Source organism: Microbacterium sp. NPDC064978, assembly GCF_044543605.1.
Taxonomy (GTDB): domain Bacteria; phylum Actinomycetota; class Actinomycetes; order Actinomycetales; family Microbacteriaceae; genus Microbacterium; species Microbacterium meiriae.
The window spans coordinates 826746-940100 of record NZ_JBITWF010000001.1; the positions used below are offsets into that span (position 1 = coordinate 826746).

Annotated in this window: 103 protein-coding genes, 1 tRNA gene and 1 riboswitch (1 of these 105 cut by a window edge); of the genes, 44 read left to right on the forward strand and 60 right to left on the reverse strand. The window is 71.0% G+C overall.

Features of this window, described 5'->3' with window-relative positions:
* On the reverse strand, nt 1-1272 hold a 1272-nt coding region (locus ACIGJI_RS04270; protein ID WP_396667010.1), incomplete at its 3' end, for an LGFP repeat-containing protein.
* 101 nt (nt 1273-1373) lie between these two features.
* Nucleotides 1374-2447 (reverse strand): glycosyltransferase, encoded by a 1074-nt coding sequence (locus tag ACIGJI_RS04275; RefSeq protein ID WP_363445886.1) that lies wholly within the window; start codon nt 2445-2447, stop codon nt 1374-1376.
* A 122-nt stretch (nt 2448-2569) separates the two neighbouring features.
* Here ACIGJI_RS04275 and ACIGJI_RS04280 point away from each other — a divergent pair, with 122 nt between their 5' ends.
* Both ACIGJI_RS04280 and ACIGJI_RS04285 read left to right on the forward strand, forming a co-directional pair.
* Complete coding sequence (locus tag ACIGJI_RS04280) at nt 2570-4333, forward strand: DUF4012 domain-containing protein (protein WP_363445884.1); 1764 nt, start codon at nt 2570-2572, stop codon at nt 4331-4333.
* A gap of 142 nt (nt 4334-4475) precedes the next feature.
* Nucleotides 4476-5042, forward strand: a complete 567-nt coding sequence (locus ACIGJI_RS04285; RefSeq protein ID WP_187663685.1) for a hypothetical protein — start codon at nt 4476-4478, stop codon at nt 5040-5042.
* 176 nt (nt 5043-5218) lie between these two features.
* Here ACIGJI_RS04285 and ACIGJI_RS04290 read toward each other — a convergent pair whose 3' ends face one another.
* From ACIGJI_RS04290 to ACIGJI_RS04315, 6 genes are all read right to left on the reverse strand, one after another.
* A complete protein-coding gene (locus ACIGJI_RS04290) occupies nt 5219-6673 on the reverse strand; it encodes an LCP family protein (protein ID WP_363445881.1) in 1455 nt (484 codons plus the stop codon).
* Entirely contained in the window at nt 6670-7137 is a 468-nt protein-coding gene (gene purE, locus ACIGJI_RS04295) for a 5-(carboxyamino)imidazole ribonucleotide mutase (RefSeq protein WP_366244542.1), read from the reverse strand. The genes ACIGJI_RS04290 and purE overlap by 4 nt, the downstream gene beginning before the upstream one ends.
* A gap of 124 nt (nt 7138-7261) precedes the next feature.
* Nucleotides 7262-8386, reverse strand: coding sequence for a 5-(carboxyamino)imidazole ribonucleotide synthase (locus ACIGJI_RS04300; protein ID WP_363445879.1), 1125 nt, complete (start codon nt 8384-8386; stop codon nt 7262-7264).
* A gap of 94 nt (nt 8387-8480) precedes the next feature.
* On the reverse strand, nt 8481-8993 hold the full coding sequence (locus ACIGJI_RS04305; RefSeq protein ID WP_259953269.1) for a PH domain-containing protein: 513 nt from the start codon (nt 8991-8993) through the stop codon (nt 8481-8483).
* A 94-nt stretch (nt 8994-9087) separates the two neighbouring features.
* A complete protein-coding gene (locus tag ACIGJI_RS04310) occupies nt 9088-9858 on the reverse strand; it encodes a biotin--[acetyl-CoA-carboxylase] ligase (protein ID WP_363445877.1) in 771 nt (256 codons plus the stop codon).
* Nucleotides 9855-11138: a CDP-glycerol glycerophosphotransferase family protein gene (locus ACIGJI_RS04315; RefSeq protein ID WP_363445875.1), complete on the reverse strand. Its 1284-nt coding sequence runs from the start codon at nt 11136-11138 to the stop codon at nt 9855-9857. Before ACIGJI_RS04315 ends, ACIGJI_RS04310 begins: the two co-directional genes overlap by 4 nt.
* 146 nt (nt 11139-11284) lie before the next feature.
* Here ACIGJI_RS04315 and ACIGJI_RS04320 point away from each other — a divergent pair, with 146 nt between their 5' ends.
* The gene (locus ACIGJI_RS04320; protein WP_363445985.1) at nt 11285-12310 is read left to right on the forward strand and encodes a glycosyltransferase; all 1026 of its coding nucleotides are present in this window, start codon (nt 11285-11287) and stop codon (nt 12308-12310) included.
* Between the two features lie 10 nt (nt 12311-12320).
* Here the strand turns inward: ACIGJI_RS04320 and ACIGJI_RS04325 are convergent, their stop codons facing one another.
* From ACIGJI_RS04325 to ACIGJI_RS04335, 3 genes are read right to left on the reverse strand one after another with little or no spacing between them, the layout of a single operon-like run.
* A complete protein-coding gene (locus tag ACIGJI_RS04325) occupies nt 12321-13757 on the reverse strand; it encodes a CDP-glycerol glycerophosphotransferase family protein (RefSeq protein ID WP_363445873.1) in 1437 nt (478 codons plus the stop codon).
* Nucleotides 13754-15007: a CDP-glycerol glycerophosphotransferase family protein gene (locus tag ACIGJI_RS04330; RefSeq protein WP_363445871.1), complete on the reverse strand. Its 1254-nt coding sequence runs from the start codon at nt 15005-15007 to the stop codon at nt 13754-13756. Before ACIGJI_RS04330 ends, ACIGJI_RS04325 begins: the two co-directional genes overlap by 4 nt.
* Nucleotides 15008-15052: 45 nt before the next feature.
* Entirely contained in the window at nt 15053-16624 is a 1572-nt protein-coding gene (locus tag ACIGJI_RS04335; protein ID WP_259953155.1) for a S1C family serine protease, read from the reverse strand.
* Between the two features lie 95 nt (nt 16625-16719).
* Between ACIGJI_RS04335 and ACIGJI_RS04340 the strand changes: the two genes are divergently transcribed.
* Complete coding sequence (locus ACIGJI_RS04340) at nt 16720-17922, forward strand: aminotransferase class I/II-fold pyridoxal phosphate-dependent enzyme (RefSeq protein ID WP_363445869.1); 1203 nt, start codon at nt 16720-16722, stop codon at nt 17920-17922.
* 10 nt (nt 17923-17932) lie between these two features.
* Here the strand turns inward: ACIGJI_RS04340 and ACIGJI_RS04345 are convergent, their stop codons facing one another.
* A complete protein-coding gene (locus tag ACIGJI_RS04345) occupies nt 17933-18742 on the reverse strand; it encodes a carbon-nitrogen hydrolase family protein (protein ID WP_363445867.1) in 810 nt (269 codons plus the stop codon).
* Nucleotides 18743-18820: 78 nt separating this feature from the next.
* On the opposite strand from ACIGJI_RS04345, the gene ACIGJI_RS04350 reads away from it, so the two are divergent.
* Nucleotides 18821-18894, forward strand: a tRNA-Met gene (locus ACIGJI_RS04350).
* Nucleotides 18895-18981: 87 nt separating this feature from the next.
* On the forward strand, nt 18982-19857 hold the full coding sequence (locus ACIGJI_RS04355; protein ID WP_363445865.1) for an aminoglycoside phosphotransferase family protein: 876 nt from the start codon (nt 18982-18984) through the stop codon (nt 19855-19857).
* A 22-nt stretch (nt 19858-19879) separates the two neighbouring features.
* Here ACIGJI_RS04355 and ACIGJI_RS04360 read toward each other — a convergent pair whose 3' ends face one another.
* The 3 genes from ACIGJI_RS04360 to ACIGJI_RS04370 form a co-directional block, all read right to left on the reverse strand.
* Nucleotides 19880-20722 (reverse strand): universal stress protein, encoded by an 843-nt coding sequence (locus ACIGJI_RS04360; protein WP_363445863.1) that lies wholly within the window; start codon nt 20720-20722, stop codon nt 19880-19882.
* A 336-nt stretch (nt 20723-21058) separates the two neighbouring features.
* Nucleotides 21059-23962, reverse strand: coding sequence for a UPF0182 family protein (locus ACIGJI_RS04365; RefSeq protein ID WP_363445861.1), 2904 nt, complete (start codon nt 23960-23962; stop codon nt 21059-21061).
* A gap of 73 nt (nt 23963-24035) precedes the next feature.
* Nucleotides 24036-25127 (reverse strand): PDZ domain-containing protein, encoded by a 1092-nt coding sequence (locus tag ACIGJI_RS04370; protein WP_280569061.1) that lies wholly within the window; start codon nt 25125-25127, stop codon nt 24036-24038.
* 118 nt (nt 25128-25245) lie between these two features.
* Between ACIGJI_RS04370 and ACIGJI_RS04375 the strand changes: the two genes are divergently transcribed.
* Nucleotides 25246-26658, forward strand: a complete 1413-nt coding sequence (locus tag ACIGJI_RS04375) for a zinc-dependent metalloprotease (protein ID WP_280569059.1) — start codon at nt 25246-25248, stop codon at nt 26656-26658.
* An 826-nt stretch (nt 26659-27484) separates the two neighbouring features.
* On the opposite strand, the gene ACIGJI_RS04380 is transcribed toward ACIGJI_RS04375, so the two are convergent.
* On the reverse strand, nt 27485-29206 hold the full coding sequence (locus ACIGJI_RS04380) for an ATP-dependent helicase (protein WP_363445859.1): 1722 nt from the start codon (nt 29204-29206) through the stop codon (nt 27485-27487).
* A complete protein-coding gene (nudC, locus tag ACIGJI_RS04385) occupies nt 29203-30084 on the reverse strand; it encodes an NAD(+) diphosphatase (RefSeq protein WP_259953135.1) in 882 nt (293 codons plus the stop codon). The genes ACIGJI_RS04380 and nudC overlap by 4 nt, the downstream gene beginning before the upstream one ends.
* Nucleotides 30085-30148: 64 nt before the next feature.
* Here nudC and ACIGJI_RS04390 point away from each other — a divergent pair, with 64 nt between their 5' ends.
* A complete protein-coding gene (locus ACIGJI_RS04390) occupies nt 30149-31501 on the forward strand; it encodes a phosphotransferase (RefSeq protein ID WP_280569055.1) in 1353 nt (450 codons plus the stop codon).
* Here ACIGJI_RS04390 and ACIGJI_RS04395 read toward each other — a convergent pair.
* Both ACIGJI_RS04395 and ACIGJI_RS04400 read right to left on the reverse strand, forming a co-directional pair.
* Nucleotides 31447-34932 (reverse strand): ATP-dependent DNA helicase, encoded by a 3486-nt coding sequence (locus tag ACIGJI_RS04395; RefSeq protein WP_363445857.1) that lies wholly within the window; start codon nt 34930-34932, stop codon nt 31447-31449. The two genes, ACIGJI_RS04390 and ACIGJI_RS04395, sit on opposite strands and share 55 nt — an antisense overlap.
* Nucleotides 34929-38138, reverse strand: coding sequence for an ATP-dependent DNA helicase (locus ACIGJI_RS04400; RefSeq protein ID WP_187663667.1), 3210 nt, complete (start codon nt 38136-38138; stop codon nt 34929-34931). Before ACIGJI_RS04400 ends, ACIGJI_RS04395 begins: the two co-directional genes overlap by 4 nt.
* 151 nt (nt 38139-38289) lie before the next feature.
* Here ACIGJI_RS04400 and ACIGJI_RS04405 point away from each other — a divergent pair, with 151 nt between their 5' ends.
* Both ACIGJI_RS04405 and ACIGJI_RS04410 read left to right on the forward strand, forming a co-directional pair.
* Nucleotides 38290-38514 carry a DUF3107 domain-containing protein gene (locus ACIGJI_RS04405; protein ID WP_025102974.1) on the forward strand — a complete coding sequence of 75 codons (225 nt, stop codon included), beginning with the start codon at nt 38290-38292 and terminating at the stop codon, nt 38512-38514.
* A gap of 7 nt (nt 38515-38521) precedes the next feature.
* Nucleotides 38522-38809 (forward strand): hypothetical protein, encoded by a 288-nt coding sequence (locus ACIGJI_RS04410; RefSeq protein WP_187663666.1) that lies wholly within the window; start codon nt 38522-38524, stop codon nt 38807-38809.
* A gap of 1 nt (nt 38810) precedes the next feature.
* Here ACIGJI_RS04410 and ACIGJI_RS04415 read toward each other — a convergent pair whose 3' ends face one another.
* Nucleotides 38811-39524, reverse strand: coding sequence for a ferritin-like fold-containing protein (locus ACIGJI_RS04415; protein WP_060923156.1), 714 nt, complete (start codon nt 39522-39524; stop codon nt 38811-38813).
* A 196-nt stretch (nt 39525-39720) separates the two neighbouring features.
* On the opposite strand from ACIGJI_RS04415, the gene ACIGJI_RS04420 reads away from it, so the two are divergent.
* Nucleotides 39721-41241, forward strand: coding sequence for a DEAD/DEAH box helicase (locus ACIGJI_RS04420; protein WP_259953118.1), 1521 nt, complete (start codon nt 39721-39723; stop codon nt 41239-41241).
* Here the strand turns inward: ACIGJI_RS04420 and ACIGJI_RS04425 are convergent.
* On the reverse strand, nt 41228-42157 hold the full coding sequence (locus ACIGJI_RS04425) for a DUF817 domain-containing protein (RefSeq protein ID WP_366244514.1): 930 nt from the start codon (nt 42155-42157) through the stop codon (nt 41228-41230). The genes ACIGJI_RS04420 and ACIGJI_RS04425 overlap by 14 nt on opposite strands.
* Nucleotides 42158-42219: 62 nt before the next feature.
* Nucleotides 42220-43083: a PHP domain-containing protein gene (locus tag ACIGJI_RS04430; protein ID WP_259953115.1), complete on the reverse strand. Its 864-nt coding sequence runs from the start codon at nt 43081-43083 to the stop codon at nt 42220-42222.
* 115 nt (nt 43084-43198) lie between these two features.
* On the opposite strand from ACIGJI_RS04430, the gene ACIGJI_RS04435 reads away from it, so the two are divergent.
* The gene (locus ACIGJI_RS04435) at nt 43199-44221 is read left to right on the forward strand and encodes an endonuclease/exonuclease/phosphatase family protein (RefSeq protein ID WP_268777745.1); all 1023 of its coding nucleotides are present in this window, start codon (nt 43199-43201) and stop codon (nt 44219-44221) included.
* A gap of 36 nt (nt 44222-44257) precedes the next feature.
* Complete coding sequence (locus ACIGJI_RS04440; protein WP_259953112.1) at nt 44258-45679, forward strand: aminopeptidase P family protein; 1422 nt, start codon at nt 44258-44260, stop codon at nt 45677-45679.
* Nucleotides 45680-45709: 30 nt separating this feature from the next.
* Here ACIGJI_RS04440 and ACIGJI_RS04445 read toward each other — a convergent pair whose 3' ends face one another.
* Nucleotides 45710-46387, reverse strand: a complete 678-nt coding sequence (locus ACIGJI_RS04445; RefSeq protein ID WP_363445853.1) for an alpha/beta family hydrolase — start codon at nt 46385-46387, stop codon at nt 45710-45712.
* Nucleotides 46384-47064: a general stress protein gene (locus ACIGJI_RS04450; RefSeq protein WP_363445851.1), complete on the reverse strand. Its 681-nt coding sequence runs from the start codon at nt 47062-47064 to the stop codon at nt 46384-46386. The genes ACIGJI_RS04445 and ACIGJI_RS04450 overlap by 4 nt, the downstream gene beginning before the upstream one ends.
* A gap of 87 nt (nt 47065-47151) precedes the next feature.
* On the opposite strand from ACIGJI_RS04450, the gene ACIGJI_RS04455 reads away from it, so the two are divergent.
* The 4 genes from ACIGJI_RS04455 to ACIGJI_RS04470 are packed head-to-tail and all read left to right on the forward strand — an operon-like array spanning nt 47152 to nt 50576.
* Nucleotides 47152-48420 carry a magnesium transporter MgtE N-terminal domain-containing protein gene (locus tag ACIGJI_RS04455; RefSeq protein WP_268777747.1) on the forward strand — a complete coding sequence of 423 codons (1269 nt, stop codon included), beginning with the start codon at nt 47152-47154 and terminating at the stop codon, nt 48418-48420.
* A complete protein-coding gene (locus ACIGJI_RS04460) occupies nt 48420-48941 on the forward strand; it encodes a DUF1003 domain-containing protein (RefSeq protein WP_187663660.1) in 522 nt (173 codons plus the stop codon). Before ACIGJI_RS04455 ends, ACIGJI_RS04460 begins: the two co-directional genes overlap by 1 nt.
* Nucleotides 48938-50059: an Mrp/NBP35 family ATP-binding protein gene (locus tag ACIGJI_RS04465; protein ID WP_280569713.1), complete on the forward strand. Its 1122-nt coding sequence runs from the start codon at nt 48938-48940 to the stop codon at nt 50057-50059. Before ACIGJI_RS04460 ends, ACIGJI_RS04465 begins: the two co-directional genes overlap by 4 nt.
* Before the next feature lie 22 nt (nt 50060-50081).
* Nucleotides 50082-50576 (forward strand): YcxB family protein, encoded by a 495-nt coding sequence (locus ACIGJI_RS04470; RefSeq protein WP_187663658.1) that lies wholly within the window; start codon nt 50082-50084, stop codon nt 50574-50576.
* 10 nt (nt 50577-50586) lie between these two features.
* On the opposite strand, the gene ACIGJI_RS04475 is transcribed toward ACIGJI_RS04470, so the two are convergent.
* A complete protein-coding gene (locus ACIGJI_RS04475; protein WP_268777749.1) occupies nt 50587-50961 on the reverse strand; it encodes a twin-arginine translocase TatA/TatE family subunit in 375 nt (124 codons plus the stop codon).
* An 89-nt stretch (nt 50962-51050) separates the two neighbouring features.
* Between ACIGJI_RS04475 and ACIGJI_RS04480 the strand changes: the two genes are divergently transcribed.
* Entirely contained in the window at nt 51051-51689 is a 639-nt protein-coding gene (locus ACIGJI_RS04480; RefSeq protein ID WP_187663656.1) for an O-methyltransferase, read from the forward strand.
* An 81-nt stretch (nt 51690-51770) separates the two neighbouring features.
* Here ACIGJI_RS04480 and ACIGJI_RS04485 read toward each other — a convergent pair whose 3' ends face one another.
* From ACIGJI_RS04485 to dapE, 3 genes are all read right to left on the reverse strand, one after another.
* Nucleotides 51771-51944 (reverse strand): DUF3117 domain-containing protein, encoded by a 174-nt coding sequence (locus tag ACIGJI_RS04485; RefSeq protein ID WP_071328210.1) that lies wholly within the window; start codon nt 51942-51944, stop codon nt 51771-51773.
* A 92-nt stretch (nt 51945-52036) separates the two neighbouring features.
* Entirely contained in the window at nt 52037-53254 is a 1218-nt protein-coding gene (locus ACIGJI_RS04490; protein WP_363445849.1) for a hypothetical protein, read from the reverse strand.
* Nucleotides 53236-54309 (reverse strand): succinyl-diaminopimelate desuccinylase, encoded by a 1074-nt coding sequence (gene dapE, locus ACIGJI_RS04495; RefSeq protein WP_187663654.1) that lies wholly within the window; start codon nt 54307-54309, stop codon nt 53236-53238. Before dapE ends, ACIGJI_RS04490 begins: the two co-directional genes overlap by 19 nt.
* Before the next feature lie 66 nt (nt 54310-54375).
* Here dapE and dapD point away from each other — a divergent pair, with 66 nt between their 5' ends.
* Nucleotides 54376-55329, forward strand: a complete 954-nt coding sequence (gene dapD, locus ACIGJI_RS04500) for a 2,3,4,5-tetrahydropyridine-2,6-dicarboxylate N-succinyltransferase (protein ID WP_187663653.1) — start codon at nt 54376-54378, stop codon at nt 55327-55329.
* Between the two features lie 237 nt (nt 55330-55566).
* Nucleotides 55567-56937: a DEAD/DEAH box helicase gene (locus tag ACIGJI_RS04505; RefSeq protein ID WP_396667011.1), complete on the forward strand. Its 1371-nt coding sequence runs from the start codon at nt 55567-55569 to the stop codon at nt 56935-56937.
* A gap of 79 nt (nt 56938-57016) precedes the next feature.
* On the opposite strand, the gene ACIGJI_RS04510 is transcribed toward ACIGJI_RS04505, so the two are convergent.
* From ACIGJI_RS04510 to ACIGJI_RS04535, 6 genes are all read right to left on the reverse strand, one after another.
* The gene (locus tag ACIGJI_RS04510) at nt 57017-58306 is read right to left on the reverse strand and encodes a citrate synthase (RefSeq protein WP_259953090.1); all 1290 of its coding nucleotides are present in this window, start codon (nt 58304-58306) and stop codon (nt 57017-57019) included.
* 190 nt (nt 58307-58496) lie between these two features.
* On the reverse strand, nt 58497-59609 hold the full coding sequence (gene dapC, locus ACIGJI_RS04515; protein ID WP_280568564.1) for a succinyldiaminopimelate transaminase: 1113 nt from the start codon (nt 59607-59609) through the stop codon (nt 58497-58499).
* 9 nt (nt 59610-59618) lie between these two features.
* Entirely contained in the window at nt 59619-59939 is a 321-nt protein-coding gene (fdxA, locus tag ACIGJI_RS04520; protein WP_017203330.1) for a ferredoxin, read from the reverse strand.
* Nucleotides 59940-59948: 9 nt separating this feature from the next.
* Nucleotides 59949-60359 (reverse strand): histidinol dehydrogenase, encoded by a 411-nt coding sequence (locus tag ACIGJI_RS04525; protein ID WP_259962800.1) that lies wholly within the window; start codon nt 60357-60359, stop codon nt 59949-59951.
* Nucleotides 60360-60399: 40 nt separating this feature from the next.
* A complete protein-coding gene (locus ACIGJI_RS04530) occupies nt 60400-60714 on the reverse strand; it encodes an AzlD domain-containing protein (RefSeq protein WP_363445846.1) in 315 nt (104 codons plus the stop codon).
* Entirely contained in the window at nt 60711-61421 is a 711-nt protein-coding gene (locus tag ACIGJI_RS04535; protein ID WP_363445983.1) for an AzlC family ABC transporter permease, read from the reverse strand. Before ACIGJI_RS04535 ends, ACIGJI_RS04530 begins: the two co-directional genes overlap by 4 nt.
* 105 nt (nt 61422-61526) lie before the next feature.
* On the opposite strand from ACIGJI_RS04535, the gene ACIGJI_RS04540 reads away from it, so the two are divergent.
* The gene (locus ACIGJI_RS04540; RefSeq protein ID WP_187663649.1) at nt 61527-62075 is read left to right on the forward strand and encodes a helix-turn-helix domain-containing protein; all 549 of its coding nucleotides are present in this window, start codon (nt 61527-61529) and stop codon (nt 62073-62075) included.
* A 3-nt stretch (nt 62076-62078) separates the two neighbouring features.
* Here ACIGJI_RS04540 and ACIGJI_RS04545 read toward each other — a convergent pair whose 3' ends face one another.
* The 4 genes from ACIGJI_RS04545 to typA form a co-directional block, all read right to left on the reverse strand.
* Nucleotides 62079-63704, reverse strand: a complete 1626-nt coding sequence (locus ACIGJI_RS04545) for an MFS transporter (protein WP_363445844.1) — start codon at nt 63702-63704, stop codon at nt 62079-62081.
* Entirely contained in the window at nt 63701-64747 is a 1047-nt protein-coding gene (glsA, locus tag ACIGJI_RS04550) for a glutaminase A (protein ID WP_363445842.1), read from the reverse strand. Before glsA ends, ACIGJI_RS04545 begins: the two co-directional genes overlap by 4 nt.
* Nucleotides 64748-64854: 107 nt before the next feature.
* A complete protein-coding gene (locus ACIGJI_RS04555) occupies nt 64855-65739 on the reverse strand; it encodes a phospholipase (protein WP_363445840.1) in 885 nt (294 codons plus the stop codon).
* A gap of 186 nt (nt 65740-65925) precedes the next feature.
* Complete coding sequence (gene typA, locus ACIGJI_RS04560) at nt 65926-67839, reverse strand: translational GTPase TypA (RefSeq protein ID WP_187663645.1); 1914 nt, start codon at nt 67837-67839, stop codon at nt 65926-65928.
* A gap of 101 nt (nt 67840-67940) precedes the next feature.
* On the opposite strand from typA, the gene ACIGJI_RS04565 reads away from it, so the two are divergent.
* Nucleotides 67941-68774: a CPBP family intramembrane glutamic endopeptidase gene (locus ACIGJI_RS04565; RefSeq protein ID WP_396667012.1), complete on the forward strand. Its 834-nt coding sequence runs from the start codon at nt 67941-67943 to the stop codon at nt 68772-68774.
* A 7-nt stretch (nt 68775-68781) separates the two neighbouring features.
* Here the strand turns inward: ACIGJI_RS04565 and ACIGJI_RS04570 are convergent, their stop codons facing one another.
* The 13 genes from ACIGJI_RS04570 to ACIGJI_RS04630 all read right to left on the reverse strand — a co-directional run bounded on the left by ACIGJI_RS04570 (nt 68782) and on the right by ACIGJI_RS04630 (nt 84952).
* Entirely contained in the window at nt 68782-69348 is a 567-nt protein-coding gene (locus ACIGJI_RS04570) for a PH domain-containing protein (RefSeq protein WP_187663643.1), read from the reverse strand.
* 1 nt (nt 69349) lies between these two features.
* Nucleotides 69350-71023, reverse strand: coding sequence for an ABC transporter ATP-binding protein (locus tag ACIGJI_RS04575; RefSeq protein WP_363445838.1), 1674 nt, complete (start codon nt 71021-71023; stop codon nt 69350-69352).
* Nucleotides 71020-71961 (reverse strand): ABC transporter permease, encoded by a 942-nt coding sequence (locus ACIGJI_RS04580; RefSeq protein WP_187663641.1) that lies wholly within the window; start codon nt 71959-71961, stop codon nt 71020-71022. Before ACIGJI_RS04580 ends, ACIGJI_RS04575 begins: the two co-directional genes overlap by 4 nt.
* Nucleotides 71954-72880 carry an ABC transporter permease gene (locus ACIGJI_RS04585; RefSeq protein ID WP_187663640.1) on the reverse strand — a complete coding sequence of 309 codons (927 nt, stop codon included), beginning with the start codon at nt 72878-72880 and terminating at the stop codon, nt 71954-71956. Before ACIGJI_RS04585 ends, ACIGJI_RS04580 begins: the two co-directional genes overlap by 8 nt.
* A 102-nt stretch (nt 72881-72982) precedes the next feature.
* On the reverse strand, nt 72983-74632 hold the full coding sequence (locus ACIGJI_RS04590; RefSeq protein ID WP_187663639.1) for an ABC transporter substrate-binding protein: 1650 nt from the start codon (nt 74630-74632) through the stop codon (nt 72983-72985).
* Between the two features lie 215 nt (nt 74633-74847).
* Nucleotides 74848-77688 (reverse strand): aminomethyl-transferring glycine dehydrogenase, encoded by a 2841-nt coding sequence (gene gcvP / locus ACIGJI_RS04595; RefSeq protein ID WP_396667018.1) that lies wholly within the window; start codon nt 77686-77688, stop codon nt 74848-74850.
* 61 nt (nt 77689-77749) lie between these two features.
* A complete protein-coding gene (gcvH, locus tag ACIGJI_RS04600) occupies nt 77750-78127 on the reverse strand; it encodes a glycine cleavage system protein GcvH (protein WP_060923660.1) in 378 nt (125 codons plus the stop codon).
* Entirely contained in the window at nt 78124-79239 is a 1116-nt protein-coding gene (gene gcvT / locus ACIGJI_RS04605) for a glycine cleavage system aminomethyltransferase GcvT (RefSeq protein ID WP_363445834.1), read from the reverse strand. The genes gcvH and gcvT overlap by 4 nt, the downstream gene beginning before the upstream one ends.
* Before the next feature lie 151 nt (nt 79240-79390).
* Nucleotides 79391-79485, reverse strand: a riboswitch (glycine riboswitch).
* Nucleotides 79486-79534: 49 nt separating this feature from the next.
* The gene (locus ACIGJI_RS04610; RefSeq protein ID WP_187663636.1) at nt 79535-80392 is read right to left on the reverse strand and encodes an ABC transporter ATP-binding protein; all 858 of its coding nucleotides are present in this window, start codon (nt 80390-80392) and stop codon (nt 79535-79537) included.
* Nucleotides 80389-81243: an ABC transporter ATP-binding protein gene (locus ACIGJI_RS04615; RefSeq protein WP_268777760.1), complete on the reverse strand. Its 855-nt coding sequence runs from the start codon at nt 81241-81243 to the stop codon at nt 80389-80391. The genes ACIGJI_RS04610 and ACIGJI_RS04615 overlap by 4 nt, the downstream gene beginning before the upstream one ends.
* A complete protein-coding gene (locus ACIGJI_RS04620) occupies nt 81240-82220 on the reverse strand; it encodes an ABC transporter permease (protein WP_259962736.1) in 981 nt (326 codons plus the stop codon). Before ACIGJI_RS04620 ends, ACIGJI_RS04615 begins: the two co-directional genes overlap by 4 nt.
* Nucleotides 82213-83208 carry an ABC transporter permease gene (locus ACIGJI_RS04625; protein ID WP_280568520.1) on the reverse strand — a complete coding sequence of 332 codons (996 nt, stop codon included), beginning with the start codon at nt 83206-83208 and terminating at the stop codon, nt 82213-82215. The genes ACIGJI_RS04620 and ACIGJI_RS04625 overlap by 8 nt, the downstream gene beginning before the upstream one ends.
* 43 nt (nt 83209-83251) lie before the next feature.
* Nucleotides 83252-84952 carry an ABC transporter substrate-binding protein gene (locus tag ACIGJI_RS04630; protein WP_187663632.1) on the reverse strand — a complete coding sequence of 567 codons (1701 nt, stop codon included), beginning with the start codon at nt 84950-84952 and terminating at the stop codon, nt 83252-83254.
* A 266-nt stretch (nt 84953-85218) separates the two neighbouring features.
* On the opposite strand from ACIGJI_RS04630, the gene ACIGJI_RS04635 reads away from it, so the two are divergent.
* Genes ACIGJI_RS04635 through ACIGJI_RS04665 form a run of 7 tightly spaced genes read left to right on the forward strand, consistent with a single transcriptional unit; the run spans nt 85219 to nt 92560 of the window.
* A complete protein-coding gene (locus ACIGJI_RS04635) occupies nt 85219-85935 on the forward strand; it encodes an NrtR DNA-binding winged helix domain-containing protein (RefSeq protein ID WP_187663631.1) in 717 nt (238 codons plus the stop codon).
* Nucleotides 85932-87269 (forward strand): quinolinate synthase NadA, encoded by a 1338-nt coding sequence (gene nadA, locus ACIGJI_RS04640; RefSeq protein WP_363445830.1) that lies wholly within the window; start codon nt 85932-85934, stop codon nt 87267-87269. Before ACIGJI_RS04635 ends, nadA begins: the two co-directional genes overlap by 4 nt.
* On the forward strand, nt 87266-88801 hold the full coding sequence (gene nadB / locus ACIGJI_RS04645; RefSeq protein WP_363445828.1) for an L-aspartate oxidase: 1536 nt from the start codon (nt 87266-87268) through the stop codon (nt 88799-88801). The genes nadA and nadB overlap by 4 nt, the downstream gene beginning before the upstream one ends.
* On the forward strand, nt 88801-89652 hold the full coding sequence (gene nadC, locus ACIGJI_RS04650) for a carboxylating nicotinate-nucleotide diphosphorylase (RefSeq protein ID WP_363445826.1): 852 nt from the start codon (nt 88801-88803) through the stop codon (nt 89650-89652). The genes nadB and nadC overlap by 1 nt, the downstream gene beginning before the upstream one ends.
* 4 nt (nt 89653-89656) lie before the next feature.
* Nucleotides 89657-90793, forward strand: a complete 1137-nt coding sequence (locus ACIGJI_RS04655) for a cysteine desulfurase family protein (RefSeq protein ID WP_363445824.1) — start codon at nt 89657-89659, stop codon at nt 90791-90793.
* A gap of 23 nt (nt 90794-90816) precedes the next feature.
* Complete coding sequence (locus tag ACIGJI_RS04660) at nt 90817-91764, forward strand: glycosyltransferase family 2 protein (RefSeq protein WP_366244501.1); 948 nt, start codon at nt 90817-90819, stop codon at nt 91762-91764.
* 22 nt (nt 91765-91786) lie between these two features.
* Nucleotides 91787-92560: an SDR family oxidoreductase gene (locus ACIGJI_RS04665; RefSeq protein WP_366244499.1), complete on the forward strand. Its 774-nt coding sequence runs from the start codon at nt 91787-91789 to the stop codon at nt 92558-92560.
* A 12-nt stretch (nt 92561-92572) separates the two neighbouring features.
* On the opposite strand, the gene ACIGJI_RS04670 is transcribed toward ACIGJI_RS04665, so the two are convergent.
* Nucleotides 92573-94648 (reverse strand): ABC transporter ATP-binding protein, encoded by a 2076-nt coding sequence (locus tag ACIGJI_RS04670; protein WP_363445979.1) that lies wholly within the window; start codon nt 94646-94648, stop codon nt 92573-92575.
* Nucleotides 94649-94815: 167 nt separating this feature from the next.
* On the opposite strand from ACIGJI_RS04670, the gene ACIGJI_RS04675 reads away from it, so the two are divergent.
* A complete protein-coding gene (locus tag ACIGJI_RS04675; RefSeq protein WP_363445818.1) occupies nt 94816-96291 on the forward strand; it encodes an MDR family MFS transporter in 1476 nt (491 codons plus the stop codon).
* Nucleotides 96292-96321: 30 nt separating this feature from the next.
* On the opposite strand, the gene ACIGJI_RS04680 is transcribed toward ACIGJI_RS04675, so the two are convergent.
* Nucleotides 96322-96468, reverse strand: a complete 147-nt coding sequence (locus ACIGJI_RS04680) for a hypothetical protein (RefSeq protein WP_187663623.1) — start codon at nt 96466-96468, stop codon at nt 96322-96324.
* Between the two features lie 126 nt (nt 96469-96594).
* On the opposite strand from ACIGJI_RS04680, the gene ACIGJI_RS04685 reads away from it, so the two are divergent.
* Both ACIGJI_RS04685 and ACIGJI_RS04690 read left to right on the forward strand, forming a co-directional pair.
* Entirely contained in the window at nt 96595-97188 is a 594-nt protein-coding gene (locus tag ACIGJI_RS04685) for a carboxymuconolactone decarboxylase family protein (protein WP_363445816.1), read from the forward strand.
* Nucleotides 97189-97211: 23 nt separating this feature from the next.
* Nucleotides 97212-97796, forward strand: a complete 585-nt coding sequence (locus tag ACIGJI_RS04690; protein WP_268777769.1) for a 1-acyl-sn-glycerol-3-phosphate acyltransferase — start codon at nt 97212-97214, stop codon at nt 97794-97796.
* A gap of 4 nt (nt 97797-97800) precedes the next feature.
* Here the strand turns inward: ACIGJI_RS04690 and ACIGJI_RS04695 are convergent, their stop codons facing one another.
* On the reverse strand, nt 97801-98004 hold the full coding sequence (locus tag ACIGJI_RS04695; RefSeq protein ID WP_363445814.1) for a hypothetical protein: 204 nt from the start codon (nt 98002-98004) through the stop codon (nt 97801-97803).
* Between the two features lie 81 nt (nt 98005-98085).
* Between ACIGJI_RS04695 and ACIGJI_RS04700 the strand changes: the two genes are divergently transcribed.
* Nucleotides 98086-98631: a DUF6328 family protein gene (locus ACIGJI_RS04700; protein ID WP_292795365.1), complete on the forward strand. Its 546-nt coding sequence runs from the start codon at nt 98086-98088 to the stop codon at nt 98629-98631.
* A gap of 34 nt (nt 98632-98665) precedes the next feature.
* Here the strand turns inward: ACIGJI_RS04700 and ACIGJI_RS04705 are convergent, their stop codons facing one another.
* Nucleotides 98666-99226, reverse strand: a complete 561-nt coding sequence (locus ACIGJI_RS04705; RefSeq protein WP_187663618.1) for a Dps family protein — start codon at nt 99224-99226, stop codon at nt 98666-98668.
* A gap of 119 nt (nt 99227-99345) precedes the next feature.
* Here ACIGJI_RS04705 and ACIGJI_RS04710 point away from each other — a divergent pair, with 119 nt between their 5' ends.
* A complete protein-coding gene (locus ACIGJI_RS04710; protein WP_187663617.1) occupies nt 99346-99834 on the forward strand; it encodes a GNAT family N-acetyltransferase in 489 nt (162 codons plus the stop codon).
* Between the two features lie 107 nt (nt 99835-99941).
* Nucleotides 99942-100241, forward strand: a complete 300-nt coding sequence (locus ACIGJI_RS04715) for a hypothetical protein (RefSeq protein WP_060921362.1) — start codon at nt 99942-99944, stop codon at nt 100239-100241.
* 64 nt (nt 100242-100305) lie between these two features.
* Here the strand turns inward: ACIGJI_RS04715 and ACIGJI_RS04720 are convergent, their stop codons facing one another.
* Both ACIGJI_RS04720 and ACIGJI_RS04725 read right to left on the reverse strand, forming a co-directional pair.
* Nucleotides 100306-100875, reverse strand: a complete 570-nt coding sequence (locus tag ACIGJI_RS04720; RefSeq protein ID WP_363445811.1) for an alpha/beta fold hydrolase — start codon at nt 100873-100875, stop codon at nt 100306-100308.
* A gap of 144 nt (nt 100876-101019) precedes the next feature.
* On the reverse strand, nt 101020-102417 hold the full coding sequence (locus ACIGJI_RS04725) for a M20/M25/M40 family metallo-hydrolase (protein ID WP_363445809.1): 1398 nt from the start codon (nt 102415-102417) through the stop codon (nt 101020-101022).
* Nucleotides 102418-102618: 201 nt separating this feature from the next.
* On the opposite strand from ACIGJI_RS04725, the gene ACIGJI_RS04730 reads away from it, so the two are divergent.
* From ACIGJI_RS04730 to ACIGJI_RS04755, 6 genes are all read left to right on the forward strand, one after another.
* Complete coding sequence (locus ACIGJI_RS04730; protein ID WP_363445807.1) at nt 102619-103500, forward strand: manganese catalase family protein; 882 nt, start codon at nt 102619-102621, stop codon at nt 103498-103500.
* A 1-nt stretch (nt 103501) separates the two neighbouring features.
* Entirely contained in the window at nt 103502-104542 is a 1041-nt protein-coding gene (locus ACIGJI_RS04735) for an SDR family oxidoreductase (RefSeq protein WP_280566596.1), read from the forward strand.
* A gap of 157 nt (nt 104543-104699) precedes the next feature.
* On the forward strand, nt 104700-107060 hold the full coding sequence (locus ACIGJI_RS04740) for a glycosyl hydrolase family 65 protein (protein ID WP_363445805.1): 2361 nt from the start codon (nt 104700-104702) through the stop codon (nt 107058-107060).
* Nucleotides 107061-107143: 83 nt separating this feature from the next.
* On the forward strand, nt 107144-107401 hold the full coding sequence (locus ACIGJI_RS04745) for a hypothetical protein (protein WP_060923504.1): 258 nt from the start codon (nt 107144-107146) through the stop codon (nt 107399-107401).
* Nucleotides 107402-107409: 8 nt separating this feature from the next.
* On the forward strand, nt 107410-107892 hold the full coding sequence (locus ACIGJI_RS04750; RefSeq protein ID WP_259952183.1) for a BLUF domain-containing protein: 483 nt from the start codon (nt 107410-107412) through the stop codon (nt 107890-107892).
* The gene (locus tag ACIGJI_RS04755) at nt 107889-108173 is read left to right on the forward strand and encodes a hypothetical protein (protein WP_363445803.1); all 285 of its coding nucleotides are present in this window, start codon (nt 107889-107891) and stop codon (nt 108171-108173) included. The genes ACIGJI_RS04750 and ACIGJI_RS04755 overlap by 4 nt, the downstream gene beginning before the upstream one ends.
* Before the next feature lie 8 nt (nt 108174-108181).
* On the opposite strand, the gene ACIGJI_RS04760 is transcribed toward ACIGJI_RS04755, so the two are convergent.
* Nucleotides 108182-108850, reverse strand: coding sequence for a TetR/AcrR family transcriptional regulator C-terminal domain-containing protein (locus ACIGJI_RS04760; RefSeq protein ID WP_315638481.1), 669 nt, complete (start codon nt 108848-108850; stop codon nt 108182-108184).
* A 69-nt stretch (nt 108851-108919) separates the two neighbouring features.
* On the opposite strand from ACIGJI_RS04760, the gene ACIGJI_RS04765 reads away from it, so the two are divergent.
* Complete coding sequence (locus ACIGJI_RS04765; protein WP_363445801.1) at nt 108920-109549, forward strand: DUF4386 domain-containing protein; 630 nt, start codon at nt 108920-108922, stop codon at nt 109547-109549.
* 98 nt (nt 109550-109647) lie between these two features.
* Here ACIGJI_RS04765 and ychF read toward each other — a convergent pair whose 3' ends face one another.
* Both ychF and ACIGJI_RS04775 read right to left on the reverse strand, forming a co-directional pair.
* Complete coding sequence (gene ychF / locus ACIGJI_RS04770; RefSeq protein ID WP_187663609.1) at nt 109648-110721, reverse strand: redox-regulated ATPase YchF; 1074 nt, start codon at nt 110719-110721, stop codon at nt 109648-109650.
* Between the two features lie 114 nt (nt 110722-110835).
* Nucleotides 110836-111576: a class I SAM-dependent methyltransferase gene (locus ACIGJI_RS04775; RefSeq protein WP_363445799.1), complete on the reverse strand. Its 741-nt coding sequence runs from the start codon at nt 111574-111576 to the stop codon at nt 110836-110838.
* 59 nt (nt 111577-111635) lie between these two features.
* Between ACIGJI_RS04775 and ACIGJI_RS04780 the strand changes: the two genes are divergently transcribed.
* Both ACIGJI_RS04780 and rmuC read left to right on the forward strand, forming a co-directional pair.
* A complete protein-coding gene (locus ACIGJI_RS04780) occupies nt 111636-112229 on the forward strand; it encodes an exonuclease domain-containing protein (protein WP_363445797.1) in 594 nt (197 codons plus the stop codon).
* Nucleotides 112230-112280: 51 nt separating this feature from the next.
* A protein-coding gene (rmuC, locus tag ACIGJI_RS04785) for a DNA recombination protein RmuC (RefSeq protein WP_363445795.1) crosses the window boundary here: on the forward strand, nt 112281-113355 show its 5' portion. The gene runs 194 nt beyond the window's last position; the window shows 1075 of its 1269 coding nt (coding positions 1-1075); its start codon is at nt 112281-112283; its stop codon lies off the right edge, out of view.

The following is a 113355-nucleotide window of genomic DNA, read 5'->3' on the forward strand; positions in this document are numbered from 1 at the left end:
CTTGCTGTACGCGGTCATGATCGTATTCGACGACGCGAACGTCCCCGCCACCGACGAATGAACCCACCCGGCGTCGAACTGCTGCGCGGTCCCGTTGCCGTTCGGGTCCGTGACAGCCGTGGGCGTGGTCTTCGGGTATCCGAGCTTTCCCCCGAGACCGCCCTGAGCCGTGTACTCCTTATACACCTCACCGTAGACCTGTCGCGCGCCGAGCGCCTTCGTCCAGGTGATGATGCCGTTGACGTACGTCACGGTGCACCGCGCGGTCGTTGCCGTACAGGCCGGAGTCGTCTTCGCGGCGCCGAGAACGCCGGTCGCCCCGCCGAGCGAGGTGTGCAGGCGACGGATGTCGCCGAGCGGGTCCACCACCGGCTTCTGGGTCGAGCCGAACCAGTCCGTGAAGTAGTTGTAGAAGTTCCGGTTGCCGTACGCGGAGCACCCGTCACCCTTTCCGTAGCCGGCCCGCAGCGCTGCGGCGTTCGGCTGGTACGGCGTGTAGTAGTACAGCGCGGACGTCGCCTTGTTCGCGACGTAGACCGGCGAGGATCCGCAGGAGCTGTTGGGGTTGTAGAGGATGTTCCAGGTGCGCCCCGGCGCGTACCACTGGAACCACTTGCCCTCCATGTAGATCTGCATCTGGCGCGCGGCACCGTAGATCTGGTGGAAGAAGCCGATGTAGTTCGGGTCGCACGGCGCGGTGTCCGGGCAGCCCTGCCCGAGCGCGATCCGGTACCGCCAGGCGCTCGGCCAGGTGTGGGTCACGAGCCCCTGCTCCTTCTGGAGCATGACGATGAGCACCTGCGGGTTGATGTTGCAGGCCTGGGCCACGCGATAGATGATGCGCGCAGCGGACTCGTTCGCAGCACCGGAGTATCCGCTGCAGTACTGGTCCCCCGGACGGGTGACCGTGTTCATGCGGAAGTCCTTGAGACAGACGATCGGCTCGTTGTTCTCGTCCCGTCCGCCGAGGCAGCGGGAGACCTTGCTGTTGAAGAAGGTCTGGATCTGCGCTTCGGTCATCGTGCTCTTGTTGGTGAACACGGCGTCGCTGATGATGTTGCCCGGCGTGAACCCGACCAGAGTGGTCTTGGCCAGCCCGGTCTGCGCGGGATCGGCGGCGGTACGCGCGACGGTCGGTGCGACGGAGGTCGCGGCGGAGGCGGCGGTGGCGGGGACCACCGTGCCGATCACCAGGGCGGAGGCAGCGAGGAAACAGGTGAGAAGGCGGGTGACCTTCGTGGTGTTTCGAGAGCGTGGGGCACGTCGAGACATGTGACCAGTGTGACGGAAGTTGCGGGATGATGCCACTGTTGCCACGGAAATGCGATCAGCTCTCGGCGTGTCGCGCCGATGCGAAGCTGGCGTTCAGGTGTTCAGAGGTCTGCGTGCAGACTCCATACGCGCTCCGCCGCACTCGCCCAGGAGAAGGCCCGGGACCGGTCGGCGGCGAGCACGCGCAGGCGCTCCCTCCCTGTCGTCGCCGCGTCCTCCACGGCCTCCGGCAGAGCACTCTCGCTGACCACCGCTCCCCCGTCGGCGAGGACGTCGTGATGACACCCGGACTCCACGGCGACCACGGGGACGCCGAGCGACATCGCCTCCAGGGCACGCCACGGCCATCCGGAGACGGCATCGGTCGACACGAAGACGCGCGCCCCGGCGACGACGGCGGCGCGATCCGAGACCTCGAGCGTCCCCCGGATGTGCGCGCGCCGCTCGGGCAGCCCGGCGGCGGCGGCGATCTCGGCGATTCGCGGTTCCGCCCCCTCGGCCGCTCCGATCACCACGGCGTCGAGGTTCGCCGCGACGGCGCCGCGGAAACCGGCGGCCAGCGCGTCCTCCGGCCCGGAGAGGACGAGGTAGTCCGCGGGGACACCGAGGTCGTCCCGACGCGAGGCGACGTCCGCGGGACGCAGGAGGTCCTGAGGTGGCGCGCCGGCGATGACGCGGATGCGGTCACCGAGCTTCGCGAGACCGGACAGGCGCTCCGCCATGGAGTGGGACGGAACGACCACGGCATCTGCGTGTTTCACGGCACGTCGGAGCATGCCTCGTTGCCAGGCGACGGCGCCGCGCGACAGCTGAGACGGCGCCTCCCAGGCCCGCAGGTCCCACAGCGTGACGGTGGTCTGGTCGTTGTCGTGCACCCGGTCGTGGCGGACCAGTGGGGCGAGCAGCGTCGGCGCGTGGATGAGGCCGCCGCCGACGCCAGGGGCGATACCGAGTTGCCAGGACGCGGCGAGCTCGCGCCGTCCGACCGCGAGCGTGCGCACTTCTCCGATCCCGCGGAGCGGCACCTCTGCCCCCGAGGGCACGATCGCATCGACCGTGCAGTTCGGCGGCGCCGTCTGGACGAGCCCGGCGGCGAGATCTCGCGATGCCGCCGCCTGATCGGGGTCGACGACGTGCACGAGCTGATCCAGAACAACACGCAGTCGAGCACCCATGCGATCAGGCTAGCCGCGGGATGCCGACGACCCCAGGAGCGCATCACCTGTCCGCACCGCTACTCAGCGTTCCCACAGCATCGGGAGCGCGCCCGGCAGCTTCGCCGTGCTTGAATGCCAGGGTGAGCGATGGTCGCCTTCCCGTCCGCCGCCGATGGGTCGGGTGGACCGTCGGCCTCGTCCTCGTGCTCCTCGTCCTCGCACTGGGCTGGGTCACGGTGCGCGGCATCGGCGCGGTCGACAACCTGCAGCAGATCGCGAAGGCGACCAGTCAGCTCAAGCAGTCCATCGCCGACGGAGATCTCGACGGGGCAGCCCCGATCGCCGACCGCATCTCCCGCAACGCGGAGTCGGCCCGGTCGCTGACCGGGGACCCGGTCTGGCAGGCCTTCGGGGTGCTGCCCTGGATCGGGCCCAACTTCCGCGCGGTGAGCGATGTCGCCGAGATCGCCGACGACGTCTCCACGGACGCGCTCGGTCCGCTGCTCGACGTCGCCGCCGACGTCGACATCACGAGCCTCGGCTTCTCGGGCGGGGCGATCGACCTCGCCCCCTTCGCGACCGTCGAGAAGCCACTCGGCACCGCGAGCTCGGCCTTGGCTGCCGCGGAGGAGCGGGCGCGGCGCATCGATGCCGACGCCACCCTCCCCCCTCTGGCCGACGCCGTCCGGGAGATGCGCGGGGCCGTCACCCAGGCCGCGACAGCGGTCGGGGCGCTGCACGGCGCCTCGGTTCTGCTGCCGACCATGCTCGGCGGTGAGGGCCCGCGCACCTACGTGCTCGCGATGCAGAACAACGCCGAGCTGCGGTCATCGGGCGGCATCATCGGATCGATCGCGCTCCTGCGCGCGGAGAACGGCAAGGTCACGCTGCAGCGGCAGGCGTCGACGCGCGACTTCCCCCCGCTGGACACGGCGCTCCCGCTCAGCGACAGCACCGTCGCGCTCTTCGAGGACCGCCCCGGCCGCTATCTGCAGAACATCACCAGCATCCCCGATTTCCGGGAGGCCGGGCAGACCATCGCCGCCCGGTGGGAAGGGCGGTACGGGGGAAAGGTCGACGGGGTGATCGCGGTGGACGCCGTGGTGGCCGCGCACCTCATGCGGGCCACCGGAGACCTGTCCTTCGGGCCGTTCACGGCGACCGCGGAGACCGTGACCGACCTGCTCCTCTCCGAGATCTACGCAGCGATCCCCGATCCCGCGGCTCAGGACGCGATCTTCGCTCAGGCCGCCGGCGGACTGTTCTCGGCTGCTCTGTCCCATGCCGAGCCGCAGGCCCTCGTCCGCGCGCTCGCCGACGCCGCCGGCGAAGGCCGCATCCGGATCTGGAGCGCGCATGAGGCGGAGGAGTCGCTCCTCGCCGCCAGCGCGCTCGGCGGCGCCATGCCGCAGGATGACGAGGACGCCGCGGTGGTCGGCGTCCTGATGAACGACGGCACCGGCGGGAAGATGGACTATTACACCCGCGCGTCCATCGTGACGGCGGTGGGCACCTGCGCAGGGGTGCCGACGACCCAGGTGCGCGTCACGTGGTCGAACACGGCCCCCGCCGACGCCGCCACCTCCCTGCCCTCGTACGTCACCGGCGACGGCGTGTACGGCGTGCCTGCCGGCAGCGTGCGCACTCTGATCGCCGTCTACGGTCCGGAAGGCGCCCTGCCGTCGCACATCGACCGGGACGGCTCGGAAGAGGGCGTGCAGACGACGACCATCGGCGATCGCTCCGTCGTGCAGCACGAGGTGCTCCTCGCCCCCGGCGCCTCCACGACGATCACCGTGGAGTTCCAGGGCGACGGCGCCGGAGCACGCCTCACCGAGGTGGAGCACACCCCGCTGATCGTGGGTCCGAAGCTGACCCGCGACACCCTGCAGTGCGGCTCGTGACAATCGCCGACGGATGAGGTACTGTCATCTCACTGGGGAATAACCGGGGTCCGTTAACCTGCCGTGGGGGCAGAGGATCTCGCGCAGTCGGACGCAGGGGTGTGTCCGGAGGCGATTCCGCGTGAAATTCTGGGGAGAAATCATGCTGAAGAAACTGGCTGCCATCAGCCTTACCGCTGGCGCGCTCATCTTGGCCGCGCCGACCGTCGCCTCTGCGGCACCGAGCGACTCCTACCCCTCGCCTCCGGGCGCGAAGGTGGGCGACGCGATCATCGACACCTGTGAGGTCTCGACCGTCGCCTTCGGCGCCGGGTACTTCGAGCCCTCGGAGACCGTCGGAGTGTCCGTCTCGGGGCAGAACGCCGGCGCCGCCGCCATCTCGGGCAACACCGCCGCGTCCGACGGCAGCCTGAGGGTCACGTTCCGCCCGCCCTCCGACGGGCAGGGGGCCTACGCCCTCGACTTCGCCGGTTCTCGGGCATACACCGCCACGGTGACGGTCTCGCACGGGAACGCCGCCGCTTCCAGCTGCGACCACGACCCCGGCACCGCTGCTCCCGCCGGGACCGAGCTGCCGCTCACGGGCGGCACGGAGCTCGCCCTCACCGGCGGATCGGTGTCGCCGTGGATCGTCGGCGGCGCCGCCGTCGCTCTGGTCGCCGGTGGTGGCCTCGTCGCCGTCGGAGCCGCGCGCCGCAAGCGCGCCTGAGTCGCGCGCGGCACGCGCGCCTGAGCCAGGTCGCCGCCTTGTGCGGTGGCCGGCTGGACGACGGTGATCCCTCCCCCTCCGATCACCGTCGTCTGGCGAATCCGGTCATGCACCGGACGGCCCACGGGCGATGTTCCCGGGAACATCGCCCGTGGGCTGCGTCGTCCCCCGCGGACTCACGGGGCGGGGGTAGGGGTCTCCGTCGGCGGATGCAGTTTCTGCTGCATGAGCTCGTGGATGAAGTCGTAGTTCGGGTCGAACTCGTCGACACCGTTCTCCGGCGTCAGTTCGACCGTCTGGACCGGCTGCTCCTTGGCCTTGAGCATGAGATCGAAGAACTCCGGCAGCTTGCCCTGCGGAAGATCCGTGTCGATGAGCGCCGTGCCCGCGGCAGCCACCTCGTTGAAACGCGTGAGCACGGTCTGCGGCGTGAACTGGGCGAGGATCGCCTCCTGCAGCTCGCGCTGCCGCTTCATGCGGTCCCAGTCGCTGGTCGTGTACCGCGAGCGGGCGTACCACTGCGCGGTGTCGCCATCCATGTGCTGCTGCCCGGGCTCGATCCACCCGATCGCCCACTCGTTCACGTCGGTCCCGGACCACCCCTCAGGCGGACCGCCCTTGGGGAGGCGCTCGGTGACGGTGATGTCCACGCCGCCGAGGGCGTCCACGAGGTCGGCGAAGCCGTGCATGTCGACGAACACGTAGTACGGGATCTCGATGCCGAGCACGCCCTCCGCGGCGTCCTTGGTCGCCTCGATGCCCGGTGCCGAGCCTGTGGCGTCCGCGTCCGGATAGAGCCCGGTCCCCTTGTCCTCCCGGCACACCTCCGCGGCGTTGCGCACATGGTTCATCCAGCCGTTCCAGCCGCAGGTGGACGAGCCCTGTCCCTGGAAGCCGTCGGGATACAGCTCCTGCATCGGGCTGCCGTCGCTGAACGGCGCATGCGGGAGCTCACGGGGGATGCCGGTGATGGTGACCGCGCCGGTCTCGGCATTGACGGAGACGACGGAGATGCTGTCGAACCGCATCGAGTCGCGACCGTCTCCACTGTCCGCGCCGAGCAGCAGGATGTTGTAGTAGCCGTCGCTGGGCGGCAGGCTCGGCCCACTCTGCCCGAAGATGGCCCCGACGCTGCCCCGCACCGAGCCCACCGCCGTGGCCGCGTACCCGGTCATGCCGCCGACCAGCCCCAACAGGAGGAGGGCGACGACCGGGAGGACGAAGCGCGACGGCGCGGGGACCTTGACCAGACGGACGAGCCGGAGCGTGTCGAAGGTGAGGACGATCCAGAGCACCACGACACCCACGAGCAGCACCTGCACGAGGGTGAGCAGTACCGCCGAGACGAAGCCGCCGCCGATCGTGAGCCAGAGGAAGACGGGGCGCGCGAACAGGGCGAGGGCGAGGGCGACGACGGCCAGGACCCACGTCGTCAGCGTGACGCCGAGTCCGAACCTGCCCAGGCGGCGATTGCCCGCGAGCACCTGCGCGGAGCCGGGGACGAGGAGGTTGAGCCCGACGAGCCACCAGGCGCGCTTCGACATGAGGCCCGGATCGGCCGGGTCCGGGTGTCGCAGCGGCCGCGTCTCGATGAGCGGACGTCGTGTCGCGCGCGGGGGCGCAAGGGTCACAGCGAGCCCCTCAGCCGATCGTTCTTCTCCTCGACCTGCGCCTCGAGGTCGGCGGCGTAGGCCTCGACGCGGTCCGCCAGATCGTCGTCCGCGGCAGCGAGGATCCGGGCCGCGAGCAGGCCGGCGTTGCGCGCGCCGCCGATCGACACCGTCGCGACCGGGATACCCGCGGGCATCTGCACGATCGACAGCAGGGAGTCCATGCCGTCCAGGTACGCGAGCGGCACGGGGACGCCGACGACCGGGAGCGCCGTCATCGATGCGAGCATGCCGGGCAGGTGGGCGGCACCGCCGGCGCCCGCGATGATGACGCGCAGGCCACGAGACCGCGCCTCACGCGCGTACGACATGAGCTTGTCCGGCGTACGGTGGGCCGAGACCACCTCGACCTCGTGAGGGATCCCGAAGTCGGTGAGCGCTTGGGACGCGTCGCTCATGACGCGCCAGTCGGAGTCGGATCCCATGACGACGCCGACCAGAGGAGCGGCGGAGGAGTGCAGTGGCTCGGTCACCAGATCAGGCTACGGTCTCGCGCTGGGAGAACCCCCGAGCGGCACACGTCTTTTCCGTGTGCCGCCGCGGGAATCCTCAGGCGAAGGCCGCTGCGGCGGCCCTGGCCTCGTACACCGCGTCGTCGAGGTCGTCCCCGACGACGTTCACGTGCCCCACCTTGCGGCCGGGCCGCGGCGCCTTGCCGTACGTGTGGATCTTGGCATCGGGGTGCGCGGTCATCGCCGCCTCGAAACGGTCTCCGAGAGTGCCGTCCGTCGGGCCGCCGAGGATGTTCACCATGACCGACCATGCCGCGCGGGGCTGGGTGTTCCCCAGGGGCAGATCCGCCACGGCACGCAGATGCTGCTCGAACTGTCCGGTGACGGCTCCGTCCTGGCTCCAATGTCCGCTGTTGTGCGGTCGCATGGCGAGCTCGTTCACGAGGATGCGCTCGTCGTCCGTCTCGAAGAGCTCGACCGCGAGCATCCCGGTCACGCCCAGGCCCTCCGCGATACGACGGCCGATGTCCTCAGCGACCTCGGCGAGACGCTCGGTCGCCGCGGGCGCCGGGGCGATCACCTCGGCGCAGACGCCGTCGCGCTGCACCGTCTCGACGACCGGATACGAGATCATCTCTCCCCCGGGTCGGCGTGCGACCTGCTGGGCGAGCTCACGGACGAAGGGGACGAGCTCCTCGACGAGCAGGGCGTCGGAGCCCTGCAGCGCATCGAGCCAGTCCTGCGCTTCGGCGCCCGAGCGCACCACCCGCACACCCTTGCCGTCGTACCCGCCCCGCGGCGTCTTGACCACCGCGGCACCGTCGTGCTCGTCGAGGAAGCGCTGCAGGTCGTCAGCGGAGCGGACCGGAGCCCACTCGGGCTGCGGCACGCCGAGCTCCGCCAGCCGGGAGCGCATGACGAGCTTGTCCTGGGCGAACTGGAGCGCATCCGGGCCGGGGTGCACGGCGACGCCCTCGGCGACGAGAGCGCGGAGCACGTCCTGCGGCACATGCTCGTGGTCGAACGTGATGACGTCGACGTCGGCGGCGAAGGCACGCACGGTCTCGAGGTCCCGGTAGTCACCCACCGCTGTGGCGGCGAGGCCCGCGGCCATACCCTCCTCTTCGGCGAGCACCCGCAGATCGAGACCGAGCTCGACCGCCGGAGCGATCATCATCCGTGCCAGCTGTCCTCCGCCGATCACGCCCACGCGCAGCGCCATGTGCCGCCTCCATTCGTCATGCCCATTCTTCCGCACGCGCGAGCGCCCGGGGAACGCAGGTACGCCCCGGACGGACCGGGCACGTCGGCCGAGCTCAGGCGAAGTCGTCGCCGCTCGCCTGGGCGTCGCGGTGGGCCAGGATCTGACCGACCTCGATCTGGTCGGCGAGGGTCTCGTGCACGAGGGTGACGTTCGGCACGTTCACCAGACGCAGAGGCGCGTCCACGCCGTTCGAGAGCGTGATGGTCCCGCAGCCCCACATCCGCTGCAGCGGGCCGCGACGGACGCCGATCGTGTAACCGCGTGCGTGCGACATCTCGCGGCGGTTGCGCGCGCCCAGGCCCTGGGCGGCGATGACGCGACGGGTCGTGATCGTCGTCGTCCGGGAGTACCAGACGATGAAGGGGATCACGACGGCGACGAGGACGACGGTCCCGGCAGCCGCGAGCAGCATCCAGTCCTCGAAGCCGGCCGGCAGGTTGCCGTAGAAGTAGGCGGTGGCCCCGAAGACGGCGATGAGCACGAGCGCCGACCAGAAGAGCCGACGCGCGTGGCCACGGAAGCGCGCGATCAGCAACTCCTCGGCGGGAGTGCCGGGCGGCGGCATCAGCGGGCGTCCGCCGAGCGTCACGGGCTGGGTCACACCCCCATTGTGCCCGGGATCGCCGACAACACCGTCCGTGCGGCGGCGTGTCCCCGCCTCACGCGGGGCGGACGTGCACGACGTCGCCGGCCGAGACCGCGTGCACGGTGCCCTCCGCCTCGACGCGCAGGCGTCCCTCGGCGTCGATGCCGACGGCCGTGCCGTCGAGCAGGGAGCCGCCGGGGAGCGAGACCCGCACGGCCTGTCCCACCGTCGCGCACCGTGCGGCGACCGCCGCATGGAGACCGCTCGCGATCGCGTCGTCCGCCGCGGTGAGCGCGGTCAGGTGACCGTCGAGCGCCGAGAGGTAGGAGCGGAGCAGCTCGTCCTCGTCGACGACCACGCCGTGCACCGCGAACGAGGTGGCCGTGGGCACCGGAAGCTGCGTCGCGGTCATGGACGTGTTGACCCCCGCGCCGACGATGACAGCGTGCGGGGTCGCCTCGGCGAGGATGCCGCAGATCTTGCGGCCGTCGACGAGGACGTCGTTCGGCCACTTGAGGGCGACGGTGGCGGCGGGCAGCTGCGCGGCGACGGCCTCGGTCATGGCCGCTCCGGCGGCGAGCGGGATCCAGCCTCGCGCCGCGGGTTCGGCGGGCAGATCGCGGAGGAGGATGCTCACCGCGAGCGCCGACCCCGCCGGGGCCACCCACCGGCGATCCAGTCGCCCCCGTCCGGCGGTCTGGTGCCGGGTCAGGAGGACCGAGAGGTGCGGCCAGCCGTCGGCGTCGTCCGCATGCCCACGGAGGTCGGCGTTCGTCGACCCCGCCGCGTCGACGACCTCGAGACGCGGTGCGAGCGCGGCGGAGCGCGGGAAGTCGCCGCTCATACGTCCTCGTCGTCGGCTTCGTCGTCGTCATCGTCCGCGTCACCGCGGACGGCGCCGATCTCGCGGTCGCGCCACCGCTCCCACTCGCCCATGAGACGGTCGACGGCCGCGTGGAACTTCTGCGTCGCGACACCGGGGGTGGTGTCGCCGAAGTAGTGGCGCACCCACATCCGCAGCCGCGCGACGGCCGCCTCGTCCTGCCGCACGCGCTCCACCTCGGCGACGATGTCGTCCGCCGCCTCCGCGGACAGCCACTCGCAGTCCGAGAGGTAGCCGGTGGTGTCGACGGCGGCCTCCTCGTCGACCGGTCGCGTGATCATGAGCGGCTTTCCCGCCGCGAGGCGGTCGTACACCATGGCCGAGATGTCCACGACGGCGACGTCGGCGGCGGCGAGCTGCCATCCGAGCTCCGGACCGTCGTCAAACACATGCTGGGCGGTCGGATCGGCCGCGTTCGCGGCGGCGATGGCCGCGATGATGCGCCGGTGCGCCGCCCCGTAGGCCTCGTCGACGACACCGCTTCGCGGGTGCGGACGGTAGATGACGCGGTGCTCCCCCGTCGCGAGGAGTCGCGCCACGAGGCGCTCGCCGTGCGAGGCGATGGAGCCGTAGTGCGCGCTGGGCCGGTCTCCCTCCCAGGTCGGCGCGTACAGCACGACGAGACGGTCGTCCGGTGTGTACGGGAGCGAGCCGGAGTAGTGGTCCGCCTGGGGGCGTCCGATCTCGATCGTCCGGCTCTCCACGTCGTAGTCCCACAGCGTCCGCGACAGCCGGTCCCTCGCCGCCTGACCGGCGACGAAGGCGTAGTCGTAGGCCTTGTACTGATTCGTGGTCATGTACATCTTGTCGGACTCGCCGTGGTTGATGAACACGTGCCACCGGCGGCCGTACCGGAACATCTGGAAGTTGCGGGTGTTCTGGTTCACGTACAGCACCACGCGGATGTCCTGCGTGGCCAGGAAGCGCTCGAGATCGCGCACCTTCGGCACGAAGGCGACGGGCGGGGCGTCCTCCTCGAGGAGCTTCTCCGCGCCGGTCGCCTGGCGTGCCAGCACCACGACGGGCCACCGCTCGGCGAGCGCGGCCAGCGGGCGGTACCACTGCCGCATCTGGTACATGTTCACGGCGCCGTCCGCGAAGTACACCGCGACCTGGAAGTGCTCGGCCGGGTACGGCACCTGATCCGCCAGCCGGCGGCGGACGCGCTGCACCGCCGAGCGCGAAGCGAGCGCCCGCTGCAGGAGACGGTAGGCCTTCTTCGCGTCAGACAGTGCACCCATCCCTCCAGGATAGTTCGTCCTGTCCCGGCATCCGCGGCGGCGGACAGGCGGACGCCGCCTGAGAGAGAGCGGCAGGAGCGGCGTGACATGATCGACGTGTGCCAGCCAACGGATCCCCCACCCCCGTCACCGGGGTGTCCTTCGTGATGCCGGTGCTCAACGAACGCGCCTACCTGGAGCACGCCGTCGCATCGGTGCTCGCCCAGGAGGTCGGCGTCCCCGCCGAGCTCATCCTCGCGCTGGGACCATCATCGGACGGCACCACCGCCCTCGCCCGCCGACTGGCCGCGGCCGACGACCGGATCCGTCTCGTCGACAACCCGGCCGTGCACATCCCGGTCGGCCTCAACGCCGCGATCCGGGCCAGCCGCTACCCCACGGTCATCCGGGTCGATGCCCACTCCGAGCTCGCTCCCGGCTACGCGGCCAGGGCCCTGCAGACCCTGCAGCGCACGGGGGCCGCCAACGTCGGCGGCGTCATGCACGCCGAGGGCCGGACGCCCTTCCAGAAGGCCGTCGCCCGGCTGTACAACTCCCCCGTCGGCCTCGGCGGCGGGGCGTATCACGGCGGACGCGTGGAAGGAGAGGCGGAGTCCGCCTACCTCGGCGTGATCCGTCGGGACGTCCTCGACGAGGTCGGTCTGTTCGACGAGACGATCCGCCGCGGCGAGGACTGGGAGCTGAACCTGCGCATCCGCCAGGCCGGGCACCGCGTGTGGTTCGACCCCGAGCTGTCGGTGACCTACTGGCCCCGCGAGAGCTGGCTGCGCCTGGCCAGGCAGTTCCGCGCGACCGGCGCCTGGCGAGGAGAGCTGGTGCGGCGCTTCGGTCGTCGCAACGGTCTTCGTTACTTCGCGCCGCCGGTCCTGCTGCTGTTCGTCGCACTCGCCGTGGTCCTCGGGGCCTTGCAGCTCTCCGGTGCGGTGTCGGGAACCGCCTCCCTCATCGCCTCGTTCCTGGTCTACGTCCCGCTCGCGCTCTACGTGCTGCTCGTGGTCGGCGTGGCCCTCGCTCCCGGCGGGGGCGGCGTGCGGCAACGCCTGTGGACGCTCCTCGTGCTGCCCACGATGCACCTCTCGTGGGGTCTCGGCTTCCTCGGCGGCGTGCTGCGCGGAGCCGGCGACACGGTGGACGCGTCCCGGCTCGGCACGCGGAACACCCCCCTGCCCTGACGTCCGACGACTACGGCGTGACGAATCCGAGGTCGAGGATCCGGTCGACCACCCGCTGCGCGGCCCGACCGTCGTCGAGGGTGTTGAACTGCCGCTGCCAGGCGGCATAGCGCTCGGCGTACCTCTCCCGGTGCCCCGCATCCTCCAGCGCGGCCACGAGTTCGTCCTGCGTACCGAGCAAGGGCCCCGGCGCCCGCTCCGCCAGATCGAAGTAGAAGCCGCGGAGCTGACCGCGGTAGTGGTCGAGGTCGGGCACGAGGAAGTACATCGGCTTGCCGGTCACCGAGAAGTCGAACATGACGGAGGAGTAGTCCGTGACGAGGGCGTCGGCGGCGAGCAGGAGCTGCGACGTCTCGGGGTAGCCCGTCACATCGATCACCCGGGCGCCGGCACGATCCCTGCCCTCGCCCAGCGTGCGCGAGTGGCCGCGCACCAGCACGACGGCGTTCGTCTGCCGCGCGAGGAGTTCGGGATCGACGAAGTCGACCATCTCCGCCCGGTCGTCGCGCCAGGTCGGGGCGTAGAGGAGGACGCGCTCGTCGGCCCCGATGCCGAGCGCCGCGCGGACGGCGACCGGGTCCCCGGTACGCAGCGCATCGTTGCGCGGATAGCCGTCGACCCAGATCGGCCGCCCGAAGAACGCATAAGCCTTGCGCAGGATCCGCGCGGCGTACGTGTTCTGCGCGAGCAGCACGTCCCACCGCCGGGACTCCTTGACCACCGCCGCCATCCGCCGGGGATCGAACCCGGGGCGGTGCAGCGCCAGGCGCTTGAGGGGCGTGCCGTGCCAGGTCTGCAGCACCTTCTGCCCGGGCTTCCGCGCGAAGCGCCGTCGCAGCCAGTCGTTCACGACGAGCAGGCGCGCGGCCCCACGGGCGTGCCACCATTCCGGGCTGCCCTCGATCACGGCGATCGCTCCGTCCGGCACCTCGACCGACAGGTCGACGACGCTCCAGTACCGGCGCACTCCCGGCGCGCGCCGTGCGAGCTCCCGATCGATGGCGCGCGGGTTGCAGCCGACGCTCCGGCCGTAGAAGCTCTCGAAGAACACGGCGTTCTCGGTGCCGCCTGCCTGCGCCACGTAGCGCTCCTCGAGCGTGGAACGCCCCTCGGCGGTGTCGTACACGGGGTCCACGGGCGCCGCGATGTGGACGACGGCACCGTCGACGGCGATCCGCACCCCCGGGAGGAGCACCGGCGCGAGACGCAGCTCAGCCGGATCGACGCCGTCGATCCGCAGGTCGTACTCCCCGGACGGCAGAGGCAGCTCCGGACCGCCCCATCGCGACGCGCGGAGCGCGAACGTCGCCTTCCAGGTCTTCCCCCCACCGGTGAGGCGGGCCTTCACCCGCGCCCGCGGTCCGGTGAGCTCGGCGCTCTCCGGACGCTGCCCGGTCCCTGCGATGACCAGCGCCTGTGCCGTGTCATCGATGCGGGCCGTCGTCATGCTGCTCCCTTCGGCGCGGGGACCCCCCGCGCACGGATCGCCCGGTATACCCGACGAGTGTTCTGACCGTCACGGAACGCGTGCATCTCCGCGCTGAGCGTAGCGGAACGCTCGGCGGCCTCGTCGAACGCGGCCGCATCGCCGAGCAGCGACGCCAGCCGGACGAGGGCGTCTTCCCACCCCGTGGCGACGCCGGACGCGGCGACCTCCTCGAAGCGGCCGTAGAAGCCGCGGGTGCGGGCGTACTCGGCGACATCCGGTGCGAGGAAGACGACCGGCAGGGCGAGGAGCCCCACGTCGTACGCGAGCGACGAGTAGTCCGTGATGAGGATGTCGACGGCGGGCAGCACCGGCGTCACATCGCTGACGACCGTGCTGGGCAGCGCCCGCACCCGCGTCGTCGCCACCGGCGGCGCGTAGCTGCCGTCGCCGAGGGGGTGGGAGCGCACGAGGAGGACGGCGTCGTGGAATTCGAGCACCCGGATGATCCGCACCCATTCCTCAGCCGTCGGGACGGACGGGTCGGGAGCGCCGTCGCGCCAGGTCGGCGCGTAGAGGACGATCCGGTCGGTGTCGCCGATCGCGCCCACGGCCTCGGCGAGCAGCCCCCGTGCATGGGTGCGGCGTTCCTCGGGCGAACCGCTCGACAGCACGTCGACGCGCGGCTCCCCGGTCACCACCACGCGATCATCGCCCAGCCCGAACGCGGACTCGAGGCGTGCTCTGGCGCGGTGCGAGGCGGCAGGGAGCACCCGGATGCGCTGCGCGGCACCCCGGTACATCCAGCCGACGAGCCGACGCAGGACCGGCGCACCGGGCACGGCCGGCACCTGGGTCGTGGCGGGAGAGTCGAGGCCGATGCGTTTGAGCGGGATGCCGTGCCAGAGCTGCACCACGAACGCGCCGCCGTTGCCGTAGCGGTTCACGTCGCCGAGGCCGTGGGTCACGATCAGCACCCCGGCGCGCGCGGTCGCCCACCAGCCGCGCAGACCGCCCCGTGGCACGCTCCGCAGACCGAGGGCCGCGGCGTCCGCCGCTTCGCGCGGGGACCCGGCCAGCCACAGGGTGTCATGGCCCGCCTCCGCTGCGTACCGCTGCAGGGCGAGGGCGCCGTCCCCGACGCCGGCGCCGCACCCGAAGACCCAGCGCGGACCGCGCGGCACGAGAAGGGTGCCGAGACGGCCGAGGGCGTACAGCGGGATCCGGAGCAGCTTGGCCGCGTTGCCGGTGCCGAAAGAGAAGGACGCCACCCGGCGAGCCTATCGCGCAGGTGGCGTCCTTCTCTGACGTGGGGATCAGCCGGCGAGCGTGCCGAGCGTCACCTCGATGTCGCTCTCCTTGCCGTCGCGGACGTAGGTCACGTCGGCCTTGCTGTCGGCGGCCGCTGCGCGCACCTGCGCCGTGAGGTCGGTCGCGCTCGTGATCGGGACGCCGTTGAAACGCGTCACGACGTCACCGGCCTGGAGACCGGCGGCCTCGGCGGCGCCCCCGTCGGTGACCTCGGCGATGTAGGCGCCGGCCACCGTCGCGCCCTCGACGCCGGAGGCATCGCGGACCGAGGCACCCAGGAGGCCGTGCGTGGCCGCGCCATCGGCGATGATCTCATCGGCGACGCGCTGGGCGATGTTGGACGGGATGGCGAAGCCGATGCCGATCGAACCCGACTCCTCCGAGTTGCCCGAGCTCGCGATCGCGACGTTGATGCCGATCAGCTCGCCCTTGCTGTTGACGAGGGCACCGCCGGAATTGCCGTGGTTGATCGCCGCGTCGGTCTGGATCACGGCGATCGAGATCGACTCGGTGGCCTGCTGCCCGCTGTTGCCGGGCAGATCGAACTGGAAGGGCCCCTCGCCCTGGCCGTCCTCCGGTGCCTGCTCCTGCGGGGCGTCCTCGGAAGAGGAGTCGGGCAGCGCGGAGGAGGCGATCTGGATGCTGCGGTTCAGCGCGCTCACGATGCCGGTGGTGACCGAGTTGGCCAGGCCCAGCGGGGCGCCGAGCGCCACGGCGGTATCGCCGACGTTGAGCTTCGACGAGTCGGCGAACTCGATCGGAGTCAGGCCCTCGGCGTCCGTGAGCTTGATCACCGCGAGGTCGTAGATCGGGTCGGTGCCGACCACGGTCGCCTCGTAGATGCGGCCGTCGGAGGTCGTGACGCGGATCGTCGGATCAGCCGCCGCGCCGCCGAGGGTCACGACGTGGGTGTTGGTGAGGACGTAGCCGTCCTTGCTGATGATGACGCCCGAGCCGCTGCCGGCCTCCTGCGACCCGGCCACCTCGATGGTGACGACGGAGGGAAGCGCCTCGGTCGCGACCGCGGTGGTCTCGTTGACCGAGCCGGGGTTGTTGACCGTGACGGTCTGCGGTCCCTGCGCCGTGCCGGAGGACGGGGAGTCCTGCAGCCCGGTGAGCAGCGCGCCTCCGCCGAAGCCGGCGACGCCGCCGACGAGGGCGGCTGCGACGATGAACGCCGCGACGCGGGTGCCGCCGCGCGACTTCTCCTTCGTCGCGGTCGGGGTGCCCTCGGCCGGCGGCACCGTGCCGTCGAGCGGCCGGGTGTCGTGCGCCGGGACGCCGAATGCGGCGCCGGGGACGCCCGCCGCGGCGGGACCGGGCGCGGCCAGCCCGTGCGGCACGGGTGCCACAGTCGGGGCACCGGCGGCGTGCGACGCGAACGTCGGCGGCATGTGGTGGCCCTGCGGGGCGACCGGGGCGGAAGCGGCCGGGGTGCCCGTGAGGGTGCCGTCGGCGGCCGGAGACGGCGCGCTCGGCGCGGCCTCGGGGGTCTGAGGGGTCTGGGGGGTGTGTCCGGCCGACACGGCGTCGTCCGACGCCGGTGCCGGGCGGTCCTGCGGGTTGTCCTGGTTCATGGTGTGCTCCTTCAACGCTCCTCCAGGATGCCCCGCATCCCTGTGCGTTCCTTATGCCGAGCTTGAGTTTCAGCTATGGCCTTAGCCTGTTCTTCATGAGTGTCATCCCCGGCGCATGGCGTCGCACGGCGGCCGGTGCCGGCCTGCTCGACGCGGACGGTACCGTCGCGCCCACCATCTTCGCAGAGATGTCCGCCGCGGCGGTCAGAACCGGCTCCATCAATCTGGGGCAGGGCTTCCCGGACGAGGACGGCCCGGAGGTGGTCCTCACCGCCGCACGCGCCGCGATCGCCGAGGGCGTCAACCAGTACCCGCCGGGGCGCGGCTCCCCCGATCTCCTGCAGGCGATCGCCGAGCATCAGCAGCGGTTCTACGGGCTCGCCGTCGACCCGGGCACCGAGGTCATCGTGACGGCCGGGGCGACCGAGGCGCTGACGGCGACCCTGCTCGCGCTCATCGACGGGCCGGAGGACGAGGTCGTCGTCTTCGAGCCCTACTACGACTCGTACGCCGCCGCGGTCGCACTCGCGGGCGCTCGGCTCCGGACCGTGCCGCTGCGGGCGCCGGACTTCCAGCCCGACCTGCAGCAGCTCGCGGACGCGGTCACGGATCGGACGCGGATCATCCTCGTCAACGACCCGCACAACCCCACGGGAGCGGTCTTCGACGAGGTGGTCCGCCGAGAGGTCGTGCGTCTGGCCGAGAAGCACGAGGCCGTGATCGTCACCGACGAGGTCTACGAGCACCTCACCTTCCGCGGCCCGCACGTGCCCATCGCCACGCTGCCCGGCGCTGCGGAGCGGACGCTGACCATCTCCTCGGCCGGGAAGACCTTCTCGACCACGGGGTGGAAGATCGGCTGGGTGCACGGCCCCGCCGCGCTCATCACGGCCGTGCTGACGGTGAAGCAGTACCTCACCTACGTCAACGGCGCGCCTTTCCAGCCCGCCGTGGCCGTGGGCCTGCGCCTCGACGATGCGTTCTTCGCCGATGCCGCCGCCCTGCTCGCCCGCAAGCACGCGATCCTCGGCGACGGTCTGCGCGCGGCCGGCTTCACCGTCCATGCCCCACAGGGCGGCTACTTCACGGTGGCCGACGCGACGGCTCTCGGCGGCGCCGATGCGGCGGCCTTCTGCCGAGCGCTTCCGGAACTGGCGGGGGTCGTGGCGATCCCCCTCACCGCCTTCGTGTCCCCCGCGCGACGCCCGGCGTACGCGGGCCTCGTCCGCTTCGCGGCGTGCAAACGCGTCGATGTCCTGGAGGAGGCGGCCGCCCGTCTCTCCGGTCTGCGCGCCTGAGGCGGGTCGGTCAGCGCGGGACCACGTCGTAACGCCGTGCACGCAGCGAGGGGTTCGTCTCCCGGACCCTGGTGACGGCCGCTCCGTCGACCACTCCGATGGCCAGCCCCGGCTCGGGCCCGATCCCCGCGCGGACGACGCCCTGCGGGTCCACGATGCGCGAGTGCCCCACGCCGATCGGCGCCGGGTGGTCGGCGGCGATGACGAACACCGTGTTCTCGATGGCCCGCGCGGCGAGCAGCGTGGTCCAGTGGTGCTCCTTGAGCGGCCCGCGCACCCATTCCGCCGGCACCACGAGCGCGTCGGCACCGGCGACCGCGAGGCGCCGCGACAGCTCGGGGAACCGCAGGTCGTAACAGGTCATCAGCCCGAAGCGTAGACCTCCGAGTTCGAAGACCGCGGGCTCGCCGATCTCCCCCGGCTCTACCCAGTCCGACTCGCTCTGCCCGAACGCGTCGTACAGGTGCTGCTTGCGGTAGACCGCGAGGATGCCGTCGCCGCGCACGGCGACGACCGTGTTGCGCACGCGCCCCTCGTCCGAGGCCTTCTCCGTGACGCCCGCGACGATGACGACGGCGAGCTCCGCGGCCAGGCCGATCAGTCCGGTCACGAACTCACCGTCGAGACCCTCCGCATTCGCCGCGAGGCGTTCGTCCATCGGATCGACGAAGAAGCTCGAGTACTCCGGGAACACGATGAGCTTCGCCCCCAGTCGGGCGGCGTCCGTCGCGAGCTCGGCGATCCGCTCCCTGTTGGCCTCGCGCGAATCGGTGGGAGCGAACTGGCACACGGCGACGGGGACGGCGGCGTTCTCAGGCATGACGCCATCCTCTCGCACCCGTCGCTGCCGCGCTCGATTCGACGCCTCTCCAGATCCGTGATAAGTTATCTCTTGTGCCGCGGGGTGGAGCAGTTCGGTAGCTCGCCGGGCTCATAACCCGGAGGTCGCAGGTTCAAATCCTGTCCCCGCAACAAATGGAAGGCCCTCTGGCCGGGAGAAATCCCAGGCCAGAGGGCCTTTCGCATGTGGCGGGAGCCGGCCTCTGGGAGTATCGAGGGGTGAGCCGACCAGTCGACATCGATGCAGCCGTGGTAGCTGAGCTCGTCGAAGAGCAGTTCCCCCGCTGGGCGCACCTGCCCGTCCGCGCCGTGGCGCGTCAGGGGTGGGACAACAGGACTTTCCGCCTGGGTGAGGATCTGTCGGTTCGCCTTCCCGTTGCCGAGTCCTACGCGACGGCCGTGCAGAAGGAGAGCAGAGCGCTCGAGTTCCTCGCCGGACGGCTCCCGGTCGCCGTTCCCTCCGTCGTTGCGCTCGGCGAACCCGGCCGCGGCTATCCGTTTCCGTGGTCCATCCGCCGGTGGCTCGACGGCGACACCGTCGACCGCGTCGCGGGGCTCGATCGTGTCCGCCTCGCCGTCGATCTCGGGGGCCTCCTCCGCGTCCTGAGGTCTCTCCCCGTGCACGCGGGGCAGGCCGCCGGCCGGCACTCGTTCTTCCGCGGTTCGCATCCGAGCGTCTACAGCGATGACGTCCACGCCGCGCTGCAGCGGCTGGACGGCACCGTGGACACGGAGAACTGCCGGAGCGTCTGGCTCGCGGCGACGAGCAGCGTCTGGGAGTCTTCGCCCGTCTGGTTCCACGGCGATGTCGCCGTCGGGAACCTCCTCATCAGCGACGGCAGCCTGTCGGCGATGATCGATTTCGGCACCTGCGGCGTCGGCGATCCTGCCTGCGACCTCGTCATGGCGTGGACGTACTTCGAGGGGGACGCGCGTGACGCATTCCGCGACGCCGCCGGCCTCGATGCCGCGACGTGGCGACGGGCTCGCGGCTGGGCGCTCTGGAAAGCCCTGGTGACGCTCTCGAGCGGGTCAGGACCGGGCGGAGACGACAGCCGACGCGTGCTTCACGAGGTGCTGACCAGCCCGCTCTAGGCCGCGGATGCCGTCCCGCCGGTCAGCGGACGACGGCGGTGGGCGCGACGAGCGCCGCGAGGACCTCGTGGCTGATCGACCCGAGCAGGAACCGGGCGACGGCCCCCCGCCCATGTGAGCCCACCACGGCGAGGCTCGCGGTGGCGGCCGCCCGGTTGATGACCTCGGACGGGTACCCGCGCTCGACCCGGGGCTGCAGCTCGAGATCCGGATACGTCTGGCGCAGCCCGGCGAGAGCGACGGCGAGAGTCTCTTCGGCCAGCTCCTGCATGGAGGAGAGGTACTGCTCGGGATACGACCTCGCTCCGCGCGGAAGGGGCACGGGCGTCCATACCGTCACCGCGATGAGGGGCTCGCCGAGGCGGTCGGCTTCGGCAGCGGCGAAGGCGACGGCGGCTTCCGAGATCGGCGACCCGTCCACTCCGACGACGACACCGCGGCGGTCTCCCGCCTCGATGTCCGGGATCACCACGACGGGGCAGGACGAGTCGGCGACGATGCGCAGCCCGTGCGCCCCGCGCCGCGGGCTGTCCGCGTCATCGGGTCGGAAGTCGCTTCCGATCACCAGGAGGTTCGCGCCCGCGGTGGTCGAGACGAGCTGGCGGACCGGGTCGCCGCGGAGCACGACGATGTCGACGTCCAGGCCCTGGGCCTTCAGCGTCTCCGCGTGCTCCTCCAGCAGACTCCGGGCAGCCGCGATCGCCGCATCCACCACAGGGCCCTCCCCGACGGCACCGACCGCTCCCCCGACGACGCTCGCGAGGAGCAGAGTAGCCTTCCGGGACCGTGCGCGTTGCGCGGCCCACTCCAGTGCTCGTCGTCCCGCCGACGTGTCCACCACTCCTACAACGATGCGCTCAGCCACGGCGACCTCCCTGTTCGCCTCCACCCTCCCATGCCATCCCCTCCTCGCGCGACGGTTCGTCCCGGACAAAACCCTCCGCCGCTCAGGCACTCGCGCCAGATCAGGCTTCCTATCAGGAGGGCGCCTGACCTCGCGCGCCCGCCTGCTGCCGCGAGAACGCCTGTCCCGGCGCGCCACGCGCGCACGCAGGCACCCGCGCGACAGCAGGCAGGCCTGCAGGATGTCGCCTGAAACGGCGCGGGCGCCTGATGCGGCGGACGCGCGTCAGAGACGCGGGAGTGGCGGGGAATGCGAAAGGGCACCCCGGGGGGGTGCCCTTCCGTGTGCGCAGGAAGATTACTCTGCGGCGGCCTCCAGCTCCAGGAGCTTCTCGACGGCCGCGGTGAGCCGCTTGTCCGCCTCGCCGAACTTCTCCAGGTCACCCTCGGTGAGGGCCGCCTGGCGGTCGAGGAGCGCCTGCTGCGCCTTCGCCAGGGCGTCGGCCTGCTCATCCGTCGGCGTCGGCGTGGTCGGCGTCTCCCCCGTGTCGGGATCGGTCGCCTCCGGGTCGGTGGGTTCGACCTCGTCATCGCCACCGGTCGCGCCGGAGTCGCCGCCGAACAGCGTGTCCAGCGCCTCGGTGAGGGTGTTCTCGAAGGCCACCCGGTCACCGAAGGCGACGAGCACCTTCTGCAGACGCGGCAACTGCGTCCCCTCGGACGACTGCACGTAGACCGGCTGGACGTAGAGCAGACCGCCACCGACGGGCAGGGTCAGCAGGTTGCCGTAGATGACCTCGGACTCCCCCTGCTGGAGCAGGTTGAGCTGCGGCACCACGGCCGTGTCCGAGTTGTAGGTGTTCTGCACCTGGCCGGGACCGGGCACCGTGGTATCGGTGTCGATCTCCAGCATGCGCAGCTGCCCGTAGCCTTCGGCCTTGACGCCCTTCTCGGCGCCCGCATCCGAGTCGACGGCCAGGTAGCCCATCAGCACGTCGCGGCTGCCGCCCGCGCCCTGGGAGGCGGGGATGAACGTCGAGAACATCGAGAACCGCGGTTCCTCCTGCCCTGGCATCTGCATGGTCAAGTAGTACGGCGGCTGCAGCATCGCGTCGCTGCGCGGGTCGTTCGGCGTCTGCCAGCGGTTGTCCTGCTGGGCGAACGAGCCGGCCTTGTCGACGTGGTAGATGCCGAGGATGTCGCGCTGCACCTTGAACAGGTCGGTCGGGTACCGGACGTGGCTCATGAGCTCGCCGGACATCTCGCTGATCGGCTTGAGGGTCGACGGGTAGACCTTCTGCCAGGTCTTCAGGACCGGGTCCTCCTCGTCCCAGGCGTACAGCGTGACCGAGCCGTCGTAGGCGTCGACCGTGGCCTTGACCGAGTTGCGGATGTAGTTGATGTCGTCGATCGCGAGCGACGGCGTCGGCACGTTCGAGTCGGCGATCGCGTCGGACAGGCTCACGCTCGTCGAGTACGGGTACGTCGAGCTGGTCGTGTACCCGTCCACGATCCAGACGATGCGGCCGTCCACGACGCTCGGGTACGGGTCGCTGTCGAGCTCGAGGTACGGCGCGACCTTCTGCACGCGGGTCTTCGGGTCGCGGTCGTAGAGGATCTGCGAGTCGTCGTTGACGAGGTTGGAGAAGAGGATCTGCTCCGACTGGAACTTCAGCGCGTAGAGCAGCTTGGTGAAGCTGTCGCCGATCTTCGGTCCGCCGTTCCCGGAGAACGTGGTCTTCGTCTCGCTCGATCCGTCCTTGCCCCGCGGGTAGTCGATCTCGACCGGGTCGGCCCCCTCGGGGGCGCCGACGATGGAGTACTCCGGGGAATTCTCGCCGAAGTAGACCCGCGGCTCGAAGTCGCCCTGCTCGGACAGGAAGCCCGAGGTCGGGATGCCGCGCTCGAGGAAGACGGGCTCGCCGTCCGTCGTGCGCTGGTTTCCGGCCGCGGCGACGAGACCATAGCCGTGCGTGTAGACCGCGACGCGGTTGTTCCAGTTGTCACCGTCGCCCAGACCCGACATGTCGAGGTCGCGGACAGAGACGACCGTGTCCTGCTTCACGCCGTCGATCTCGTAGCGGTCGACGTCCATGGTCGTCTGGAACTGGTAGTAACCGCGGTACTGCTCGAGCTGGCGGACCGTCGGCGGGATGACCTTCGGGTCCATGATGCGGATCGACGCGGTGGTCTCCGCGTCGGCGCGGAGCTGACCGGCCTCGGCGTCCGTCTCAGCCTCGAAGGCCGTGGTCTCCAGGTCGGCGACGCCGTAGGCCTCCTTCGTGCCGTCGATGTTCCGCTGGTAGTACTCGGCCTGATAGGCGTTCTGGTTCGGCTTCACCTGGAAGGTCGTGACCACCCACGGGTAGCCGATGCCGATGACCAGCGAGGCCACGATCAGCAGCGCGGTCGCCGCGAGGGGGAAGCGCCAGCGGCCGATGACGGCCGTGATGAAGAACAGGATGGCGACGACGGCGGCGATGATCGCGAGGATGCCGAGGCCGGGGATGGTCGCGTTGGCGCCCGTGTAGGCGGCACCGGTGATCCGGTCGTCCGGTTCGACGAGGGTCTTGTAGCGGTCCAGCCACAGGCTCGCCGCCTGCACGAGCAGGTACAGCCCCGCGATGACCGCGAGCTGGATGCGGGCCGGCTTCGAGATGCGCAGCTCGCCCTGGCCGATGCGCACGGAGCCATAGAGGTAGGACACGAGCGCGGTGACGAGAAGGCTCAGCAGCAGGACCGCCGAGACGAACGCGAGGAGGATCGAGTAGAACGGCATCGCGAACATGTAGAAACCGGTGTCGACCTTGAACTGCGGGTCGACCTCACCGGTGGCGACGCCGTTGGCCCACAGCCACACGGTCTTCCAGTTGCCGGCCGCCGCGAATCCCGCGAAGAGGCCGAAGAAGATGGGCATGCCCCACATCGTGAGGCGCCGCAGCGGCTCGATGACCTCCTGGTAGCGGTCGAGCTGGGAGCTCAGCCGCACGTAGACCGGACGGAGCCGGTAGGCGAGCTGGATGACGACGAACAGCGGAACCGCCATGCCGAGGAAGCCGATGACGAACATCACCGCCGTCGCGATCCACTGCGTGGTGAGCACGCCGGTGAACCCGACCTGGTCGAACCAGAGGAATTCGGTGTAGAGCGACGCGAAGACGAAGAACGCCGCGATGAGCGCGGCGATGATCACCAGGGAGATTCCGAGGATGCGTCGGGAGGTTCGAGGCGTGGCCGGGGGCTGGGCTGGGGTCGAGGTCACCCCTCCATCCTAGGCACCGCTCGCTGTGGGCGGGCTGTCACACCGGTCACGGCGGGGTCACGACCGCGCGGGCTCAGGTGGCGGGAACGTCGCAGGTCGGCAGCGCGTCGACGTCGCCGTCCTCCGCGATGACCTCGAGCGCCGCGAGGGATTCGTCGAGGGTCGCGGTGCGGATGACCTGCAGGCCGTCCGGCACATGCCCCACGACCTCGTCGCAGTTCGCCTCCGGTGCGAGGAAGTAGTCCGCGCCGGCGTCACGGGCGCCGTAGAGCTTCTGGCGGATGCCACCGATCGGTCCGACGGTCCCCTCGGCGTCGATCGTCCCGGTGCCCGCCACCTCCTTGCCGCCGTTCAGCTCGCCCGGGGTCAGGGTGTCGATGATCCCGAGGGCGAACATCATGCCCGCGCTGGGGCCGCCGACGTTGTCGAGCTGGATCGTGACATCGACCTCGAAGTCGTAATCGGTGCGCAGCGTGATGCCGATCAGCCACGTCGTCGTGCCGTCCTGGGTCTGCTCCTCCGGCGTGATCTCGACCGTCTGCTCCGCGCCGTCGCGGCGCACCGTGAGCGCGACCGGATCCCCGCCCGCCTCCTGGATGGCCTCGCGCAGCGCGGTCGCCGAGGTCACGGGCGTGCCGTCGATCGCCGTGATCACGTCGTCCGCCTCGAGCAGGCCGTCGGCAGGAGAGCCCTCGACCGCGTCGACCACCACGACCTCGGCTCCGGTGTCGTAGCCGAGCTCGTTCAGCGCGGCGGCCGTCGCCTCGTGCTGCGAGTCGACCATGAGCATCGCGTTGCGCTCGTCGCGCTGCTCGGTCGTGACGCCCTCGGGGAACACCGCGTCCAGCGGCACGACGGCGCGCGAGGCGTCCGTCCAGGCGAGCGCGAGCTCGAACCAGCTCGGCGTGCGCTCCCTGTTGCCGACGACCTGGACGGTCGTCAGGTCGAGCGTGCCGCCCGTCTCGTACGTCTCGGTCCCCTCGACGCTGATGAGCGGGACCTGCTCGCCGTCCGCGTTCTTCGCGGTACCGAGGGTGTCGTACACGGGGCCCGGACGCTGGATCACGTACGGCGAGGGCAGGAAGGTGAGGACGGCGAGCGCGGCGAGCGCGACCACCAGCGCCCAGACCCCGAGTCCGAGCTTCCCTGCACGCGGTCGTTCCACAGCAATCCTCCGTCGTTCGCGAGCGGCGTACAGCGATCTGCCCGCTTCGGGGACGCGCACTGAAACCTGTGACTAGCGTAGATGCCACGGCTTCAGACGTGCTGAGAGGGCGAGCGACATGGCAGACAACGAACCGAACCCGGAGGACTTCCAGGAGTTCCTGCGACGGATGCTCTCGAACCAGGGCGGTGGAGACATCGACCCCGAGGCGCTGCGCGGCGCCTTCCAGGGGATGGACGGCTTCGCCTTCGACCCGGCGATGATGCAGACGATCATGTCGCAACTCCAGGGCGCCTTCGGCGGTGATCCCTGGGAGAACTCGCTCCGGCAGGCCCTGCACATCGCCAACCGCGAGGGTCAGGGCATCGGCGACGGCTCCCGCTCCTCCCTCGCAGACTCGTTCGCACTCGCAGGTCTCTGGCTGAGCGAGGCGACCACCATCTCCGAGCTCGCAGAGCCGCCGGTGGCGATGACCCGCGGCGAGTGGGTCGAGAGGACCCTTCCGGTGTGGAAGGAGATCGCCAGCCCCGTCTCGACGAGCATCGCCGACGCGCTGACGTCCGCCCTCGACACCCAGGTGCCCGAGGAGATGCGCAGCGTGGTGCAGGGCGCGGGACGCTTGATGCGGGGCCTCGGCGGATCGGTGTTCGCCGCCCAGTTCGGTCAGGTCCTCGGCAACCTCTCCCTCGAGGTCGTCTCCGGGGGCGACGTGGGCATCCCGGTGCTCCCCGCGGGTACGGCCGCCGTGATCCCGCAGAACCTCACCGCGTTCGGCGAGGGGCTCGAGATCCCGGCAGACCAGATCGCCCTCTACGTCGCGACGCGCGAGCTCGCCTACGCCCGCCTGTATCGGCACGCCAAGTGGCTGCACCTGCACGTGATGGCGCAGATCACCGACTTCGCCCGCGGCGTGACGGTGGACGTCGATGCCCTGGAGGACGTGGCGAGCCGCCTCGACCCTTCGAACCCCGAGGAGCTGCGCGCGGCGATCGAGGGCGGAGCCCTGCTCCCGACCCAGACCGAGGCGCAGCGCGAGGCCCTCGCCCGCCTGGAGAACCTCATCGCGACGATCGACGGGTGGGTCGACGTCGTCACGGCGGAGGCCACCTCCCGACTGCCGGACGGCGGCCGGATCGCCGAGGCGGCCCGTCGTCGCCGTGCCGTCGGCGGCCCCGCGGAGGACGCTCTGGGTGCGCTGGTCGGGCTCAAGCTCCGACCGCGACGCATCCGCGAGGCCTCGGCCATGTGGCGGGCGGTCACGGACGCGGTCGGCGTCGCCGCCCGGGACTCCCTCTGGGACTACCCGGACCTCATGCCCACCGCCGAGGACATCGACGACCCGACGGCCCTGATCGCGCGTCTGCAGGCCGCGGAGCGCGGGGAGCAGCCCGAGGCCGACGAATTCGACGAGGCACTCGCCCGCCTGCTGGACGGCGACGACTTCTCCGCGGAGGCGCCCGCCGAGGACGGCGACACGGATCCGCGCACCGACGGCGACGACGACACTCCGGAGGGCGAGCGCCCGGTCTGAGTCCGGCCATCCGGGTCGGGGACGGACGATCACTCTCCCTCCCCGACCACGGACGGACCGCCGACTTCTCCACCGATCCCCCGAATCGGCCTGCGGCTCCACGATGCTCCGCAGAATCGAGGGGTGCCGCTCACCCCGACGACCCTGACCCGTCTCGACCCCGCATTCCCGCTGCTCTGGCGCGACGGGATGACCCTCCAGGTCGGCGACGATCCCGCCATCCGGGTCCCGGCGTCCGCGCCCTGGGTCGAACGGCTCCTCAGCCGCATGCGCCGAGGGTTCCGACGCAGCGCCTTCGATGTCATCGCGCACCGCGCGGGAGCGCCGCGGGAGGAGGCCAGACGGCTGCTGGCCATCGTCGAACCGGCGCTGCAGGACGAGCCCGCCCGCCCGCTCGCCGCCCGGGTGTCCACGCTCGGGCTCACCGACACCCGCGCCGAAGGGCGGCTGTGCGAGGCGCTCGCCGACGAAGGGGTGTCGCTCGCGACGACCTCGGCGCCGTCATCGACGGTGGTCGCCGTCGTCCTCGTTCCCGGTGCGGCGGCCGCCGTGCAGTTCGCGCCGTTCCTGCGCACGGACTCCCCGCACCTGCCGATCGCCGTCGAGCCGGCGCGCATCACCGTGGGACCGCTGGTCGTGCCGGGGCTCACGCCGTGTCTGACCTGCCGGGATGCCGAGGACACCGCTCGGGACCCTGCCTGGCCGCTGCTCCACGGTCAGCTCGTCGGCCGCGACCCCGGGCGCATCACACTCGCCAGGGTGGCTGCGGCCGGAGCGGTCGCTGCGCGTCTCCTCGCGGACCCCCAGGCCGCCCGCATCGCCCGGATCAGCGCGGACGGCGCGATCGGGTGGCGTTCGGTGCGGTTTCGCGCAGAATGCCTGTGCCGCGACCCGTCGTCCCCATCTCCGCCAGGAACCGCGAGGGCGCCCGTTCGCCGCGCCCCGCCGATCGTGCCCAGGACAGCTCCAGCGTGCGCGCAGCCCGCGTGACCCCGACGTAGGCGAGGCGACGCTCCTCGTCCACGGCCTCGAACGTCGTGGCATACGAGATGGGCAGCGACCCCTCCGCCCACCCCGCGAGGTAGACGTGCGGCCATTCGAGGCCCTTGGCCGCATGCAGCGTCGACAGTGTCACCGTCCGCATCGTCGGCTCGTGCTGATCCTTCGCGCGGGCCATGAGCTCGTCGCTGAACGATCGCAGGGTCGCTTCCGGTCCGGCATCCTCCGCGAGCCGCAGGATGGCCCGTCGGGCCTCCCAGCCGTCGCGCTGAGCTCCCCCGGCGGCCGGCGGCTCCTCGGTGAGTCCCAGCTCGCGAAGCACCCGCCGCACCCCTGGCAGGAATCCGTGCTCGGTCGGCGCGACCGCCGCCGCACGGAGCGCGAGGATCGCCTGGCGTACCTCCGGCATGGCGAAGAATCGCGTGCCGCCGAGCACCGAGGTGGCGATCCCCTCGGCGGCGAGCGCCTGCTGGAGCACCGCGGACTGCGCATGGGCCCGATACAGCACGGCGATCTCGGACGGGGAGGCGCCGTCGGCGATACGGGCCGCGACACCGGCCGCGATCCCTGCGGCCTCCTCCGCCTCCGAGTCGTACGCCGTGACCGTCGGCGGCTCGGCTGTGAAGTGCTCCCGCGCGGGGACCAGCTCCAGCGCCCCGGGGCGACCGTGCATCAGCGCGTTCGCCGCCGTCAGGATGGGGGCCTGGGACCGGTAGTTCGTCTCCAGCCGGATGACCGTCGCGTCGGGGTGCCGCCGCTCGAACTCGAGGAGGAACCGCTGCTCCGCCCCCGCGAACGAGTAGATCGTCTGGCTGGCGTCGCCCACCACGCAGATGTCGTGCCGATCGCCCAGCCACAGCTCCAGGAGCCGGTTCTGGAGCGGCGACACGTCCTGGAACTCGTCCACGGTGAAGTGCCGGTACTGCTCGTGAACGGCGGCTGCGACCCGTGGCTCGGTCTCCAGCATCCCCGCACAGGCGAGCAGCACGTCCTCGAAGTCGAGCTGATGACGCTCGTCCTTCAGCGCCTCGTAGCCGCGCATCAGCTCCACGAGCTGGGTGGGGTCGATCCCGGTGATCGGACGGCCCAGCTCGGTGTACCGGTCGATCGAGATCATCGACACCTTCCGCCACTCGATCTCCGAGGCGATGTCGCGCAGGGTCGCCGTGCGGGGACGCAGGCGGAGGGCATCGGCGGCCTGACCGAGCATGCGCACCTTGTTGTCGATGATCGACGGCGCGGGGGCCCCCGCCAGCGTGGGCCAGAAGAAGTTGAGCTGGGCGAGCGCGGCCGCGTGGAAGGTGCGGGCGGCGACGCCTTCGACGCCCAGCGCACGGAGGCGTCCGCGGAGCTCACCGGCGGCCTTCGCGGTGAACGTCACCGCCATCACCCGGGACGGCGAGTAGGCACCGGTGTCCACCCCGTGCGCGATGCGGTGCGTGATGACTCTGGTCTTCCCGGTTCCGGCACCCGCGAGCACCGCCACCGGCCCCCGCAGGACCGAAGCCGCCGCTCGCTGCCGCTCGTCGAGGGCATCGAGTGCGCTCACGGGCGCTCCTCGAACCAGTCGACGATGAGAGCGCGCGCGATCGAGGCGGGTCCCGGCAACCCGACGGGACCGTCCCCGGCGAGCGCGGAGCCGATCTCCTCCCGCGTGAACCAGCGCACGTCGATGATCTCCTCGCCGTCGGGTCTGGCCGCGGCTTCGTCTTCGACCGCGGCGCGGAACCCGACCATGAGCGAGCGGGGGAAGGGCCACGCCTGCGAGGAGATGTAGCGCAGCGTCGAGAGGCGCACGCCGGACTCCTCCTCGATCTCCCGGTGCACGGTGGCCTCGAGGGATTCGCCCGCCTCCGTGAAACCGGCGAAGCAGGAGTACATGCGACCGCCCCAGTTCGCATTGGCACCGAGCAGCAACCGCTCGCCGTCCGCGCTCTCGACGGCGACGATCACCGCGGGGTCGGTCCGCGGGAAGTGCTCGCGGCCGCAGACCAGGCACCGCCGCGACCAGCCCGCGTTGCGCAGCTCCGTCCCTCCGCCGCAGGTGGGGCAGAACGGGGCGTCGCGGAGCCAGCCGGCCAGCGCGACCGCGGCGACGAGCACCTCGGACTCCCCGGCGTCCAGGCGCCCGCCGAGGTCGCGGAGGCCGAGCCAGATCTCGTCCGGCGCCGTGTCCAGAGCATCGGTCTCCGGCGGCAGCGCGGCGAGCAGGAGCGCGGAGCCGTCGGCTTCCCGACCGAGCAGCGCCCATGTCCCGTCCGTGACGTCGTCCGCCGAGACGCGCAGCAGCGCCGAGGCCGCGACGCGCACACGCCCCTCCCGGACGACGATGACGCGCGAGGCCGCGAGGCCGCGGAGACGCTCGATCACGCCCTCCTCCTCGCGGAGTTCGGCGGCGCGGTCGAAGAACGGGCGCGGAATGCTCATCGACTCCCTCTCTCACGGGCGTGGCGGAGGCGGGACCGCCCCTGAGCCGACCTACCCTGGGGGCATGGGACGCTCTCCATTCACTCTAGCCGCGGCGGTGACGGCCGCACTTCCCGGCGCGGAGGTCACGGGCACCCGGGCGCTCACCGCGAACGGCGACGGGCGCTTCGACTCCGCCGTCGCCTCCCTCGCCGACGGCCGGGAGCTCGCGATCCGCGTGGCGGACGATGATGACGCCGCGCGCGAGCTGGCGGCCGAAGCCCTCGCGCTCCGCGCCCTCACCGACGGCGCGCGCGCCATGCTCCCGTTCCGCGCTCCCGGATACATCGGCGAGACGAGGGTGGGCGAGGGCCGAGCGCTCGTGACCGAACTGCTCCCCGGCTTCCAGATCGAGGCGTCGATGGTTCCCGCCGGACGCGGCGCCGCGGAGTCCATGGGGGCCGCGATCGCCGCCGTGCACGCGCTGCCGACGTCGGTCGTCCGCGGTGCCGGACTCGTGATGCGCAGTGCGGAGGAAAGCCGCGCCGAGCTGGAGCGGCTCGTCGACACCGCCGCAGCCACGGGACGCGTCCCCGCCCGCCTCACGGTGCGGTGGCGGGAGGCCGTCGCCGACGACGACCTCTGGCGCTTCGAGTCGACGGTCGTGCTCGGCGGCGCGCAGGCCACGTCTTTCCTCTTCGACGATCATCCCGAGCGCGGCCCCGAGGTCACCGGCGTGATCGGCTGGCACGGTCTCGCGGTCGGCGATCCGGCGCTCGACCTGTCCTGGCTGTCGGCCGCGCCCGACGCCGCGGCCGACGTGCACGGCGCGTACGCCCGTGCGATGGATCGAACTCCCGACGCCGGTCTCGAGATCCGTGCGCGGCTGCTCGCCGAGCTGGAGTTCGCCCGCTGGCTCGTCCACGGGGACGCGCTGCGGCGCGAGGACATCGTGGAGGACGCGGCCGCGCTGCTGGAGGCTCTCGCCGACGGCCTGCGCCACGACGATCTCGGCGTGCCCGGTGATCGCCGCTCGGACGTGGACTCGGCGATGGACGCGCTCGACCGTGTGCCGGTGGCGGCCGCTCCCGAGGTGGACACCTCGATGCAGACCGATGCCTACAACCCGGAAGAGCTCTGGGCGGCGGAGGCGGACGACGTGGATCTCGACGCCGCGCGCACCGGGTCGTCGGTGGCGGGGGCGGGCGAGCCCGCGGGCGCGCCGTCGCAGCCCGACGCGGAACATCGTGCCGCCGTGGCGAGCATCGAGACCGAGGACCTCTCCGGCGTCGCGCACGCGTTCGCCGAGACGCGCGGAAGCGGACGGGTCGAGACTTCCTTCCCCTCCTCCCCCTCGGCGGACGACGACGATTCCGAAGAGGCTCAGCGCGCGGCGCGGGCGGCGCTCCAGCGCTGGAAGAGCTCCTCCTCGGAGTAGACGCGGTCCCCGCGGATGACGAGGTCGTCGGCCACGTAGTACAGCGCCACGTCGATCTCCTCGAGCGGGACGCCGAAACGCCGGTGGTACGCGAGCCGGTAGAGGGCCAGCTGCAGCATGCGCTCCTCGCGCTCCTGCGGTGTGCGTGGCGCCCGCCCGGTCTTCCAGTCGACGATCTCGATCCGTCCGCCGCGGTCGGCGCGTCGGTACACCGCGTCGAGCTTGCAGATGACGATGTGGGCTTCCGTCGCGTCGGGGCGCACTCCGGGGAGACCGGCTCCCAGCGCGAAGTCGATCTCGATCTCCACGGCGAGCGGCTGCAACAGCCCCCACTCGCTCCGCTCGAAGGTCTCCTGCAGTGCGGCGAGGTCGGCGGCGTCCGCAGCGGCACCGGATGCCGGAGCACCCGGTGCACCGTCGTCCTCGGGCTCGTCCTCGTCGACCTCCCAGAGCGCCTCGTCCACCCGGGTTCCGACACCGACGAGCTCGGAGCGCTGCTCGACCCACGCGTGGAACAGGGTCCCCAGACGGGTCTGGCGGTACGGGCGTTCGGGCATCGGGCGCACGAGCGAGGACAGGGTCCCGGTGTAGTCCGTGACGTAGTCCTTGAACCGGGAGGCGGGCACTCGCGTGGGTGCCTCCGCGTCCGTCCCGCGCTGGCGGGCGGCGCGCTCGTCGAGGAGCCGGCGCAACTCCTCGGTCGGCTCGAGGGTATCGCCCTGGAGGGCCTCCTCGACGACCGCCGCCGCGGCGCTCACCACGGGGCGCCGTCCGCCGAGCGGGTCGAGCGGCCAGTGCAGCGTGGCGCCGGGACCGTCGTACGGGTTCTCGTCCGGGTCGACCGGAGGGATCGCGTCGAGCCCGAGGACGTCGATGGCCTCCAGGAGGTACGGACTCGGCGTGCGCGGCGCCTTCTGACCCGCCCAGTGGGCGCCGCTCAGCAGCAGGTCGCTCTTGGCGCGGGTGATCGCCACGTAGGCGAGGCGACGCTCCTCCTGGCGCTGATACTCCCGGTAGGCGTCCTTGAAGCGCTTGAGCGCGCCGCCGTGGGGGTTCGCTTTCGTCGCCCCGCCCGACAGCGACGCCTGTGCGAGCTTCTGCCGCTTGCCGGGGTCGGCCTCGCCCTCCATCGCCTCCTCCGGGTCCCAGACGAAACGCGGGAGCGCGTCGCGGTCTCCGCGCAGCGCGAACGGCACGACGCCGAACCCGAACCATCCCGAGGTGTCGGACACCCGCCCAGGCAGCTCGTCGACGACGAGGCGCACGACCGCGACGGCGTCCCACTCCAGGCCCTTCGACCCGTGGATCGTGAGCAGTTGCACGACCCCGGGCTCCGGGGGCTCCGGTCGGGGCATGAGTTCGTCGGTGCTCTCCGCCTTGTCGAGCCAGGCCAGCAGGCTGCCGATCGTGCCGCGCTCGTCGGCGGCGAGGAACGCGCGCACCTCGTCGGCGAACGCCCGCAGCTGGGTGGCTGCGACCCGCGCGGGTCCCCGGGTCTCGTTGGCGGCGAGCTCGATATCCAATCGCAGCTCCAGCTCGATGAGCCGGATGAGTTCCGGGATCGGCTGGGACGACGCGCGACGCAGGCGCTCCAGCATCTCCCCCGCGGCGCGGATCCGTGAGCGGCCCTCCGGGGTGATGCCCTCCAGCAGGCGATAGTCGTCGCGGACCGCGCGCACGATGTCGACCGCGTCCACGATGGAGACGGCCTCGTCGGCACCGCGGGAGGAGCGCAGCCGCGCCCGCACCTCTTCCGGCAGGGGCATGAGGGCGGTGTCGCGCTCCGCGAGCGCGCGTCCCAGCTCGTACAGCGCCGCCATATCCGCCACCCCGACGCCGAAGCGCGGGCCCGTCAGGAGCCGGATCAGCGCCGAACCGGCCGTCGGGTCGTGCACCACCCGCAGGGTCGAGACCACGTCGACGACCTCGGGCGTGGCGAGCAGGCCCCCGAGTCCAAGGATGCGGTGCGGGATGCCTCGCGCGGCGAGCGCGCCGGCGAAGGTCTGCATATGGCGTTTGGACCGGAACAGGATGGCGCCGGTGTGCGGGGAGTCGGAGGTCTCCTCGTGGGCGGCACGACGCTCCGCGAACCAGGCCGCGACCTCGGCGGCCTCGTCGTCGACGGTGAACGGGTAGCGCACGGCGACCGTACCCTCCCCGGCGCCGGGCCGCGGTTCCAGCGGCGGGACGTCGAGTCCGGGGCGCTGCAGGGGCCCCAGCACCCGGTTCGCGACGTCGAGGATCCGCCAGTCGTTGCGCCAGCTCGTCATGAGGCTGTAGGTGCGTACCTCTCCGGCGCTAGAGAAGGATCGGGGGAACGCGTAGAGGTTGTCGGCGCTGGCTCCACGCCAGCCGTAGATCGACTGGTGCGGATCGCCGACGGCCATGACCGCCGTGTCGCGGAACAGCTCCGCGAGGAAGCGCGTCTGGATCACGGAGGTGTCCTGGTACTCGTCGAGGAGGACGACCCGGTGCTGCTCCCGGAGCTCGGCGCGGACGTCCGGCGCGGACTCGACGATGTCGTACGCTCCGGACACCTGGTCGGCGAAGTCGAGCACGCCGCGCCGGTCCTTCTCGGCGATGTAGTCGCGCACGAGGCTGGTCAGAGTCGGGAGGGTGCGCAGGTTGACCGCCGCCTTCTCGACATCGGCATGGGAGCGGTAGGGCTCGAACGCCGCGGCCTGTGCTGCCGCGAGACGCTCGGCCTCGGCGAGGTCGACGCGATGGTCGAGCGCCGCGCCGGCGAGCCGCTGCACGGCGTCGATGACTGTTCCGAGGGCGTAGTCGACCTCCTCCAGCTCCGGCAGATCGCTGCGGAGCACGACCTCCCGCGCCAGCATCCAGGACGCCGCCTGGCTGAGCATCGCCACATCGGGATCCCGGCCGATGCGTGCGGCGTGCTCACGCACGATGCCGTCGGCGAAGGCGTTGTAGGTCGAGACGCGGGGACGGATGAGGAGGTCGTCGGCGGTGCGGAGCGCCCCGGGCTCCCCGGCCGTGCCGTAGTGCTGGGCGAGCTCGTCGAGGACATGGCTGCGCACGAGTTCGCGCTGCCGCCCCGGCGCGGCCTCCGCCACTCGACGCAGTGCCCCTCCGGCGACGATCTCCGGGAGATGCGGGAGCAGGCCCCGCCGACCGTATTCGTCGACGACGGCGAGACGGGCGCCGATGCGCTCCGCGAGCTCCCCCGCCGCCTTGCGGGTGAACGTGAGACCGAGGACCTCGTCCCGGCGGACGAGCCCGTTCGCGACGAGCCAGACCACGCGGGCCGACATGGTCTCCGTCTTGCCGCTGCCCGCCCCAGCGACGACCAGTGCCGGCTCCAGCGGCGCCTCGATCACCTGCTGCTGCGCGGGCGTCGGAGTCGGCAGTCCGAGCGCGGCGGCGATGTCGGTCGCCGAGAGCACGGCGTCCGGGGCTCCTGCGGTCATGCGCTCACCGCCGGCACGGTGTGGATGCGGCAGGGATGGACCCGGCGCTGCGTGTCGGCGCAGTGCGCCTCGACCTGTGCGGTGAAGCTCGCCGCCGACATGCCGCGGGCGACCTCGGCGACCCGGTGCAGGAACTGCGACCGGGCCTCGGCGTCCAAGGCGTGCTGGTGCGCGACGCGGTAGTCGCTCTTCGCCAGGGTCTTCGAGACGATCACCAGACGCGCGCCCCCGAGCGAACCGGGCGCGGCACCGGGCACGAGCCCCTCCTGCACAGCGATCTGATAGGCCGCGAGCTGGGCATGGTCGACGACGCCCCCGTCCGCCTCCGGATCGGTCTTCCCGGTCTTGAGGTCGACGACCACCGTGGTCCCCTCCGGCCCACCGGCCATCGACTGCCAGCCGCGGCCGCGCGCCGGTCCGTGTTCGCCCGCGCCGGGCGGATACGCCTCGACCCGGTCGATGTAGCCGTGCACGATGGCGCGGTGACCGCGGTCCTCCCCCACCGGGTAGACGCTCGGCTCGGCGGTCTCGCCGGACACGTCGACGGCGAACCGGAACTCCACCTCGCTGCCGAGGACGCGCCCGCCGTCCCTCGTCACCTCACCGAGGTAGCTGTGCAGCCGGTCGACGAACAGGTCGGCGCGACGACGCTCCTTGCGCCCGATCCAGGCCGTCTCGAAGTCGAGCTCCGGCCAATGCTCCTCGACGATCTCCCGCATGCGCGCGAGGTCGCCGTCCGGCACGCGCTCCATCGCCTCGTGGACGATCGTGCCGATGCCCGCCGTCGGCGGCATGACGGTGTCGCCGCCGAGAGCCGAGACGACCCAGTTGAGCCCGCATTCCTCGTACGACTCCACCGCCGAGGGCGACACCCGGGCTCCGCTCGCAGCGAGATCGCGCAGCGGCGCCGCTGTCGAGGGCGCCGTGACGCCGTACCAGTCGTGCGGATGCGCTCCCGGCACGCCCTCCCGGGCGAGGATGGCGAGTTGGGCGGCCGCCTCGCGCCTCGCGGGTTCGGCGTGTGTCGTGGTGAGCACCCGACGGTGCCGCGCGACCAGCCCGCGCAGCGTGAGCGGGTGCTCCGCGGAGGCATGACGCTCCGGCGGCTCCGGAGGGGGAAGGAATCCGAAGAAGGCGCTGGGTGACAGGTCGTCATCGTCCACCGCGGTGATGAGGAGGCGATGGCGCGCCCGCGAGAGTGCCCGCACGAACAGCCGCAACTCGTCATGGAGCGCCGCCCGACGCCGGTCGAGCACGCCCGGGACCTCCGCCGGGAGGCCGGAGCGCGCCGCGGTCAGCGCGTCGGCGAGCCGCCAGGTCTGGAGCAGCCCGCCACGCAGCCGTACGTTGGGCCAGACGCCGTCCTGCACACCGGCGACGACCACCGCGTCGAACTCCGTGCCGAGCGCGGTGGCCGGCGTGAGCAGGGTGACCGTCCCCGGCCGGTCCGGCGACGACAGCGTGTCCTCCGGCACCTCGCTGTCGAGGATGTCGCGCACGAAGACCTCGGGGCGCTCGTCGGGTGTGCGCTCGACGAAGCGCTTGGCCGCGTCGAACAGAGCCACGAGAGCATCCAGCGATCGCGCCGTCTCGGCTCCGGTCGGCAGCAGCGAGATCTCCCGCCACGCGACCTGCAGCCGCCGCCCGTCGACGGCCCTGGCCTGCTCCCAGATGCGCCACAGGAGGTCGTGGATCGTCTCGCCTTCCGCCGCCGCACGAGCGACGCCGGCGACCGTCTCGGCGAAGCGCTCGGCGGTCCGCGACTCCGGTGCATCGATGAGCGTGAGGGTGGCCGGCGCCGACATCGCCGCGCGCAGCAGCTCGCGCGCGGGAGTCGACCCGCCCTGACCGAGTTCGAGGTGGCGGAGCCGCGCGCGCAGCCGACGGAGCGCGATCGCGTCCATTCCACCGAACGGCGTCCGCAGCGCCTCCTCCCAGGCCTGCACGGTGCGGTCCTCGTCCGGAGTCAGCGCGAGCCGCACGATGCCGACGATGTCGCGCACGATCCCCTCGCTCCCGAGCGGGCGCTGCACCCCGGCGGCCCTCGTCGGGATCTCGCGCGCGGCCAGCTCGGTCTCCAAGGCTGTGACCTGACGGGTGTCGTGGGCGATGACCGCCATCCGCTCCCACGGGATGCCGGCGCTCAGGTGCCAGTCGCGCATGACTCCCGCGATGCGGTCGAACTCCTCGTAGGGCGACGGCGCGAGGAAGGTCGAGACCTCCGCGCTGTCGTCCCCCGCGGTGGGCGCCGGGGCGCGCCGATGCTCGACGCGTCCCGAGACGCCGATCGCCTGCGTCACCGTGCGCGTCAACGCGGTCAGCAGCGGGCGCTGACGGTGGGCGCCGTCGAGCACGTGCACGGTGGTGAGCGCGCCGGCGAGTTGCGCGAACAGCTCGGGGCTGGCTCCGCGGAAGGCACCGGAGGAGATGTCCGGGTCGCCGAATGCGTGGACCGCGATGCCCCGGTCGAGGAGCGCCTGCACCACGCCGATGCCTCCGCGCGTCAGCTCCTGGGCGTCGTCGATGAGCACCACCCGCAGGGGCGACAGCGGCCCGAGGGTCGCGCTGTCAGCCGTGCGGAGGATCCCCGCTGCCTCGCTGAGCAGATCGGCGGCGTCGCGGTGCGCGGCCCGTAGGGCATCGAGCACCGCGCGGTACTCCTCCACGAAGTCGGCCGCCGCCGTCCACACCGCATCGCCGGTGGCGCGCAGTTCGGCCGGGCTCGCCCCCAGCTCCGTGCACTCCGCGAGGAAGGCGCGGAGTTCGGAGCGGAAGCCCTTCGAGGCGCGGACGGGCTCGCTGAGCGCCGGAGGCCAGGCGATGCGGGCGTCCTCGGCATCGCCGGCGAGCAGTTCGGCGATGATGCGGTCCTGATCGGCGCCGGTGAGCAGAGCCGGCGGCTCCGCGCCCTCCCTCACCATCGCGCCGCGGACGAGCTGGAACGCGAACGACCCGAGCGACCGGGCCAGCGGTCCCGGCGTCGCCTGGCCGATGCGCACGCCGATCCGGTCGCGCAGCGCGGTGGCCGCCTGTCGGCTCGGCGTGAGCGCCAGCACCTCTTCCGGCCGCAGCCCTTCGACTTCGAGGAGCTGCACCACACGGTCGACGAGCGTGCGCGTCTTACCGGTGCCGGGGGCACCGATCACGACGCCCGACGCGGTCGGCGGCGCCGTGATCACGGCTCGCTGCGCGGCATCCGACATCATCCCTCCACGCTATCGGGAGGCGCGGACATCGGCGTCGAGGGCGAACCTCCTCGCGGGTTGTGCGCTCAGGGCGAAACGACCGACGCCGCCGGTCTCCCCCGCTCGGTGCGCGATAGAGTTGGCCGAGTCCGACGACCTGCAAGGAGCACCCGTGGAAATCCGCATCGGCATCATCAACACCGGCCGCGAGCTGAGCTTCGACACCGCTGCCACGGCGGACGAGGTCCGCACCCAGGTCTCCGCCGCGCTCGAGCAGAGCGCCTCGCACCTGAGCTTCGCCGACGTGAAGGGCAACTCCTACATCGTGCCGACCGCGAACCTCGCCTACATCGAGCTGGGCACCGAGGAGTCGCGTCGCGTGGGCTTCGTCGCCTGACCCGCGCATGTACATCCTCCTCGCCCTCGTCGGCGCCTGCGTGCTCGGCATCGCCGCGCACTTCCTGATCGGCGGTCGCGAACGGCGCGGCGTCGCACTCGCCCCGGCGATCGCGACGGCCGTCTCGGCGATCGTCTACACGGCTCTGCAGTGGTCCGGCGTGGGCGAGGACAGCGTCTGGCTGTGGCTGGCGAGCACCCTCGGAGCCGCCGCGGTCGCGGCGCTCGCCGCCGCGGCTCTCACCGCAGCGCGTCGACGCGGCGACGAGCAGCGGAGAGCCGCGCTCGGGATCTGAGCTAGGACGCGAGGCCCATCGCGTCCATGCGCCGGGCGTGCGCCCCCATCAGCTCGGTGTACACCGGCTCGATGCGAGCTTCCTCCACGGCGAGGAGTTCGGGACGCAGAGCCGCGCGACAGACGAGGATCGTGTCGCCCACGAGACGCCGCGCCCACATGGACAGCAGCGAGCGCCACTCCTCGTCGCTCTCGATCGTCTCCTGGATGATCGCGACGATCTCGTGGCGCGCGTCGTCCTCGCGCAGGATCTCCGCGACCCGCCGCCCCGTCTCGCCGTAGCTCGAAGCGAGCGCGAGATAGAAGTCGTCGAGCATGCCCGCCGTGATGTAGACCGCGAGCAGGGTCTCGCGCGGGCGCGCCCCGATGGTCTTGCGCCGGAACGCGTCCAGGTGCTCGCGGAACGGGAGCATGAGCTGCGTCGGGTCCTGACCGCGCGCCGCGATGATGTCGACGATGCCCCGGTGCTTGGTGAGCGCCGCACCGGCGGCCCGGGACAGCGACTCCTTCTCGGCCAGCTCGGGAGTCGCGCGGATGAGCCGCGTCAGCGTCTCGAAGTAGCCGAGCTGGAGGTAGGCCGCCTGGCCGAGGAATCGGTCGAGCTCCGGCGCCAGCTCCGCGAAGTCGACACGCGTCGCATCGCTCTGCTCGCCGCGGCTGCGCAGCGCCAGGGTGCGTCGCGGCGCGGCGTCGCGCTGCCAGAACCACTTAACCACGAGGTGTTCCTCCCGAGTCGGCCACGTCGTTCACAATACTCGGCAGAAGACGTCCTCCCTGCCCGGAGCCGCCCCTCCGGTAGGCTGGGCGTGTCCCCGCCGTCGGAGCGGGGCCCCGCGCCTGTGGCACACGAGACGGCGTGGCTCCGTTTACGAGGCGATCGCGCATGGTCGCCGGACAGGCATCTGAACAACAGTGACAACTTTCGCCGAACTCGGCATCGATCAGGACATCGTCGACGCACTGGCCGCGAAGGGCATCGTCGATGCCTTCCCGATCCAGGAGCAGACCATCCCCCTCGGGCTCCCGGGGCAGGACATCATCGGACAGGCGAAGACCGGTACCGGCAAGACCTTCGGCTTCGGCATCCCGGTCGTGCAGCGCCTCGGGAAGGATCCGGAGCACGGGGTCAAGGCCCTCATCGTCGTCCCGACCCGCGAGCTCGCGGTGCAGGTCTACGAGGACATCGATCTGCTCACGAGCAACCGCTCCACCAGCGTCGTCGCCATCTACGGCGGCAAGGCGTACGAAGGGCAGATCGACCAGCTCAAGGCCGGAGCGCAGATCGTCGTCGGCACGCCGGGGCGTCTCATCGACCTCGCCGGCCAGCGCCTCCTCGACCTCTCGAACGCGACCGAGGTCGTGCTCGACGAGGCCGACAAGATGCTCGACCTCGGCTTCCTCGCCGACATCGAGAAGATCTTCCAGAAGGTCCCCGCGGTGCGGCACACGCAGCTGTTCTCCGCGACCATGCCCGGTCCGATCGTCGCGCTGGCACGGCGGTTCATGACCAACCCGATCCACATCCGCGCCAACGACCCGGACGAGGGCCTGACGCAGGCGAACATCAAGCACCTCGTCTACCGCGCCCACTCGCTGGACAAGGACGAGGTCATCGCTCGCATCCTGCAGGCCGAGGGCCGGGGGAAGACGGTCATCTTCACGCGCACGAAGCGCGCAGCGCAGCGTCTGGTGGACGAGCTGAGCGACCGCGGCTTCAACGTGGGCGGCGTCCACGGCGACATGGGACAGGACCAGCGTGAGCGCTCCATGGCCGCGTTCAAGGCCGGCAAGAAGGACGTCCTCGTGGCGACGGACGTGGCGGCCCGCGGTATCGACGTCGACGACGTCACCCACGTCATCAACCACACCATCCCCGACGAGGAGAAGACCTACCTCCACCGCGCGGGACGCACGGGCCGCGCGGGCAAGACCGGGATCGCGGTGACGTTCGTGGACTGGGAGGACCTGCACAAGTGGGCCCTCATCAACCGCGCGCTCGAGTTCGGTCAGCCCGAACCGGTCGAGACCTACTCGTCGAGCCCGCACCTGTACACCGACCTCGACATCCCCGAGGGGACGAAGGGGCGGCTCGTGAGCGCGCCGAAGAAGGAAGCGGTCAAGACGGAGCGCACCCGTCGTCCGGAGCGCGCCGCGGACGCCGCCGAAGAGGGCACCGGAGAGGGCGGCACGCGCCGCCGTCGCCGCCGCCGCACCGGCTCGTCGTCTGTCGGCTCCACGTTCGCGGAGGGCACGCCCGAAGGGTCGTCCGGCGAGGGTTCCGCCGCGCAGACCGCCGACCGCGGCGCCGAGGGTGCCGGCACCCACGACGGCGCCGGCAAGGAGCACCACGACGGCAAGCCCGCCCCCGCCCGCCGTCGCCGCCGTCGTCGCGGCGGCTCCGGCACCGGGGCGGCACCCGTCACCGGCGCCTGATCCGCGTCATCGTCGTCCGAGGGGCGCCCGCACGGTCTGCCGTGGGGCGCCCTTCGTCGTGCAAGAGGTCGGCCGGAACCTGCGGCGGGTAGACCCAGGCGACGAGCACCACCGAGATGATCATCAGCAGGAACCAGGAGCTGAGCTTGCTCAGGGACACCGGCTGCCACCCCGCCGCCTGGTCGGGATACGCCCACGCGCCTGCCCACGTGCCGATGTTCTCGGCCAGGTAGATGAACACCGCCACCCCGGCGAAGACCGCGAGGAGCGACAGCCGGATGGTGCGGCGCCATACGCGGGCGTGCATGACGGTGGGCAGCCACAGCACCACCACCCCGGCGAGGAGCAGCCACCTGGCATCCCACCACCAGTGGTGGGTGAAGAAGTTGACGTAGATGGCGGCGGCCAGGACGGCCGTCAACCACCGGCGCGGGTAGCGGGTGAACCCGAGGTCGAACAGCCGGTACACGCGCACCATGTAGGAGCCGACCGCCGCGTACATGAACCCGCTGAACAGCGGGACTCCCCCGATGCGGAGGATGCCGTCCGCGGCATACGCCCAGGAACCGACGTCGGTCTTGAACAGCTCCATCGCCGTGCCGGTGATGTGGAAGAGCACGATCACCCAGAGCTCCCGCCCGCTCTCGAGGCGGAACACGAGCATGGCCACCTGGATGAGCACGGCCGCGATCGTCAGCGCGTCGTTGCGGGCGAGCGCGGCGTCGTCGGGGTACCAGAGGCGGGCGGCGACGATCACCACCAGCAGCGCCGCACCGAACACGCAGGCCCAGGCCTGCTTCAGCACGAAGACGAGGAACTCGGCCAGCCCGGCGCGGAAGCCCGATGTCGGCACCGCACGGAGGAGTCGGCGAGCGATCGCGTCGACGCGGCGCTCCAGGGAGGTGGCACGTTGCATGCCTCGGACCGTATCGGTCCGCCTCGACAGAATGCCGGGAGACCGCCGACAGTCCGCCGGGGTCAGGGACGCCGCGGGCCGGAGCCGGAGGCGCGATCGATGATCCGGGCGACCATGTCCGCCGCGGTGGTGTTCTCCCCCGGCACGTTCGGTTTTCCGGTGCCGTGGTAATCGCTGGACCCGGTGACGATGAGGTCGTGCCGGGCTGCCAGTTCGCGCAGCAGCCGCTTGCCGGCGGCGGTGTTCTCCCGGTGGTCCACCTCGAATCCGGCCAGCCCCGCGTCGATCAGACGCTCGATGTACGGCACCGGCATCATCCGATCACGGCCCGCCGTCACAGGGTGCGCGATGATCGCCACGCCGCCCGCCTCGGTGAGAAGCCTCACGGCGGTCAGCGGGTCCGGGGCGTAGTGCGGCTCGTAGTAGCCCTCCCGCGGGTGGAGGATGCCGTCGAAGGCCTCGCCGCGGTCGCGTACGATGCCGCGCGCCACCAGCGCGTCCGCGATGTGGGGCCGGCCGACCGTCGCGTCGAGCGTCGTCTGGGCGAGGACGTCATCCCAGTGCAGGTCGTAATCGCGGCCGATGTTGCGGACGATGCGCTCCGCTCGTCCGATCCGGTCGTTCCGGATCCGGTCGGTCTCCGCCCGCAGCGCCGCATCCTCCGGATCGAAGAGATAGCCGAGCACGTGCACGCTGCGCCACTCGTGTTTGGCTGACAGCTCCATCCCGGGGAGGAAGGTCATGCCGAGCGCGACGGCGGCGTCGCCGGCCTCCGTCCAGCCCGTGGTGCGGTCGTGGTCCGTGAGCGCGGCGGTCCGTACGCCGTGCCGATGCGCCTGCCTCATGACCTCGGCGGGCGACTCGGTGCCGTCGGAGTGGTTGGAGTGCAGGTGCAGGTCGGCAGGACCGGCGGGTGGAACGGGCATCCTCCGAGCGTACCGAGCGTCGACGCGCGTGGCGCGGAAACCGGACCCGTATCGCGTGGACGGACCGGCGATGCGAGGCAGGGACTTCACAGGCGGCGCTTCTAGGCTGGAGGGGATGTTTCGTCTCCTGGGGATCCTGCTCACCGTGCTCTTCGCGATCGCGTCGGCGATCGTGGTGTGGCCGCAGTTCTTCCACCTCGAGCAGACCTACCCGTTCGCTCAGCTCGTCGCCGCCCGCGGCCTCGTGCTCGGCGGGTTCCTGGTCATCGCGGTGCTGGCGCTGCTGCTGCTCCTCGCCCGACCGCTGCGCGGGTTCGCGGCCTCGGTCCTGATCGTCGCCCTCCTCGGTGCTGCGGCGACGGGTGCGATCGGAGCGACCCGCGGCTTCGGGGTGGCGGCCCTGCCTGAGCGGACGGACACGAGTCTGCGGGTGCTCACCTGGAACACGGCGGGTGAGGCCGTCTCCGCCGAGCAGATCGCCCGGGAGATCCTCGAGCAGGAGGCCGACGTGGTGGCGCTGCCGGAGACCACCGAAGAGGTCGGCGAGCGGATCGCGCTCATGCTGCGCGAGCAGGGCCATCCGATGTGGGTGCACCATGTGCAGTTCCGCCCGGACGTGGAGGACGGCCCGCAGTCGTGGCAGACCACGGTCCTGGTGGCTCCCGAGCTCGGCGAGTACTCCGTGATCGAGTCCTCCAAGGACGGAAGCAACAACACCGGATCCGTGCCGAGCGCCGTGCTCATGCCGATCGACGGGGACGGCCCCACGATCGTCGCCGTGCACGCCGTCGCGCCGCGCATGGAGGAGATGCAGCAATGGCAGAGCGATCTGCAGTGGATCGCCGACCAGTGCCCTGCGGGTGACTTCATCCTCGCCGGAGACTTCAACGCCACCGTGGATCACATGGCCTCCCTCGGCGTCGACGGCGGCGACATCGGCTACTGCCGGGACGTCGCCTCCCGGACCGGCAACGGGATGTCCGGCACCTGGCCGAGCTCGTTCCCCGCCCTCGCCGGTGCCCCCATCGATCACGTGATGGCGTCCGCCAACTGGCGCCCCACCGGCTCTGCCGTCCTCGAGGATGCCGGCGGGAGCGACCACCGCGCCCTCATCGTGCAGCTCGAGCCGGCCGGCTGATCACGCTGCGCGGCCTCCAGGTGAGAGACTGGACGGATGAGCACCGGAGAAAACGACACGATCGCTGACGAGACCGTCGAAACCCCCGTCGAGAACAGCTCGACCAATCGCAAGCAGCCCTTCCCGCAGGGCTTCCTCGACACCATCTCCACCGGGTGGGCCGAGCGTCCGGAGACGCTGCCCGCGCCGCGCGCCCAGGCTCCGTACGCCGAGCGCCGCCGCGCTGCCGTCTCAGCCGCGTTCCCCGGCAAGCGGCTCGTGATCCCCGCCGGTTCGCTCAAGCAGCGCAGCAACGACACCGACTACGTCTTCCGCGCGCACTCCGCCTTCGCGCACCTCACCGGCTGGGCGTCCGACGCCGAACCGGACTCGGTGCTCGTCTTCGAGCCGACCGACGACGGGCATGACGTCACGCTGTACTTCCGCGAGCGCGCCGACCGCACCACGACGGAGTTCTACGCCGACGCCACGGTCGGCGAATTCTGGATCGGGCCGCGTCCGTCGCTCGCCGGTGTCGCCGCCGACCTGCAGCTGGCCACGGCGCACCTGCACGAGTTCGCCCCGGTCGAGGGCGAGCTGGTCCTCGAGGAGGACGAGACCCTCACCCGTGTCGTCTCGGAGCTGCGCCTCATCAAGGACGACTTCGAGATCGCCGAGATGCGCCGGGCCGTGGAGATCACGGCGCAGGGCTTCGACGACCTCATCCGCGAGCTCCCCGCCGCGGTGGCACATGCCCGTGGCGAGCGCGTCGTCGAGGGCGTCTTCCACCGCCGCGCCCGCGAGGACGGCAACGGCGAAGGCTATGACACGATCGCCGCGTCCGGACCGCACGCCTGCTACCTGCACTGGACGCGCAACGACGGCGCCGTCGTGCCAGGAGACCTCATCCTCGTCGATGCGGGTGTGGAGGCCGACAGCCTCTATACCGCCGACATCACCCGCACGCTCCCGGTGTCCGGGACGTTCACCGAGGTGCAGCGCCGGGTCTACGAGACGGTGCGCGAGGCCGCGGACGCGGCTCTCGCGGCGGCGAAGGTCGGCGTCCGCTTCCGCGACGTGCACGCGGCGGCCATGGCCGTGATCGCTGAGCGCACCGCGGAGTGGGGCCTCCTCCCCGTCACCGCGGAGGAAGCCCTGGACGCGGACAAGGGCGGCCAGCACCGTCGCTACATGGTGCACGGCACGTCGCACCATCTCGGCATCGACGTGCACGACTGCGCGCAGGCGCGCCGCGAGATGTACTACGACGGCATCCTCACGCCCGGCATGGTCTTCACGATCGAGCCGGGACTGTACTTCCAGATCGACGACCTCACGGTTCCCGCCGAGCTGCGCGGGATCGGCGTCCGGATCGAGGACGACATCCTGATGACCGAGGACGGCCCGGTCAATCTCTCCGCGGGCATCCCCCGCACGGCCGACGAGGTCGAGGCGTGGATGGCGCGTCTGCAGGGCTGACGACGGGCGGGAGCGGGGCGGCGGCCCCGCTCAGTCCCGCTGCCCGGTGACGAAGGCGTCGACCACCGGTGCGAGGTCCGCAGCGACCTCCGCCGGCGGACGCCTCCGCCCCTTCACCTCGAAGGAGTGCCCGCCGCCCTCGATCCAGTGCACCCGCGCGTCCTGACAGCCGGCGACGGCCTCGTCGAGCTGGGCGATCGGCTGGATGAACGGGTCCGCGGTGCCCTCCACGAAGAGCTGCGGGACGGTGATCGATGGCAGGTGCGCGATGCGGGGCCTATCCGGGCGGCCCGGCGGATGCAGCGGATAGCCGAGGTAGACGAGGCCGTCCACGGCAAGGCCCTCGGCGACGGCCATGGACGCCATGCGGCCGCCGTAGGACTTCCCGGTGGCCCACACGGCGGATCGTGGCGCCCGCGCGCGGGCCTCGGCGACCGCGGCCTCCCAGGTCGCGACCGCGTGGGCGGCAGGACCGGGCATGCGACGCCCCTGCTCGATGTACGGGAAGTTGAAGCGCAGAGTCGAGTACCCGAGCGCCGCGAGTGCGCGGTCGAAACCGACGAGGAACGGATGGTCCTTCGCGGCCCCCGCCCCGTGCGCGATCAGGACGACGTCGTCACGGGTACCCGGCGTCCACTCGGCGGACACCGTGATCGCCCCGGCGGGCAGAGCGACCTCGATGCGCAGGGCGGTGGCCCCCGTGGTCACCGCACGGACCCGGGGGTGCCCGTCTCCGGGTCGGCCGGCCGCGGCGGAAGACCCGGCTCGGGAGCGGGGGCAGGCTCCGGAGCGGGGGCAGGCTCGGGAGCGGGAGCGGGCTCCGGAACAGGCTCAGGAGCGGGAGCCGGAGCGCCCTGCGGGATCCGCTCGCCGTACTTCGGCGGCTCGTCCAGGTTCACCGGAGGACGCACGGGGGCGACCCGCTGCGCGCCGAGGACCTGCCGCGCCTTCGCCAGCGAGCCGGGCTGCACGGTCACCTCGTAGTGATCCGCAGCGAACTGCGTCACGCTCGCGAAGTCCCGGCGGCGGCGCACGATGGCGTAGGTGATGAGGCTGAGCAGCATGCCCACCGCGACGCCGATGAGGACGAAGCCGACGAACAGCTGGATCGGCACCTCGGGGTTGCCCAGGACGAGGATCGCCGACAGGAAGAGTCCGATGAGCACCCCGTTGATCGCTCCCGAGCGCGCGGCGGCGGCGTAGCCGAGCCGTCCGGTCACCCGCTCGACCGTCCGCACGCTCTGCCCGACGATCGCGATGTCGCGCGCGGGTACCTCTCCGGCGATCAGCTTCGACACCGCCTTCTGCGCGCTCTCGTAGTCGCGCATGGAGGCGACGATCTCACCGGTGTCCGTGCCGCTCGCGGGGCGATTCAGCATGCTCATCCGGCTATTCTTCCACGTCGTGCCCCGCGGCCGGCCGAGCGACCGCCGCAGCCGCCGCCCCGGCACGCCGCGGGCTACGCTGGTCGAGTGAGCACACAACGGGTTTTCGCCGCGCGCCTGGCAGGGTGCGCCGTCTTCGATCCCGTCGGCGACCGCCTCGGCAAGGTCCGGGATGTCGTCGTCGTGTATCGAAGTACCGCGGCCCCGCGTGTCATCGGGCTGGTCGTGGAGATCCCCGGCCGCCGGCACGTGTTCCTCTCGATCGGCCGGGTGACGTCCATCCGGTCCGGGCAGGTCATCACCACCGGCCTCATCAACGTCCGCCGCTTCTCCCCGCGCGCCGGCGAGGTGCGCGTCCTCGCCGAGATGCTGGGCCGACGGGTGAGCCTCACCGACGGCAGCGGCACGGCCGTGATCGAGGACGTGGCGATCGAACCCAACCGCCTCGGCGAGTGGGCGATCAGCCAGCTCTTCCTGCGTCGCCCGAAGACCGGCGCGTCGCCGTTCGCCAAGGGCCCGACGACGTTCGCCGCCTGGAGCGAGGTGACCGAGGAACAGGCGCCGGGCGAGTCCCAGTCCGCCGAGCAGCTCGTCGCCTCCTACTCCGAGCTGCACGCCGCCGACCTCGCCAACACGCTCCTCGACCTCCCGCAGCAGCGGATGATCGAGGTGGCGGAGGAGCTCTCCGACGACCGCCTCGCCGACGCCCTCGAGGAGATGCCCGAGGACGAGCAGGTGCACATCCTCGACCGCCTCGGCGAGGAGCGCGCGGCCGACATCCTCGACCAGATGGAGCCGGACGACGCCGCCGACCTGCTGGCCCAGCTCCCACCCACCCAGCTGGAGGAGCTGCTCCAGCGGATGGAGCCGGAGAGGGCGGAGGACGTGCGGATGCTCCTGCGCTACGGCCCGGACACGGCGGGCGGTCTGATGACCCCGGAGCCGATCATCCTCTCCGCCGATGCCACGGTCGCCGAGGCGCTGGCGCTCATCCGCCGTCACGAGCTGCATCCGGCCCTCGCCGCGGCCGTGTTCGTCACGCTCCCGCCGTTCGAGACCCCCACCGGCCGCCTGCTCGGGCTCGTGCACTTCCAGCGGATGCTGCGCTACCCGCCGCACGAGCGTCTCGGCGCCATCCTCGACGACAGCCTCGAGCCGGTGCCGGTCACCGCCTCCGCGGCCGAGGTCGCCCGCATGCTCGCCAGCTACGACCTCGTCTCGCTGCCGGTCATCGACGCCGCGCACCGCCTCGTCGGCGCGATCAGCATCGACGACGTCCTCGACTACCTGCTGCCGGACGACTGGCGCACCCACGACAGCGACGACGTGGCGCCGCCCGTGACGGAGACGCACTGATGGCGCGCAAGGAGCGGGCCGCCCGCCTCGACGCGCCAGGACGGACGAGCACCCGCCCCCGTTCCACCTCGCGCGACCGCTTCGGCCGCTTCACGGAGTGGGTCGCCCGCGCGATGGGAACTCCCGCATTCCTCGTCATCCTCAGTCTCTTCTGCATCCTCTGGATCGGCTGGAACACGCTGATGCCGCGCGAGGTCCGCTTCGACGACGCCGCGCTCGGCTTCACCGCGCTCACCCTCATGCTGTCGCTGCAGGCGTCGTACGCCGCGCCGCTCATCCTCCTCGCGCAGAACCGCCAGGACGACCGCGACCGCGTGCAGATCGAGCAGGACCGGCAGCGCGCCGAACGGAACCTCGCGGACACCGAGTACCTGGCCCGTGAGATCGTCGCACTGCGGATGTCGCTGGAGGAGCGCAACGCGCAGGTGGTCACCCGCGACGTGCTGCGGCAGGAGCTCCGTGCCCTGCTGGCAGAGCTGGGCGACACCGAGGAGAAGTCCGCGGGCGGCGCCGCCTCATGACCGCGGCCGAGAACGTCAGAGCCGCAGTGGCGGCGGTGACCGACCCGGAGCTGCGGCGACCGATCGGCGACCTCGACATGGTGCGCGACATCACGGTCGAAGACGGGGTGGCGCGTGTGGGCATCGTGCTGACGATCGTCGGATGCCCCGCCGCCGACCGCATCGAGCGCGACGTGCGCGGCGCCGCCGCCGCGGTCCCCGGCATCACGGACGTCGCGGTCGAGGTGGGCGTGATGACGCCTGCCGAGCGCAAGGCCCTCACCGAACGGCTCCGCGCCGGCCGCCCGGCGCGGCACATGCCGTTCGGGCCCGACTCGCTCACCCGCGTGATCCTCGTCTCCAGCGGGAAGGGCGGCGTCGGCAAGTCGACGGTCACCGCGAACCTCGCGGTCGCCCTCGCCGACCAGGGCCTCGCCGTCGGCCTGGTGGATGCGGACGTGCACGGCTTCTCGATCCCCGGACTGCTCGGGATCCCCTCCGGCACGCAGCCGACGCGCATCGACGACCTCATGCTGCCGCCGGTGGCCCACGGGGTGAAGACCATCTCGATCGGGATGTTCCTGCGCGACGGGGAGTCCGTGGTGGCCTGGCGCGGACCGATGCTGCACCGCACGGTCTCGCAGTTCCTCACCGACGTCTTCTTCGGCGACCTCGACGTCCTGCTCATCGACATGCCCCCTGGCACCGGGGACATCGCCATCTCGATCGGGCAGCTCCTCCCCCACGCCGAGGTGCTCGTGGTCACCACACCCCAGGCGGCGGCCTCCGACGTGGCCATCCGCAGCGGGCTCGTGGCACGCCAGACCGGACAGCGCGTGATCGGCGTGGTCGAGAACATGGCCGCATACACGCTCCCCGACGGCACCGTCGTCGATCTCTTCGGGGCCGGCGGCGGCGCATCTGTCGCGGAGGCCCTGTCCGTGCCCGACGCTGCGGTGCCGCTGCTGGCCTCCATCCCGCTCAGCCCGGCCCTCCGCCAGGGCGGGGACGAGGGCGTTCCGGTCGTCACCTCCGCGCCGGACGATGCCGCCGCGGGGGCGATCCGCGCGCTGGCGGAGGCGCTCGCGCGTCGAGGGCGAGGCCTGGCCGGCCGAACGCTGCCCATGTCGATCGGGTGAGGGCGCGTGGGAGGATGGACGGATGCCGCATCGCTCCGTGACCGTGGATGAAGGGCTTCTGCGGAGGATGGCCAGAGACGCGGCCGTCTACGCGCTGACCAGGCCTGTCGCGATCGTGATGTGGGTCGCGCTGGCGGCGGGCCTCGTGCTCTCCGTCCTCACCCTCAACGACCGTCTCGCCGCCGGAGAGGAGGTGAGCGCGCTCGTCGCCTGGATGCCCGCGGTGACCATCGCTCTGGGAGCGTATGCGGTGATCCTCACCACCTCGAGCGCCCGTCGGGCCGTGCGCGCCGCGATGCCGGTGGAGAGCGTGGTGTGGGTCGCGCTCGACGAGGATCGTCTGCAGCTGGGCAGCGATCGCCGCCGTTCCGAGATCCCCTACCGCACGTTCCAGAGCCTGCGCGTCGGCCGGGACGCGGTGATCTTCAAAGTCCGCGATGCCTCCGTCGCCACCGCCATTCCGCGTTCCCTCTTCAGCGACGAGGAGTTGGCGACGCTGCGGACGCGGATCTCGTGACCCGGGCGGCTCAGGTCGCCTCGGTGTCGAACGGCGGACGGTTCTCCGCGCTGAAGGTCGGCGGCGCGGTGCGCGGGGCCACCGGCTCCGCGATCGTCGCCGTGGCCTGCGCGGGGGTCGCGGGCTCCGGCTCCTCCAGGAGCGCGTCGCGGATGATGCGCCGAGGGTCGTACTGCCGCGGGTCGAGCTTGCGCCAGTCCACGTCGTCGAGCTCCGGACCCATCTCCTCGCGCACGCGGGACTTCGTGTCGCGGAGGTATTCACCGGCCTTGCGCACGATGCGCGCGAAGCCCTCCGCGGCACGCGGCAGACGCTCGGGGCCGATGATCAGCACGGCGATCAGGCCGATGAGCAGCAGCTTCTCGAAGGTGAGGCCGAACGTCATGTGACCAGGCTACCGCCGCGCCTGCAGGCTCTGCGCGCGGTGAGCGAATACCCTGGAGACATCAGCCATGCACGCAGGAGAGGCAGGTCATGAGCGAGCACGACGCCAACGCGCGCTTCCTTCGGGAGTCCATCGTCGAGCCGGAGACCATCGCCCGCGCTCGCGCCCACGCCGTCGAGCTGGGGGCCGCCCCGATCAGCGCGGTCGTCGGCTCGCAGATCGCCGTGCTCGCCGCCGCAGGCACCGCCCGCTCCATCGTCGAGATCGGCACCGGCGCCGGCGTCTCCGGACTCTGGCTGCTGCGCGGCGCGCCGACCGCGGTGCTGACCTCGATCGACAACGAGCCCGAGCACCTCGCCGCCGCCCGCCAGGCGTTCGCGGACGCGAAGGTGCCCGCCACTCGTGCCCGGTTCATCGCCGGTCGCGCGATCGACGTGCTCCCCCGGATGAACGAGGCGTCGTACGACATCGTCCTCGTGGACGCCGACCCCGAGAACGTCATCGAGTACGTCTCGCACGGCCTCCGCCTCGCCCGCACGGGCGGCCTGGTCCTCGTGCCCCGCATCCTCGCCGGGGGCCGCGTGGCCGACCCCGTCCAGCGCGACGACATCACATCCGCCTACCGGTCGCTCGTGCAGGAGACCCAGGAGTCGTCGGCGGTGCTGGCGACCGTCTCCCCCGCGGGCGAGGGTCTGCTGCAGCTGATCCGCCTCGACGACCGCGCCTGATCGGACGCCGCTCACGCGAAGAGGGCGAGGGATCCGCGGATCCATCGCCCTCTCGGTTCCGCCGCAGCGGACCAGATTCGATCAGGCCGGGGCCACGACGGCACCGAGCACGTCGTGAAGCTCCTTGGCCTCGGCGTCGTTCACGGAGACGACCAGGCGGCCTCCTCCTTCGAGCGGAACACGCACGATGATGAGTCGTCCCTCTTTCACGGCCTCCATGGGTCCGTCTCCGGTCCTCGGCTTCATCGCTGCCATCGTGGCTCCCTTTCCTCCGGTGGTATGGGACGAGTTTATCGGGTGCGGCCGCGCCGTGGACGTCACCGGACACAATCCGCGTCGCCGCGTCGTCAGGGCACCTGCCAGAACGTACTGCCGAGGGCATACACGTGATAGATCCAGACCCACTGACCCAGCAGGCACAGCGCGAGCACGCCGAGCCGCCAGGCACGGGAGCGCGGGACCGCGACCGCTCCCCACGCCGGGCTGAGCGGCAGCAAGAGGCGGAAGGTGCTCGACTGGGGGAAGAACACCGCGAGCAGATAGAGCAGGTAGCTCGCGCTCCAGAGACGCAGATCCGGGCCGAGCGCGCGCACCTGCGGGGACAGCAGCAGCGCGGCGGCCGCGGCGAGCACGAGGACGACGAGGGCGACGGGTCCCCATCCCGGCGGCAGACCCCACAGCTCGAACCAGAAGTGCGACGCCTGCACCCATCCCTCGAAGGGCACGAAGCCCTCGACGCCGCCGACGATCCAGTGCCGTCGCCACGCGAGCTCCGTGGCGAGGTAGGCGCCGGGGTCTCCGGTCACGACGCCCGCGATCAGCTGCCAGGCGAATCCGGTGGCCGTCGCCAGCGCGCCGAGTGCCACGATGTGCACCACTTCCCTGGCGCCCAGCGGATCGGTGCGGCGGTGCCTCCAGCGAAGGATCCCGTGCAGGCCGAGGTACAGCGCGAAGGCGAGCACGCCGGGACGGGTGAACCCCAGAACGGGGATCAGCACGTACAGCCAGGCGTAGTTCCGCCGGATCGTCGCGTCCAGGGCGAGGAACAGCAGCAGCAGGAAGAGCGTCTCGGCGTATCCGACCTGGAACAGGGCGGCGAGCGGACCGGATGCGAAGAAGACGACGGCCCACAACGCGGCCGCGTTCCCGACGCGGTCGCGGAGCAGCCGATGCAGGGCGAGACAGGCCAGGTAGCCGGCACCGAGCGAGAGCACGAGGGCGCCGGCCGCCCAGGAACCGAGCACGAAGCCCAACGCCTTCGCGGCGTACGCGAACACCGGCATGAACGCCCAGGCGTTCTCGGCCACCTGCCCGTCGTCCGTCAGCGGGAGGTCCGAGGGATAGCCGTGCACGGCCACCTGCCAGTACCACTGCGCATCCCATCCGAGGACGAAGTCGATGAGTCCCGCGTCGTCGCCGAAGCGGGAGAACACCGTGGACAGGGAGGCCGCGGCGATGAGGAATCCGGTCGTCACGACCCGTGCGAGGACGTAGACGATGCCGATGCGCAGGGCGAGCGGCATCCGCGCCCAGCGCCGCGTGAGCGTCAGTGCGACGTGAGCCATGCGCGCAGACCCCGCTCGACGGCGTCGATCTGGGCGAGCGGCACGCGCTCCTCGTCGTGATGGGCGAGATGCGGGTCGCCGGGTCCGTAGTTCACGGCCGGGATGCCGAGGGCCGAGAAGCGGGCCACGTCGGTCCACCCGTACTTCGGCTGCGGCTCCGCGCCGACGGCCGCGACGAAGCGGCGCGCGATGTCGGCGTCCAGACCGGGGCGCGCGCCCTCGGCGGCATCCGTGATCTCGACGTCGAATCCGGCGAGGACCGCCCGGACGTGGGCCTCGGCGTCGGCCGCGGACTTGTTCGGCGCGAAGCGGTAGTTGACCTCGACCTCGCAGGCGTCCGGGATGACGTTGCCCGCGACCCCTCCTGCGATGCGGACCGCGCTGAGCCCCTCCCGGTAGAGCAGGCCCTCGACCATCACCTCGCGCGCCCGGTACTCGGACAGCCGAGTGAGGATGGGGGCCGCGCGATGGATCGCGTTCTCGCCGATCCAGGCCCTGGCACTGTGCGCGCGGACGCCCGTGGTCCGCACGATCGCCCGCAGCGTGCCGTTGCACCCACCCTCGACCTGTCCGTTCGACGGCTCCCCGAGGATGGCGAAGTCGGCCTGGAACAGGTCGGGCCGTGCCGCGGCGAGAAGCCCGAGGCCGTTCAGGGAGGCCGCGACCTCCTCGTTGTCGTACCACATCCAGGTCACGTCGATCGCGGGGTCGGTGAGCTCGGCGGCGAGCTTGAGCTGCACCGCGACCCCGGCTTTCATGTCGACGGTGCCCCTTCCCCACAGATGCGGCACGCCGTCGATCTCGACGTCGCGCGTGGGCAGGTTGTCGTTGAGGGGCACGGTGTCGATGTGCCCGGCGATCGCCACGCGCTGCGCTCGGCCGAGATCCGTGCGGGCGACCACCGTGTTGCCGTGGCGGATGACCTCCAGGTGCGGCAGACCGGACACGGCCTCCTCGATCAGGTCGGCCAGGGTCTTCTCATCGCCGGAGACGCTCGGGACATCGCAGATCGCGCGGGTGATGTCGGCGGAGGACGCGGTCAGATCGAGCACCATGCCCCCAGCCTACTGATGCCCGTCATGCGGGACGGGACACCGTCGTCGGCGCGATACCGTGGAGGCATGAGCGACGCACGATCTGTCTGGGGACTGGGCCTGACGACCACCGCGAGCGACGGCACGGTCCTCGACGCGTGGTACCCGGAGGTCCGCTCGTCCGCGCCGTCCGCGGACGAGGTCGCCACCGCCCGCACCGCGCTCGACGCGCAGACGGGCCAGGACGAGCGGCGCGACGTGACCATCGCGGTCGTCGAGCTCACGATCGATCTGGACGCGGCTCCGGCCTCCACGGCGGACGCCTATCTGCGCCTGCACGCCCTGTCGCACCTGCTCGTGCGGCCGAACGCCCTCAACCTGGACGGCATCTTCGGTCATCTGCCGAACGTCGCCTGGACCAATGCCGGCCCCCTGCTCCCCGCCGATGCGGCGCGCCTGCGCCCGCAGCTCCAGCGCGCCGGGATCCAGATCCAGGGTCTGGACAAGTTCCCCCGCCTCACCGACTACGTGCAGCCCGCCGGGGTGCGCATCGCCGACGCCTCGCGCGTGCGGCTGGGCGCCCACCTCTCCCCGGGCACCACCGTCATGCACGAGGGCTTCGTGAACTTCAACGCCGGAACCCTCGGCGCCTCGATGGTCGAGGGTCGCATCTCGCAGGGCGTGGTGGTCGGCGACGGCAGCGACATCGGCGGCGGGGCCTCGATCATGGGCACGCTCTCCGGTGGCGGGTCGCACCGTGTGTCGATCGGCGCCCGCACGCTGCTCGGCGCGAACGCCGGCATCGGCATCTCCCTCGGCGACGACTGCGTCGTGGAGGCCGGGCTCTACGTCACCGCCGGCACGAAGATCGTCCTCGCCGACGGCCCCGCGACCGCCGACGGCGGACGGAAGACCGTCAAGGGCGCCGATCTCTCGGGTGAGGACGGCCTGCTCTTCCGTCGCAACTCCCTCACGGGCGCCGTCGAGGCCGTCCGCCGGGCCGGTGTCGGCGTGACGCTCAACGAAGCGCTCCACGCCTGACAGCGCACCTGCAGCCTTCGACCGGTCGCCGCTGGTAGACTGGGGTCGTTGCCCGCGCCGCCGGCCGGTCAGCATCGTCGTCGTCTAGGGGTCTCCGAGGACCGAAGCGAGCGCCCGCGCTCCCCTCTCCAGCCCGAACTGGCCATTCGCACGGCGAACGGACGCGCACTCGCTGCGTCTTCGCCCACCTCACCCCACTATCCCGCGCCGTTCTCGTGCGCTGACGGAGTTCTCTGCATGTCTTCCTTCCTCGAGCTCGGCGTTCCCGCCGAGCTCGCCACCGTTCTCGCCGCCTCCGGAAAGACCGAGGCGTTCGCCATCCAGCGCGACACCCTGCCCGACTCGCTCGCCGGCCGTGACCTCCTCGGTCGCGGACGCACGGGCAGCGGCAAGACCATCGCCTTCGCGCTCCCGCTCGTCGCCCGCCTGGCTGCCTCCGGCCACAAGCGCCGCTCCGGCCTGCCGCGCGGCCTCGTGCTCGCCCCCACCCGCGAGCTGGCCACCCAGATCGCCGCGACCGTCGCCCCCCTGGCCGAGGCCGTCGGACTGCGCGTCACCACCGTGTTCGGCGGCGTCAGCCAGCGTCCGCAGGAGCAGGCGCTGCAGGGCGGCGTCGACATCGTCGTCGCCTGCCCCGGCCGTCTGGAAGACCTCATGAAGCAGCAGATCGTGCGTCTCAGCGCGATCGAGGTCACCGTGCTCGACGAGGCCGACCACATGGCCGACCTCGGCTTCCTCCCCGGCGTCACCCGCATCCTCTCGGCGACCCCCGCCGACGGTCAGCGCCTGCTGTTCAGCGCGACGCTGGACCGCGGCGTCGACACCCTCGCCCGCCGGTTCCTCACGAACGCCGTCAGCCACGAGGTCGACGAGGCGAGCGTGCCCGTCGGCGAGATGACCCACCGGGTGCTCGTCGTCGACTCCCCGGAGAACAAGACCGTGCTGGTGCGCGACCTCGCCTCCGGCACGGGCCGCCGCATCCTCTTCACGCGCACCAAGCACCAGGCGAAGAAGCTCGCCAAGCAGCTCACCGCCGCCGGCATCCCGGCCGTCGACCTGCACGGCAACCTGTCCCAGAACGCGCGCGAGCGCAACCTCGGCGCCTTCTCCGCCGCTCCTGAGGACGGCGGCGTCCGCGTCCTCGTCGCGACCGACGTCGCGGCCCGCGGTGTGCACGTCGACAACGTCGACCTCGTCGTCCATGTCGACCCGCCCGTCGAGCACAAGGCGTACCTGCACCGTTCCGGACGCACGGCTCGGGCCGGCGCGGCCGGCACCGTCGTCACCGTCGTCCTGCCCGAGCAGCGCCGCGACGTGAAGGATCTCCTGCGCAAGGCCGCGATCACGGCACCGCTGGAGAACCTCACCACCGACGCCGTCACCGAGCTCGTCCCGGAGCGGGCACCGCACGTGCGGCCCGCGCCACCGCAGCCGCAGCAGCAGCGCTCCGCGAAGCAGCGACCGGCGGGTGGCGAGAGGAGCACCGCGACCACCCCGCCGTCCCGCCGCCGTCGTCGTCCCCGCGCCGCGGGCCAGGGCGGCGCGCCGGGCTCGCAGCGTCAGGGCGGCCAGGGCCGTCAGGGCACGCGTGGAGCCCAGGGACGCTGATCCCGGCTCGCGCCTGACAACAGCGAAGGCCCCCTCGCACTCCGGTGCGAGGGGGCCTTCGGCGTCTACGGCGCAGCGCTCAGCGCGTCGGGAACGCGCGCTCCGGCGACCCGGTGTAGAGCTGCTGCGGGCGGCCGATCTTGGTCTGCGGGTCGAGCTGCAGCTCGCGCCACTGGGCGAGCCAGCCGGGAAGACGGCCGATCGCGAAGAGGACGGTGAACATACGCGTGGGGAATCCCATCGCCTTGTAGATCACGCCGGTGTAGAAGTCGACGTTCGGATACAGGCGCCGCTCACGGAAGTAGTCGTCGGCGAGGGCGATCTCCTCGAGCTCCTTCGCGAGGTCCAGGAGCGGATCCGTGACGCCGAGCGAGCTCAGCACCTCGTCTGCGGCCTCCTTGACGAGCTTGGCGCGCGGGTCGTAGTTCTTGTACACCCGGTGCCCGAAGCCCATCAGCTTCACGCCCTCTTCCTTGTTCTTCACCCGCTCGACGAACCGGGAGACGCTCTGACCCGAGTCGCGGATCTGGCCGAGCATGGTGAGGACCGCCTCGTTCGCACCGCCGTGCAGGGGTCCGGACAGGGCCTGGATCCCGGCCGAGACGGAGGCGAACTGGTTGGCGCCGGTCGAGCCGACGAGACGGACGGTGGAGGTCGAGGCGTTCTGCTCGTGGTCCTCGTGCAGGATGAGCAGCAGTTCGAGGGCCTTCACCATCGTCGGGTTGATCTCGTACGGCTCGGAGTTCACGCCGAAGTTCAGCTTCAGGAAGTTCTCCACGAAGCCGAGCGAGTTGTCCGGGTAGAGGAACGCCTGGCCGACGCTCTTCTTGTGCGCGTAGGCGGCGATCACCGGGAGCTTGGCGAGCATGCGGATGGTGTTCAGCTCGACGTGCTCGGGGTTGTGCGGGTCGGTCTGGCCCTCGTAGTACGTCGACAGAGCGGCGACGGCGGACGACAGCACCGACATGGGGTGCGCGGTGTGCGGCAGCGCGGAGAAGAAGCGCTTGAGGTCTTCGTGCAGCAGTGTGTGGCGACGGATCTTCTCGTCGAACTCGGCCAGCTCCGTGGCGGACGGCAGCTCTCCGTAGATGAGCAGCCAGGCGACCTCGAGGTAGCTGGTGCTGCCGGCGAGCTGCTCGATCGGATAGCCGCGGTACCGCAGGATGCCCTTGTCACCGTCGATGAACGTGATGTCCGACTTGGTGGAGGCCGTGTTGACGAAGCCGTAGTCGAGCCCCGTGAGGCCGGTCTGACGGGTCAGCGTCGAGAAGTCGATGCTGTCGTGGCCCGCGGTGCCGCGGACCAGGGGGAATTCGGCGGTGGTGTCGCCGATCGTCAGCTTCGCCGTCTGGTCTGCCGCAGCGCTCACGCGGACCTCCTCCTTCTGTCTGATCGCCCCGGCGTCGCGGGCGTCAGCAAGTTCTTGATCAAGCCGGAACTGGCGATCTCTCGGGCGCTGAGCGCCTGGCCGGGTGCCGACCGAATCGCCTTTACAGCCTAGTCGTCACACAGGCCTACTGTGACAACCGCCAAAGGGATCGGCACAGCAGGGAGGGTTCCTACAGATCCGCTCCGCGCAGACGCCGAGCCGCCTCGGCGACGAGGTCCGTCGGCGCCGTCAGCGACAGCCGCACATGCTCGGGGGACGACGCTCCGTAGAAGTGCCCTGGTCCGGCGAGGATCCCGAGGTCGGCGAGACGCGCCATCGACTCCCAGGCGTCGCGTCCCTCCGTCGCCCAGAGATAGAGCCCGGCCTGCGACCCGTCGATGCGGAAGCCGGCCGCCTCGACGGCGGGGAGCAGCAGGGCGCGCCGCTCACGGTAGAGCTCCTTCTGCGCCACGACGTGCGCCTCGTCACCGAGGGCGACGACCATCGCCTGCTGGACGGGCGCAGGCGGCATGAGGCCGAGATGCTTGCGCGCGGTGAGGAGCTCGCCGACCACGCGGGCGCATCCGGCGACGAAGGCCGCGCGGTATCCCGCGAGGTTGGACTGCTTGCTCAACGAATAGACGCTGAGGAGGTTGGCCCGCGTGCCGCCGGTCACCCGGGGGTCGAGCACCGACGGGATGGGCTCGTCCGCCCAGGGGCCGTCCCATCCCAGTTCGGCGTAGCACTCGTCGCTCGCCAGCACGGCGCCCAGCTCCCGCGCCCGCTGCACGGCCACGGCGAGCTCGTCGACGGTCCACGTGCGGCCGTCCGGGTTGCCGGGGGTGTTGATCCAGATGAGCTTCGCGCCCTCCGGCCACTCCGCCGGGTCGTCGGCCGCCAGGGGCGTCGCCCCCGCCACCCGCGCGCCGACCTCGTACGTCGGGTAGGCGACGCGGGGATGCACGACGATGTCTCCGGCACCGAGCCCCAGCAGCGTGGGCAGGAGCGCGACGAGCTCCTTGGAGCCGATCGTCGGCAGCACGTTGTCGACCCGGAGGTCCGGGACGCCGCGGCGGCGGGCGTACCAGTCGACGATCGCCTCCCGGAGCGCGGGGGTGCCGACGGTCTGCGGATATGCATGGGCGTCGGTCGCCTCGGCGAGTGCCTGACGGACGACCTCCGGCGTGGGATCGACCGGCGAGCCGACGGAGAGGTCGACGAGACCGTCCGGGTACCGGGCGGCGCGCTCGCGGTAGGGGACCACGGCGTCCCAGGGGTAGTCGGCGAGGTCGCGGACGCTCACGGAGCGTGCCTACTCGCCCTGCGGCGGGAGCGCGGCGATGATCGGGTGGTCGAACGGGTAGACGCCGACCTTGGCGGCGCCGCCGGGCGAGCCGATCTCGTCGAAGAACTCGACGTTGGCCTTGTAGTAGTCCTGCCACTCGTCGGGGAGGTCGTCCTCGTAGTAGATCGCCTCGACGGGGCACACCGGCTCGCACGCCCCGCAGTCCACGCACTCGTCCGGGTGGATGTAGAGCGACCGTTCGCCCTCGTAGATGCAGTCAACGGGGCACTCGTCGATGCAGGCGCGATCCTTGACATCGACGCACGGGAGGGCGATCACATACGTCACCCCCTCAGTCTACGACCCGTGGACCTCGGGTTCCTCCGAGGACGGCGTGGCGGGGCGGACCGGCTGCCGGGAGAACGACGGCCACGCGATGACGAGCAGTACGATGCCGGCGGCGAGATAGGTCCAGATGCGCCCGGCGAGGGTGTCCTGCACGACGACGGAGCCACCGGGACCGACGCCCGAGATGAGTACGATCATGGCCAGCATCCCGAGACCGGCGGCGACCGCGGCCCCCCGGTCGTGGGTGAGCGCCCGCACGGCGATGAGGATCGCGGCACACGCGACAGCGGCGACGATCAGGCCGATCGGGATCGGCCCCCACATGACGCTGTGCGCGATGGTTCCCGCGACGCCGTAGACCCCGCCCACCAGGGCAGCGGCCACCCAGGACAGCACCCTCGACAACCACTTCCCGCGCACCCCCCGATCCTACCCGGGCCGTGCCCGGCGAGACGACGGCTCAGGCGGCGAGACCGGACAGCCGCAGCAGGGCGGCGACGAGGGCGGCGGACGCCACCACCACGAGGAACGACTGCCGCAGCCAGAGGAGTCCCGCCGCGACGAGCAGGGCGGGCACGCGGGCGTCCACGGTGATCGCCTGCCCGTCCCCGAGGGACTGCACCGCGACGAGGGCGGCGAGCAGGGCGACGGTGAGGAGGTCGGAGATGCGGGCGGGGCGCGGCGCCTCGAGCACCTTCGGCGGCACGAGATAGCCCACGGCCTTCAGCGCGAGGCAGATCAGGGCGGCGAAGAGGATGGCGCTCCAGAGGCTCATGCGACCCCCTCGCCTTCGCCGGCGCTCGCGGGACGCGGTGTCCCCAGCCAGTTGAACCACCCGACGACGATCGCGACGACAGCGGCGACGAGCACCGGGAGCCCCGGCATGAGGAACGGGGTGAGGGCTGCCGCGATCACGGCGGCCGCGATCCCGACGGCGACGGCCTGCCGCTCACGCAGACGCGGCCACAGCAGGGCGAGGAAGGCCGCAGCCGCCGCGGCATCCAGCCCCCAGGCCCTCGGGTCGCCGAGCACGTCGCCGACCAGCGCACCGACCAGCGTGGTGAGGTTCCAGCCGAGGAAGATCCCGACGCCCGTGACCCAGAATCCGACGCGACGCAGACGCGGATCGTCCTGCGCGATCGCCACGGCGGTGGACTCGTCGATGGTGAAGTGCGCGGCGGCCGCTCGCCGTGCCGGTCCGCCCCCGATGAGCGGCGACATGCGCATCCCGTAGGCGACGTTGCGCACGCCGAGGAGTGCCGCCGATGCGATCGCCGAAGGCAGGGCGGCCAGGCCACCGGCGGCGAACACCCCCACGAACGCGAACTGCGATCCCCCGGTGAACATCAGGAGGCTGAGCACGCACGTCTGCCAGACGTCGAGCCCCGCGGCGACGGCGAGCGCGCCGAAGGAGATGCCGTAGGCGCTCGTGGCGAGCACGACACCGAGCGCCTCGCGCCACACCTCACGCTCAGCGGTCACCGGGTCCCGCTCCACCGCGACGTTCGCTTCACTGAACACACGATCATCATTCTGAACATGGCGATCCGTATAGTCAAGCGAACGATCGTTTGCCATGATGAACGCATGGAGGATCTCCGCACCCGCATCGCCCGCACGCTCCGCCGCGAGCGCGAGGCCGCGAACCTGTCCGTCTCCGAACTCGCCCGACGGGCCGGGATCTCGAAGGCCACGGTCTCGCAGCTCGAGAGCGGTGCCGGCAATCCGAGCGTGGAGACGCTGTGGGCGCTGGGCGTCGCGCTCGGCGTGCCCTTCGCGGTGCTCGTCGACCAGCAGGCCAACGCCCCGACCCTCATCCGCGCCGACGACCTCGCGGGCGTGCCGTCCTCCGCCGCGGCTTACAGCGCCACCCTGCTCTCCGCGAGCCCTCCGGGTGCCCGGAGAGACGTCTACCTGATCCAGGCGGAGCCCGGCGACCCCCGCCGGTCCGACCCCCACCACGCGGGCACGGTCGAGCACGTGATCCTCATCGCCGGGCAGGCACGGGTCGGTCCCCCCGACGATGCCGTGGTGCTGAACCCCGGCGACTATCTGACCTATGCCGGCGACGTCGCGCACGTCTTCGAGGCGGTCGAGCCCGGCACGAGCGCCGTCCTCATCTCCGAGCTGCGCTGAGGTTCACTCCCCTGGGCCCGTCGGCGACGGGTCGGGGATCTCGTGCGGTCGGTACTGCGGCAGGCGCGACGCGGGCAGGATCGCGAGCGCGCTCACCGCGGCGAGGATCAGAAGGCCGAGCTTGAGCGTGCGCAGCCGCGACTCCTCGTTCACGGCGACCGCGGCGTCGACCTGTTCCGGCGTCGCGTCCGTGGTCTCCAGCACCGCACGCAGCTCGTCGTTGCTGATGAAGTTCACCTCGTTCAGATCGACCTGCGACACCAGCGACGGCGGCAGCTCGGGATGCTCCACGACCGCGCGGCCGACGTTGAGCGCGAGCAGGGACACCAGCAGCGCCCCGGCGAGCGCGGTCCCCACGGCGGAGGCCAGGTTCTGCGTGGTGCCGCGCAGCGACCCGACGTCGCCGGCGAGCTCGGGCGGCGCCGCCGTCACCAGCACGTTGAACACCAGGGTGACGAGGGCGCCCTGGCCGATGCCGAACACGACGAGCCCGGCGATGGTCGGCACCGTCTCCCAGTTGTTCGTCACCACGACCGACAGCCAGACGAGCGCCGCCGTGGTGAGGATGAACCCGAACACGCCGATCGTCCGCGGCGGGTATCGCCTGTAGAAGCGCACGACGAGCGTCGCCGTGATGAACACCGTGAGGTTGAACGGCATCATCGCCAGGGCCGTATCGAACGGCGTGCGTCCCTGGACGATCTGGATGTACAGCGGCACCGTGAAGTTCACGCAGGCCTCGAGGGCGACGACGATGAACATGGCGTACACCGCGGCGCGCTCTCGCGACGAGCCCAGCACGGTCAGGTCGATCAGCGGCACCTTCCCCTCGGCCATCCGCCGCCGGGTCCACAGGAAGAACCCCTGGCCCAGGATGATGCCCAGGACGATGAAGATCGGGGCGGGCGAGAGTCCGAGGACGGAGAACGGCGCGGACGGCGCCGCCGCGAGTGCTCCCCAGCTGTTCAGGTTGTTGAACCCGAGGGTGAGCAGCACGATCGCCGCGCCGATGAGGAGGGCGGCGACGAGATCGATGCGGATCGCCGCGTCCCCGCGGTCGCCGCGCAGCGTGAAGCTCAGGGCGAAGACCGCCACGGCGATCGCCAGCACGATGACGAACAGCGGACGCCACCCGACGAGGGTGCCGAGCGTCCCTCCGATGAGGAAGGCGCTGACGCCGGAGATCGCGCGTGCCGAGCCGATCGCTCCGATCGCGGTGGCCTGCTGCGGTCCCCGGTAGTTCTCGGCGATCAGGGCCACGATCGAGGGGACGATGATCGCGGCGGCCGCACCCGCGACAGCCTGCCCGGCGATGGCCCACCAGACGGTCGGGGCGAGGAGCATCATCACGGCGGACCCGGCGAAGAGCGCGACGACGACGCGGAAGATCAGCACCCAGCCGACGCGCTGCCCGAGTTTGGCACCGGTCATCACGAGCGCGGCCACGGCGAGGCCGTACATCACGATCGTCGTGCTCGCGATGGTCGGCGGCACGCCGAAGTCGGCCACCATGCCGCCGAGCGAGATCGGCAGCGCCGCGACATTGAAGGACATGAGCACCTGCGCGAGGAACAGGCTGACCATCGGCAGCCAGGACGTCTTCGCGGGTGCGGGGGCGGTGCGGGTCATGAGCGCTCTCCTTCCGACGACGAGGCGCCCGCCCCGCCGGCATGCTCACGCGCGGGCGCGGAGGCGAAGAGGTTCAGCCCGAGCGACCGCGACAGGTGTCCGATCGCCATCTGCGACCGGATCGAGTTGCCCGCCTCGTCCAGGCGGGGCGAGAACCCGGCGACGGCGCCCTTGCCAGGAGAGACCGCGACGAGGCCGCCGGCGACACCCGACTTGGCGGGCAGACCGATCTCGAACAGCCAGTCGCCCGACCGCTCGTACAGCCCGCTCGCCGCGACGACGGCCAGCGTGTCACGGCAGACGTCCGCGGAGACCACCCGCTCCCCCGTCACCGGGTTCACTCCGCCGTCGGCGAGCGTGGCCCCCATGACGGCGAGGTCGTGCGCGGTGACCGCCAGCGCACACTGCCGGGTGTAGACGTCGACGATCTCATCGGGGTCGCCGGCGAGCCGGCCGTAGCTGCGCAGCAACCAGCCCAGGGCCCGATTGCGCTCGTTCGACCCCGCCTCGGACGCGTAGACCTCGCCGTCCAGGCGCAGGGGGCGTCCGGCGAAGGCGGACAGCCCCTCGCGGACACGCTCCCACTGCTCCACCGCCGTGGCGCCCGGCATGAGCGCCGTGGTGGCGATCGCCCCGGCGTTGACCATCGGGTTTCGCGGATGCCCGTCGTTGAGCTCCAGCGCCACGACCGAGTTGAAGGCGAGCCCGGTGTTGTTCACACCCACGATCTCGCGGACCCGCTCGTGGCCGTGCTCCTGGATGGCCAGCGCATAGACGAACATCTTCGAGATCGACTGGATGGAGAACGGGTGCAGGGCGTCTCCGGCGTCGTGGATCCCGCCGCCCACCTCGATCACCGCGAGCCCGAAGAGCTCCGGATCGACCGCGGCGAGCACGGGGATGTAGTCCGCCACCTGGCCGGACACCTCGTCCGCGTACCGGGCGTGGGCCTCGCGGACGAGCTCGTCCACCCGCTCCCACCCGGGCAGCGTGCCCGTGGAGACCTCCTGAGGGACATCGAGCCAGACGGTGGGATCGAGCACCACTCCTCCTCGGAATCGCGACGCCCCCAGCCGTCTCCCTGACACGGTAGCGCCCGTGTCGGGTGACGGCTAGGGGCAGATCCTCCGCGAGGAGCCGGCTCTGCGGCTCAGTACCAGTTCATGGCCTGGGAGTGTCCCCAGGCGCTGCACGGAGTGCCGTAGGCGTCGGCGATGTACTTCAGGCCCCAGGCGATCTGGGTGGCGGCGTTCGTCTGCCAGTCGGCGCCCGCCGTGGCCATCTTGCTGCCGGGCAGCGCCTGCGGGATGCCGGTCGCTCCCCCGTCGTTGTTGTACGCCTTGTAATTCCAGCCGGACTCCTTGTTCCACAGCGAGTTCAGGCAGGAGAACTGGTCGCCACCCCAGCCGTAGCGGTCCGCCATCATCTGCTGCGCCGTGGCCCGAGCGCCGTCCGGGGTGTTCGCGGAGGCGAGCGCAGCCGCCGCAGCCGCCGCCTTCTCCTCGGCCGCGCGGGCCGCGTCGTCGTCCGCCTTCTTCTCCTGCGCGGCAGTGAAGGCCTTCTGGAGGTCAGCCGTGGCGGTCACGACCTTCTCGGTCTCCGCCTCGGCCTGCTCGGCCGTCACGGTGATCAGGACCAGCGGGAGCGTGGATCGGTCGGCGAGGGTCTCCAGGTCGTCTTCGAGCGCGGTGGTGTCGACGGGCGCCGCGGCGCTCACGTCGAGGCCCGACTCGGCGACCTCCGCGGTCAGGCTCTTCGCCGCGGCGACCGCGTCGGTTCCGTCCGAGACCGTCATGACGGCCTTGTCGGCGATGCGGGTGAGCGGCTCGGAGCCCAGGTTCTGGCTCGTGACGGCAGAGGCGGTGTCGGAGCGCTCGGCCCCGGCTGCCGGGGCGGAGGCGAGGCCGACGCTGAGGGTGATGCCGACGAGCGCGGCCGTGGCGGCACCGAGGGCGATCAGGGGTGTACGGGTGACAGTGGCGCGAGCGGCTGCCGCGTCGGAGGCGCGCCGAAGCGCACGGGTCTTCTGAAGCAAGGCTGTGACTTTCGGGTCGTCGTACGCCCTTTCAGGGGACTCATCGGGAGCTCGCCCCGGGCGCAAGTGAACGAGTCTGCGTCATCAACCTGAACGAAAACTAGCCCTCACCTGGGATTTTCATGAGAGAGGGCCCCACGCGGCCAGACGGCGGCGTGGGGCCCTCTCGAGAGGAGTGCGAGACGATCAGGCGTTCGCGTCCTGACGCTTGAGGCGCGATGCCTCGCGACCACGGACGGTCTGGTCGAGGATCACCTTGCGGATGCGGACGACCTCGGGCGTGACCTCGACGCATTCGTCGTCACGGGCGAACTCGAGGCTCTCCTCGAGGGTCAGCACGCGCGGGGGCGTCATCGACTCGAACGTGTCGGAGCTGGCCGCACGCATGTTGGTGAGCTTCTTCTCCTTGGTGATGTTCACGTCCATGTCGTCGGCGCGGGAGTTCTCGCCGATGACCATGCCCTCGTAGACCTCCTGCGTGGGCTGCACGAAGAACGACATGCGCTCCTGCAGGGCGATCATCGCGAACGGGGTGACGACACCCTGGCGGTCGGCGACGATCGAGCCGTTCTGGCGCGTCGTGATGGAACCGGCCCACGGCTCGTAGCCGTGCGAGATCGCGTTCGCGATGCCGGTGCCGCGGGTCGTGGTGAGGAACTCGCTGCGGAAGCCGATCAGACCGCGCGACGGGACGATGAACTCCATGCGCACCCAGCCGGTGCCGTGGTTGGTCATGTTCTCCATGCGGCCCTTGCGGTTCGCGAGGAGCTGCGTGATCGCGCCGAGGTGCTCCTCCGGCGTGTCGATGGTCAGGTGCTCGAACGGCTCATAGGTCTTGCCGTCGATCTTCTTGGTGACCACCTGCGGCTTGCCCACGGTGAGCTCGAAGCCCTCACGACGCATGTTCTCGACGAGGATGGCGAGGGCCAGCTCGCCGCGACCCTGCACCTCCCACGCATCCGGGCGCCCGATGTCGACGACCTTGAGCGAGACGTTTCCGATGAGCTCCTTGTCGAGACGGTCCTTGACCATGCGCGCCGTGAGCTTGTGCCCCTTGACCTTGCCCATGAGGGGCGAGGTGTTGGTGCCGATCGTCATCGAGATGGCGGGGTCGTCGACCGTGATCGCGGGAAGCGGGCGGACGTCCTCCGGGTCGGCGATGGTCTCGCCGATGGTGATGTTCTCGAAACCGGCGATCGCGACGATGTCGCCGGGGCCGGCCGACTCGGCCGGGTAGCGCTCGAGAGCGCGGGTCTTGAGCAGCTCGGTGACGCGCGCGTTGCTCGTGGTGCCGTCGGCACGCACCCAGGCCACCGTCTGGCCCTTCTTGAGCGTGCCGTTGAAGACGCGCAGCAGGGCGAGGCGGCCGAGGAACGGGCTGGAGTCGAGGTTCGTGACCCAGGCCTGCAGCGGAGCCTCGTCGTCGTACGCCGGAGCGGGGACGTGCTCGAGGATCGCTTCGAACAGGGGCTCGAGGTCGTCGTTGTCGGGCAGCGCTCCATCGGCGGGACGGTTCCGCGATGCAGCGCCGGCGCGACCGGAGGCGTAGACCACCGGCACGTCGAGCAGCGCGTCGACGTCGAGGTCCGGCACGTCGTCGACCAGGTCGGAGGCGAGGCCCAGCAGCAGGTCGTGCGCCTCCTCCTCGACCTCGGCGATCCGGGCGTCCGGACGGTCGGTCTTGTTGACCAGGAGGATGACGGGGAGCTTGGCCTCGAGCGCCTTGCGCAGCACGAAGCGGGTCTGCGGCAGCGGGCCCTCGCTCGCGTCGACGAGGAGCACGACGCCGTCGACCATCGACAGGCCGCGCTCGACCTCACCACCGAAGTCGGCGTGGCCGGGGGTGTCGATCACGTTGATCGTGATCTCCTTGCCGTCGGCGTGCTTGCCCTTGTAGGTGATCGCCGTGTTCTTGGCGAGGATCGTGATGCCCTTCTCGCGCTCCAGGTCGTTGGAGTCCATCGCGCGCTCCTCCACGTGCGAGTGGTCGCCGAAGGAGCCCGTCTGGCGGAGCATCGCGTCGACGAGCGTGGTCTTGCCGTGGTCGACGTGGGCGACGATTGCGACGTTGCGGAGGTCAGAGCGGAGGGCGTGCGCCATACAAGGGTCCTCAAAGAGTGTGGGGTTGCGCCGGGAAGCCGACGTTCCAGGATAACGTACGCGCGGATCGGGTTCCTGAACGCACGTCGTACCATCGTCCCGTGACCCTCCCCGACCCGACTCCCCCGGTCCCGCAGACGTCCTCGACCGCGCCGAGGCGGAGCGACGAGCCGCGCGAAGGCTCAGGGCGGCTGTGGTGGGAGACCGCCATCGTGCTGGCCCTGGGTCTCGGTCAGTCCGCGATCTACGCGATCGTGCAGCTCGCCTATCGACTCACGGACGACACGCCCCTCGCGGATCAGACGGCCACCCTCAACCCCTCCCGCAGCGACCGGGAGGTGTTCGACCTCATCTATCAAGGGCTGTCGATCGGCTTCGGGCTGGTGCCTGTGCTCCTCGTCTGCTTCCTGTTGTGGCAGCGCCGCCGCCCCCACCTCGAGCGGCTGGGACTCGACGGCACCCGGGTGGCGGGCGACATCGGCCGCGGCGCGCTCCTCGTCCTCGCGATCGGCGTGCCGGGACTGGCGCTCTACTTCGGCGGCCGGGCCCTCGGACTCTTCGTCGCCGTGAACCCCGCGGGCCTCGACGCCCATTGGTGGACCGTGCCGATCCTGCTGCTCGCCGCCGCGCGCGCGTCGCTGCAGGAGGAGTTCGTCGTGCTCGGGTACCTGTTCGCCCGCCTGCGGCAGCTGGGGTGGTCGCCATGGACGATCATCGTCTCGACCTCGGTGCTCCGCGCGACGTACCACCTCTATCAGGGACCCGGCGCCTTCATCGGCAACCTCGCGATGGGGCTGCTCTTCGGATGGCTCTACCACCGCACCGGTCGGCTACTGCCGTTCCTGGTGGCGCACTTCCTCATCGACGCGGCGGCCTTCGTCGGCTACCCCTGGGCCGCGGCCACCTGGCCCGCCCTGTTCGGTCTTCCCGGCTGAGGCCCGCTCAGCCGAGGTTGACGACGACGAGCGCCGCGACGGCCCACAACACGATCACCGCGAGGGCGATGAGGGCCGGGCCGTCCCAGCTGCGTCGGATCGGCGCGTCCGCCGTCGAGGGAGCCGCGGTCCACAGATCGCGGATGCCCGTGAGCACCCGGAGCGCGGACGGCACCTCCGGCTCGGCGTCCTCCTCGCGGGAGCGACGAGGCGGACGCGCCTTGGCCGGTCCGCCCCAGCAGCTCAGGGTACGGCCGTCGTCCAGCGTGAACTCGAGCTGCCACCGCATGTCGATGTCCTGCACGTGCGCCCAGCCGAAGGTCGTGCGACGCAGCAGGTTCTGCACCACGGCCCCCTCCTGATCCACGCGGACGAAGGAGACGAAGGCCGTCTCGTACACGATCCACAGGCCGAGCAGCAGCCAGGGCGCCACGAGCAGTGCCTGCACGATGCTGCCGTTGACGACGGTGTCGCCCAGCAGGAACAGCACGAGCAGGATGCTGAGCACGAAGACGACGGTGCCCGAGGGCGCACGGAAGGTCCGTGCGCCCTCGGGGTGTCCGGGAGACGCCACCTCAGAGGCCGCCGAGCGGGATCGACGCACCCGGGATCGCCTGCAGCAGACGATCCGTGTACTCCTCCTGCGGGTTCGCGAAGATCTCGTCGACCGTCCCCTGCTCGACCACCTTGCCCTTCTCCATGACGCAGACCAGGTCACTGGAGACCCGGACGACCGCGAGGTCGTGCGTGATGAAGAGGTAGGTGAGGTCGAGCTCGGACTGCAGGTCGGCGAGGAGCTTCAGGATCTGATCCTGCACGAGCACGTCGAGCGCCGACACCGCCTCGTCGAGGACGATGATGTCGGGCTTGAGTGCCAGCGCACGCGCGATCGCGACGCGCTGACGCTGTCCGCCGGAGAGCTCGTTCGGATAGCGCGTGGCCAGCGCCTGCGGCAGGGCGACCTGCTCCAGGAGCTCCTCCACACGGGCGCGATGCGAGGCCCGGGCGCCGACGCCGTGGATCTGCAGCGGCTCCGCGATGGTGTTGCCGATGTTCCGCAGCGGATCCAGGGACCCATAGGGGTCCTGGAACACCGGCTGCATGCGCCGGCGGAGTCCGAACGACTGCGCGTTCGACAGGTGGGACACGTCCTGCCCGTCGATCTCGATCGTCCCGCTCGTCGGCTCCTCCAGCTTGAGGACCATCTTCGCGACCGTGGACTTCCCCGAACCCGACTCGCCGACGAGGGCCAGCGTCTTTCCGCGCGGGATCTCGAACGACACGTCGTCCACCGCCCGGAACGCCTCGCTGCGGAAGTTGCCCTGCCGGATCTTGTAGTCCTTGGTCAGGCCGGCCACGCGGACCGTCGGCGGGATGTCGGCCAGGTCGTCGAGCGTCTCGATGCCCCGGTCCTCCACCACCGCCTGGATCCGCTGCGAGGCGACGCTGGGCGCTGCAGCGACCAGTCGCTTCGTGTACGGGTGCTGCGGGTTCTCCAGGATCTGCCGGCTGGGGCCCGCCTCGACGATGTTGCCGCCGTTCATGACGATGATCTTCTCGGCGCGTTCGGCCGCGAGTCCCAGGTCGTGCGTGATCAGCAGCACCGAGGTGCCCTTGTCGCGCGTGAGCGACGCCATGTGGTCGAGGATGACCCGCTGCACCGTCACGTCGAGAGCCGAGGTCGGCTCGTCGGCGATGAGGAGCTTCGGGTCGGCCGCGAGACCGATCCCGATCAGCGCCCGCTGGCGCATACCGCCGGAGAGCTGGTGCGGATACTGGTGCAGGCGACGCTCGGCATCCGCCAGCCCGGCCTGCTGCAGCACCTCGATCGTCCGCGCCTTCGCGGCGGCGCGCCCCTGGGCGACCCCGTTCGCGCGGACGGCCTCCTTCACCTGGAAGCCGATGCTCCACACGGGGTTCAGGCTCGACATCGGGTCCTGCGGGACGAAGCCGATGTCTCGACCGCGCACCGCCTCCATGTCGCGCCGGCTCAGCCCGGTCAGCGGGCGTCCCTCCAGCGTGATGGACCCGCCCGTGATCGTCCCCGTGCCCGGGAGCAGGTCGACGATGGCGGTCGCCGTGGTCGACTTGCCCGAGCCGGACTCGCCGACGATGGCCACGGTCTCACCGGGCATCACATCGAACGTGATCCCGTGCAGGACCTCGCGCATCCCGTCCTGCGTGCGGAACGCGACGGTGAGGTCGCGCACGCTCAGCAATGGGATCTGTGGGGTGGTGCGGTCGCTCATCGGCGAGCCCTCGCCTTCGGGTCGATGGCGTCTCGGATGAGCTCGCCGAGGCTCACGAAAGCGAGCACCGCGAGGGTGAGCGCGATCGACGGATAGATGAGGGACATCGGAGCGACGCGCAGAGCCGCCTGCGCCTGGCTGATGTCCTTGCCCCAGGAGACGACGGTGCCGTCGAGCCCGACGCCCAGGAACGACAGCGTCGCCTCGGCCACGATGGCGGCGGCGAGGCCGAGCGTCGACACGACCAGCAGCGGTGCGATCCCGTTGGGAACGACGTGGGTCACCAGCGTCTTGAACTGCGACAGCCCCAGGGCGCGCGATGCCATGACGAAGTCCGCCTGACGCACCCGCAGGATCTCGGCACGCACGACGCGCGCCGTCGAGGCCCAGGAGAACCCGCCGATGGCGAGCGCGAGCGTCCACACCGACCGGTAGTCCGACAGCACCGTCATCACGACGAGCGCGGCGAGGATGTACGGGATCGCGAAGAAGATGTCGCCCACGCGGGAGAGGAGGGCATCGAGCCAGCCGCCGTAGAAACCGGCGATCGCTCCCATGATCAGGCCGAGGACCGCGGAGATCACGGTCGCGATCAGTCCGACGGCGAGCGAGGTCTGCGCACCCCACACGACACGCGCGTAGATGTCGCATCCCTGGAAGTTGTAGCCGAGCGGATGACCCGCGGTGGGGCCCTCGTTGCTGTACGTCAGTTCGCACACGCGCGGATTGACCTGTGTGAACAGCGTCGGCCAGAACGACATCAGCACGAACACGGCGGCGAGGAACACGGCGAACCAGAACAGCGGACGACGGCGCAGGTCCCGCCAGGCGTCACGCCACAGGTTGCTGGGCTTCTCGCCGACGCGGACGGCGTCGACGGAGATCGTCTCGGTCTCGACCGGGGCGACGTAGTGCTTCTGCGTGGTGGGGTCAGACATAGCGGATCCTCGGGTCGAGCAGACCGTAGAGCAGGTCGATGACAAGGTTCACCAGCACGTACAGGATGACGAAGACCGTCACGAAGGAGACCACGGTCGGTCCCTCGCCCCGGATCGCCGCCTGATAGAGCGTGTTGCCGACACCGGGGATGTTGAAGATCCCCTCGGTCACGGTGGCCCCGACGAGAAGGACACCGAAGTTCGTGGCGGAGTTGGTGATGACCGGGATGAGGGAGTTGCGCAGCACGTGCACGGGGAGGACGCGTCGCCGCGAGAGCCCCTTGCTGTATGCCGTGCGCACCCAGTCCTGGTTGAGGGTGTCGATCACCGAGCTGCGCATCAGGCGCATGCTGACGGCGAACAGGCTGAACCCGAGGACGAGCGCGGGGAGCCACAGGCCGCCCCAGTCGTTGTCGGAGCCGACCGTGGGGCTGAACCAGCCCCACTGGATCGCCAGGAAGTACTGCGCAAGGAAGCACATCACGAAGATCGGGATGGCGAGGGCCACGAGCGCGACGAGCAGGGCCGTCGTGTCGAAGAGCTTCCCCTTGCGCAGCGCCGAGATGGTTCCGACGGAGATCGCGAGGGCGAACTCGATGCCGATCGCCATGATCGCGAGACGACCCGTGACCGGCAGGGTGTCGACGAGAACGTCGGAGACCGGCCGGCCGGAGAACGTCACGCCGAGATCACCTTGGAAGACACCGGTGATGTAGTACCAGTACTGCACCAGGAACGGATCGTTGAGGTGGTACTCCTCGCGGAGCGCGTTGACGAGGGCCTCGCTGGGCGTACGGTCGCCGAACAGCGCGAGGATCGGGTCTCCCGGCATCGCGAAGACGAGGAAGTAGATGAGCAGAGTGGCCCCGAAGAAGACGGGGATCACCTGGAGAAGACGTCTGAGGATATAGCTGAGCATCCGCTGTCGCTTTCGGGCGGTCGCGAACAGGCAGGACGGAAGCACCCGACGAGGCGGTGACGGAAGACCGTCACCGCCTCGCGGTTGCGAGCTCCGTCAGGCCTATTCGGCAGCCTTCGTGATCTCGTAGTACAGCGGCACCGAGTTCCAGCCGAAGGTGACGTTGTCCACCGTGTCGGCGTAGCCACCGGTCACGTTGGAGTACCACAGCGGGATCGCGGGGAGATCGTTGAAGAGGATCTCCTGCGCCTTGGTGAACTCCTCGACCTGAGCCGCGGTGTCGGTGTTGCTGATGCCGTCGGCGATCAGCTTGTCGAACTCGGGGTTCGAGTAGTCGCCGTCGTTCGAACCGGCGTTGGTCGCGTAGAGCGGGCCGAGGAAGTTGTACAGACCGGGGTAGTCGGCCTGCCAACCCGAGCGGGCGGCGGTCTTGATGCTGTTGTTGTTGATCTCCTCGCGGATGACCGAGAAGGTCGGGTACGGGTCACCCGAGGCCTCGATGCCCAGCGTGTTGGAGATCGCGTTGGTCACGGCCTCGACCCACTCCTGGTGGCCGCCGTCGGTGTTGTAGGCGATCTTGAACTCGCCCTCCCACGGGGAGATCGCGTCGGCCTCGGCCCACAGCTCCTTGGCCTTCTCCGGGTCGTACTTCAGGACCTCATTGCCCGAGATCGAGTCCGACCAGCCGTCGATGACCGGCGACGTGAAGTCGGAGGCCGTGGTGCGGGTGCCGAAGAAGATCTTGTCGGTGATCTGATCGCGGTCGAACGCCATCGAGATGGCCTGGCGGCGGAGGATACCCTCTTCGCCCGAGAAGTGCGGCAGGAACTGCCCGATCGTGAACGACTGGAACACGGCGGACGGCTGGTTCACAGCGCGGTCGCCGAGGTCATCCTGGAACGTGGGCAGCGAGACGGCGGGGATGACGTCGATGACGTCGACCTTGTTGCCCTGCAGGTCCGCGTAGGCCGCATCCTGGGTCGCGTAGAACTTGATCGTGAGACCGCCGTTCTTCGCCTGGCGCCCGCCCTCGTAGTCGTCGTTGCGGACCAGGTCGATCTGCACGTCGTGCTGCCAGGCGCCCTCGCCGTCGAGCTTGTACGGACCGTTGCCGATCGGGTTCTCCCCGAAGGCGTCCATGTCCTCGAACGCCGCGTCAGGCAGCGGGTAGTACGCCGAGTAGCCGAGGCGCAGCGCGAAGTCGGCGGCCGGCTTGTTCAGGGTGATCTTGAAGGTGTAGTCGTCCACCTGCTCGAGGCCGGTCAGGTCGCCCTGCGCGCCGTACACCTCTTCGGTGTTCTGGAAGCCCTCGATGTCCTCGAAGAAGTAGTTCGAGAGGTGCGCGTTCTCCGCCTGGGCGCCGTAGTTCCACGCCTTGATGAAGTTGTCGGCCGTGACCTCTTCGCCGTCGGAGAAGGTCTGCCCCTCCTTCAGCGTCACCGTGAGGTGCTGCGGGTCTTCGGTCACGATCTCCTCGGCCATGTCGTTGACCGGCTTGCCCTCGGCGTCGTAGTAGACGAGCCCGGCGAAGATCTCGTCGAGGATCTTGCCGCCGCCGACCTCGTTGGTGTTGGTCGGGATGAGCGGGTTCTCGGGCTCGGAGCCGTTCGTGGTGATGATGGCATCCGGGTCGGCCTTCGCCCCGCTGCCGTCGTCTCCCGAGTTGCCGCCGCCGCTCGCGCAGCCGGCGAGAGTCAGGGCGCCGATCACGAACAGTGCGCTGCCCGCGAGGGCGATCTTGTTGCGCTTCACTTTTGTCCTCCTGTGGACGTGGGAATTCTGCGCGGCTCATCATCGAGCGCGCAGGGATACCTGAGCGTAACCCGGGGGTCGCGCGTCCAGGACGTTCGGCTAACGAACTGTTACTGAGTGGTGACCATCTGTCACATGACGGAAACATGGCGTAACGCGAACGGCGCCGCGCCGCCGGGAGGCGGGCGCGACGCCGTTCGTCGTGCGGGTCCGTATCAGGCGAAGGCCTCGATCGGCGGGCAGGCGCAGACGAGGTTGCGGTCGCCGTACGCCTGGTCGATCCGGCGGACCGGCGGCCAGTACTTCGCCGCCACCAGCGAGCGCACCGGATAGGCGGCCTCCTCGCGGGTGTAGGCGTGCGCCCACTCCCCCGCGATGAGCGAGACCGCGGTGTGCGGGGCGTGCACGAGCGGGTTGTCGTCTGCGGGCCAGCGCCCCGCGGCGACGGCGTCCGCCTCGGCCTTGATCATGATCATCGCCTCGATGAACCGCTCGATCTCGTCGAGGTCCTCCGACTCGGTGGGCTCCACCATGAGGGTGCCGGCGACCGGGAACGACATGGTCGGGGCGTGGAACCCGTAGTCGATCAGGCGCTTGGCGACGTCGTCGACGGAGATCCCGGTGGCCTCCTTGAGCGGACGCAGGTCGAGGATGCACTCGTGCGCGACCCGACCGTTCTCCCCCGCGTAGAGCACCGGGAAGTGGCCGCCGAGGCGCTCGGCGATGTAGTTCGCCGACAGGACCGCCGCGGCGGTCGCGCGCCGGAGCCCCTCGGCCCCCATCATGCGCACGTACGCCCACGAGATCGGGAGGATACCCGCGGAGCCGTACGGTGCCGCGGAGATCACGGCGCCCTCGAACGTGTGGCCGCCGAAGTGCTCGGCGCGCTGCGCGAGCGGGTGCGACGGCAGGTGCGGCGCGAGGTGCGCCTTCGCCGCGACCGGACCGATGCCCGGGCCGCCGCCGCCGTGCGGGATGGCGAACGTCTTGTGCAGGTTGAGGTGCGAGACGTCGCCGCCCAGGTCGCCGAACCGGGCGTAGCCGAGGAGCGCGTTGAGGTTCGCGCCGTCGACGTACACCTGACCGCCGGCCGCGTGCACCGCCCCGGTGATCTCGACGACCTGCTCCTCGTACACGCCGTGCGTGGACGGGTACGTGATCATCAGCGCCGCCAGGTCGTCGGCGTGCTGGGCGATCTTCGCGCGCAGGTCGTCCAGGTCGACGTTGCCGAGCGCATCGCTCGCCACCACGACGACCTTCATGCCCGCGAGCACGGCGGAGGCCGCGTTCGTGCCGTGGGCGGAGGACGGGATGAGGCACACGATGCGGTGGTCGTCGCCGTTCGCGCGGTGGTAGCCGCGGATCGCGAGGAGGCCGGCGAGCTCCCCCTGGGATCCGGCGTTCGGCTGCAGCGACACCGCGTCGTACCCGGTGATCTCGGCGAGCCAGCTCTCGAGCTGGTCGATGAGCTCCAGGTAGCCGCGCACGTCGGCCTCCGGGGCGAACGGGTGGATGCCCGCGAACTCCGGCCACGTGATGGCGGCCATCTCCGTGGCGGCGTTGAGCTTCATGGTGCACGAGCCGAGCGGGATCATGCCGCGGTCGAGCGCGTAGTCCCGGTCGGACAGGCTCTTCAGGTACCGCATCATGGCGGTCTCGCTGCGGTGGCTGTGGAACACCGGGTGCGTGAGGTACTCGTCCTCGCGGCGGAGGGCGTCCGGCAGCGCGTCCGCGTCGCCGAGGCCGAAGCCGAAGGCGCGCTCCTGCTTCCCTCCGAAGACCTGCGCGACCTGGTGCAGCTCGGCCACCGTGGTCGTCTCGTCGACCGCGATGCCGATCGTGTCGACGTCGGCGACCCGCAGGAGGATGCCGTAGCCGCCCCGTGCCTGGTCCGCGTACTCCGCCGCCCGGCCGGGGACGCGCACGGTCAGTGTGTCGAAGAAGTGCTCGTGGACGACCTCGGCGCCGGCCTCGACGAGCCACTCGCGCAGCAGGGTCGCCTTGGCGGTCACATCGCGGGCGATCTGTCGAAGCCCGTCCGGGCCGTGGTAGACCGCGTACATCGACGCCATCACGGCGAGGAGCACCTGAGCGGTGCAGATGTTCGACGTCGCCTTCTCGCGGCGGATGTGCTGCTCGCGGGTCTGCAGCGAGAGGCGGTAGGCCGGCTTGCCTTCGGCGTCGACGGAGACGCCGACGAGGCGTCCGGGCAGCTGCCGCTCCAGGCCTGCGCGCACGGCCATGTAGCCGGCGTGCGGGCCACCGAAGCCCATCGGCACACCGAAGCGCTGCGTCGTGCCCACGGCCACGTCGGCCCCGAGGGTGCCGGGCGCGGTGAGGAGCGTCAGCGCGAGCAGGTCGGCGGCCGCGACGGCGAGCGCGCCGGCGACGTGCGCGGCGTCGAACACCGCGGACGGATCCCACACGCGGCCCGAAGCCCCCGGATACTGCACGAAGACGCCGAAGAGCTCGGCGGGGAGCTCCTCCCCCGCCGCGAAGTCGACCGTGACGAGCTCGATGCCGAGCGCCTCGGCGCGGGACGCGAGCATGGCCTTCGTCTGGGGCAGCGCATCCGCGTCCACTGCGAACACGTTCGACGCGGTCTTCGATGCCCGGCGCGCGAGCAGCATCGCCTCCACGACCGCGGTGGACTCGTCGAGCATCGACGCGTTCGCGGTGGTGAGGCCGGTGAGCTCGGCCACCATCGTCTGGAAGTTGATCAGCGCTTCCAGGCGCCCCTGCGAGATCTCGGGCTGGTACGGCGTGTAGGCCGTGTACCAGGACGGGTTCTCGAGGACGTTGCGCTGGATGACCTGCGGCGTGACGGTGCCGTAGTAACCGAGGCCGATCATCGAGCGGTTCACGGTGTTGCGCCCGGCGAGGGCACGCAGCTCGGCCAGCGCCTCGGTCTCCGACGCGGCGACCGGGATGCGGGAGTCGGCGACCGCGTCCTCCGGTCCCGTGTAGATCGAGGCGGGGACGGCCTGACGCATGAGCTCCTCGACCGGGCTCAGCGTCCCGCTGTCGACGGAGCCGAGACCGAGCGCGTCGAGCATCGTGCGCTGGGCGGCCTCGGTCGGTCCGATGTGACGATCGGCGAATGCAACCACTTCCGGATCAGCCCTCCGTGAGTGCGACGTAGGCGTCGCGGTCCAGCAGTCCGTCCAGCGCGCCGGCGGCGACGGACACCTTGAGCAGCCAGCCGCCCTCGAACGGCTCGGCGTTGACGAGCGAGGGGTCGTCGACGACGGCGTCGTTGATCTCGACGACCGTGCCGGCGACCGGGGCGTAGAGCTCCCCGACCGACTTGGTGGACTCGATCTCGCCGACGACGGAGCCGGCGGTCAGCTCGGTGCCGACGGCGGGGAGTTCGACGAAGACGACGTCCCCCAACTTCTCGGCGGCGTAGTCGGTGATGCCGATGGTGACGGTGTCGCCATCACCGGCGATCCACTCGTGCTCGTCGGTGTAGCGGAGTGCGCTGAGGTCGGTCATTTTGTCCTCCGGTAGAAAGGCAGGGCGGTCACGGTCGCGGGGATGCGGGTCCCCCGCACATCAAGGAATACTGCGGTTCCCTCCTCTGCGGAAGAAGGGTCGACGAAGGCCATCGCGATGGGGTGGCCGAGCGTCGGGCTCAGGGCGCCGCTGGTGATCTCTCCGATCGGGGTGCCGTCGGCGTCGACGACCGCGTAGCCGGCACGGCCGGCGCGTCGCCCCTCCGCCGTCAGGCCGACGAGGATCCGGGCGTCGTCGGCGGGCGCCGGCGCGTCCTTGCCGACGAAACGCTCCTTCGCGGCGACCACGACGCGGCCGAGGCCGGCCTGGGCGGGTGCGGTGGCGAGGCTGAGCTCATGGCCGTACAGCGGCATGCCGGCCTCCAGCCGGAGCGTGTCGCGGGCGGCGAGGCTGGCGGGAACCAGACCGTGCGGAGTACCGGCGTCGAGCACCGCGTCCCACAGCGCGGTCGCGTGGGCGGCCGGGACGAGGAGCTCGAAGCCGTCCTCTCCGGTGTAGCCGGTGCGGGCGAGGAGCAGCGGCTCCCCCGCGAAAGACGCGGTCGCCCACGCGTAGTACTTCTGCTCCGCCCACGGGACGCTGACGTCGGCGATGCCCTCCGTCGCCGCGAGGATCTCCTCGGCCCGAGGGCCCTGCACGGCGATCAGCGCGTAGTCGTCCGAGACGTCCGCGACCTCCACGGGGCCCGCGTCGGCGTCCGCCACCCGCTCGGTGAGTGCCTGACGCACGGCCTCGCGGTTGCCCGCGTTGGAGATGATGAGGAAGTCGTCGTCCGCCAGGCGGTAGACGATCACATCGTCGACGATGCCGCCCTGAGGCGTCAGCAGCAGCGAGTACTTCGCCTTGCCGACCGCGAGCGCGGACAGCCGTCCGGCGAGGGCGTAGTCGAGGAACGCCGCGGCACCGGTGCCGCGGACCGTGAACTCCGCCATGTGCGAGATGTCGAAGACGCCCGCCGCCTGCCGCACCGCGTGGTGTTCGGCGAGGTCGGACGTGTAGCGCACCGGCATCTGCCAGCCGCCGAAATCGGTGAAGGAGGCGCCGAGCGCCTCATGGCGCTCGCGCAACGGGGTGTAGCGGGGGTCGGACATGGAGTTCTCCCGGGCTGGGTCGGGCGGGACGACGACGTCGTCCCTGGGAACTCCCCCTCTGTCATGGGCCTGAGAGCTTCGCCCGCGCGCGTGCACAGGGCTTTCACCGTCGGCGGATCCCCCGGTGCTCGGGATCGCTTTTCAGAGCGGCCGGACCTCCGCGGTACGCGTACCTGAGAGATTGGCGGGGAGGCTTGCTCCTTCGGTGCCCGGCTGCATGCGCCGGGGCTCTCCCGCGTCGGTCGTTCGGCCTGTCTTCGATTGTGGGTTCAGTCTAGCGGTCTCCCCCGCCCCCTCAGGAGCCCAGGGCGAGCTCCGCCCTGACCTCGTCACGGAGCCTGCCGAGGTTCTCCGGTTCGGGTGCCGCCGCCAGGAGCGTCTTGGTGTACTCGTGCTGCGGGTTAAGGATCACCTCGTCGGCCGTTCCCCGCTCCACGACATCGCCCTGGAAGAGCACCATGATGTCGTCGGAGAAGTGCCGCGCGGTCGCCAGATCGTGTGTGATGTAGAGGACGCCGAGGTTCTCCTCGCGCTGCAGCTCGGCGAGCAGGTTGAGCACGCCGAGCCGGATCGACACGTCGAGCATCGACACCGGCTCGTCCGCCACGATGAACCGGGCACCGGGGGCGAGGGCCCGCGCGATCGCCACGCGCTGCCGCTGCCCACCGGAGAGCTCGTGCGGGCGCCGTTCGGCGAAGCTCTCCCCCGGAGTGAGCCGCACGCGCTCCAGCAGCTCGATCGCCCGCGCCCGCACCTCGCGGCTGTCGAGCTTCGGGTGGTGCAGCCGGATCGGACGCTCCAGGTGGTGCACGATCGTGTGGAAGGGATTCAGCGAGGCGAACGGGTCCTGGAAGACCATCTGCACGTCCGACCGGTAGCGCTCCAGGGCCGAGCCCCGCGTGCCGGATTCCTCGCCGTCCAGGAGGATGCTCCCCGAGGTCGGCGTCTCCAGCTTCATCAGCATCCGGGCGATGGTGGATTTCCCCGATCCGGACTCGCCGACGAGGGCCGTGGTCCGCCCCGCCTCCAGGGTGAACGACACGTCCTTCACCGCGTGCAGCACACTCGTGCGGAACCCCGACCGCAGGTGGAAGTCCTTGACGAGGTTCCTCGCCTCGAGGGTGCCCGCACGCCTCGTCCCGTCCACGCTCATCGGATGACCTCCTGGTTCACGCCGCCGCTGCGGACGAAGTCGCCCCGCTCGCCCGTGAGGGACGGGAAGCTCGACAGCAGCCGCTGGGTGTACTCGTGCTGCGGGTTGCGGTAGATCTCCTCGGCCGTGCCCTGCTCGACGATCCGTCCCTGCAGCATGACGGCGATGCGGTCGCTGATCTCGATGAGCATGGGCAGGTCGTGGGTGATGAAGATGACGGCGAACCCGAGCTTCTCCCGTAGACGCATGATCTCCCGGATGATGCCGCGCTGCACGACCACGTCGAGCGCCGTGGTGGGCTCGTCCATGATCATGACCTGCGGGTCGAGTGCCAGCGCCATCGCGATCATCATGCGCTGGCGCATGCCGCCGGAGAGCTCGTGCGGGAAGCTCGTCAACCGTCCCGGATCGACACCGACGAGCGTGAGCAGCTCCTCGGCGCGCTCCTGCTTGGCCTTCTTGGACATTCCGGGACGATGGGTGTCGAAGATGTCGAAGATCTGCGCGCGGACCGAGATGACCGGGTTGAGGGAGTTCATCGCCCCCTGGAAGACCATCGAGATCTTGTCCCAGCGGAATGCGCGCAGCCCGTCGCCGTCGAGTCCGACGACGTCGATGTCGTGGCCGTCGCGGTCGTGGAACACGATCTCGCCGTCGGTCATCAGGGCCGGCGCCTTGAGCAGCCGGTTCATCCCGTACGCGAGGGTGGTCTTCCCGCAGCCCGACTCCCCCGCGAGCCCGAGGATCTCGCCCCGGTGGAGAGTGAGTGAGACATCGCGGACGGCTTTGACGGGCGGATCGACCTCGTACTCGATCGAGACGTTCCTGGCGGTGAGCACGGCGTCGCTCATGCGGTGACCCCCTTCTCCTTCGCGGCCTTGCGCAGACGACGGGCCGCATCGGGCGCGTTGCGCAGCTTCGGGTTGATGACCTCGTCGATGGCGAAGTTGATCAGCGCGAGTCCCGCGCCGAGGATCGCGATCATGATGCCCGGCGGCACGAACCACCACCAGGCACCGCGGCCGAGGGCCTGACCCGACTGTGCGTCGTTGAGGATCGAGCCCCAGGTGATCGAGGAGTTCGGGCCGAGGCCGAGGTAGGAGAGCCCCGCCTCGCCGAGGATGGCGAAGATGATCGCGAACAGGAACTGCGCGGTCAGCAGCGGGAGCAGGTTCGGCATGATCTCGACGAGGATCACCCGGAGGGACTTCTCGCCTGCCACCTTCGACGCGTACACGTAGTCGCGGGTGCGGAGCGAGCGGGTCTGCAGCCGCAGCACGTACGCCGCTCCGGCCCAGGAGGTGATGCCGAGGACGAAGGCGACGAGCTGCCAGCTGCGCTGCGGCACGAAGGATGCGATCACCATGACCAGCGGCAGTCCGGGGATGACGATCATGACGTTGGTCAGGAGCGCGAGGACGTCCTCCCGCCAGCCGCCGAGGTACCCGGCCAGGACACCGAAGAGGAGCGAGAGCACGATGGCGATGCCGCCGGCCGTGACGCCGATGAGCAGCGACCCCTGCGCTCCGATCGCGAGCTGCGCGAGCACGTCGTTGCCGAGCTTGGTCGTGCCCAGCCAGTGCTCCGCCGACGGCGCGGCGAGGGCGGGGTTGTCGGTGCTGCGCGGGTTCTGCGTGAAGAACGGCGCGATGATCGCGAAGAGCACGATGGCGAGCACGAGCACGGCACCGACGATGAACTTCGGCGAGGTGCTGGGCAGGATGCGGCGACGTCTGCGTTCCTGACGCTGGGTGGCCAGAGCGACGGTGCCCTCGGGGGCGACGGTGGGCGACTCCTCCACGAGGAGCGGGTTCTTCGTGTCAGACATTCTGGCGAGCCCTCGGGTCGATGAAGCCATAGACGAGGTCCATGAAGAAGTTGGCGACGAGCACCGTGAGGGTGATCACGAGGAACAGCCCCTGCATCAGCGCGTAGTCGTTGTTGGTGACGGCCTGGAACATGAGCTTGCCGACACCCGGGTAGGTGAACACCTGCTCCATGACGATGGAGCCGGCGACGACGAAGCCGAGCGTGATCGAGAAGCCCGCGATCGACGGGATGGCGGCGTTCCGCGCGGCGTACGTCGTCATGATGCGCCGCGGCCGCAGTCCCTTCGCCTCAGCGGTGAGGACGTAGTCCTCGGCGAGCGTGGAGACCATCATGTTGCGCATGCCGAACATCCAGCCGCCCACCGAGCTGATCACGATCGTGATCGCGGGAAGGAGCGAGTGGGTGACGGCGTCGGTGAAGAACGCCCAGGTCGGCTCCGGGCCGTCCGGGAAGTCGAAGACGTCATACCCGCCGAACATCGGGAACCATCCCAGACCGACGGCGAAGACGGCGATGAGGACGAGCGCGAGCCAGAAGTACGGGATGGACTGCAGGACGGTGGTCGCCGGGATGAGGTGGTCGACCCAGGTGCCGCGCTTCCACCCGGCCCACGCGCCGAGAACGACGCCGAGCAGGAAGGAGATGACCGTGGCGGTGCCGACGAGCACCAGCGTCCACGGCAGGGCGCCGGCGATCAGCTCCGCCACCGGGGTGGGGAACTTGGTCACCGACACCCCGAGATCGCCGCGGAGCATGCGTCCCCAGTACGCGAGGTACTGCTCCCAGAGGGACGCATCATCACCGCCGAGCAGGAGCTTGATGTTGCGGATGGTGGTCTCGGAGACCTCTCCGCCGGCCCGCTGCATCTTCGCGATCATGATGTCGGCGGGATCCCCCGGCATGAGCCGGGGAAGCAGGAAGTTGATGGAGATCGCGGCCCACAGCGTGAACGCGTAGAACCCGATCCTTCGTGCATAGAACTTCATGTCACCTGTCCTGACTTCCTGCTTCCCCTGCTCCTCTCGAGACTCAGCCGGCGGGCTTGATCTGCGTCAGCACGTACCCGGCCGCGATCGCACCCCAGGAGGGCGGGAACGCGTAGAGGTTCTCCTCGGTCGGCCAACCGGTGTAGTCCTTCGTGTTGTAGAAGGTCTGCGTGGCGTTGATCACGAGCGGGATGTAGGGCACGTCAGTGACGATCGCGTCCTGGATCGTGGCGTAGAGCTCCTTGCGCTCCGCCTCGTCCTCGGTGCTGATGGCCTGCTGGATGGCCGCATCGACGGTCGGGTTGTTGTAGCGGCTGAAGTTCCAGCGCCCCGGGGGGATCTCGGTGCCGACGGGGCTGGTGGACTGCACCTCGGTGCCGCCGAACCAGTCGCGGTAGATCTGGAACGGGTCGGCGATGGTCGTGCCGACCACGCCGCCGACGATCAGCTGGAACTCCCCGGACTGGCGGGCGTCGACGAACTCCTGCCACTGCACGGTCGACGCGGTGATCTTGATGCCCGCGGCCTCGGCCTGCTCGGCGATGAGCTTCGCGGCGTCGTTGTAGTCCGTCCAGCCGTCGACCGAGATCAGGCTGAGCTCGACGGGCGCGCCGTCCTTCTCGTAGATCCCGGAGGAGCCCTTGGTGTAGCCGGCAGCCTCGAGGATGGACGCGGCCTCCTCGACGTTGGCCTCCTGCGGGCTGACCTCGTACGCGTCGTCGGTGAGCCACTTCTCATCGCGCGGGAGCAGCGTGTAGGCGGGCGAGACGTCGGCGGTGAGACCGACGAACGCCTTGTCCTTGATGGTGGCGCGGTCGACGGCGACGTTCAGCGCCTGCCGGACCGCCACGTCCGTCTGCGGGCCTGTGCAGCCGAGCTCGGCGTTCGAGCAGGTGTAGAGGACGGTCGGGTCCTGCGGCGTGTTGATCCACTCGATCTTGCCGTTGGCGGTCGCGTCGTCCGGGTTCGGGATGAACATGCCGGTCCAGTCCAGCTCACCCGCCGTCACCAGATCCTGCGCGGTCTGGTTGTTGTCGACCGCGATGTACTGGACCTTCTTGATGGCCAGCTCGTCGGCGCCGCGGTAGTTCTCGTTGGCGACCAGCGTGTAGGACTCGCTCGTGGTCTTGTCCACGACGTACGGGCCCGACCCGACCGGCTCCTCGTTCGTGAAGTTCGCGAAGTCGTCGACGTCCTTCCAGATGTGCTCGGGGAGGATGTAGCTCGACCCCATCCGCTGGAACTCCGTCGTGTACTGCGCGATGCCGTAGGTGAGCACGACCGTGGTGTCGTCGGTGGCCTCGGCGGAGACCAGCTGGTTGCCCTCGGGGTTGTTCGCCTCGTACAGGAAGGTGAAGGCCACGTCCGCGGCCGTGAGCGGCTCGCCGTCGCTCCACTTCAGGTCGGGCTTGATCTTCACCGTGATCTGCGTGCCGTCTTCGTTGTACTCGAAGGACTCGCCGATGAGGCCGATGGGCTCCTCGTCCTTGGTCTTGTTGTAGAAGAACAGCGGCTCGTAGATCGGGCCGAGTGCGCCGTGGAGCACGTTCGGGGCGAACGGGTTGTAGTTCGTCGTGATCGGCGTCGTGCTGCCGGCCCAGACGCGGAGGGCACGGTCGCTGGACGCGTTGCCGCCCTCGTCGCCGTCACCGCCGCCGCCACCACAGGCCGTCAGGCCCAGGGCGAGGACCGAGGCCCCCGCGACCGCCGTGAGCGCGATCTTGCGCTTTCCGTTACGGATCATTCTTCATTTCCTCTCGGTGCTGCACTGCAGGAGGGATTCTCCGGTTGGAGCCGAACCCCGGGCGGGGTTCACGGGAACCCCGGGAGGTGGCCTGCGGGCCGCCCTCGAAGGGGTTTGTTAGGACAGTAACCTAACAAACCCGCTTCGAGGGAACAAGCCTTCCTGCGGGCAGGAGATAACGTTTCGGACTCGACACCTTTCTGCGTCATGCGCCCGCACTAAAGGTCGTCGTGACACTAAGATCGTCTACGGAGGTTAAGGTGCATATGACTCGAAGTGCGGACATCCGCGTCGCCGTCTCGACGGTGATCCTCACGCTGCGCCGCGGTGACGACGGTCCTCCCGTTCTCGCACTCCCCCTCGTCCGCCGTACCCGCGAGCCGTTCGCAGAGCGATGGGCGCTTCCCGGCGGGTGGCTCACCCCCGAGGAGTCGCCGGTCGACGCCGCGGCCCGGACACTCGCCGAGACGACGGGCCTTGCGCCCACCTACCTGGAGCAGCTCTACGCCTTCGGCGCCGTCGACCGCTCCCCCACGCGGGTCGTCTCGATCGTGTACTGGGCACTGCTGCGTCAGGACGACGTCGAAGCCCAGATCACCGCGCATCGGGCATCCGGTCGCGCGCCGGAGAACGTGGAGTGGTTCGATGTCGACGGCCTGCCGGCCCTCGCCTTCGATCATCACGAGATCATCGAGTACGCGCTCTGGCGCCTCCGCAACAAGGTCGGCTACAGCCGCGTGGCCCAGGGCTTCCTGCCCGCCGAGTTCACGCTCGCCGAGCTGCGGGAGGCGTACGAGTCGATCCTCGGGCGCCCACTGGACCCTGCGAACTTCCGGCGGCAGGTCGAGGCCGCGGGCAACCTCACCCGCACCGACCGCTTCCGCACGGGCAGCCATCGCCCGGCCCGGCTGTACCGCGACGACACCGATGTCGAGCTGGCCGACCGCGGCCCGCTCCGCCCCGAGGAAACGAGAACCCGATGAGCATCACCTTCGTCCCGACCCCCGTGGTCCCTGCGGCCGACCCGTCCGTCGATCACGCGATCCAGGCCATCGTCGGTGGAGCCTCCACCGACGCCACCTGCACCACCGATCTCGCGGTCGGACCGTGGGACTTCGACACGCGCCCCGGGTACGGGCCCGGATCCTCCATGGGCGACGTCATCCCGACCGAGGCTCCCCGGCAGGGGGAGCTCCCCGCCGCCTACCGCGAGGCGGACGAAGCCGAGCTCCACCGGCGCATCGAGGCGGCCAAGGCGACCCTCGGAGACCGGGTGGTGATCCTCGGCCACTTCTACCAGCGCGAGGAGGTCGTGACCCATGCGGACGAGGTGGGTGACTCGTTCCAGCTCGCCACCGCCGCCACGATGCGGCCGGATGCGGAGGCGATCGTCTTCTGCGGCGTGCACTTCATGGCCGAGACCGCCGACCTCCTGTCGCAGCCCGACCAGGCCGTGATCCTGCCGAATCTCGCCGCCGGGTGCTCCATGGCGGACATGGCCGACATCGACCAGGTGGAGGAGTGCTGGGAGCAGCTCGCCGACGTGCTGGGCGACCTCGACACCCCCGACGCCGACGGCCGCGTGCCGGTGATCCCCGTCACCTACATGAACTCCTCCGCGGCGATCAAGGGTTTCGTCGGGCGGCACGGCGGCATCGTGTGCACCTCGTCGAACGCCGCCACGGTGCTGGAGTGGGCCTTCGCCCGCGGCCGTCGCGTGCTCTTCTTCCCCGACCAGCATCTGGGTCGGAACACCGCGAAGGCCATGGGGGTGCCGCTCGACCGGATGCCGATGTGGAACCCGCGGCGAGCGCTCGGCGGCTCCACCCCGGAGGAGCTCGTCGACGCGGAGGTGATCCTCTGGCACGGTTTCTGCTCCGTGCACCGGCGGTTCACCGTGGCGCAGATCGACCAGGCCCGCGCGGAGCACCCGGGGGTCCGTGTGATCGTGCATTCGGAGTGCCCGATGGAGGTCGTCGACGCGGCCGACGAGGCCGGCTCCACGGAGTACATCCGCCGCGCCATCGCCGAGGCCACGGAACCGACGACGTTCGCGGTCGGGACCGAGATCAACCTCGTGCGCCGCCTGGCCGCGCAGTACCCGCAGCACCGGATCTTCTGCCTCGACCCGGTCGTCTGCCCGTGCTCGACCATGTACCGCATCCACCCCGGCTACCTCGCGTGGGTCCTGGAGGAGCTGGTCGCCGGCCGCACCCCGAACCGCATCACGGTCTCCCCCGACGTCGCCGCCCCGGCTCGCCTCGCGCTCGAGCGGATGCTCGCCGCCAAGCCGCCGGTGGCCGCCGGGGCACGATGAACGTCGTCGTCGTCGGCTCCGGGATCGCCGGACTCACCGCCGCGCTGCACGCGCACGAGCTCGGGCATGCCGTGACGCTCGTGACGAAGATCGCGCTCGGGGGCGGATGCACGCCGCTCGCGCAGGGCGGCGTGGCCGGCGGCTACGGGCCGGGCGACGGACCGGCGGCGCATGCCGCCGACACGATCAGCGCCGGAGCGGGTCTGTGCGATCCGGCCGCCGTCGACGCCCTCGTGGCGGACGGCGCCGCCCGGATCGCCGAGCTCCTGGCCCGCGGCGTCGCCTTCGACCGGGCGCCGGATGGTGCCCTCGCCCGCGGGCGGGAGGCGGCGCACACCCATGCCCGCATCCTGCACGCCGGGGGCGACGCGACCGGGGCCGCGATCTCCGTGGCGCTGTGCGCGGCCGTTCAGCGCACGCCGATGTCCGTCCGCGAGCGGACGATGCTCCTCGATCTGATCGTCGAGGCGGGACGGATCCGCGGGATCACGGTCCTCCGCGACGGCGGCGCGGTCGAGATCCGGGCCGACGCCGTGATCCTCGCCACGGGCGGGGCAGGGCAGCTCTACGCGCACACGACCAATCCGATCGAGACGACCGGCGACGGCATCGCGGCGGCTCTGCGCGCCGGCGCCGCCATCGCCGACCTGGAGTTCGTGCAGTTCCACCCGACCACCCTCCCCGGCGCCCCGGTCTTCCTCCTGTCCGAAGCCGTCCGCGGTGAGGGAGCCGTGCTCCGCGACAGCGACGGACGACGGTTCGTGTTCGACAGCCACCCCGACGGGGAGCTCGCCCCGCGCGACGTCGTCGCCCGGGCCATCGCCGGTCAGGCAGCCCGGCAGGGGACGCCCGTGCACCTCGATGCCACCGGGCTGGGGGCCGACGCGCTCGCCCGCCGCTTCCCGACCATCGACCGCGTGACGCGCGACCGCGGTTTCGACTGGTCCCGGGAGCCGCTGCCGGTGACCCCCGCCGCGCACTACCTCATGGGCGGCGTCGTCACCGACCGGCACGGACGGACCACGATCCCGGGGCTGTACGCCGTCGGCGAGACCGCCCGGACAGGAGTGCACGGAGCCAACCGGCTCGCCTCCAACTCGCTCCTCGAAGGAGCCGTATTCGGGGCCAGGGCCGCCGCCGCGCTGGACGAGCCATGGCCCACCGCTGCCGTCGACATCACCCCGTGTCCGTCACCGACGGACGGGACAGACGCGGCGGACGCGGATGTCGCACCGGAGCCCCTCCCCCCGTTCGACCGCGCGGCTCTGCAGCGGCTGCTGTGGGACGAGGTCGGCCTGCGGCGGAACGGATCCGGCCTGCAGCGCGCTCTCCGCATCGTGCGCGGGTGGGCCGTCGGGTTGCCTCCTGCGGTCGACGTCCGCACGTACGAGGACCGGAATCTGCTGCTGGTCGCCGACGCCACGCTCCGTGCCGCCCTGGCACGCCCGGTCTCGGTCGGCGCCCATCACCGCGACGATCCCGCCCCCGACGCACCGACCATGGCACGCCCGTCGATCCTGGAGACCGCCTGATGCTCACCCACGCCACCCTGCACCGCGTCGTCGGAGCCGCGCTCGAGGAGGACGCCCCCTGGGGCGACCTCACCAGCACCACCCTGCTCCCCGCGGAGTCGACGGCCACGGCGGACCTCGTAGCCCGCGAGGACGGGGTCTTCAGCGGCGGCGAGGTGTTCGCCGCCGCGTTCCTCCTCACCGACCCGGACGTCACGGTCGACCTGCACGTGGGCGACGGCGATGCCTTCACGGCTTCCGACGTGCTGGCCACCGTGACAGGGCCGGCCCGCGCTGTGCTCACCGCCGAACGCGTCGCGTTGAACTTCGCGCAGCGGATGTCGGGCATCGCGACGCTCACCGCCGCCTACGTCCGCGAAGTCGAGGGAACGCGGGCGCGCATCGCCGACACCCGCAAGACCACGCCCGGTCTGCGGGCGTTCGAGCGGCACGCGGTCGTGTCCGGCGGCGGGCGGAACCATCGGTACTCGCTCTCCGACGCGGTCATGGCGAAGGACAACCACCTCGCAGTGCTCCAGAGGTCCGGGCTCGATCTCGCGACGGCTCTCCGCGAGGCACTCTCGCGGCTGCCGCACACCGCCCACGTCGTCGTCGAGGTCGACCGTCTCGACCAGATCCCTGCGGTGCTCGACGGCGGCGCCCATACCGTGCTCCTGGACAATTTCTCCCTCGACGATCTGCGCGCCGGCGTGGCGCTCATCGGCGAGCGCGCCATCGTGGAGGCCTCGGGCGGCGTCGAGCTGACCACCGTCCGCGCCATCGCCGAGACCGGGGTGGATGTGATCTCGGTCGGAGCCCTCACGCACTCCGCGCGGGCGCTGGACCTCGGACTCGACCTCCGGATCGACTGAGTCCGTGCTGTACCTCGACCACGCCGCGACGTCTCCGGTACGCCCCGAGGTGCGGGCGGCCATGGAGCCCTTCCTCACCGAGGTGTTCGGCAACCCCGCCAGTCACCACACCGCGGGCGAGACCGCGGCGCGCGCGCTGGAGGACGCCCGCGCCCGGGTGGCCCGCGTGTTCGGGACGCGGGCAGGGGATGTCGTCTTCACCGGCGGCGGCACGGAGGCGAACAACCTCGCCGTGAAGGGACTCGCCCTGGGAGCGCTCGCCTCCGGCCGGCGGCGCGTCGTCGTGTCCCCCATCGAGCACGAGTCGATCCGGGAGTCGGCGGCGTACCTCGCGCGGTTCCACGGGGTGACGGTCGCGATGCCCGCCGTCGACGGCACCGGACGGATCACGCCGGACGCCCTCGACACGGCGCTCACCGACGACACGGCCGTCGTGTCCCTCGGACACGCGAACAACGAGATCGGCACCGTCCAGGACATCGCGGCGCTCCGCGAGGTCGTCCACGCCCGCCGCGTGCCCCTCCACGTCGACGCCGTGCAGTCGGCCGGCTGGCTGCCGCTGCACGAGCTGCATGCCGACGCGGTGTCGATCGCCGGGCACAAGCTCGGCGCTCCCAAGGGCACCGGGGCGCTCGTCGTCCGCGGACGCCTCCCTCTGGAACCGCTCCTGCACGGCGGCGGCCAGGAGCGTGGGCGGCGGTCCGGCACCGTCGACGTCGCGGGAGCGGTGGGCCTGGCGACGGCACTGGATCTCGCCGAGCGGGAGCGCGAAGACACCGCGACCCGGGTGGAGGCCGCGACGGCGCGTTTCATCGCCGAGGTGCAGCGCCGCGTGCCCGTGGCCGCACTCACGGGGCATCCCACGCAGCGGCTCCCCGCGACGGCGAGCTTCACGATCGCCGGCGTGAGCGGCGAGGCGGTGCTGCTGGAGCTGGAGCGCCGCGGGGTGATCTCGTCCAGCGGCTCCGCCTGCGCCGCCGGCAGCGACGAGCCCTCCCCCGTGCTGCTCGCGTGCGGCATCGCCCCGGAGGTCGCCCAGACGGCCGTGCGCTTCACCTTCGGGCGCTCGGCCCTCCCTGCGGACGCTCCGGAGCGTCTCGCCGCACTCGTCGCGGAAGCGGTCGACGCGGTCCGCGGCTGACGGACGGCCCTAGACTCGGCGGAGTGACCGCCCCCGCCCCGATCGTGACGCTGATCGTGCCCGGACGCGACATCGCCGCGTTCGCCCCCGCCGCCCTCGACTCCCTCCGTGCGCAGACGGACGAGCGGTGGCGTGCGATCCTCATCGACGACGGCTCCACCGACGACACGGGAGCGATCTTCGCCGACGCCGCCGCGACGGATCCCCGCTTCACCCTGATCCGGCATGAGGATTCCGTCGGGCTCGGCGCCGCGCGCAATGTCGGCCTCGCACGGGTCGACACGCCCTTCACGGGCTTCCTCGATGCGGATGACGAGCTGATGCCGGACGCCCTCTCGACGCTCGTGGGCACGCTCGAACGCACGGAGAGCGACTTCGCCGCCGGTGCCTACGTGCGGCTGCGTCCCCGGGGGCGAGGGTACGTGCCCGGCCGCGTACAGCCGTGGGTGGCCGCGGCGACCTCTCCTCGCCGTCTCAGCACCACCCTCGCGGAGCACCCGCAGGCCGCGTCGAACATCGTCGCGTGGTCCAAGGTGAGCCGCACCGAGATGTGGTCCGACCTGCGGTTCCCCGAGGGGGTCGCCTACGAGGACCAGGTCGTCGCGCAGACGATGTACACCCGGGCGCGCGCCTTCGACGTGCTGCCTGACGTCGTGGTGCGCTGGCGCGTCCGAGCGGACGGCACCTCGATCACCCAGGGCAAGGCGCAGCTCCCCGTGCTCCGCGACTACCTCGCTGCGCTCCGCGGCGGCATCCGTGTGCTGCAGACGGCGGGCGCGCACGCCGCCGTGACCGCTCGACTCGACCTCATCCTCGCGATGGACGTCGCTCCGCTCCGGGAGATCGCCGACACGCACCCGGATCCCGCCTACGCGGCGGAGGTGTCCGCGTTCCTGGCCGAACTGCGCGCCCTTCCCGAATTCGTCGACGCCCGCCCCGACCCCACCCTCGCCGACGCCCTCGCGTGGTGAGCCCCGCCGGAAGGACCCCCACATGACCGACTACCTCTCCTCGCTCTTCGCGCTCGACGGCCGCACCGCGGTCGTGACCGGCGGCAGCTCGGGCATCGGTCGCGGCATCGCGACGGCGCTCGCCCGCGCCGGCGCGGCCACGGTGATCGTCGCCCGCGGCGCGGAGCGCATTGCGGAGACCGTCGAGGAGCTGAACGCGCAGGGGTGCCGGGCCGCGGGCGTCGTCGGCGATCTGGGCTCCCGCGACGGCATCCACGCGGTCGCGGAGGCCGCTGCCGTCCCCTTCGGCGAGCCGGACATCCTCGTCAACTCCGCCGGCATCAACATCCGTCCGCCCTACGCCGAGATCACCGAGGCGGACTGGGACGCGACGATGACCGTCAACGCGCTCGCCCCGTTCCTCCTCGGTCAGCGCTGGGCGCAGGGCATGGCTGCGCGCGGGTACGGGCGGCTCATCCACATCAGCTCGCAGCAGGCGCACCGGGCATTCGTGGGCAGCGGGGTGTACGGCGCCTCCAAGGGCGCGGTCGAGTCGCTCATGCGCTCGGAGGCCGAGGCCTGGGGTGGTACCGGCGTGACGAGCAACACCCTCGTCCCGGGATTCGTCCTCACTCCCCTGAACGCCCGCCTGCAGGAGAATCCCGCCACGATCGCGGCCCTCGCGGCCCGGACGATGGTCGGACGCAACGGCCTCCCGGAGGACTTCGCCGCGGCCGCGGTCTTCCTCGCGGGTCCCGGCTCGGCGTACGTCACCGGCCAGTCGCTGTTCGTCGACGGCGGGCTCTCCGTCCACTGACCCGCGAAGCCGTCAGCCGTCGGTCGGGCGCGGTCGGGCGTCGGCGCTGGATGCCGTCGGCAGCGGTACGCCGGTCGTGAGCGCCACGACGGCGTCGGCCGCCGCGGAGTCCTCCGGCTCGCGGTCCGCACGGCGCCCGGCGAGCGCCGCATCGACGCCCTCCTCGACACCGCCACGGATCGCGGCCTCCTCCTCGGCTTCTGCTTCGAGCTCGGCGTTCAACACCCGCGACGCGGCCACCTGCTGTGCCGCCAGCTCGGCGTAGAGGCCGCCCTGCGCGAGGAGCTCCGCGTGGGTGCCGGACTCCACGATGCGACCGGCCTCCAGCACATGGATGACGTCCGCCCCCATGACCGTCGACAGGCGGTGCGCGATCGACAGGGTCGTGCGCCCCTTGGCCGCCTCGTCGAGGGCTTCCTGCACCACGCGCTCGGACACGGTGTCCAGGGCGGAGGTGGCCTCGTCGAGCAGGAGCACCGGCGGGTCCTTCAGGAGCACGCGGGCGATCGCGATCCGCTGCTTCTCCCCGCCGGAGAGCCGGTACCCGCGCTCCCCCACGACCGTGTCGTAGCCCTTCTCGAAGCCCGCGATGATGTGGTGGATGTTGGCCGCGGTGCAGGCGGCGACCAGTTCCTCGTCGGTCGCGTCGGGCTTCGCGTAGCGGAGGTTCTCGCGGATCGTCGCGTGGAACAGGTAGGTCTCCTGGGAGACGATGCCCACGTCGTCGATGATCGACTCCTGCGTGAGCGTGCGCACGTCCGCCCCCGCGAACAGCACCGCGCCGCCCTTGGCCTCGTACAGCCGAGGCGCGAGATAGAGGATCGTGGTCTTGCCCGCGCCGGACGGGCCGACGAAGGCGACATGCTGCCCGGGCTCGGCCACGAACGAGACCCCGTGCAGCGTGGGGCGCGAGTCGGCCGCGGCATCCGGATAGCGGAACACGACGTCCTGGAACTCGACGCGTCCGCGCGGCCCGGGGGCCTGGGCGACGGTGATCGCGTCGGGGGCGTCGGTGATCTCCGGCACGAGGTCGAGGTACTCGAAGATGCGGGCGAACAGCGCGGACGAGGTCTGCAGGTCGAGAGAGACGCGCATGAGCCCCATGAGCGGCATGAGCAGCCGCGCCTGGACCGTCGTGAAGGCCACGATGGTCCCCGCCGTGATCGCGCCGGTCCCGCCCGCGATGAGGTAGCCGGACACGAGGTAGATGACGGCCGGCACGCTCGCCATGATGACCTGCACGACCGCGAAGAAGCCCTGGCCGCTCATGGCCCGGCGCACCTGCAGGCGCACCTGGTTGCGATTCTCCTGCTGGTAGCGCTCGGACTCGGTGCGCTGGCGGTTGAACGCCTTGGACAGCAGCATGCCCGAGACGCTCAGGGTCTCCTGGGTGATGGAGGTCAACTCGGACAGCGACTCCTGGGTCTCCCCCGCGATGCGCGCCCGCACCTGCCCCACGCGTCGCTGCACGAGCACGAGGAAGGGCATCAGCACGACCGCGATGAGGGTGAGGCGCCAGTCGATGAGGATCATCGCGACGAGGGAGGCGATCACCGTGACGGCGTTGCCGAGGATGCTGGTGACCGTGTTCGTGAGCACGCCGGAGACGCCGCCGACGTCGTTCTGCAGCCGGGACTGGATCACCCCGGTCTTCGTCCGGGTGAAGAAGCCGAGCTCCATCGCCTGCAGGTGCTCGAACAGCCGCACCCGGAGATCGCCCGTGACGCTGTTGCCGACCGTGGCCGTGAGCCAGGTCTGCGCGACGCCGAGGACCGCCGAGAAGAGGAAGAGGCCGACCATCGCCCCGACGAGCACGCCGAGCAGGGAGAGGTGGGGGCCGCCGCCGTCGACGGGGAACAGAGCGTCGTCGAAGATGCGCTGCACGAGAAGCGGCGGGATGACCGCGATACCCGCGCCGAGGACCACGAGGACACCGGTGAAGAGGATGCGCCACCGGTAGGCGCTGAACAGAGCGACGACCCGGGTGCCGAGCCCGTCGATCTTCGGGGCCTCCGCGTTGAGCCGACGCTGGGCGTCCTCGTCCACGCCGCGGAAACCGCCCCGCGGACCACCGCCCATCCCGCCCATGCTCATGGCGCCAGCGTACTCAGGACGGCGGACACCGCGGGCCGTCGTCTCCGCTCAGGGCGGATATCGCAGGGATCGGAATGAAATGTCCCACCGACCCGTTACGCTGAATGACTCTCGCGAACTCTCGCACATCTCTTTTTCTTCCGATGCCCTGGAGGCCGCCCATGTCTGCCGTCGATACCGGCTCCATCACGACGCCCCCCGCATCGCACGGGGAGATCCCGCGCAAGGACATGCGGGTCATCTGGCTGCTGCTCGTCGCCGCCTTCGTCGCCATCCTCAACGAGACGACGATGGGCATCGCGATCCCGCATCTGAACACCGACCTCGGCATCCCGCCCGAGCTCGGACAGTGGCTGACGAGCGCGTTCATGCTGACAATGGCGGTGGTCATCCCGACCACCGGCTTCATCCTGCAGCGCTTCACGACGCGGCAGGTCTTCATCGCCGCGATGACGGCGTTCTCGCTCGGAACGCTCGTGGCGCTCGTCGCCCCCGGGTTCTCGGTGCTGCTCGTGGGCCGCGTGATCCAGGCGGCGGGCACCGGCATCATGATGCCGCTGCTGATGACGACGATCATGAACGTCGTGCCCGCGCAGTCCCGCGGTCGCATGATGGGCCGCGTCGGTCTCGTCATCTCGCTCGCGCCCGCGATCGGCCCGACGCTCGCGGGGGCCGTGCTCGACGCGTTCAACTGGCGCGCGCTGTTCGCCATCGTGCTGCCCATCGCCCTGATCTCGCTCGCCATGGGCGCGAAGTGGATGACCAACCTCGGCGAGACCCGCAAGGCTCCGCTCGACGTGCTGTCCATCCCGCTCGCGGCGCTCGGCTTCGGCGGCATCGTCTTCGGCCTCAGCCAGTTCGGCGGCGAGGGCGGATCGGGCGGCACGACCGGCGTCATCGCTCTGGTGGTCGGCGCCGTCTCGCTCGCCCTGTTCGTCTGGCGTCAGATCGTGCTGCAGCGCGTCGACGACGCCCTGCTCGACCTGCGCGTGTTCCGCTCGGCGAACTTCTCGCTGGCCGTCATCATCATGACGATCCTGGCGCTGTCGATGTTCGGCACCCTGACGCTGCTGCCGCAGTACCTGCAGAACGTGGCGGGACTGACCGCGCTGGAGTCGGGCCTCATCCTGCTCCCCGGTTCGGTGCTGATGGGCCTGCTCGGTCCGATCATGGGCCGCGTCTACGACGCGAAGGGCACCCGTCCGCTGCTCATCCCCGGGACGATCCTCGTCTCGGCGGCGCTGTTCTTCTATTCGACGGTCGGAGAGCACACCGTGTGGTGGCTGCTGATCATCGTGCAGGCGGCCATGTCGGTCGGCCTCGCGATGTCGTTCACGCCGCTGTTCTCCTCGTCGCTCGGGTCGTTGCACCGCTCGCTGTACTCGCACGGCTCGGCGGTGCTCAACACGCTGCAGCAGGTCGGCGGGGCGGCCGGCGTCGCCCTGCTCACGGTCACGTACTCGGCGATCCTGCACGCCGGCGAGGACGAGGGCCTGTCGCGGGCCGTGGCCGGTGCCCCCGGAGCGCGGACGGCCTTCCTCATCGCGGCGATCATCTCGCTCGCGGCGGTCGCGCTCAGCCCGCTGGTGCGCAAGCCCGCCGACGACATCGGCGACGCGGCGCACGGCGGTCACTGACCGCGCAGCCACACCGACGGCGTCTGCTGCTCACCGCTCCTTGGGGGCGGGGATGTGGCAGACGCCGTTGCTGCAGTAGCCGGCGGCATCGCCCTCGAGCAGCTCGATCGCACCCGGCAGCGGCTGCAGCCCGAGCGGCGCGTCCTGCCCGGTGTTCTCCTGCTTCGATTCGGTCATCCCTCGATCGTACGCCTGCCAGGAGCACCGGGCGCCGCACGCTCTTCTCTGCGGCCTGAGAGCGGCGTATCGTTCCCGGCGAGGGGTGCGCACCCTCGCCGCGCGCCCCGGAGCCGAGGAGGCGCCATGATCATCCACCCTCCCGAACGGGCCACCGCGACCGGCCACGTCGCCGCGATGTACGAGAGCGACCTCGCCGACGATGGCATCGTGTTCGCTCACACCAGGGCCATGGCCGTGAACCCCGACGCCCACGCCGCGTTCGAGGCGCTCGTCCGCTCGGTCGTCCCGTCGATCGGCGTACCGATCTACGAGGCCGCGACCCTGGGGGCGGCGCGGGCCCTCGGATCCGCGCACTGTCTGCTCGCACACGGCCGCCGCTCCCTGCGCGCCGGCGTCATCGACGAGGAAGGACTCGCCGCCTTCGCCGCGGGAGACGACCGCGGTTTCACGGAGCAGGAGCAGGCCGTGATCCGCTTCGCCACGCGGCTGTCGACCGATCCGGGGGCGATGACCGACGCCGATGCGCAGGAGCTGCGAGACCGGGGGTTCAGCGACCGGCAGATCGTGGACATCACCCTGGCGGCGGCGGCGCGCAACTACTTCAGCAGGGCTCTTCTCGCGCTGGCCGTGCCCGTCGAGCACGTCCCGGGGCTGGACCCGGCGCTCACCGCGGCTCTCACGCGGACCACCGGGGCCCCGCCGCCAGGCGATCGATAGGCCGTTCCGCCTAATCTGGACGGATGCTCCGACGATTCCTCGCCCGCGTGTACTGGGCCGTCAGCCGGTGGACCCTCGTCGCCGACGCCGTGCCGACGCGACCGACCGTCCTGATCGGCGCCCCGCACACCTCGAACTGGGATTTCGTGCTCATGCTCGCGATCGCGTGGCGCCTCGGCATCGACGTGCACTGGCTGGGCAAGAAGAGCCTGTTCCGCGGCTGGCGGGGGCCGATCATGCGCGGGCTCGGGGGCATCGCCGTCGACCGGGCGGATCCGGCGCGCGTCGTCGGCGAGGTCGTGGACCAGGTGCATGCCGGGACGGTGTTCGGCCTCGTCGTCACCCCCGACGGCACACGGGGCGGCAACGAGTACTGGAAGAGCGGCTTCTACCGGATCGCGCGAGCCACCGGCATGCCGGTCACTCTCGGCTTCGTCGACCGCCACACGATGACGACGGGCCTCGGGCCGACGATCGACCTCACGGGCGACGTGGCCGCCGACATGGACCGGATCCGCGCGTTCTACGCCGACAAGCACGGCGTGCGCCCCGAACGTCGCACGGAGCCGCGGCTGCGCGAGGAGACCGCCGAGCAGCCGGAGGGCTGACGTCTCAGTCCTCGTCGGGTGCGTGGTCCCGGGCGTACGCGAGGTCGTCGTCGGACAGCGACTCGATCATCCCCACCACCGCTCCGGTGATCTCCCGGATCTCCTCACGGACGTCCTCGCCGAGATGCCGCGACCCGCTGTCGATGACCGCGCGACGCGCATCGTCGGACAGCTCGGGCCACCATTCGTCGATCGGGGGAAGGGTCATCTCGGGTCCTTTCCTGAGGCCTGTCCATCCGGCAGCGCAAGGTTCTGGACAGCGCCGGATCGTGCCCACGAGACTATCGCCATGACAGCAGAATCCCGTGGCGGCGCCGACGAGCGCGACGACCGCGATGACGGCCGCGACGAGACCCCGAACGAGCGCGCGGACCGCAACTGGGAGGAGCTGCTGCAGGAACTGCGGGTGATGCAGACCGGCACGCAGATCCTCACCGGCTTCCTCCTCGCGGTGGCGTTCCAGCCGCGCTTCACCGATATGGACGAATTCCAGCGCGACCTGTATGTCGTGCTCGTGGCACTCGCGGCGGTCGCCACCATCCTCGCCCTCGCCCCCGTCGGCATCCATCGTGCCCTGTTCGGCAGCCGGCTGAAGCCTGAGCTCGTCCGGACGGCGGCGCGCCTGGTGAAGATCGACCTCTTCGTGATCGGCGCCCTCACGATCGGGGTCACGACGCTCATCGTGGACTTCACGGTCAGCCGCACCGCCGGGATCGTCGCGCTGATCGCCTCGCTCCTGCTCGTGGTCGGGCTGTGGATGGCGCTGCCCGGCCTGCTGCGGCGAGCCCGCGCGCGGGTCGGAGCAGACGAAGGACCGCCGCCCTCGTCGGCATGAGCGCGACGGGGGCGGCGGTCGGACAGCGGGCTGATCAGCGGCCGGCGGGGCTGCGGTTCTCCGCGCTCACCATCCACGCGAACTGCTCCAGGCGCTCGATGACGGCGTGCAGCAGATCCGCGGACGTGGGGTCTTCCTCGTCGACGGCGTCATGCACATCGCGCATCGTCCCGACCGCGGCCTCGAGGCGCGCGGTGACGAGGTCGATGGTCTCCGTCGTCGACACCTCACCGGTCGGGAACTCGGGGAGCGTCGTCGTCTTCGCGATCGTGGCGCTGCGCCCGTCAGGCACGGCGTGCAGGGCGCGCATGCGCTCCGCGATGGTGTCGCTGAACGTCCGGGCGTCCTCGATGATCTCGTCGAGCTGACGGTGGGTGTCGCGGAAGTTCCGTCCGACGACGTTCCAGTGGGCCTGCTTGCCCTGCAGCGAGAGTTCGAGAAGGTCGACGAGCACCGCCTGCAGGTTCGCCGCGAGGGTCGGGGATGCGGTGAACCCCTTCTCCGCATTCTGCTGGCGCGTGGTCTTGACGCCCGCCTTCGTCGCTCCGCTCTTGCTGCTGGAGCTGCCGGTCTTCTTGGTCTTCGTGTCTGCCATGGTGTGACCTCCTGCTGTCACGGTAGCCCCGCGGCACAGCCGATTCGAGGGGGTTGACACCCACCGGGCGGACCCCCGAACGTGAGGGAGGCGACAGGGCCATCGAGAGAGGCGGAACAGTGGGAACAGCAGCACAGGAGGATCGTCCCGAGGTGGTCATCGCGCCTCTCACCGCGGCGGATGCCGGAGAGGTGCTCACGATCCAGCGGGCGGCCTTCGTGTCCGAGGCGGCGATCTACGGCAGCGTCGATATGCCGCCGCTGACGCAGACGCTCGCCGAGATGGAGGCAGAGCTCACCTCGGAGAGCGGGCTCGGCGCACGGATCGACGGCCGCCTGGTGGGGGCGATCCGGTTCGTCGAGGACGACGACCTGCTCCTGATCGGGCGGATCGCGATCGCCCCCGACATGCAGGGCGAGGGCATCGGGAGGAAGCTCCTCGACGCGGCGGAGAAGGCCTCGGACGCCCGCGAGTCCGAGCTCTTCACCGGAAGCCTCAGCGAGGCGAACATCCGGCTGTACGAGTCCTGCGGCTACGAGGAGCGCGAGCGGGTGCCGCAGGGCGACGGCACCGCTCAGGTGTTCCTCCGCAAGCGGCTGCGAGGCTAAAGGCACCACCCCCGCAGGCGCAAGGGGGTCGAGCGGATCCGGACGATGCGGAATCGTAGTCCGGACATGTCGCGACCGCGTCATGCCCCAACCGGAAAGGAGAGCTCATGCTCACCCTCACCGACAACGCCACCGCCATCGTGTCGACCCTCGTGAGTCGTCAGAACGACGCGCCGGCCGCTGGGCTGCGCATCCATACCGCCGAGGCGCAGGACGACACGGGCGCGGCCCGTCTCGCCGTCGCCGTGACCGCCGACCCGGAGCCCGCCGATCAGGTCGTCGAGCTGTCGGGCACCCGCCTGTTCCTCGACGAGGCCGCCGCCTCCGCCCTGGACGACAAGGTGCTCGACGCGGGCGTGGACGACGAGGGCTCCGTCTCCTTCGCCGTGCTCCCTCAGGTCGCCTGAGAGCTCAGACTTCGAACGCCGCGGCCGATCCGGCCGCGGCGTTCGCGTGTGCACAGGGTCGGGCTCAGTCCCAGTCGAGATACTCCTCGAGCACGACAGCCGTCTCGATGGGGTGCGTCATCGGGAAGAGGTGATCCCCGCCCTCGACGACCTTGATGCTGGCGCGTTCCGGAGCCATGGCGCGCACGCTCTCGGCGTTCGCGGGCGGGGTGACCTCGTCGGCCGTCCCCTGGATCAGCAGCACCGGGATGACCGGGGCGAGGGGGGTGTCCACGTCCTCCACGCCGAGGAGGGCCAGACCGTTCACGCGCTCCGGGTGAACGAGCGCGAACGACCGCGCGATCGTGCCGCCGAAGCCGTGCCCGCCGATCCACGTGTCGCCGAGGCCGATGTGGTCGATGACGGCGAGCGCGTCCGCGACGCGGTCCTCGACCGAGGCCTCTGCGTCATCCGCGCGATGGCCGATCCGCACCACGTGGAATCCGGCCTCCTCCGCCAGGTAGTGACCGACCACTCCGAGCACGTCGGCGGCCAGGCCGCGCTCCTGGATGAGCACCAGCTTGACCGGACCATCGCCCTCGTCGACGAAGGGGATGGCGCGGCCCTCGGGCTCGAAGATCTGGGTGTCGGTCATCGGCGTCGTTCTCCTCAAGCCGTCGGTGTCAGGTTCGCAGGCGCCGTCCGCGCCGGGCTCCTGCGACCGGGCACCGGGCGGTGGCGCCTGCGTCCAGCGTAGCCCGCCGGGGGACGAGCCTCCTCCTCGCATCCCCCGGCGGAGTCATGAGGCGGCGGCGAGCTCGCGCCACAGATGCGCGAGGGTCGCAGCGCCGCGGACCAGCATGCGCAGATCGATGCTCTCGTCGCTCGCATGCCAGTGGTCCTCGGGCAGCCCGGTGCCGAGGAACACGACCGGGGCGCCGAGTTCCCGGGACAGCAGCTCGGCCGGCCCTCCCCCGGCGTTGCCCATCCTCCCCCGCACCGCGCGACCGTAACCGCGGGCGAGGGCCCGCTCCAGGGCGTCCCGATAGGGTCCGGGACGAGAGACATACGGTTCCTGCGCGATGTCCTCGTCGACCTCGAGGCGATACGTCGCCTCGGCGGGCATCACGTCGGCGATGAAGGCGCGGAGCGCGTCGGCGACGTCGTGGTTACGCTGATCGGCGACGGTTCGGATGCTCAGCGAGGCCATGGCCTCCCGCGGGATCACGGAGCGCTCGATGCCCTCCGGGTCTCCGGCGAGCAGCGAGATCACCTCGATGGCCGGGCGCACCCAAAGGCGCTCCTTCGGGGTGAAGCCCTGCTCCCCCACGATGACCCTGGTCTCGGTACGCCGCGTCCAGTCCTCGGGGTCGAACGGCAACGCGTCCAGTTCCGCAGCGCGCTCGTCGCTGAGCGGGGCCACGCCGTCATGGAATCCGGGGATGGCGATCCCCCCGTCCTCGTCGTGCAGCTGCGCGAGCACGCGGGAGAGCACGAGGGCAGGATTCACCGTCACGCCGGAGGCGGCACCGCTGTGCACGTCCCGGTCGGGCCCCTGCACCGTGAGCGTCGCGGTGAGCGTCCCCCGCATCGAGGTGACCGGAGCCGGGGAGTCGACCTCCCACTGCAGGGTGTCGGAGAAGACGACGAGGTCGCACACGAACCGGTCGGGGTCGGCCTCCAGGAGGTCCTTGAGGTGCGGGGAGCCGATCTCCTCCTCGCCGTCGATGAGCAGCTTGAGGTGCACCCCGGCTCCGACGCCGTCCACGGCCTCGACCGCCCGGTGCGCCCAGACGTGCGCGAGGGCCTGGCCCTTCGCGTCCGACGCGCCGCGCCCGTAGAGCCGCCCTTCTCGGAGCACCGGCGCGAACGGCGCCGTCTCGCTCCACTCCTCCGGCTTGGCGTGGCGGACGTCGTGGTGCGTGTAGACGAGGACCGTGGGTGACCCCGGCGCGCCCTCGCGCTCGGCGAACACGGTCACCGCATCGCCCGCCGGGAGCAGCGACGTCGTGAAGCCCGCGTCGCGCAGCTCTGCGGCGATCCAATGCGCGGATCGCACCCCGTCCATCCGACGCTCGGGGGCCGCCGAGACGGAGGGGATCTCGACCCAGGCCGACAGCCGCTCGACCATCTCATCGAGGTGGGACTCGAGGAAGGCGTCGATCGCGTCCTGCGCTGCCGCCGTCTCCTCCGTCATGGGGACAGACTGCCCGGAGGACCGGGGATACGGGCGGGGGTTGACGGCGTCGGCGCTGACCGGCTATCACCGCGACGAGGTCCGATCTCACGCGGGCCGAGAGTGATTGTCCCAGGCGCGTCGGGGTTTGGAAAGGCCCTGCGTGGATCGGCCGACCGGGCGTTGCATGGCCAGCCCATCCCCAGAAGAGAAAGGCTCGATATGTTCTTCCATCGACAGGAGCTCCAATTCTCCGCGACGCCCGAGGCCCCGGACGCCGTCTACGCCCGCAAGCTGCAAGAGGTCCTCGGCGGGCAGTACGGCGAGATCACCGTCGCGCTGCAGTACCAGTTCCAGGCGTGGAACATGCACATCCCCGGCAAGTACCGCGACCTCGTCTTCGGCATCGGCGCCGAGGAGATGGGGCACGTCGAGATGCTCGCGGTCATGATCGCGCAGCTGCTCGAGAAGTCCCCGCTCGGCATCACGGAGGACGCCGTGCAGGATGACCCGACGGTCGCCGCCATCGTGGGCGGCACGGATGTGCAGCAGGGCATCGTCGCCGGTGCCGGCGCGCGTCCGGTCGACAGCAACGGCAACCCGTGGCAGGGCTCGTACATCACCGCCAGCGGCAACCTCCTCGCCGACTTCATGGCCAACGCGAACGCCGAGATGCAGGGCAGGGTGCAGGTCGCCCGGCTCTACCACATGACCGACGACCACGGCGTCCGGGATCTGCTGAGCTTCCTGCTGGCGCGCGACACGATGCACCAGAACCAATGGCTCGCCGCGGCCGAGGAGCTGAAGGCCGAGGGCGCCGAGAAGCTCCCCGTGCCGAGCAACTTCCCGCTCTCCAAGGAGCACCGCGACGTGTCGTACCAGTACCTCAACTTCAGCGACGGTCCTGCCGCCGCGGAAGGCACCTGGGCATCCGGCCCCACGCCGGACGGACACGGCGAGTTCAGCTACCACGAGGGCTCGACGACCACGGCCGAGATGCCTCCGCCCACTCACCCGGACGCACGTTTCTACGGCACCACCGAGCTGCCGAACGTCGTGGAGAAGGTGGCCGGCGCCGCGCAGGACGCGCTCCACAAGGAGTGACATGCCGTCATCGGTCTCGCGGAAGGGACGGTCGCCGCACACACGCGTACGGCGGCCGCCCCTCGACGCCCAGGTGGTGGTGGTCACCGGCGGCTCCCGCGGGATCGGCCGGGAGGCGGCCTTCGGCTTCGCCCGAGCGGGGGCATCCGTCGTCCTGCTCGCCCGCGGTGAGCAGGCGCTGACCGAGACGGTCGAGGAGATCGCCGCGGAGGGCGGGGACGTCCGCGGCGTCGTGTGCGACGTCTCCGACCGCCGGGCGGTGCAGGACGCAGTCGACCAGATCACGCATGCGTTCGGCCGGATCGACACCTGGGTGGGCAACGCGGGGGTGCTCCTCTACGCCCCCGTCGCCGACACCACCCCCGAGGAGCTCCGAAAGGTCCTCGACGTCAACGTCGTCGGACAGCTCAACGGCCTCCAGGCGGCGCTGCCGGTGCTCCGGCACTCGCGCGGGACCATCATCGTGGTGAGCTCGGCCGAGGCGGTGGCGGCGATGCCGCTGCACGGGGCCTACGCCGCCTCGAAGCATGCGGTGGAAGGAGCGGTCGACGCCCTCCGCCGCGAACTGCGCGCCGAGCGCGCGCCCGTCACGATCACCGTCGTCCGTCCCGCCGTCATCGACACCCCGATCTACCGCCACGCCCGCAGCCGCATGACGTATCGCCCGAGCGGACCGCATCCGCACTACCGCGCCCGGTCCGTCGCGCGGGCGATCGTCTACGCCGCCGTCCATCCGGCCCGCACGATCCACGTCGGCGGTGGCGCCCTGCTGCTCACCGGGGTCCAGCGGATCGCGCCCGGTCTTCTCGATGCGGCGCTCGGCCGGTTCGGGTCCCGGATGATGCGCACGAACGAGACCGCCCCTGCGCAGTTCGGGAACCTCGTCGGTCCGCTCCGCGACACCGATCAGCGGGGCGGGCTGCCGCACCGCGGACGGGGCAGCATCACGGCATGGCTGCGTGTGCACCCCGGGTGGCGGACCGTGGCGGTCGCGGGCATCCTCGGCGCGGCACTGGTGCCCTGGCGCCGCTCGCGCCGCTGAGCACCTACCCGACCGGCTCGGCGCCGCGCAACTCCCTCGTGCCGGCGCGTGGGCCCGGATACCGTCGAGGCACACGGTCTCCGGCAGAAGGGAACTCCATGCTTCTCGGCATCCTCACCTCCTCCTCGGACGGGCGCCCCGAGGGTCGGGCGCGCCGATGACGGCGCGCTTCACCATCGAACCGTGGGCCGTCGGCATCGAGAGCGTCGACACCGCCCATCTCGCGCAGGAGGAGTCCGTCTTCGGTCTCTCCAACGGCCACGTCGGCTGGCGCGGGAACCTCGACGAGGGTGACCCTCGAGGCGTCGCGGGAAGCTACCTCAACGGCGTGTTCGAAGAGCACCCGATGCCGTATGCCGAGGACGGGTACGGGTACCCCGAGACCGGACAGACGGTGATCAATGTCCCGAACGGGCAGCTCATCCGCCTGCTGGTCGGCGACGAGCCGTTCGACGTCGAGCACGGGACGGTGCACACGCACACCCGCCGCCTCGATCTCCGCGACGGCACCCTGCACCGGGAGGTCGACTGGGAATCGGCGGAGGGCCGTCGCGTGCACATCACGTCGACCCGTCTGGTCTCCCTCGAGCACCGGTCGCTGGCCGCCGTGCGCTACCGCGTGACAGCGGTCGACGGCGCCCTCGCGATCACCGTGCTGTCCGAGCTGCTCGCGAACGAACCGCTTCCCACGACCCACGACGACCCGCGCGTGCAGGAGCTCCTCGCCCGTCCGCTGGAAGCCGTCGCGGGATCGGAGCGCGGCGCGCGGAGCACGCTGCTGCATCGCACCCGGCGCAGCGGCCTGCGCGTCGCGGTGAGCGCTGACCACATCGTGCGCGTCTCCGGAGAGGGCGCTCCGGAGGTGACGACCGAGGTCGACGACGACCTGGCACGCACGCGCATCCGCGTGGACCTCGCGCCCGGCGAGGAGCTCGAGGTCGTCAAGCTCATCGGACACGAGTGGTCGGCCACCCTCGCGCCGCAGACACTGCGGGACCGCGCGGAGGAGGCCGTGGAGGAAGCCGCTCGTCTGGGCTGGGAGGCGCTGATGGCGGGTCAGCGCGCGGTCCTCGATCGGTACTGGGAGTGCGGTGACGTCCGTATCGACGGCGATGCGCGGCTGCAGCAGGCCGTGCGCTTCGCGCTGTTCCAGGTGTTCCAGGCGTCGGCGAGAGCCGAGGCCCGATCCGTGCCGGGCAAGGGCCTCACCGGCTCCGGTTACGAGGGCCACACGTTCTGGGACTTCGAGGCGTTCGTGCTCCCCGTGCTCACCTCGACCGCTCCCGATGCCGCGCTCCAGGCACTGCGCTGGCGTCACGCGACGCTGGATCACGCCAGGGAGCGGGCGCGCACGCTCGGCCTGCGCGGCGCGTCCTTCGCCTGGCGCACGATCGACGGCCGGGAGAGCTCCGGCTACTGGCCCGCGAGCACGGCGGCCTTCCACATCAACGCCGCCGTCGCAGGTGCCGTGATGCACTACGTCCGCACGACGGGTGACCAGGACTTCGAGCGGGAGGCGGGCACGGAGATCCTCGTCGAGACGGCGCGCCTCTGGCTGTCCCTCGGGCGCGGGGATGACGACGGCGGCTTCCACATCGACGGCGTCACCGGCCCGGACGAGTACACCGCCGTCGTCGACGACAACGTCTACACGAACCTCTCCGCGCGCCGGAACCTCCGCGGGGCTGCGGCTGCCGCCCGACGGCACCCGGAGGTCGCCGCAGCGCTGGGAGCGGACGAGGAGGAGGTCGCCGCCTGGGAGGCCGCGGCCGACGCCATGACCGTGCTCTACGACGAAGAGCGACAGGTGCACCCGCAGTCGGCGGGCTTCACCGCGCACGCCCGGTGGGACTTCGACGCCACGGCGCCCGACGAGTATCCGTTGCACAGCCACTTCCCGTATTTCGACATCTACCGCAAGCAGGTGCTGAAGCAGGCCGACCTCGTGCTGGCGCTCTACACCTCCCACGAGGAGTTCACCTGGGAGGAGAAGGCCAGGGCGTTCGCCTATTACGACGCCCTGACCGTGCGAGACTCCTCGCTCTCCGCGGCCGCTCAGGCCGTGATCGCCGCCGAGGTCGGGCATCTCGAACTGGCATCGGCCTATCTGGCCGAGCTCGCTGCCCTCGACCTGGACGACCTCCACGGCAACACCGACGAGGGACTGCACATCGCGGCACTCGCCGGCATCTGGACGGGCGTGACGGCCGGCTACGGGGGTATGCGGGAGGGAGACCACGGCCTGTCCTTCCGGCCGCAGCTTCCGGACGGCGTCACCCGCCTCGCGTTCGGAGTCCGGCTGCACGGCTGCATCCTGCACGTCGACATCGCACCGACGGAGACGACCTACCGACTGAGCGCCGGGGAGCCGGTGACGATCCGGCACGCCGACGAGGAGCTCGTCCTGCACGCCGGGGTTCCCGTAAGCCTGCCGACGCCGGACCGCGTCGAGCCGCTCACCCCGGCACCTGTGCCGCCGCGCTGGCGGGAACCGGGACGCCCGCGCGCCGGCGACTGAGGCCGCGCCGGTCCGTGTGCCATATCGAGGCGGGTGCGCGCAAGGCCCGCGGCGATGTCGGCCGTCCACCGTAGGGTGGAGCCGTGCCTGATTCCCCCCACCCCGCATCGGATGTCCTCTGGGCGTGCGTCGAGGACGGCTTCCACGTAGGAAGCCGCGGCGGAGACTTCCTCGGCTACGTCGACCGTCAGCCGGACGGCCGCTTCGCCGCGTTCTCCGCGTCCGCGCAGCCGCTCGGCCTGCACGCCACGCTGAGCGACGCGACCACGGAGGTCGTCGCCCACGCCGGCCCCTCGGAGGGCGATGCCGCCCTCGGAACCCCGGAGCTGGTGCAGGGGTGACGGCGGCCATGACCGACGGGTTGCTCCGCCTCGTCTACACCAGCACGGCGGCGCAGCCGTTCCGTGAGACCGCCCTGGAGCAGCTTCTGGAGCAGTGCCGTCGGTCGAACGCGGCCCGCGACATCACCGGTCTCCTCCTGTTCCGCCAGGGGCGCTTCCTCCAGGTCCTCGAAGGACCGGTCGAGGCCGTACGCCGACTCGTCGACACGATCGCGGACGATCCGCGTCACCGCGCGATGCGCATCCTCCTGGAGACGCCGATCACCACCCGTCTCTTCTCCGACTGGTCGATGGGCTACCGGTCGTTCCGCGGTGGGAGCGCGGCCGCCCCCACAGGCTTCCGCGACTCCTTCGACGACCTCGTCGACGGCGCGGACTCCTCCACCATGGAGCGCGCTTTGTTCGAACTCACCCTGTGGTTCCGCACCCGCTCCGGCGCTGCGGTCCCGATCCCTGCCGGCAGCGGCGAGGGCACCTCCCTCCGGGTATGAGCCAGCCCGCAGGTGGACCGGAGCCGTCGCTCATCCAGCAGCGCATGGCACTGGAACGGCGGCGGAACTGGGGCGTCTACGCGATCGTGTTCTCGTCGGTGATGACGGTCGGCTGGACGGTCGCGTTCCTCCTCGATGCGCCCGCCGGGTTGTGGCGCGTTCTCAGCATCATCGTGTTCGCTGCCGGGATCGTCGTCGGTATCGTCGAGACCCGCCGCGCAAGGCGCGCGCTCCGTGAGTTCGAGGATCGCCACGGGCCGGACGCGGGGGTGCGGCACTAGCGGGGCGTTCAGCGAGCGGAACTCCACCCCTGCTCATGCAGTCGCGCGAATCCGTCGATCAGGAGGTCCAGCGCGAAGGCGAACTCCGCGTCGTCGTCACACGCGGCGCCGGCGTGCGGGGCGGTCGTCGCCATCCTCACGATCGCGGGGTACGAGACGGCGAACTCCGAAAGAGCCCGGGCACGCACCGCAGGATCCGCCGGGACCTCGGGGGTGGGCAGCACGTCCCGCGTGATCCCCCACATCCGCGTGCTCAACGCATGCATGGCGTGATGCACGAGGTCCGCGGACAGCCCCCCGTCGAACATGATGTTCATGAGCGAGTCCATGTACCCCAGCACCGTCGGTGTCGCCGCCGCCCTGGTCTCGATCGCCGCCTGCGCCCATGGGTGCGCGCCCATCACCATGCGGGCCGAGCCGATGCGCTCCCGGAGCGCGTCCTGCCATGGAAGACCACCCGCCGGGACGCCGATGCTCGCCACGAGCCTGTCGAGCATGCCGTCGATCAGCTCCTCGCGATTCGCGACGTGCTTGTAGAGCGCCATCGCGGTGACCCCGAGCTCGTCCGCGACCCGCCTCATGCTCGTGCGCTCGAGACCGATTTCGTCCGCCAGGGCGGCGGCCGCAGCCAGGACCTGCTCGCGGTCGAGCGGGCGGCGGACGGGAGAACTTGACACGTCTACAGCGTATACCTAGGGTGAGGAGCGCGTCGGTGTACGGCGTATACCTCTAGCTCAAGGAATGTCATGCCCGACCGCTCCCGCACATACGCTCGCATCGCGGGCATCCTTTACCTCGTTACCCACGCCACCTCGATCGCAGCGGTCGCGGCATACGCGGGGGGCGCACTGACCGGAGGCGTCGCTGTGGAGCTCCTCCTCGCCGGCGGATGTCTCGGAACCGGCATCCTCCTGTGGCTCCTGCTGGGCCAGGTCGGTCCCGCCCGGGCGGCCGCCTTCGCTGCGCTGCGAGCCCTCGAAGCCGCCCTCATCGCGGCAGGTACGCTCCCGATGCTCGCGCTGCAGGCGACGACCGCGACCGGACCGATGGCGGAGACACTCGTCGCGCTCCACACTGCCGCCTTCCTCGTCGGTCAGGGGCTGGTGATCAGCGCGAACACGATCATCCTGGGGTGGCTGCTGTTCACCACCGGCCTCGTCCCGCGCGCGCTGGCGGCGCTCGGTCTCATCGGCGGCACACTGGTACTCGCGAGCAACTCCGCACAACTGTTCGACATGATCCCGCAGGGTGGGACGGTCGCCGGGCTCTGCGCCCTGTCGATCTTCGCCTTCGAGATCTGGTTCGCGATCCACCTCATCACGGTGGGCCTCCGACCGCGCGCGTCGGTCCGTGCTCTCTCCCGATCAGCCCTCTGACCCTGGGCGCCTCGCCGCGTCCCGGTCCGCTGCTGACAGCTCGAGCCGCTCGCCGGGGCGGTTCGATGGCTGAGCGGTGTTCGCCCGGCCCGGCTGCCTCAGTTGTTGAAGCGGAACTCCACGACGTCGCCGTCCTGCATGACGTAGTCCTTGCCCTCCAGGCGCGCCTTGCCCTTGGACCGAGCCTCCTGCACGGAACCGGTCTCGACGAGGTCGTCGAACGACACGATCTCGGCCTTGATGAAGCCCTTCTCGAAGTCGGTGTGGATGACGCCGGCGGCCTGCGGGGCCTTCGATCCCTTGGGGATGGTCCAGGCGCGGGCTTCCTTCGGGCCTGCGGTGAGGTAGGTCTGCAGGCCGAGCGTGTCGAAGCCGATGCGGGCGAGCTGGTCGAGGCCCGACTCGTCCTGCCCTGTCGAAGCGAGGAGCTCGGCGGCGTCCTCGGGGTCGAGGTCCTTGAGCTCGGACTCGATCTTCGCGTCGAGGAAGATGGCCTGCGCCGGCGCGACGAGGGCGGCGAGCTCGGCCTTGCGGGCGTCGTCGGTCAGCACGGACTCGTCGACGTTGAAGACGAAGATGACGGGCTTGACCGTGAGGAGCCCGAGTTCGCGGATCGGCTCGAGGTCGAGGCCGCTGGTGGAGAGCAGAATTCCGCGCTCCAGCGCATCCTTGGCGGCCTTCGCGGCTTCGAGGACCGACGGGTCGATCTTCTTGCCCCGCACCTCCTTCTCGTACCGAGTGATGGCCTTCTCGACGGTCTGCAGGTCGGCGAGCATGAGCTCCGCGTTGATGGTCTCCATGTCCGACGCCGGGTTCACGGCACCGTCCACGTGCACGACGTCGTCGTCGGAGAACCCACGCACCACCTGGGCGATCGCGTCGGCCTCGCGGATGTTCGCGAGGAACTGGTTGCCCAGGCCCTCCCCCTCGCTCGCCCCTCGGACGATGCCCGCGATGTCGACGAACGACACGGCGGCGGGCAGGATGCGCTCGCTCCCGAAGATCTCGGCGAGCTTCTCGAGCCGCGGGTCGGGCAGGTTCACCACGCCGACGTTCGGCTCGATCGTCGCGAACGGGTAGTTCGCCGCGAGCACGTCGTTCTTGGTGAGAGCGTTGAAGAGGGTGGACTTGCCGACGTTGGGCAGGCCGACGATTCCGATAGTGAGAGCCACGGGGAACGAGTCTACCTGCGCCGCTCTCCCCTCCTCACCCTCGCGGAGGGCAGGCACTCACGCGGGATCAGGCGGCAGGGCGCAGAAACAGCCTGATACGGCGCGGGCGCCTGTTCAGCCGCGGGTCGCGCGGAACGCCCTCGTCATGTACGGCACCTCGACCGTGTCGTCCCCGTGCAGGCCGAGCTCGTCGAACAGCGCGTCCATCTCGCGACGGATCCGGTCCTTCTCGGCCTCGTCGGCGGTGATCACCGCACTGCGGGAGGCCGCCATGCGGTGCAGGAGCTCCCGCGTCATGGGGCGCGACCACTCCCACCGTTCCTGCGCCAAGGCGCCGAACGGCTCGGCCACCACGGGGTCGCCGGCCGCGAGCATGATCTCGGCGTTGCTGCCGTGCATGATGTCGGTGAGCCGCCGCACCCAGTCCACGCGCTCGTCGCGGAGGTTCCAGACGAGTCCCAGCACACCGCCCGGCCGCACCGCCCGACCGATCTCCGCCGAGGCGGCGACGGGCTCGACCCAGTGCCATGCCTGACCGAGCACCACGGCGTCCACGCTCGCGTCCGGCAGTGGGAGCTCCTCGGCGGTCCCGACGAAAGTGGGGACCCCTGGTACGGCCTCGCGAAGCGCGGCGAGCATCGCGGGGTCCGGGTCGATCGCCACGACCTCGGCGTCCGCAGCCGCGACGAGCGCCCGCGTGAGCTTGCCGGTCCCGGCGCCGACGTCGGCGACCCGACGCGCACCGTCCGCCATCGGTTCCAACATCCAGGCGACCGCCTCGAACGGGTACTCGGGCCGTCCGGCCTCGTAGCTTCCGGCCGCCGCACCGAAGGACCTCGCCAGTTCGTCCGCCATGTGGCCAGCATACGGCGAGCCTGCACAGCGACGTCGGAGGCCCGGGAGAGAGTGAGGACGTGCCACTGGACTTCACTGCGATCGACTTCGAGACCGCGAACTCCAGCCCGGCCTCCGCGTGTTCCGTGGGACTCGTGCGGGTGCGGGACGGGAAGGTCGTCGCCACCGCGAACTGGCTGATCCAGCCTCCGCCCGGCCATGACGAGTTCCAGGAGTGGAACGTCCGCATCCACGGCATCCGCCCCGAGCACGTGCTCTCGGCGGCCACGTGGGTCGACCAGTTCGAACGGCTGTGCGCCTTCGCCGGAGCGGACGTGCTCGTGGCTCACAACGCCGGCTTCGACCTCAACGTGCTGCGTCGGGCGACGGAGGTCACGGGCCAGATCTGCCCGCCGTACCGTTCGCTGTGCAGCCTCCAGGTGGCGCGGAAGACCTACCAGCTCGACTCGTACCGCCTTCCGCTCGCCGCCGCGGCGGCAGGGTATGCGGAGTTCGCGCATCACGACGCGCTCGCGGATGCGCTCGCCTGCGCACAGATCATCGTCGACGCGGCCGCCCGCGCCGGCGCCTTCGACGTGTTCGGGCTCGCCGACGCCCTCGGGCTCCGCGTCACCGAGCCCGCCGTGCCGGCGCTGGAGCGCGCCGTCGCCTGACGCGCCTCGCCGCCTCCCGGCGATGTCGGAGGCCCTCGGCATCATGGAGCCATGGATGCCCTGTCGATCGTTCTCCTGCTCGTGGCCCTCGCCGCGGGCGTCGCTCTCGGCTGGTTCCTCCGAGCCGGACGGAGCGCCGCCGACATCGCGCGCACGCAGGCTGAGCTCGCGGCGGCGCGAGACGACCGCGACCGCCAGTACGACCTCTACCGGGACGCGGTCGAACACGCCCGCTCCGAGCAGCGGGCGGAAGCGCAGCGTGTCCAGCAGCAGAACGCCGTGCTGCAGGCCCTGGCACCGGTGCGCGAGAGCCTCCAGCAGATGCAGTCCAAGGTCGCTGCGATCGAGAGCGAGCGGCAGGCGCAGTTCGGCACGCTCGCCGAGCAGCTCCGACGTGCCCAGGAGTCCGATGAAGCGCTCCGTGCTACCACCGAGTCGCTCGCCGGCGCGCTGCGATCCACCTCCACGCGCGGCGTCTGGGGCGAGACCCAGCTGCGACGCGTCGTCGAGGCCGCGGGGCTGACCAGGCACGTCGACTTCGACCTGCAGGCGACGATCACCTCCGACCGCGGGCAGGGGCGCCCGGACATGGTGGTCCGCCTGCCGGGCGGCACGTCGATCGCCGTGGACGCGAAGGTGCCGCTCGACGCTTATCTCGAGGCGTCGGCGCTCCCCGTCGGCGACGCCCACGAACCGCAGCGTCGTGCCCACATGCAGAAACACGTCCGCGCGGTGCGCGCGCACGTCGACGCCCTCGCCAAGAAGGCCTACTGGTCGGGCCTCGACGCGAGCCCGGAGTTCGTCATCTGCTTCCTGCCGAGCGAGTCGCTGCTGGCCGCCGCCATCGACGAGGACCCCACGCTGCTCGACTACGCCTTCAGCCGCCGCGTGGCGCTCGCCTCTCCCGTGAACCTCTGGGCGGTCCTCAAGACGGTCGCCTACACGTGGACCCAACAGGAGGTGTCCACCGAGGCCCGGTCACTGCTGGCACTCGGCACACAGCTGTACGAGCGCCTCGGCACGCTCGCGGGTCATGCCGACGACCTCCGTCGGGCGATCGAGCGCACGGTCGACAGCTACAACCGCTTCGCCGGATCCCTGGAGTCCCGGGTTCTCGTCACCGCCC

Bases quoted from the DNA above. Each gene is read 5' to 3' on its own strand.
- ACIGJI_RS04275 (WP_363445886.1), bottom strand. From the start codon at position 2,447: ATGGGTGCTCGACTGCGTGTTGTTCTGGATCAGCTCGTGCACGTCGTC.
- ACIGJI_RS04285 (WP_187663685.1), top strand. From the start codon at position 4,476: ATGCTGAAGAAACTGGCTGCCATCAGCCTTACCGCTGGCGCGCTCATC.
- purE (WP_366244542.1), bottom strand. From the start codon at position 7,137: ATGGGATCCGACTCCGACTGGCGCGTCATGAGCGACGCGTCCCAAGCG.
- ACIGJI_RS04300 (WP_363445879.1), bottom strand. From the start codon at position 8,386: ATGGCGCTGCGCGTGGGCGTGATCGGCGGAGGACAGCTGGCACGGATG.
- ACIGJI_RS04305 (WP_259953269.1), bottom strand. From the start codon at position 8,993: ATGCCGCCGCCCGGCACTCCCGCCGAGGAGTTGCTGATCGCGCGCTTC.
- ACIGJI_RS04310 (WP_363445877.1), bottom strand. From the start codon at position 9,858: ATGAGCGGCGACTTCCCGCGCTCCGCCGCGCTCGCACCGCGTCTCGAG.
- ACIGJI_RS04315 (WP_363445875.1), bottom strand. From the start codon at position 11,138: ATGGGTGCACTGTCTGACGCGAAGAAGGCCTACCGTCTCCTGCAGCGG.
- ACIGJI_RS04320 (WP_363445985.1), top strand. From the start codon at position 11,285: ATGCCGGTGCTCAACGAACGCGCCTACCTGGAGCACGCCGTCGCATCG.
- ACIGJI_RS04325 (WP_363445873.1), bottom strand. From the start codon at position 13,757: ATGACGACGGCCCGCATCGATGACACGGCACAGGCGCTGGTCATCGCA.
- ACIGJI_RS04335 (WP_259953155.1), bottom strand. From the start codon at position 16,624: ATGAACCAGGACAACCCGCAGGACCGCCCGGCACCGGCGTCGGACGAC.
- ACIGJI_RS04340 (WP_363445869.1), top strand. From the start codon at position 16,720: ATGAGTGTCATCCCCGGCGCATGGCGTCGCACGGCGGCCGGTGCCGGC.
- ACIGJI_RS04345 (WP_363445867.1), bottom strand. From the start codon at position 18,742: ATGCCTGAGAACGCCGCCGTCCCCGTCGCCGTGTGCCAGTTCGCTCCC.
- ACIGJI_RS04375 (WP_280569059.1), top strand. From the start codon at position 25,246: ATGGCAGACAACGAACCGAACCCGGAGGACTTCCAGGAGTTCCTGCGA.
- nudC (WP_259953135.1), bottom strand. From the start codon at position 30,084: ATGAGCATTCCGCGCCCGTTCTTCGACCGCGCCGCCGAACTCCGCGAG.
- ACIGJI_RS04390 (WP_280569055.1), top strand. From the start codon at position 30,149: ATGGGACGCTCTCCATTCACTCTAGCCGCGGCGGTGACGGCCGCACTT.
- ACIGJI_RS04395 (WP_363445857.1), bottom strand. From the start codon at position 34,932: ATGACCGCAGGAGCCCCGGACGCCGTGCTCTCGGCGACCGACATCGCC.
- ACIGJI_RS04400 (WP_187663667.1), bottom strand. From the start codon at position 38,138: ATGATGTCGGATGCCGCGCAGCGAGCCGTGATCACGGCGCCGCCGACC.
- ACIGJI_RS04410 (WP_187663666.1), top strand. From the start codon at position 38,522: ATGTACATCCTCCTCGCCCTCGTCGGCGCCTGCGTGCTCGGCATCGCC.
- ACIGJI_RS04425 (WP_366244514.1), bottom strand. From the start codon at position 42,157: ATGCAACGTGCCACCTCCCTGGAGCGCCGCGTCGACGCGATCGCTCGC.
- ACIGJI_RS04430 (WP_259953115.1), bottom strand. From the start codon at position 43,083: ATGCCCGTTCCACCCGCCGGTCCTGCCGACCTGCACCTGCACTCCAAC.
- ACIGJI_RS04435 (WP_268777745.1), top strand. From the start codon at position 43,199: ATGTTTCGTCTCCTGGGGATCCTGCTCACCGTGCTCTTCGCGATCGCG.
- ACIGJI_RS04440 (WP_259953112.1), top strand. From the start codon at position 44,258: ATGAGCACCGGAGAAAACGACACGATCGCTGACGAGACCGTCGAAACC.
- ACIGJI_RS04450 (WP_363445851.1), bottom strand. From the start codon at position 47,064: ATGAGCATGCTGAATCGCCCCGCGAGCGGCACGGACACCGGTGAGATC.
- ACIGJI_RS04460 (WP_187663660.1), top strand. From the start codon at position 48,420: ATGGCGCGCAAGGAGCGGGCCGCCCGCCTCGACGCGCCAGGACGGACG.
- ACIGJI_RS04465 (WP_280569713.1), top strand. From the start codon at position 48,938: ATGACCGCGGCCGAGAACGTCAGAGCCGCAGTGGCGGCGGTGACCGAC.
- ACIGJI_RS04470 (WP_187663658.1), top strand. From the start codon at position 50,082: ATGCCGCATCGCTCCGTGACCGTGGATGAAGGGCTTCTGCGGAGGATG.
- ACIGJI_RS04475 (WP_268777749.1), bottom strand. From the start codon at position 50,961: ATGACGTTCGGCCTCACCTTCGAGAAGCTGCTGCTCATCGGCCTGATC.
- ACIGJI_RS04480 (WP_187663656.1), top strand. From the start codon at position 51,051: ATGAGCGAGCACGACGCCAACGCGCGCTTCCTTCGGGAGTCCATCGTC.
- ACIGJI_RS04485 (WP_071328210.1), bottom strand. From the start codon at position 51,944: ATGGCAGCGATGAAGCCGAGGACCGGAGACGGACCCATGGAGGCCGTG.
- ACIGJI_RS04490 (WP_363445849.1), bottom strand. From the start codon at position 53,254: ATGGCTCACGTCGCACTGACGCTCACGCGGCGCTGGGCGCGGATGCCG.
- dapE (WP_187663654.1), bottom strand. From the start codon at position 54,309: ATGGTGCTCGATCTGACCGCGTCCTCCGCCGACATCACCCGCGCGATC.
- dapD (WP_187663653.1), top strand. From the start codon at position 54,376: ATGAGCGACGCACGATCTGTCTGGGGACTGGGCCTGACGACCACCGCG.
- ACIGJI_RS04505 (WP_396667011.1), top strand. From the start codon at position 55,567: ATGTCTTCCTTCCTCGAGCTCGGCGTTCCCGCCGAGCTCGCCACCGTT.
- ACIGJI_RS04530 (WP_363445846.1), bottom strand. From the start codon at position 60,714: ATGAGCCTCTGGAGCGCCATCCTCTTCGCCGCCCTGATCTGCCTCGCG.
- ACIGJI_RS04540 (WP_187663649.1), top strand. From the start codon at position 61,527: ATGGAGGATCTCCGCACCCGCATCGCCCGCACGCTCCGCCGCGAGCGC.
- ACIGJI_RS04545 (WP_363445844.1), bottom strand. From the start codon at position 63,704: ATGACCCGCACCGCCCCCGCACCCGCGAAGACGTCCTGGCTGCCGATG.
- typA (WP_187663645.1), bottom strand. From the start codon at position 67,839: ATGGCGCACGCCCTCCGCTCTGACCTCCGCAACGTCGCAATCGTCGCC.
- ACIGJI_RS04575 (WP_363445838.1), bottom strand. From the start codon at position 71,023: ATGAGCGACCGCACCACCCCACAGATCCCATTGCTGAGCGTGCGCGAC.
- ACIGJI_RS04580 (WP_187663641.1), bottom strand. From the start codon at position 71,961: ATGTCTGACCCCACCACGCAGAAGCACTACGTCGCCCCGGTCGAGACC.
- ACIGJI_RS04585 (WP_187663640.1), bottom strand. From the start codon at position 72,880: ATGCTCAGCTATATCCTCAGACGTCTTCTCCAGGTGATCCCCGTCTTC.
- gcvP (WP_396667018.1), bottom strand. From the start codon at position 77,688: ATGCTCGACGCGCTCGGTCTCGGCTCCGTCGACAGCGGGACGCTGAGC.
- gcvH (WP_060923660.1), bottom strand. From the start codon at position 78,127: ATGACCGACCTCAGCGCACTCCGCTACACCGACGAGCACGAGTGGATC.
- gcvT (WP_363445834.1), bottom strand. From the start codon at position 79,239: ATGTCCGACCCCCGCTACACCCCGTTGCGCGAGCGCCATGAGGCGCTC.
- ACIGJI_RS04610 (WP_187663636.1), bottom strand. From the start codon at position 80,392: ATGAGCGTGGACGGGACGAGGCGTGCGGGCACCCTCGAGGCGAGGAAC.
- ACIGJI_RS04615 (WP_268777760.1), bottom strand. From the start codon at position 81,243: ATGAGCGACGCCGTGCTCACCGCCAGGAACGTCTCGATCGAGTACGAG.
- ACIGJI_RS04620 (WP_259962736.1), bottom strand. From the start codon at position 82,220: ATGTCTGACACGAAGAACCCGCTCCTCGTGGAGGAGTCGCCCACCGTC.
- ACIGJI_RS04625 (WP_280568520.1), bottom strand. From the start codon at position 83,208: ATGAAGTTCTATGCACGAAGGATCGGGTTCTACGCGTTCACGCTGTGG.
- ACIGJI_RS04630 (WP_187663632.1), bottom strand. From the start codon at position 84,952: ATGATCCGTAACGGAAAGCGCAAGATCGCGCTCACGGCGGTCGCGGGG.
- ACIGJI_RS04635 (WP_187663631.1), top strand. From the start codon at position 85,219: ATGACTCGAAGTGCGGACATCCGCGTCGCCGTCTCGACGGTGATCCTC.
- nadA (WP_363445830.1), top strand. From the start codon at position 85,932: ATGAGCATCACCTTCGTCCCGACCCCCGTGGTCCCTGCGGCCGACCCG.
- nadB (WP_363445828.1), top strand. From the start codon at position 87,266: ATGAACGTCGTCGTCGTCGGCTCCGGGATCGCCGGACTCACCGCCGCG.
- nadC (WP_363445826.1), top strand. From the start codon at position 88,801: ATGCTCACCCACGCCACCCTGCACCGCGTCGTCGGAGCCGCGCTCGAG.
- ACIGJI_RS04665 (WP_366244499.1), top strand. From the start codon at position 91,787: ATGACCGACTACCTCTCCTCGCTCTTCGCGCTCGACGGCCGCACCGCG.
- ACIGJI_RS04670 (WP_363445979.1), bottom strand. From the start codon at position 94,648: ATGGGCGGGATGGGCGGTGGTCCGCGGGGCGGTTTCCGCGGCGTGGAC.
- ACIGJI_RS04675 (WP_363445818.1), top strand. From the start codon at position 94,816: ATGTCTGCCGTCGATACCGGCTCCATCACGACGCCCCCCGCATCGCAC.
- ACIGJI_RS04680 (WP_187663623.1), bottom strand. From the start codon at position 96,468: ATGACCGAATCGAAGCAGGAGAACACCGGGCAGGACGCGCCGCTCGGG.
- ACIGJI_RS04685 (WP_363445816.1), top strand. From the start codon at position 96,595: ATGATCATCCACCCTCCCGAACGGGCCACCGCGACCGGCCACGTCGCC.
- ACIGJI_RS04690 (WP_268777769.1), top strand. From the start codon at position 97,212: ATGCTCCGACGATTCCTCGCCCGCGTGTACTGGGCCGTCAGCCGGTGG.
- ACIGJI_RS04695 (WP_363445814.1), bottom strand. From the start codon at position 98,004: ATGACCCTTCCCCCGATCGACGAATGGTGGCCCGAGCTGTCCGACGAT.
- ACIGJI_RS04700 (WP_292795365.1), top strand. From the start codon at position 98,086: ATGACAGCAGAATCCCGTGGCGGCGCCGACGAGCGCGACGACCGCGAT.
- ACIGJI_RS04705 (WP_187663618.1), bottom strand. From the start codon at position 99,226: ATGGCAGACACGAAGACCAAGAAGACCGGCAGCTCCAGCAGCAAGAGC.
- ACIGJI_RS04715 (WP_060921362.1), top strand. From the start codon at position 99,942: ATGCTCACCCTCACCGACAACGCCACCGCCATCGTGTCGACCCTCGTG.
- ACIGJI_RS04720 (WP_363445811.1), bottom strand. From the start codon at position 100,875: ATGACCGACACCCAGATCTTCGAGCCCGAGGGCCGCGCCATCCCCTTC.
- ACIGJI_RS04725 (WP_363445809.1), bottom strand. From the start codon at position 102,417: ATGACGGAGGAGACGGCGGCAGCGCAGGACGCGATCGACGCCTTCCTC.
- ACIGJI_RS04730 (WP_363445807.1), top strand. From the start codon at position 102,619: ATGTTCTTCCATCGACAGGAGCTCCAATTCTCCGCGACGCCCGAGGCC.
- ACIGJI_RS04735 (WP_280566596.1), top strand. From the start codon at position 103,502: ATGCCGTCATCGGTCTCGCGGAAGGGACGGTCGCCGCACACACGCGTA.
- ACIGJI_RS04740 (WP_363445805.1), top strand. From the start codon at position 104,700: ATGACGGCGCGCTTCACCATCGAACCGTGGGCCGTCGGCATCGAGAGC.
- ACIGJI_RS04750 (WP_259952183.1), top strand. From the start codon at position 107,410: ATGACCGACGGGTTGCTCCGCCTCGTCTACACCAGCACGGCGGCGCAG.
- ACIGJI_RS04755 (WP_363445803.1), top strand. From the start codon at position 107,889: ATGAGCCAGCCCGCAGGTGGACCGGAGCCGTCGCTCATCCAGCAGCGC.
- ACIGJI_RS04765 (WP_363445801.1), top strand. From the start codon at position 108,920: ATGCCCGACCGCTCCCGCACATACGCTCGCATCGCGGGCATCCTTTAC.
- ACIGJI_RS04775 (WP_363445799.1), bottom strand. From the start codon at position 111,576: ATGGCGGACGAACTGGCGAGGTCCTTCGGTGCGGCGGCCGGAAGCTAC.